Origin of the sequence: Streptomyces sp. NPDC048718 (assembly GCF_043198875.1) — a bacterium.
GTDB lineage: Bacteria > Actinomycetota > Actinomycetes > Streptomycetales > Streptomycetaceae > Streptomyces.
The window spans coordinates 199089-314431 of the sequence record NZ_JBICVG010000006.1 but is presented as its reverse complement, the minus strand read 5'-3'; the positions used below and the strand labels follow the sequence as shown (position 1 = coordinate 314431).

Sequence of the window (115343 nt, the reverse complement as noted above, 5' to 3'; positions counted from 1 at the left end):
TCCGCCGCCTGGTCCTTCGCCCTCGGTGACGCGAAGGTCTCCGGCGGTACGCCGAAGGCCGGCAAGTGGTCCTACGTGCTCGGCGTCTACGACACCGAGACCGGCAAGGCCCAGCTCTTCGTCGACGGCTGGGAGACCGGCACCAAGGCCGAGGCCGCTCCGGTCGCGGCCGACGGCGCCTTCCAGATCGGCCGACTCCAGGGCAAGGACGGCTACCAGCAGCGCTGGCACGGTGAGATCGGTGACGTCCGCGCCTACGATCGGCTGGTCGTCCCGGACGAGGTGACCTCGCTGGCCCAGCGGAAGAGCAAGGAGCTCGGCCACTGGTCGTTCGTCACGTCCGAGGACGGCACCACGCCCGAGCGCAATGGCGGCGCGCCGCTGCGGCTCGCCACGGGCGCGACGGTCCACGGGATTCCCGGGAACGGCTGCTCCGACTGCGCCTGGCCGCTGGAGGGCGACGGTGATCTGAAGCTGGACGGCGAGCGCGGGTACGCGGTCCTCGACAAGCCCGTCGTGGACACCAGTGACAGCTTCACCCTCGGTGTCGTCGCCTGGATCGATCCCGACGACGCCACCCGGCCCATGACCGTCCTCTCCCAGGCCGGTGAGCACACCGACGCGTTCAAGCTGCGCTACGACCCGAAGGCATACGCCTGGCAGTTGGTCATGCCGGTGCGGGACGAGGTGGGCGCACCGGAGACGGTCGTCTCCCAGATCACCAGCCCCGACGGCGCGAGCGGGCACGGCACCAAGCTCGCCGTCGTCTACGACGACGCGGCCGGCACGGTCACGCTGTACATCGACGGCTACACGAACGCCGGCGGCACCGCCCGCGTCGCCCAGGGCTGGACGAGCAACGGCCCGCTCCAGGTGGGCCGGGCTCGCACGGCCGACGGCACCGACGGCGCCGACGGCTGGGGCGAGTACCTGAAGGGTCACGTCGACGAACTTCAGGCCTACTCCGGGGCCCTGACGGAACACGAGATCCGGTTCCTGGGCTCCGAGTGGTAGTTCGCGCCCAGTAGCGCTGGCGGCTCTCGCGGCGCAGGAAGCCCCGGTAGCCCCGGCGCCGCCGGAGGGCCGAGCCGATCCCGAAAGAGGGAGCACGGGGCGCCCGTACGCGTCGGCCTCCTGGCCCGTGGCCGGAAGACCTCGCAGTCGGCAGGCAGGCGCAGCGGGCGTCCACATCGGACGTCCGCTGCGGCACGTAAGGCTCAGAGCCAGTCGGCGATGAGGGTTCCCGCCACCATGACGGCCAGGAAGCCCCCGACCAGCCGGGCCGCGCGGACGGGCCAGATCCCATGGACGTCGGTGATCACCAGGAACCAGTCGGCTGCCCCTCGGACGTTGCCGGCCAGGAGCCCCCCGCCCACGATGGCAATACCTCTGACAATCAATCCGCCCAGTTGTTCGCTCACGGGCCGAGAATAGGCCTCCCGTGGCAGGGGCGAGAGGGCGGGCGAGCGGCGGCCATCGTCGCCACCCCTTGGCCGGGAGCCGCAACCCCTGCGGAGCCCCACGGACGACGAGCCATCAGCCCCTACGACTCTACGAGTTCACGAATTCACCTCCAGCGGCCCGGGCCGGCCGGAAGCCGCCTCCAGCCGCGCTCAGGCAACAGGGCGATCCATCCCCAGGGCCTCCCGGCTCGCGCTTCTCCAGGCGGGTGCCCTCGACCCCGGCGACCTTCCCCGCTTGACGCACCTCTCGGGCCAGTGGGCCTCACTGACCGCCGAGGGCACCTGCCTGGACGGACTCCGAGCCCTGGTGGACGGCCTCCTCGCCGCCCCCCTGACGCCCTGCCCGCCGCGCCCCTGCCCCGACTCCCCCGAGTCCGGGTACGGCGCTTGCCCCTCCCCCAAGGGCAGGGGGCACAGTGACTCCCGTGCAAGAGGATCTGATCACCATCGGGGAACTCGCGGCCAGGACCCGGCTCAGTCTCAAGGCCCTGCGGCTCTACGGAGACCGGGGGTTGCTGCCGCCCGCGCGGGTCGATCCCCGGACCGGATTCCGGCGTTACGGGGTCGCCCAGGTCGAACGGGCCCGCCGTATCGCGCTGTTGCGTGCCGCCGGCATGCCGCTGGCGCGGATCGCGGTGGTGCTCGACGCGGCGGGCGGCGAGGAGTCGGTGCGGCTGCTCGCCGCGTACTGGCGCGAGCAGGAGTCCGCGCACGCGGCCCGCCGGGAGGCGGTGGGCCATGCCCGTGAGGTACTGACCGGAAGGAGCCCGACCGTGTACGAGATAGCCGAGCGTGAAGTGCCGGAACAGAAAGTCCTGTTCGTCCGAAGCCAGGTGACCGCCGCCGATCTGCCCGGCTTCCTCGCGGAGTCGGGCGAGCGGCTCTTCTCCCACCTGGGGCAGACCGGAGCGTGTCTGTCCGGGCCGGTCTTCGCCGTCTTCGAAGGTGTGGTGAGCGAGGACTCCGACGGCCCGGTCGAGGTCTGCGCGCCCACCTGGAACGCCGTCGAACCGGCCGGGCCGATCGGGGTACGCATCGAGCCCGCGCACCGTGAGGCGTTCACCGCCCGGACCAAGGCGCAGATGAGTTACGCGGGCGCGACCGCCGCCCATGACGCGGTCGGCGCGTGGCTCACCACCCACGGGTACGTCAGAAGCGCCTCCAACCGGGAGGTGTACTACCCGAACTGGGCGACCGCCGAGCCGGACGAGCACGCGGCCGACATCGCCATCCCCTTCCGCCCCGGCTACAACGGCTAGAACCGCCGCCCCTTCGCGGGAGCGACGAGAAACCCCGAGGTCAGGAGCGTATCGAGTAGCTCCAGACCCTCGACATCGAGGCCCGGACTCCTCAAAATGATCATGAACCATATCCGGTTATCGACTGAGGAGTTCGACCCGTGGCACTTCGTACCAAGTTCACTTCCGTGGCCCTCGCCGGCCTGCTGGCCGCGTCGGGCATCACCGCCGCCACCGCCACCCCCGCCGCGGCGGACGAGATCTGCCCCTGGCCCTACGTCTGTTTCCTCGACACCAACGAGAACATCCTCACGATGTACAAGGACCAGGGCGCACAGACCACCAGCGCGAAGACGCGGACCGCGCGATGGGTGCACAACGCGCGCAACGAGGATTGCGTGCTGCTCACGCACTCCACCGGATTCGTCGACAAGCTGTACCCGCACCAGGGCTTCGGCCTGAGCACCAGCTCCCCGATCACCCAGATCAACATCATGTACGGCTGCTGACAGCCTCGACATGCGGACCCGGGAGCGGCACACGGGCCGACATCTCGATCCCCTTCCGCCACACGGGCTCCAGCGAGTAGGGCCGGAGCGGCGGCGGAGGGCGGAAGCCGCCCGGGCAGGCACGCCGAGCGTGCCAAGCAGCGGAGGGTGGCGCCCCGCAGCGGGAGAAGGGGAACGGCGTGACGGTTGCCGCCCCCGCCCCTCCCGAGCGGGGCAGTGCCCTGCGGGGCGGGTGGTGGCAACGCACCACCCGCCCCCACCCTGCCGATGGCTCACCGAGGGCAAGCCAGGTCACCGCTCGGGCCCGAGCGGTTGCCCGAGCCCAAGCCGTGCGACGCGACGCGGCGCGGCGATCAGGCCGTCGCCGCGGTCCCGCCGGCGGCCGGCGTTCCGGACGGCTTGGCCGCACCGGCCTTGGCGTCCTGGTTCAGCTTGCCGCCGAGGGCGCTGAGGTTGCCGCCGTCTCCGCCGGCCCCGGCCCCGGCTCCCCCTCCGACCATGGCGGCCGCCGCCTTGCCGGCGGCGTCGAGGGCGATCTGGGCCATCTTCTGCATGTGTTCGGTGGCGGTCTTCAGCGCTTCCTGGGCGCGCATGCCGGCTTCCTTGTCGTTGCCGGCGGCGGCCTCGATGCCCTTGGTGAGCACCTGGCTCATGGTGCTGAGGCCGCTCATGTCGCGGAACAGGTTCGCGGTGGCGATGGCCTGTGCCGTCTGGAGGCCGACCGGGTCGGGCATCGCCACCGTCGGCGTGAACTTGGCCTGCGAGACCCCCATCCCGGCCGCCGTGGTGTCGAGGTTCTGCGCGCGCGACGCGGTGGAGATCGGCGCGATGTCGGCCGGGGTGATCTGGATGGGCGAGTCCTTCCAGTTCCAGAAGCGGGTGAGGTCGATCTTCTCGGCCGAGTTGGCCCGGCCCAGGACGGCCTCGGCGAAGACGCCGTTGGTGGCGATGGCGATCGTGTTGGTCACCGGCGTCCCGAACGTGTTGTCGCCCGGCTTGTGGGAATCGGTCCACTCCTCTCGTTCCTGCTCGCTGACGAAGTTCCAGCGGAAGCCGAGGTAGTTGCCGGTGGCGGCGATCGGCTTCGGGTCCAGCAGCATGCCGAGCGGGACGGGCCCGGCGGTCGAACCCGTCGGCGTGTACGAGTAGTTGGCGAGGATGCGGCTGAGCGTCAGCTCGTCGGCGTTGGCCCAGACGGCCTGGCTGTAGTGGCGGCGGTTGTCGTTCAGGTGGTCCAGAACCGCCTGGGGCACGTTCCCGCCGCGCACGTGGAAGCCGAGCGACGAGAGGAAGGTGCGGCTGCCGGACTTCACCGTCGAGCCGAACAGCCCGCAGATGGCCGAGCCGCCGCCGGCGTCCTCGGACAGGTCGGGCGCGACGGTGGTCGTCGCGGCGATGCCGAAGTTGGCGACACCCGACGTCATCTTCAGGCGCAGCCCGGCGAGGCTGCCTCGGGCGGCGGTGCCGGACCAGGCGTCGTAGGAGATCAGCTTGTCCGCGCCGCCGAAGGTGTAGGACGCCTGCTGCGCGCCGGAGCCGCCGATGTCGCCGCAGCCGAAGGTGTGGTTCGGGAAGACGACCTGGATGCCGCGGATTCCGTCGCCGTCGGACCAGACGTCGATCCGGGACGCGTAGGAGGAGTCCCCCTTCGGCTGGTCGTCGAAGGGTATCTGCGTCTCTCGTCCCATGATCCGGCGCACGGTCCCGTTGCTCATGAGCACCCAGTAGTCTCCGCCGACGGCCGAGGCGATCTGCGCCAGCCCGGTGAGGCTCTGAAGGCCGCCGGTCGCGGGACGGACCACGGTCGTCGCGCCGGACTCCACCAGGAGGGGCGCCATCTCGCCGCTGGACTGGGACTGGACGACGGCCCAGAGCGCACCGTCGGACGTGGCGGACAGACGCTGCACGCCCGGACCGTTCCGCCGCACCCCGTCGGTGCCACTGCGCTCGTACACGACCCCCTGCCGGGTGTACCACACCTTGTCCTTGCCGGTGACGGCGATGTCGTCGGCCGTGATGCCCAGGTTCCCCCATGAGCTCTGGCCACGCTGATGGATCATGTTGTTGGTACCGACGACGTAGACCGAGTCGTCCGCGCCGCAGGCGATGCGCAGTCCCCAGCCGCTCAGCGGGTCGGTTCGCCAGGTCGTCCCGTCGAACTGGACGATCGCGTTGTCGGCGGCTCTGAGCGCCCAGACGATGTTCTTGCCCGGTGCGATACGGGACAGGCCCCCGCCCAGCCCCGTGGTGGGCAGCGCGGTCCACTTCTGCGTCGCCGGATCGAACCGGACCGGGACGCCGTCCGCCTTGCGCACCCCGTACACGCCCATCGTCGAAGCGGCGATGTCGGCCAGCTCCACCCCGTCGAACGGCTGATTGCTCGGCACCTCCGGTGCCGAGCACGCGTCGAGCTTGCGTACGGCGGTGTCGAAGGGGTTCGCCGCGCGGATCTTCGGCGCCCAGTCGACCGGCGCGACCGACGCGAGCACCTCCTTGTACCGCTGGAGGCTGGTGTGGGAGAAGGTGAGCTCCTGAAGCGGGATGAACAGGCAGCGCTCCAGCTTGGTCGGCTTGGTCGTCACGTTGTAGACCTGAACGACCTCGTAGTACTGCACCGACATCGCGTGCATGTGGTTGTAGTTGGTGACGACCCGGGTGAGGACCTGGTCCTTCTCCGTCTGCGTCGTCTCGCGCACGACCGTCATGTTCCGGCTGCGGGCCGCCGTCGCCACCTGCTGGGTCCGCGCGGCGATCCGCTGCGTCGCCTCCTGCGCGACCGACTTCACACCTGTGGAGCGCGACACCGACGTCGCGATGCCCGAGTTCGACGACTTGCTCCAGTTGCCGCCGCCGCCGATGCCGAAGAGTGCGACGCCGACGCTGCCGCCGGAGCTGGACGACTGACTGGACTGGAGCCCGACGGAGTTGCCGTGCTGCTCCTCGCGGGCGATCGAGTTCGCGACCTCGCTGATCGACCGGTTCTGGTCGGTGGTCGCGGACAGCGCCTCGTTCTCGCCGGCCGTCTCGGCGCCGGTGGCCTTGGTGGTGCGCTGCCAGTCGACGACCGCGACCTTGGTGCTCTCGCCGGGCGCGAGCGCGAGGCTGTGCAACAGCCGGCCGAGCGTGACGCCTTGGGCCGACCAGCTCTGCTCCGTCGTGACGATCATGCCCTCGGCCGGGCGGTCGTAGAACGGCAGGTTCTCCTCGCCGAGGTCGATGGCGCCGGTCAGGTCGCGCGCCGATGCCGCCCCGGGGATGTCGGTGAGCACCACCGACTGGTAACGGACGATCTCCGTCGGGTAGTTGCCGGTTGTGGGGAGCAGGTCCTTCGGGGTCGCGCCGTCGAGCATCGCCTGGTCCACCTGGATACCGGGCGATGTACTCGCCGGGGTCGTCGCAGGTGTGGTGGCAGGCGTGCCGCTGCCCGAGGTCGGGGTGGTCATCGCGATTCCAGTCTGTGAAGAAGGTGAGGGTGAGGCCGATACGGCCGCCAGGACGTGAAACGCCTGGCCCTGAGGCGAATGACGCCTTCCGGATCGCTCGAAAGCTACACAGCTCGTTCACGCCAGCGTCACACTTTGTCGAAACTGGCCGAAACAGGAACCGGGTTCGCCAGGCCTCCGACAGCGCTCGCTCTGGGAAGTCGATCGCCACGGCGTCCGATGCCGCACGTTCGCCATGAAGGCCACATGCCAACCGGTCCCAAACCGAAGGACTTGCCCGTGCGGCACGAACGGATGGCATACGACCTGCGTCTTCCAGGGCGATCAGTGCGTGAAGTAGCCACATATCAGCGCCCGTTGGCGCCCGGACCGCAGCCCAGCGCGGTCACCGGCTCCCCCATGGACGGGGCTCGCAGCACCTGACTCCGGAAGCCGCACATCTCTTTCTGAAACGATCAGAAAGTGCCGTAACCCAAGCTCCCGTTGGCCGGATCGCGACAGATCGGATCACCGCGACCCCGCCGACCTCCCATGCCCCACCGCGACCTCGCCGCCTCGCCGACACCCGGGCCGGCCGCACCGACCGCCCCTGTGCCCGGCGAGACCATCCCTTGGACCGCACCACCCTCCTGTTCCCGCTCGCGCGGGCGACGTCCGTCGCCTCTTCACCCGCGCCCCGCCCCTCCCCCGCTGTCCCGTCCGATCCTCGACCAGCCCCGCGTCGCGGCCCGGACGGGACAGCGGTGCCGGCGTGTGCGCACCCCCTCGCGGGACAGCGGAGCCGTCGATCGACATGCCCGATTCGGCTGGTCCGAGCGGTGCGCGAGGCCCCTCCCGGGTCGGCACCGGCACCGCCGCCGTCCCGGGCACACCCTGTTCGCACACCGTCCCGGACAGTCCCGGACAGCGTTCGGCCGTTGTTCCCGGCCTGGCCCCGGCGAAGACTCCGTACCGCACCGGACGATCGGACACCACACCGGACGACCGGCGGGGCGCATCCCGTGCCACGGGGGGAGAGCCGCCGCCCTCGGGCCGACACCCCGACGCAATCGGCGGAGAAGAACCTACGAAAGGGACATCACATGAAGACCGTACGTGGGCTGGCCGACCGCATGCTGGAGCGCCTGGTGCCGCAGGAGACGGCGAGCGCGTGCGACGGCCGCTGGATCTACCGGTGCGTCGGCGGATCGTGCTCCAACTACAGCAACTACACGCAGCGCGTCTGGTCCTGTGACTTCAACAGGCGCGAGTTCATGTCCTGCGGCTGCTGAGCCGGCTCCAGCCGTCCGGCCCCGTGATCCTGTGCGGGGCGCAGGGCGGTGACTCCCCCTTCGGCACCGTGACGCCGTGACAGCGTCGCCGCCACGGGGACCGCCCTCGTTCGGGCGCCCATGCACCCCAGTACCGTGGCCCGGCCCCCACCCGGGCCGGGCCACGGATCTCCCCAGGAGAACCAGTGGAATTCGTCTCGGCCGTGAGCCAGGTCGCGCTCGTCCTGGTGTTCACGGCGGCTGTCCTCGGAAAGATCAGGAACGCCGAGTCGTTCCGCGCCTTCGCGTACTCCGTGGAGACGCTGGGGCGGGTGTCCGCCGCGCGGGCGGGCCTCCTCGCGCCGGGCGTCGTCCTCGCGGAGGCCGGGGGCGCCCTGCTCCTGGCCTGGCCGGCGGCGTACGGCGGCCGGCTTGTGCCGGTGATCGGGCTGCTGACCGTGACCGGACTGCTGACCGCGTTCACCTGCGCCATCGTCCGCGTCCTGCGCGCCGGAACACAGGTGGCCTGCCGGTGTTTCGGCACCTCGACCGGCCCCGTCGGCCCGGCTCAGCTCGTACGCAACGCCGTGCTCCTCGCACTCGCGGGGGCGGCCACCCCCGGAGTCTGGGAGGGCTGGGATCCGTCCTGGCAGGCCCGGTTCGCCGCCTGGTTGTGCGGGGCGACGGCCGCTGCCGTCCTGGTGGTCGGCGACGAACTGGTGACCCTGCTGCGGCCCACGGCCGCGCCGACGCCAACGCCCACGGCCCCGGCCACACCCACCGCCCCGGCCCCGTCCCCGTCCCCGTCCCGTACGAGCATCTGATCCCTCTACCGAGAACTACCGAGAAGAGGCCGACCATGGTCTACCTGGCCATCGCCCTGGTGGTCGTCGGCGCGCTCTGCGTGCTGGACCTTTCGCTGACGCTCGCGGTCCTCCGCCGCCTGCGGGACCGGCCCTTGGCCGCCCCGGACCTCACCGAGGAAGGCGGCATCTCCGTGGGCGCGACCGTGGCACCCTTCAGCACCCACTGCGTCGAAGGCATGCCGCTGACGGAACGCGATCTCACCGACGGCGCCGTGGTGGCGTTCTTCACCCTCGGCTGCAAGCCGTGCCGGGACAAGCTGCCCAGCTTCGCCGAACAGGCCGGCGCGCTCCAGGGTCACCGGCAGGTGATCGCGGTCGTCGTGTCGGGCAGCACCGAGCAGCGATACGAGGACGAGGCGCGGGCGATCACCGAACAGCTCTCCCCCGTGGCGCGGGTCGTCCGGGAGACCCCGGAGGGGCCTTGCGTGAGCGCGTTCGCCGTCACTGCCTTCCCTTCCCAGTTCGCCATCGCCGCGCGGGACGGGCAAGCGCCCACCGTGGCCTCGGTCGGGGACCGGGTCCTCACCGCCGTTCCGGCCGGGCGGGCATGAGCCCCGCCCCGGGCAGCACCACGGCACCCCGGACGATGCCGCTGCACCGTGCCGTCGTAGCGGCGCTCGGGCTCGCCCTGCGGGCCACGCCCGTGATGATGGCCGGATATCTGGCCGTGACCCTGGTCTCCGCCGCGGCGCCGGTGGCGGTCACCTGGCTGGTCAAGGACATCCTGGACGGGCTCGCGGCGGGCAACGGGGTACGCGAGACCTTCGGCCCGGCGCTCTGGCTGGCCGTCGTCGGCGCGGTGACGGCCGGCGCCCCTCAGCTCACCGCCTACCTCCAGGCCCGGATGACCCGCGCCACCAGCCTCCTCGTCCAGGAACGGCTGCACACCACCGTCGACGGCTTCGTGGGCCTCGGCCGCTTCGAGAACCCGGAGTTCCTGGACCGGCTCAGGATGGCGCAGCACGCCGGCGGGCTCGCCCCCTTCCAGGTGGTGCAGGCGGTGGCGGGCGTCGTCCGGGGCTGCGTCCTGCTCGTCGGCTTCGTCGGTTCCCTCGCGGTCCTCAATCCCCCGCTCGCCGTCGTCGTGACGCTTTCCGGTGTCCCCGTGCTCTGGGCGGAGATCGTGCTCAGCCGCCGTCGTGCCGCCACCTTCTGGGAGATCAGCCCCACCGAGCGGCGGGAACTGTTCTACGCGACGCTGCTGTCGAGCGTGGAGGCCGCCAAGGAGTTCCGGCTCTACTCCGCCGGACGCTTCTTCCGGGAACGTCTGCTGGCCGAGCGCCGCAAGGCGGACGGTCTTCGGGAGCTGATGGACCGCCGAGAGCTGCGCGTACAGACGTCCTTGCAGGTGGCCGCCTCCGTGCTGGCGGGGGCCGCACTGCTGTGGGCGGTCGGGTCGGCCGCGCGCGGAACCATGACGGTCGGCGGTGTCTCCCTGCTGCTGGCCGCCATCCCGGCCGTCCAGAGCGGCATCGCGGGACTGGCCGCCGAGACCGGGCAGGCACACCACTCCCTGATGATGTTCGACCACTACGTCACCGTGATGCGGCTCGGCCCCGACATCCCCACCCCCCGGCGCGCCACCCCGGTCCCGCCGCTGCGGGACGCGATCGAGCTGCGGGACGTGTGGTTCCGTTACGACGAGGGCACGCCCTGGGTACTGCGCGGCGTCGACCTGCGTATCGAGGCCGGGAAGGCCCTGGCGCTCGTGGGGGTCAACGGCTCGGGGAAGTCGACGCTGGTCAAGCTGATGTGCCGGTTCTACGATCCCACCCGCGGGCGCGTCCTCTGGGACGGCGTCGACCTGCGCGACATGGACCCGGCGGAGCTGCGGCGACGCGTCGCCGCCACCTTCCAGGACCCGATGCGCTACGAACTCACGGCCCAGGAGAACATCGCCGTCGGCGACCTGAGCGCCCTCGACGCGCCCGACCGGTGCGCGACGGCGGCCCGACTGGCGGGGGTGCACGACGACGTCGCACGGCTGCCCCACGGCTACTCCACCCTCCTCAGCCGCACCTTCTGGTCCGAGGACGACCACGCCTCCGGTGTGCAGTTGTCCGGAGGCCAGTGGCAACGGATGGGCCTGGCCCGCTCGTTCCTGCGCGCCGACGCGGACCTGTTGATCCTGGACGAGCCCAGCTCCGGCCTGGACCCGGCGGCCGAACACGAGATCCACACCCGGCTGCGGGCCCGTCGTTCCGACCGCACCAGCGTGCTGATCTCCCACCGGCTCGGCGCGGTCAAGGACGCCGACACCATCGCGGTCCTGGAGGGCGGGCGGATCACCGAACTCGGCGACCACACCGCGCTCATGGGCCGCGAGGGGACCTACCACCGGCTGTTCACGCTCCAGTCCCGTGGCTACCGCGAAGGTGCGGACGATGCCGCGGACGGTCTCGTGGGGGACTGCGCGGGCGGCCTGGCGGGCGGATTCACGGGCGGTCCCGCAGACGGACTCGCGGGCGGGGGTTCGGGTGCGGGTGACTCCGTGGACGAGAGGGCCTACGTGACCCACCCCCTGTCCCTGCCGGGCCCGGCATCGTGAGGCGGCGGCAGACGAGGAGGCGCTCCGTCTCCGTGGTGGCGGGGAGCGTCACCGGGCTCGCGGTCATGGCGTGCGCGGCCGCGTTCCTGCTCCGGCGCCGCTGTGCCCTGCTCGACGTCAGCGGCTCCAGCATGATGCCCACCTACCGTGACGGGGACCGGCTGTTCGCGCTCAAGGTGCCGGCCCGCCTCATGCGCAGAGGGACGGTCGTCGCGATCCGGATGCGAACGGGTGACGCGGACGGTGTGGATGGTGCGGACGGTCCCGTCCGGGACGCCACCACGCCCGGGGGCCTCGTGCCCACCACCATGATCAAACGTCTCGCCGCCCTTCCCGGAGACCGGATTCCCGGATCGCTCTCCCCGGCGGACGTCGTGCCGGCCCGGCACGTGTACGTCCTCGGCGACAACCGCGAGGCCAGTTACGACTCCCGCCAGACCGGGCCCGTGCCGTTCGACCGGCTCACCGCCGTGGTGCTCGGCCGGACCCGCCGCGGGGCCGCCACGGGGATCGCGGACCACGGCGCGACGTGAGTCCGACCGCGCCGGGGAGCGGTCACCAACGCGCATGCGGCTGCCGGGAGTTCGGCCCCACCGGTGTCCGGGTGGTCGAGCAGCGGCTCCAGGGCGGTGGACACCTCGGTCCACGGGCGCTCGCCCCCGAACCCCCGCATCTCGGGGAGGTCGAACCCCTCGGCCTCCGCCGGCCGCCGCCGGAACACGGCGAAGCCGCTGTACGACCACGAGATGTCCAAGGTGCCGTCGTCCCCGTCGCCCGGGAAGAGAATCAGCCCCACGCGCCCTCCCCTCCCCTGCTCACCGACCGACTCCCCAGGTTCGAGACCCCGGGGCGGCCTCGGCAACCGGAATGATCCCGGCGTCAAGGGGACGCCCAGTACCCCGCCCAGGCGCGGGCCGCCTTGATCGTCTCCTCAAGGCCGGGCGTCCCATAGGCCTGCCAGTCCTCCCAGGAGCGCGCCTCGGCCTCGGTGAGCACCACGACCGCTTCCCGGGGGGCTTCGGCGAACGCGGGGACGGTCCGCGCCCAGGCGGCGGCCTGTTCGGGGGTCTGGTTGCCGTCCAGGACGAGCCGCATCCCCCACACGGCCGTATCGATCCAGGCCGGCCCGCTCATCGCCCACGCCCAGTCGACCATCCACACCCGGCCGCCGCGCTCGATCATGAAGTTCGAGGCGCACGGGTCGGAGTGCACGAGCCGATCGCCCTTCAGGAGGGGTTCGTCAGCCGGGTCGCAGTACTCGCCCCACCGTTCCCACGGCGTGAGGCTGACCTCCGGCGGCGCGGGGCACCGGCTCAGTTCCCCCAAGGCGGCGGCGACCGGCGCCAGATGGTCGCTGCCGTCGCCGAACCACGCCCACGCGCTCGCCTGGACCCCTTCGAAGCAGACCAGGAGCCAGCCCCCCGCCTCCTCCTGCCACAGCATCCTCGGCGCACCCGCTGGCAGGAACGGATTGACGGCCGCCTCCGCCCGCAGCTCGCCGATCCGTTCGTGGTCGAGCGGCAGCCCCTTCACGAACACCATCTCCGGGCCCGACGACGGCCAGAACAGCGAGGCGAGCGCACTGCTGGTGCCGTTCTCCACCTCGGCCCTCGGACAGCCCTCCCCGAGCCGGTCGGCGAGGGCCCGCCGGGTCGCCTCGGGAAGCTCGTCGTACGGAAGCCGGCCGACCCGCATACCCGGTCAGCGCCCCGCCGGGCCCGCCGGCCCGGACAGTCCCACCCACCCCGACGGGGGCCACCGCGGGTCGTTCGGCGGAAACGGCGGGTTCTTGTCCGGCCGGGTGGGCGGGCTGGTGGACGGCCGCCCCGGGGGCGGCGAGGACGTGGGCCGGGGAGCCGGGCGGCGCTCCAGCAGGAGGGTCGTCATGGTCGCGAAGGCCCCTTCTTCCGTCGTCGGCCCGGTCGAGACCAACGGCGCTCGCGCGCACGGCCTCGCTCCGGCTTCGCCGCGCGCTCCGCGTTCCTCTCGCGGACGGCGGCCAACAGAACGGCGGAATCCTCCCCGCCGGATGTCGGGCGAAACCCGGCCGCCCTACCGTCTCCGCGCCAAAAACTCCTCGAAGGTCACCCGTCCCTCGGCCCGGTCCGGGACCAGATGGCCGCCGGCGGCGAAGGCGCGGGCCGTCTTGCCGGGGAGGGAGACGGTCACGATACGGCGGCGGCTCCCCGTGGCCCGGAGATACGCCCCCGCCAGGTCGGGCAAGGTCCGGACCTCGGGACCTCCGAGGTCGGGAACCCGGCCCGCCGGGTCGCCGGCGGCGATCTCGGCGAGACGGGCCGCGACCTCGGAGGTGTCGATGGGCTGGTCCGAGACCCCCTTGGGCAACACCATCACCGGCAACTTGGCGAGGGATTCCAGGAGTTTGCGCACCAGATCGTGGAACTGGGTGGCGCGCAGGATGGTCCAGCCGAGCCCCGACGACTCCACGAGCCGTTCGACGGTCAGCTTGGTCCGGTAGTAGCCGAGCGGGACGCGGTCGACCCCGACGATCGAGATGTAGACCAGGTGCCGCACCCCGGCCCGGTCGGCTGCGCCGATCAGGTGATGCGCGGCCTCCTCGTCCCCGCCCGTCGGCGAGCTGGCGCAGTGCACGACCGTGTCCACACCCGCGAGCGCCGCGTCCAGCTCCGGCCCGCCTTTGCGCAGGTCCACGGCGTACGGCTGGGTGTGCCGGCTGAGCACCCGCACCTCGTGGCCCGCGTCGCGCAGCCGTGCGACGACGAGCCGCCCGAGGGTGCCGGTACCGCCGGTCACGAGGATCACGGTCATGGGTCTGTCGCCTTCCCTCGCGCCTGCGCTCAGTTCACTTCTTCCACTTGTCTCACGCCGGACGTCAGAGGTCGAGTTCCGCGCGGACCGTTTTGCCCAGCGGATGCCGGTCCAGGACCTCCCAGCGGCTGGCGAGCGCGTCCACGATGAGCAGCCCGCGCCCGAACTCCGCGGACGGCTCGAACGGGGCGACCTCCGGACACCGTTCGGAGCGGGTGTCCGCGACCTCGATCCGCAGGATCGTGAACGGCTTGCTCGCGTACGTGAGCGTCAACTCGAAGTCCCTGCCCGGGATACGGCCGTGGGTCGCGGCGTTCGCGGCCAGCTCGGCCACGATGTGCGCGGCGGCGTCGGAGGCGAACGTGCCGTAACCGATGCCCCAGCGGTCCAGCTCGTAGAGCGCGAGATGCCGGGAGAGACGGGCGCCGCGGGGCGTGGAGCTGAAGCGCTGGCTGAACACACGTACGGTAACCGGCACTTCTTGTGCCTGGGGGGTGGTCATGCGGCCACTTTTGCGACGAAAAGCCCGTCTCCCCAGACCAGAAACTCGTACGCTCGGTAAGCGTACGGGTTCAGAGGGTGGACAGTACTCGTCACTGCCCGTAAGCATTCCTCTGAGATCGGGAGGTGGTGCCGCCATGGTGGGCATCAATTCGGAGCCCGACCCCTCTGCCAGCCTGAGGGTGTTCGGTGCACTGGTCAAGTTTTTCCGCAAACAGGCGGGATACACGCAAGAGGAGTTCGCGCCGATCGTCGGCTACTCGGTGGAGAGCGTGTCCTCCATCGAGCAGGGACGGCGGCTCCCCTCGGGGAAGTTCGTGGACGCGGCGGAGAGGGTCCTGGACGCGGGCGGGGCGCTCAAGGAGGCGGCGAAGTACCTGGAGCGGACGAAGGGGCTGGCCAATTGGTTCGTCCCGTGGGCCAATCTGGAGAAGACGGCGCGCTGCCTCTGGATCTACGAGAGCCGGATGATCCCCGGTCTGCTCCAGATCGAGCCGTACGCGCAGGCCCTCTTCGAGAGGCGAGTCCCGTCCTTGAGCGACTCGGAGGTCGAGGAGAAGATGATCGCGCGAGCGGATCGGAAGGACTTGCTGACGAACCGCCCCAACACCTCGTACAGCTTCATCCTCGACGAGCAGATGCTCCGAAAGCTGATGGGCAGCCCCGAGATGCACCGGGCTCAGCTTGACCACGTCCTGACCGTGGCCGAGCAGCGCAACATCGAGATCCAGGTGATGTCGCAAAGCCAGTACCACGCCGGGATCAACGGCCCGTTCCAACTGCTGGAGACGCCCGAGCATCAGTGGCGGGCGTACTCCGAGGGGCAGGAGAACGGGCTCCTCATCTCCGACCCCCGTGTAGTCAGCATGCTCCAGCTGCGGTATGCCAGGATGCGGACACAGGCTCTCTCCCTTGAAGACTCCCTGAGCCTGTTGCGTGAGATCCGAGGAGCGACATGAGCACCACCGACCTGGCCTGGTTCAAGAGCAGCTACAGCAGCGGCGGCGACGGAGACTGCGTCGAAGTAGCGCTCTCGTGGCACAAGTCCAGCTACAGCAGCAGCGACAGCGGCGACTGCGTCGAGGTCGCCACCTGCCCCACCACCGTCCACGTCCGCGACTCCAAGCGCCCCGACGACGCCCAGCTCGCCCTCGCTCCCACCACCTGGAGCGCGTTCCTCGCGAACTGCGAGGAAATCTAGCGAGATTCTCCACCCTCGACGGATGCCCCTCGCCCGGCTCGGGCCGGGGCATCCGTCGTTTCCGAGCCCGTTGTCCGAGACCCGAGGAGCGACATGATCAGCACCGCAGACCTGGCCTGGTTCAAGAGCAGCTACAGCAGCGGCGACGGAGACGACTGCGTCGAAGTCGCCCTCTCCTGGCGCAAGTCCAGCTACAGCAGTGGCAGCGACGGCGACTGCGTCGAAGTCGCCCTCCCCTGGCACAAGTCCAGCCACAGCGGCAGCGATGGCGACGACTGCGTCGAAGTCGCCGCCTGCCCCACCACCGTCCACGTCCGCGACTCCAAGCGCCCCGACGACGCCCGGCTTGCTCTCTCCCCCACCACCTGGACCACCTTCCTCGCCACCTGCGGCGGTCTCTGATGGGCTACCTGGACGAACTGTTCTCCCTCGAAGGGCGCAACGCGCTCGTCACCGGCGGAAGTTCGGGCATCGGCAAGGCCATCGCCCGCGCTCTCGCCCGCGCCGGGGCGTCCGTCGTGATCGTCGCCCGGCGCGAGGCCGAGCTGAAGGCGGCGGTGGACGAGCTGACGGAGGCCGGGTGCCGGGCCGCGTGGGTGAGCGGGGATCTCGCCACGCGCGCCGGTGTCCGTACGGCGGCCGAGGAGGCGGCGGCGGTGTTCGGGGAGCCGGACATCCTCGTCAACGCTGCCGGGAACAACATCCGTCCGCCTCTCGCCGAACTCACCGACGAGGACTGGGACCGCACGATGGCGGTCAATCTGGAGGCGCCGTTCCTGCTCGGGCAGCGGTTCGGGCCGAAGATGGCCGAGCGCGGGTACGGGCGGATCATCCACGTCACCTCGCAGCAGGCGCACCGGGCGTTCGTCCAGTCCGGGGCGTACGGGGTGTCGAAGGGCGGGCTCGAATCACTGACCCGTTCGCAGGCGGAGGCGTGGTCCCCGTACGGCGTCACCGTGAACGCCCTCGTCCCCGGCTTCGTGATGACCCCGCTCAACGCCCGGCTGTCCTCCGACCCCGTGAAAGTCGCGGCCCTCGCCGAGCGCACCATGGTCGGGCGGAACGGTCTGGCCGGCGATTTCGAGGGCGCGGCCGTCTTCCTGGCCGGTCCGGGGTCGGCGTATGTCACCGGGCAGGCGCTCTTCGTGGACGGCGGTCTGTCCGTTCACTGAGCCCACGCGCGAGCACCGGCCGCAACCACCCGTCCCCGGGGGCTGCGGCCGGCGGCTTTTCCGCTCCAGCGACGAGGCGACTCGGCTACAGGACGGCGACCGTGAACGGCCGGTCCGCGTCCTTGCCCGCGTCGTCGCTGGTGACGACGGTGATGGTGTGGGCGTCGTTGCCGCAGTAGGCGTGCGCCTTGCCGATCGCGGTGATCTCACCCCGGTAGTCGCTGAGTGTGGCGAGGATCGCCGCCGCGCCCAGGTTCGACACGGCGGTGGTCGGCACCTTGACGCAGTAGATGCCCTTGCGGCCCGAGGATCCGCCCCGGGTGACCGACGTGACGTTCTTGGAGTGCTCGACGGTGGCGTTCGCGGCCACCTTCGCGGCCGCTCGGGCGTAGGGGGCGTCGAGGTCGTCGGTCGCGGCGGTGGCGGTCGCGGTGGCGGTCAGGAGGCCGAGCGACAGCGCTCCGCCGAGGGCGAGGGCGAGGACGCGGCTGATGCGGGAAGTCGAGGTTCGCATGATCTTCTTCCTTCTCGGCCACGGGCACCGCGACGGGCGTCACGCGGCCGGGGATTCAGGAACGAGCGGAACGATGACGGCCACGTGGTGCGTGTCCTCCGGAATGATGGGGCCGCACACACCGCCTCCACATCCGTACATACGCGGATTCACCCGATTCGGTGAGCCGTACCGACAGAGGTTCGCCTCGCGTTGCCCCTGTCCCCCAGGCGACTCGACCACGAGGTGGTGTTCGACATCGTGCCGACGGGCGGTGGTCACGCGTCTTCCTGAAGTCGAAGCATCTGGTGGAAGAGTGACGCGTTCCCTCGTGCCATGAGTTCGGTGTACGTACCGGTCTCCGCGACACGTCCGCCGTCGAGGACGATGATGCGGTCGGCGATGCGTGCGTTGGCGAGCCGGTGGGTGATGAAGATGGTCGCGCGGCCGCGGGAAAGGGCCTTGAGCCGGGTGAAAACGCGGTGTTCGGCTCGGGCGTCGAGCGCTGCGGTGGGCTCGTCCAGGACGAGGACGGGTGCGTCCCGGTGGAAGGCGCGGGCGATGGCCAGGCGCTGCCACTGCCCGCCGGACAGATCGTGGCCTCCCCACCAGGAGCGAGCGAGGGACGTGTCGAGGCCGCCGGGGAGGGCGGCGATGACGCTGTCCGCGCCTGCCGCTTCGGCGGCCTGGTGGATCGCGGCGTCCCCGAGATGATGGGGTTGGCCGAGGTGGATGGCGTCGAGGACGACGTCGCCGCCGTGCCCGGTCAGGTGCAGCGGCAGGCCCGCGACGGGTTTCAGGTAGGCGCGGTCCATGGCGTAGACGGCGGCGTCCAGGGTGGGTTCGTCGCCGGTGGGCTGGCCGGGAGGGAAGGAGAACGGCAGTTCGCCGTCTCCGCCGAACGTGACCGTGTGCAACAGGCCGGCGTGCTCGGCGAGCCGGGCGGCCAGGGTCTCGTCTTCGGTACTGGTGTAGCGGTCGGCGTAGGTGACCGCGTGCACGTCTCCCACCTCTGCGGCGAGGATCGCGGCCGAGGAGGAGTCCAGCCCGCCGGACAGGTCGGCCCCGACGGCCGTCCCGGCGGCGCGTACCCGCTCCTGCACCGCCTGGGTGAGCGTGGCGCCGAACCGCCGGGCCCCGGTGGCGAGGTCCGGCACCGGGTCGATCGCCTTGATGTCGACAAGCCGGGGGGCCTGGCCTGGTTCGAGGAGGAGTCCGTATCCGCCGGGGACGAGTCCGATGCCTTCGTACACGCTGCGCTCGGGCCAGTGGTCTCCGGCGACGATGCGCGCGGCCAGGAGCGCCAGGTCCGGGACGAGGCGGTAGCCGAGACACTGGACGTCGGTCGCCCACTCGCCGGTGGGGGTGTAGTAGACGGGCCGGAGTCCGGCCAGGTCACCGCACGCGAACCGGGCGCGCCCGTCGTCCGCGGTGACCCAGTACGAACCGGGGAAGGCGGTGAGGTCCGCCCACCGCCCGGCGTGCACGGCGCTGAGCGCGGCGTGCAGTTCGTTGTCTGCGGGCCTGCACGGCCCGGCGACGGCGAGCGTCGCCTGTCCGTCGGTCACGCTGCGCACGGGCCCTGCGGCGGCCAGGGAGCCGGGTCCGTAGCAGACGTAGTAGGCGATCTTGGTGGGGTCGCTGATGCGGCGGCGGGCCAGGACCCAGTGCCCGAAACCGTCCTGCCCCTGCGGGCGGATCGCGATCCGGGTCCAGTCGTAGAACCGCTGGCCGCGGCCCCCGCACCGGCGGAGATCCGTTTCCATGCCTGCCGGGGCACTGCGGTGATCAGGTCCCGGACCTCGGTGTCCGTGCCGCCGGTGGTGGTCAGGGTGTCGTTGACCTTGGTGGCCAGCACGTAGGCGACGTGCCGCTCCTCCAGCCAGGCCCGCAGGTGTTTGACCTGGCCGTAGGTCTCATCCGCAGTGACCCAGGCGAAGGGAACACGTGCGTCGATCGCGCGTTGCGGCATCCACTTGAAGTGCTCGATCTTCGTGGCGAAGGCCACCTCGTCGCCGATGCCGGCGGCCCGACACCGTTCCCGGTCATCGGCCCAGGAGACGGGGATATACAGTTCGCGGTCGATCAAGGCCCGGCCTGTGGCGGAGGCATAGGCCAGGAACGTGCCAATCTGGCAGTTTTCTGTGCGTCCGGCCGTGCCGGAGTACTGCCTTTAGACCCCGGCGGACTTGACGCCCTTCTTCAGGAAGCCGGTGTCCTCCCCGATCAGGACCGCGTCGTTGCTGCCGATCGTCTCGACGACGAAGTCACGCACATCGTCGCGGACCACGTTCTCGTCCCAGTGGGCGAAGTTCAGCAGCCGCTGGAAACCGTCCGGGCGACGCTGGCCGGCCTGCTCGGCCAGCGTCCACCCGTTCTTCCTTTCCAGCGGCGCGAGCAACGTGCTCAGGTAGTCCAGAGCCCGTTCACGCGACTCCGACCTGCCAAAACGTCCTGCGAACCGGGCATGAAGCCCGACTATCCCCTCGGACCGGTCCTCGATCTGCGCGTCCGTCAGCGATTCATCACACAGTCAGCCCAACGACCAAGACGCCGGCCGGTCACACCACATGCGGTTGCAGTACTAACGGCCCTTCGTCCGCAACGGCCCCCTCACCCTTTGGCCCCACCACCTGCACGCTCTGATCCGCTCCACCCTGCGCACCGCGGACGACCCCACCGACGACCGGTGGACCGCCACTGACTGGCGCGTGGCCGTCGCCCGGGTCCTGGCCGCGCTCGGCAAACAGCGGTGGGTGACAAGCGATGTGACAGGCACTCGGCTTGCGCCCTGCACCACTCTTGCGCGTAGCGGGCGGATCAGGCGCCGCCGGTCGAAATCACCAGGAGTGCAAGAAAGAGATCAATCCGTAACCATCAAATGGGCAGCATTTGCCCGATTAGTGAGGAAGTGAAGATGATCTAATTTGGTCGATGCGGCAGTGGCGCCGTTTGAGAAGGGGCTGATCCGCCCCGGCCAGAATGTGCAGATCCTCTCCGAGGAATCAGGGAAGCAGGTGACAGGAACAGTGATCTCCGTCGCCAAGTCACCCACGAAGCCCCAAGCCGGGGAATCCACTCAGAGCGGTGAAAACTACGCTGTAAAAGTGAAGCCGTCGAATTCGCTTACTTCGGATTTCTACGGTGCGGACGTTCGACTGACCATCGTCTCCGCGTCCTCGCAGGGTGAGGTGCCGGCCGTGCCGCCTTCGGCGATCTCCGCGGGTGCAGACGGACTGACCGCTGTCACGGTACGAACCGGAAGTCACGAACGACGAGTCGCCGTTCAGGTCGGCATGACCGGAGACGGCTACGTGCAGATCACCCCGGAAGGGTCCGCCCGGATTTCTTCGGGTGACCAAGTAGTTGTAGGCGTTCAGCCGCCTCTCGGCAGTGGTCGGTCGTGAGTGCGATTCCCCTTGACGGGCATCCGGTTATCGAGTTCACCACGGTAGGACATACCTATCCGGGGCCTCCCGCAGTCGAGGCGCTGCACCCTTGTGACTTGCGGATCGTGCAGGGCGAGTATGTCACCGTCGTCGGTCCCTCAGGGTCGGGCAAGTCGACGCTGCTGAATATCATCGGCCTTCTTGATGTGCCCACGCGTGGAACGTATCTGCTAGACGGGATCGACACGGCGGCCGTCAGCGAGTCGAGCCGTGCGGCCATGCGCGGTCGGCGCATCGGCTTCGTCTTCCAGTCCTTTCATCTGCTGCCGCACCGCAGCGCGCTGGAGAACGTCGAAGTCGCCATGGTGTACCGGCGCGTACCGCGGCGCGAGCGGTGCATCCGGGCAGAGGCCGTGCTACGCAGAGTCGACACACGATGCACACGTTGCCGCGCAGGGGCAGCGCACCATCACGATCCGCGATGGAATTCTGACCGAGTTGTCCCGCCACGGGGTGGCCGAGTGATACGGCTTCACCTCGGTCGTCGATCTCACCGGAATTCCATCGGCCGGTCCCGGATCGCGTCGAGGGACCTCTTTTCCGAGGCGATAACGGGAATCCTGCAACGGCCGGCCCGATCCATCCTGACTGCTCTGGGCACCGTGCTCGGAGTGGGCGCTTTCATTGCCGTGCTCGGCCTTACCGGCACCGCGGCTTCGCAGATCGACACCCGATTCAACGAGCTCACGGCAACGGAAGTCAACATCGAGGACGCAGGTGGGCAGGATTCCGCCCGCGTTCCCCTAGCCTTCCCCCGGGACGCCGACGCGCGTATTCGTCGTCTCAACGGTGTCACATCGGCCGGCGTGTACTGGCGAGTCCGGCTTGGTCCCAGCCGGCCCGTCCAGGCCGTTCCTCTCGGTTCCGCTGACGGTGCCGACGCGCATACACAGGTGATCGCCGCGTCATCCGGCGTTCTCACTGCCGTGAACTCGCGTTTCGTACAAGGTCGTTCCCTGGACGACTTCCACGACCAGTACAACCAGCAAGTCGCCGTCCTGGGACAGGCGGCAGCGGCCCGCATGGGGATCAAAACCCTGCGGACAGCACCTGCCATCTTCATCGGCGGCACCGCCTTCACCGTGATCGGCATCATCGAAGACGTGGACCGGAAACCGGACTTGCTGATGTCCGTGATGGTGCCGCGCAGCACAGCGGAACGCGTCTGGGGGCCTCCTGCAGACACCCGCGCCCGCATGCTCGTCTCCACCAGGCTCGGCGCGGCTTCTCAGGTCGCGCGCGAAGCCGCCGTCGCCCTGCGGCCAGAGCATCCCGAGTACTTCAACGTTGTTCCACCGCCGGATCCGAGGTCGCTGCGGTCTGCCGTAGGCGACGACCTCGGCCAGCTGTTCCTCGTCCTCGCAGGCGTCTGCCTGGTCATCGGAGCGGTCGGCATTGCCAACACCACACTCGTCGCGGTGATGGAGCGCACGAGCGAGATCGGACTCCGCCGGGCACTGGGCGCACGCGGCATCCACATCACGCTCCAGTTCCTGACCGAGTCCGCGGCCCTCGGCCTCTTGGGAGGGCTGGCCGGGACATCCATCGGGACCGCGGTCGTTGTTGCCACAGCCTTGGCGAAGCAGTGGACACCCGTACTCGATCCCATCACGCTCATGTCCGCACCCCTGCTGGGCCTGGTCACAGGGCTTCTGGCCGGCCTGTACCCGGCGTGGCGGGCCTCCAGCATTCCCCCCGGTCGAGGCCCTGCGCCGCTGAGGCGGCGCGGTCCTCACCCACGCATCGGACGCGACAGCCCATCCCTCCATAGCCGGCCGCGAGCGCCTCTTTGCCGACGACCGGTCCTCGACAGGTGATCGTCCGCCTTCTCTCTGGCGGCCGCCGGCCGAAGAGCGCTGCCCCGCGCGTACGAGAGATCCCGACTTCCCACCCCGCCCGGGGCTGGGACTGCCGTGACGGTCCCCGTCACGGAACACCTCTTTGAAGGAGAACTGTTGAGATTTCGCAGAAGAGCGCGAATAGGGATGACGGCCGCAGCCGTCGGTGCCCTATTCGCCGGAACACTCCAAGCGACGGCCACCGCGGCGGAGACACCCGCTCCCCTGCCCGCGCTGAAGATGCCGGGCAAGGCTAAGCCTCACGACGTTCCCGCCGACGAACGCTCGCGTGTGCTCGGCAAGGACTGGAAGAAGTCGACAGACCTCGCCTGGACCGCCGAGGGTGACGCCCGGGGGTTTCATCTCTTCACCGCGCGCGAAGGCGACGGTTACGCGTGGACCACCACGGCTTCACTGTCGGAGCCCGGGTTCGACACCGACGCGTGGATCGGAAATGCCTGTGTGACGGGCTCGGGCAAGCGTGCCGTAGTGGTGTACGCACCCCGCACGTTCACGAATGACCCGCGGCTGATGGCGCGCGGCGCGTTCGCGGCCGTGGTGGAGCTGGAGACGGGCGAAGTCACCAAGCTGCCCGTCCAGGTGTCCCTGTCGTACTACAACCCGGGATGCGGTACGGGCGAGCAGGCGGTGCTCACCCAGTCCGGCGGCGAGGACAAGGCGGCGACGCGGCTGCTCACGCTCGACACCGTGACGGGGAAGCTCTCGGAACCGATTCAGGTCGGCGGACAGGTGACGTCCTCGGTCCCCGCCAAGGACGGGTCCGTCATCGGCGCGGCCGGCGCCCAGATCGTCAAGATCGACCGCCGGGGTGCCAAGACCGTCCTCGCCGTCACCGAGTCGACGCCCTACCGCCTGGTCCCCGATGCCGATGGTGGCCTTGTCTTCCTCGACAGGCCGGCCGCGGCCTCATCCCGGGGCAAGGCATCCTCCGCCGGCCGGAATACCACGCGCGCCAAGCACATCACCGCTGACCAGGTCAACCGTCCCGCCGGAAAGAAGTCCCGCGCTACGGTGCTCGCCGAGGGGCCGCAGGCTCATACCGGTCTCACCGGCAACGCCGGCACGGTGTATCTGACCGGCCAGGTCCAGCTCCCCCAGGGGGTGAAGCTGCCGCGGGCCGTGCGTCACTTGTCCGGCACTCCCAAGGACGCGAAGGTAACCACGGCGGCTCGCGCAGTCCTCACTAAGACGGCGTGGAGCGACGGCCAGGGAGCCCTGCTCCGGTACGACGGAGGGGACAAGAACCGCCCAGTCGATGTCACCATGCACGTGCTCGAAAGCGACCAGAAGGCCGAATTCACCGTCGACCCCCAGGCTCGTAGGAGCCCACGGATCGCGGAGGGTTCCGAGCCCACACCTGCCCTCAAGAGCGCCGACCGACAGACGTCCGCGGCACCCCTGGTGAGCAGTGCACCTTCCGCCGTGCGGGCGCTGGCGGCCGCGTCCGGCGCCCGCGACGAAGCGGTGGAGTCCGAGCGCACCTGCTCCGTTCCGCGCAATGACCCACACAACCAGGCGATGCAGCCCAAGCCTCGACAGGTCGAGTGGGCGGTCAACATGGCCATCCGCGACGCGCTGAACAACCACATCAGCCGGCCCGCCAATTGGAAGAACCTCGGGATGCCGGCCTACCAGCCGCAGACCCTGTTCCCCGCCCCCACTCTGGAGGGTGGGGGCACAATTCCCGCCCAGGTGATGCTCGGAGTCACCGCGCAGGAATCCAACATGTGGCAGGCATCCCGCGTCGCCGTCCCCGGCGTCACCGCGAACCCCCTGATCGGCAACTACTACGGCATCGATCTCTACGATGGCGATTCCTCCAATGACTGGGATGTCGACTGGGCCGAGGCAGACTGCGGCTACGGCATCACCCAGGTGACCGACCACATGCGCCTGGCCGGCCGCGAGGATGGACATGGCGGCGCGGCCTGGGACTACCAGAAGCAGCGCGCGGTCGCCCTCGACTACACCGCCAACGTGGCCGCCGGACTGCAGATCCTCGCCGACAAGTGGAACACCACCCGTCGTGCCGGTCTCGTGGCCAACAACGGAAACCCGGCCAAGCTGGAGAACTGGACCTTTGCTCTGTGGTCCTACAACTCGGGTTTCCACGAGAACACAGGCATGGGGCAGCCCTGGGGCGTGGGTTGGTCGAACAACCCCGCCAACCCCGAGTGGGACGCCGGCCGGAGCCCGTTCATGGAGGACGGTCTCGGTAACGAGGACGCTGCCGACGCCTCCCATCCCCAGGACTGGCCTTACCAGGAGAAGGTCCTCGGTTTCGCTGCCCATCCGCCGTCCTACCTGGAATCACCGGGCACGATGGTTCCGGCTTTCCGGGCAGCTTCATGGAACGGCAAGGAAGGGGATGCCACTGTCGCCGGTTCGGCCAAGCAGAACCGCGCGCAGGTCAAGCCCCCTGAGGATCTGTTCTGCACTGCGGCCAACAGCTGCGACCCGGCCAGGATCAGTGATTCCGCCAGCAACTCGGCCTTCACCGGTCCCTGCACCCTCGCCGATTTCAAGTGTTGGTGGAATGAGCCTGTCCAGTGGAAGTCGGACTGCGACTCCTACTGCGGCAACGACTTCACTCGATTCCCCGTCACCTGGGCCGAAGAACCCGACGGAACCGCATACCCGCCGAATTGTACGACCGCAGGACTTCCGACTGGCGCCCGAATCGTCGACGACCTGCCGGAGGGCACGCCCGTCGTAAGACCTGGATGCGATAACAGTGGCTGGACCAATAAGGGTTCCTTCACCTTCGATTTCGGTGATGGCGAGAGCGGCTGCACCGGCTGCTCTACGAAGTGGCCGGCCAAGGCCGACCTTCATCAGCTCGGCGCTGGATTCGGTGGGCATTTCTATTTCGGTCACACCCGGAAGGACGATGCCAAGGGGAATCGTCTGAAAATCACCGGAACGTGGAAGCTCAACGAGTCGCTTGACCAGGCCAAGGTCTTTGTGCATCTTCCCGACCACGGCGCACAGACCAAGGTCGCGCAGTACGAGATTAAGACTCGGGACGGAATTCGCACGCGGACCGTTTCCCAGCCGGGGAACGGCAACCGATGGGTGGATATCGGTTATTACCGGTTCGCTGGCACGCCTGAAGTCAGCCTCTCCACCATCACATCCGACGGAACTGGTGACCAGGACGTCGCTTTTGACGCGGTAGCCTTCGTTCCCGGCCGGTTCGGCGGTGTGGACATCACACTTCCGGAACCGGACAAGGATGCACCGAACGTGGACTGGGACACTGTCAATGGTCCCATTTCCATGGCGGCTCCCGTGAGTACTCCCGTCATCCCTGATGCGGCTGGGGCGACCGGCCTCAGTAGCACGGGGCTGAACGCGTTGCGTGCGTCTGGTGCCGTCACCTCTGCCGAGTCCAAGGGGATGAGTTGCAGTCGGCCGGACTCCTCCGGAAAGGTTGGCTGCGTCCGTTCCGTATCCGATTCCAAGGAGATGGGTTCGCTTCCGGCTCCCAAGCAGAGGATTGCCAGCCCCCTTGCTGCGACTGCCGGCACGTCGTGGTGCACGAATCACCGGGGCTCCCACCGATACACGCGATTCGAAGCATGCTTCCATAACGTGTACGAGTACCAGGCGTGGAAGATTTCGGACAACGAACCCCCGGATCTGATCGGGGAGGCGAACTTCGACATGTACCACTACATCGGTCTGGAACGGCGTTTGGGTACCTTCCGTCAGTCACTCGAAGTGTGGCCGATCAGCATTGATCAGAAGCTGGTCAACATCACCCTGGACATCCGATTCAACTGCTTTGAGTCGGATTCCTGCGAGAGTCAGCCGGAACACTGGGACGCTTCTCTCACTTGGACCCCGGGGGATGTTCACATTGCCCGGGCCACGAAGGAGCATGCCTGGAAGAACCAGGCGTCCACCCGAGGGTGGGACCCGATAGGTTTCAACTGGAAATACCAGGCATACACGCCCGTCGCAGGCCCTGCCGCAGTGCGAGTCAACGCTGATGACCTTTTGGCTCAGTGTGACAACTTCGCCACTGCGGGAACCGTGGGTTGCTCGTTCGGGACCTATGCTCCGACCTACGTATTCAATTCGAAGAAATATCCGGCGGCGGCAGCACACGCATGGTTGATCCAGAACGCTCTAGCGTCGACTCACGCGGGATCCAAGAAGTTCGGAAGCCCGATGAACTATCTTCCCAACAATAAGAATAAGTACGGCAGGAACACGGATGATAATCGTCGCGTCATCTGTCCGAAGTCTTATCAATACCACAGCAAGACCACTCTCCTCCACGAGTTGGTGGAAAGTGGAGGGGCTGACGTTGCATCCTGTGATGAGTTTGCATTCGCGGGCTCATATCAGTCGGCTGGAATGCCCGCTGAATTCAATGGGAGAAATCCTGTGGATTCTGGTGATGCGTGTGTTCAGACATACGCCACCAGGGTCGCGCAGGGAACCTGGAAGCTGTACGATGACGATCGCTACCCGCTGCCTACCTTCAATGAGGTCTGCGGCAGGTCGTCGATGGCGCAGTGGCAGAATGGCGGATCAATGAATCGATTCGGCGGATTCGCTTCATACTTCAGGCTGTTGGACTCCGACGAATACTGGGTGGATATCCCGGGATTCGAGAACTGTTCGCCGGCAGGCCCCCTTGTGGAATGCACTATGACGCCGTAGTAGTCGAAGTGGGCGGGCGGGGGCGAACAGCCCTCGCCCGCCCGTTCGTCTTCGCCTCAGTCCCAGTAGAGCAGATCGCCCTGCAGGCAAGGAAGCTTCCCTCGAATCATCGATGCCGATTCGAGGGATTCAGCCGTATCTGAAAGGAAATGGGCGAGGGAGTGCCATTCGGTGGGCTCGCCGCCGGACTCGTGGAAGAATGTGCCGACGGAACCGCAGGTGGCGCCGGGGCGGCCGTCGATGAACAGGCAGCTCGCCCCGTCATGGTTGGCGGCGAAGGGTACCCATGCGGGATGCCAGTACTGTCCGACAAGTTCGGCATCGTCGTGAAGTGGTCCGCACAACCTCTTGCTGAGACGAAGTATGTCGGCCACGGGCAGCAGGCGTTGCTCGCTGTATAGGAACATTCCCGCATCTGACGCTTCGGCGCCATCGTGTATGGATAGCAGAAGTGTCAACTCTTCCAGTGCGTCAACATCCCATTGTTGATGAAGCGTCGATACCGACTCTCGGCCGACCGGTGGCCTCAACGAGTCCCGGCTTCCGGGGGCCATGACTGCCAGCCACTCATCGAGCCTATGCCAGGCCGACTTCAACTCTTCCGTGCCCATCCCACTCCTTGCGGTCATCGCGCTCACCGCGCGAACGTCGACCCCTCAAGTATCGGACGGGTGTCCGCGTGGTGCGGAATTCGCTACCCGTCCCCATCGATCGCCAGTCCCGCGCCGCCGTCTGCTTGCGCACCCTGTCAGAATCGTCGGCCACGAGGAAAGTATCTATGGTTGGTTCGTCGTCCGTGGACCTTTCGTGACGGATCCGAGGTTCCCTGATGCTCGGCCGACGCTCTCTCCTGCGGGCCAGTGCCGCACCCGCGGCGGCGGCCCCCTCGCCAGCCAGTGCCGGTCGGTGTCGTGGACCGGCGGGCCAGGGCGGCTACGTCGTGATCGCCGCCGACGCCCAGACAGGGAAGACCACCAGTACGGCTCATACTGCAACCGTATGTGGGGGGTCGTAACCCCGTCGTTGGTAGTGGCAGCGGCGGGCTCTGCTCGTCGACATCCAGCAGGACCGCGAGGCCGCCCGCGAACTCGTGCGCGTGAGGCGCGAGGTCGGCGGCGAGGTGACAGAACATCGACGCGGCGAGCTTGGAGTCCGCCTCCCCCGCCCGAGCAGCCACCCCTCTCGCACCTCGCCGCTGGTGGGCAGGACGGACCACCGGCTGGTGTCACCGTGCGGGGCGGTGTCCACGCAGGCATCCAGCGTCCACCACGCCCCCGGACGCCCGCCCGCGACCTCGACGAGGAGACCGACCAGCGCTCCCGAAGGAAAGTGGAGACGACGGTGGGGCAGTCCGCGAGCGGAAGACCAGTCTTCCAGCACGCCCAGAACGGGCCCGTAGTCGTCCAGGCCCCCGCGGCTCGGCAGCCGGATCAGCTCCTGGGCGAGCTCCACGACCGAGTCCGTGCGCTCCCGTGCCGCCCGCACCAGATCACCCGTCACTCCTGATCCACCCCCGTCCGTGCGCGCCGCCCGGGCAGAGCCGGACGGCGCCGACCGGCTCCATCGCCGCCCACGCAGAACGCCCGGCCGGGAAACCCCGGCCGGGCGTCTGCCCGAACTCATCGCGGCTGATCGAACGGCCCTGTGCCGCACCGGCCACGAGAAGCCTCCGTACTACCCCGTGCCCCTCGTCACCGATCACCCGGTCGGCTCAAACGGCCCGACCGATTTCCCGGCGCCGCACTCGGCGGCGCACTCAGTGGTGCAGGTCGAACCGGTCCAGGTCCATGACCTTGGCCCAGGCCTTGACGAAGTCCTCGACGAACTTCTTCTTCGCGTCGTCGGAGGCGTACACCTCGGAGACGGCGCGCAGCTCGGAGTTGGCACCGAAGACCAGGTCGGCGCGGGTGGCCGTCCACTTGGCCGCGCCGTCGGCGCCCCGGCCCTCGAACGTGGTCTGGTCGTCGTCGGACTTCCAGGTCGTGTCCATGTCGAGGAGGTTGACGAAGAAGTCGTTGGTCAGCTTGCCGGGCGTCTCGGTGAGCACGCCGTACGACGTCTGCGGCTGGGTCACGCCCAGGGTGCGCAGACCGCCGACGAGGACCGTCATCTCCGGGGCGGAGAGGGTGAGCAGGTTCGCCTTGTCGACGAGCAGGTACTCGGCGGGCAGGCGGACCCCCTTGCCCAGGTAGTTGCGGAAGCCGTCCGCGCTCGGCTCCATCTCCGAGAAGGACGCGACGTCCGTCTGCTCGATGGAGGCGTCGACGCGGCCCGCGTGGAACGGGACCTCGACGGCGAAGCCGGCGTCCTTGGCGGCCTTCTCGACGGCCGCGTTGCCCGCGAGAACGACGAGGTCGGCGATGGAGACCCGCTTGCCGCCGGTCGCCTCGGAGTCGAAGGACTCCTTGACGCCCTCCAGGGCGCGCAGGACCTGGGCCAGCTCGTCCGGGTTGTTGACCTCCCAGTTGTTCTGGGGCTCCAGGCGGATACGGCCGCCGTTGGCGCCACCGCGCTTGTCGCTGCCGCGGAAGGACGCGGCGGCGGACCAGGCGGCGCCGGCGAGCTGCGCGACGGTGAGGCCGGTCGCGAGGATCTTCTCCTTGAGGGAGGCGATGTCGGCGGCGTCGATCAGCTCGTACGTGCGCTCCGGCAGCGGGTCCTGCCAGAGCAGCTCCTCGCTCGGGACCTCGGGGCCGAGGTAGCGGACGACGGGGCCCATGTCGCGGTGGGTGAGCTTGAACCAGGCGCGGGCGAAGGCGTCCTTGAACGCCTCCGGGTCCTCGTAGAAGCGGCGCGAGATCGGCTCGTAGATCGGGTCGTAGCGCAGCGACAGGTCCGTCGTGAGCATCGTCGGGCGGTGCTTCTTCTTCGGGTCGAACGCGTCCGGCACGCTCTCCGGGGCGTCCTTGGCGACCCACTGGTGGGCGCCGGCCGGGCTCTTGGTGAGCTCGTACTCGAACTCGAAGAGGTTCTTCCAGAAGCCCTGGCCCCACTGGGTCGGGGTGTCGGTCCAGGTGACCTCCAGGCCCGAGCCGATGGCGTCCTTGCCGGAGCCGGTGCCGTACGAGCTCTTCCAGCCGAGGCCCATCTGCTCCATCGGGGCGGCCTCGGGCTCGGCGCCGACGTTGTCGGCCGGGCCGGCACCGTGGGTCTTGCCGAAGGTGTGGCCACCGGCGATGAGGGCGACGGTCTCCTCGTCGTCCATCGCCATGCGGGCGAAGGTCTCGCGGATGTCGCGGGCGGCGGCGATCGGGTCCGGGTTGCCGTTGGGGCCCTCGGGGTTGACGTAGATCAGACCCATCTGGACGGCGGCGAGGGGGTTTTCCAGGTCGCGGTCGCCGGTGTAGCGGGCGTCGCCCAGCCACTCGGTCTCCGGGCCCCAGTAGACGTCCTCGTCGGCCTCCCACTCGTCGACGCGGCCGCCGCCGAAGCCGAAGGTGTCGAAGCCCATGGTCTCCAGGGCGACGTTGCCGGTGAGGATCAGCAGGTCGGCCCAGGACAGCGACTTGCCGTACTTCTTCTTGACCGGCCACAGCAGACGGCGGGCCTTGTCCAGGCCGACGTTGTCCGGCCAGCTGTTGATCGGGGCGAAGCGCTGCTGACCGGCTCCGGCGCCGCCGCGGCCGTCACGGACGCGGTAGGTGCCGGCGCTGTGCCAGGCCATGCGGATCATCAGCGGGCCGTAGTTGCCGAAGTCGGCCGGCCACCAGTCCTTGGAGTCGGTGAGCACCTCGGCGATGTCGCGCTTGACGGCCGTCAGGTCGAGGCTGTTGAAGGCCTCGGCGTAGTCGAAGTCGCCGCCGAGCGGATTCGCCACGTCGGGGTTCTTCGCGAGGATCTTCAGGTTGAGCCGGTCCGGCCACCACTGCTGGTTGCCGCCGCCCTGGGTCGGGTGCGGGGCGCGACCGTGCGCTACGGGGCAACCGCCCGTGCTCTGTGCGGCCGACGCGTCCTCGGTGACAAGTGGATCGTGCTTCTGCTCAGACATCGGACTTTCCTTCCGAACCATGCGGCTCACGGGGCGCGGGGACTGCTGGGGGCGTCGATGGTCGGGCGGAACGCCGGAACGACCGGCGCGCACCCTCTTGGCTCCTACTGGAGTCGATCCTAATATGGACACAGTCCAAGTCAAGATGACAGCCGGACTTGTACGGTCGGGGTAGTGGCTTGTTACTCGCACAGCAAGGCTGGTGACCATGAGCAACCTGCTGGAACGGCTTCGCCGACGCGGCTGGCGGATGACCGCCCAGCGCCGGGTGGTCGCCGAGGTCCTGGACGGCGAGCACATTCACCTCACAGCGGACGAGGTACTGACCCGTGCCACTGCGAGACTGCCCGAGATCTCGCGCGCGACGGTGTACAACACGCTGGGCGAGCTGGTGGCGCTCGGGGAGCTGATCGAGGTGTCGAGCGTCGGGCGCGCCAAGCGTTACGACCCGAATGTCCGGCGCGCGCACCAGCATCTGGTCTGCGCGGGGTGCGGCACGGTCCGCGACGTCCACCCGGAGGGTGATCCGCTGGACGTGCTGCCGGAGGGGGAACGCTACGGGTTCACGGTGACGGGGGCCGAGGTGACCTACCGCGGCCTGTGCCCCGTGTGCGCGCGGAGGCGGGGCGGGGACGGGGAGCCGCCGGGCGAGGCCGGACAGCGGCCGGGTGAGGGACGGCCGGGCGGGTGTCCGCCAGGCGGGTGAACACGGGCCGGTGGGCGCGCGTAACGCGGCGAGGGCGCGCGGGGCGCCGGAGGCCCGCCCCGCGGCGGGGGACGTAACGCGGCAAGGGCGCCTGACGCGCCCGGGGTACGCGCCCCGGCCGGCGGGCGGCCGGGCACACGTAAGCCGGCGCGACGCGTACGCACCGGCCGGCTCACGGACATCCCTGGGCTCCCTGGACTCTCGGTTCTTCGGGCTCTGGGCTTCTGGGCTTCTGGGCTTCTGGGCCCTGCGGACCTACTGCGCCGGCCGGGTGACCAGTTCGGCGATCTCCCGGGCCAGTTCCGGGCCGAGTTCGCCCCAGCCCTCCTTGTAGCCGTAGACACTCGCCAGGCTGCGGGCGTCGTAGTCGCCGTTCATGATCTCGATGTCGGCGGTGGTGATGAGCCCGGGATGGGCGACGCCGACGGCGCCCGAGACCTTCAGCAACTCCTTGCGCAGGGTGCGCAGATAGGTCGCGGCGCGGGTGGCCTTCGACGGCGCGTCGACCCCGCGCACCAGCCACGGGTTCTGGGTGGCGATGCCGGTGGGGCACTTGTCGGTGTGGCACTTCTGCGCCTGGATGCAGCCGATCGACAGCATGGCCTCACGGGCGACGTTGATCATGTCGACGCCGAGCGCGAAGGCGACCGCGGCGTTCTCGGGCAGGCCGAGCTTGCCCGATCCGATGAAGGTCAGATCGTCCGTCAGACCTCGCTCGGCGAAGGTGCCGTAGACCCGCGAGAAGCCCATCCGGAACGGCAGCGACACCGAGTCCGAGAAGATCAGCGGCGCCGCGCCGGTGCCGCCCTCGCCCCCGTCGACGGTCACGAAGTCCACGCCCCGGTCGCCCCGGGCCATCAGGGCGGCCAGCTCCTCCCAGAAGCTCATCTCGCCCACGGCGCTCTTGATCCCGACCGGCAGACCGGTCTCGGCGGCGAGCAGTTCCACGAAGTCGAGCAGCGAATCGACGTCGTGGAAGGCGGTGTGCCGGGAGGGGGACGCGCAGTCCTCGCCCGCCGGGATGCCCCGGATCTCGGCGATCTCGGGGGTCACCTTCGCGGCCGGGAGCATGCCGCCGAGGCCGGGCTTGGCGCCCTGGGAGAGCTTGATCTCGATCGCCTTGACCGGGGCGCCGGCGACGACGGCCTTGAGCTTGTCGAGATTGAAGGTGCCGTCCGCGTCGCGGCAGCCGAAGTACGAGGTACCTATCTGCAGGACGAGATCGCCGCCGTTGCGGTGGTACGAAGACAGGCCGCCCTCGCCGGTGTTGTGCATCGTCCCGGCCATCGCCGCACCCTGGTTGAGGGCGGTGATGGCGGCGCCGGACAGCGAACCGAAGCTCATCGCCGAGATGTTGACGACGCTCGCCGGGCGGAACGCCTTGGCGCGCCCGCGCGGGCCGCCGAGGATCTTCGCCGAGGGCAGCGGGGCGTCCGGATTCGTCAGGTCGGGCAGCGCGCCGGCGAACGTTCGCTGCTTCACGTACGCGTGACCCTGCACATGCTCGACGTCGACGTCGGTGCCGAAACCGAAGTAGTTGTTCTCGCCCTTGGAGGAGGCGTAGATCCAGGTGCGCTGGTCGCGGCTGAAGGGGCGCTCCTCCTCGTTGGAGGTCACGACGTACTGCCGCAGTTCCGGCCCGATCCGCTCCAGCAGATAGCGGGCGTGGCCCACCACGGGGAAGTTCCTGAGCAGCGCGTGCTTCTTCTGGACGAGATCGCGGGCCGCCACCGCCGCCAGGGCTGTCGCGGCGGCCGTACCGATGATCCGAGCACGCATGAAACGTTCCTCTCGTCGACTGCTCGACGCCCGGCTCCGCCGCTCTGCGCGGCGGGTGGCGCGGGCCTCGTGGGCATGGCGCGGCGGACGCGTCCGGGCAGGCTTCGGCGTCCACCGTCGATCATCAGACGATCTTAGAGGTCATTCAAATGATTGGGCAGCCCAAAAAGGCGGCCCGGGAGAGTCCCGGCATATCGCCGGGCTCCCTCGGGCCGCCTCTCGATCGGTTTCCTGAGTCGCCTCTTGAACCGCAGCGGCCCCCTCGGGCCGCCTTGGATCAGCTCTCGTCCGGCTCCAGCCGGAGCGAGATCGAGTTGATGCAGTACCGCTGGTCGGTGGGGGTCGGGTAGCCCTCCCCCTCGAAGACATGCCCCAGGTGCGAACCGCAGCGGGCGCAGCGCACCTCGGTACGGATCATGCCGTGGGACGTGTCCGCGATCAGCTCGACGGCCTCGCTGTCCTTCGGGTCGTAGAACGACGGCCAGCCGCAGTGCGACTCGAACTTCTCGGTGGACGTGAAGAGTTCGGCCCCACAGGCCCGGCAGGCGTAGACGCCCTTCGTCTTCGTGTCCGTGTACTCGCCGCGGAAGGCGGGCTCGGTGCCCGCGAGCCGCAGCACCTGGTACTCGGACGGCGTGAGCTGCGCCTGCCACTCCTCGTCGGTCTTCTCGACCTCGTATTCGGCCCTGTCGGCCATGGTCCGCCTCCGCTCCCTCGGTGGTTCAGTTCGACAGACGGGCGAGGATCCTCGGGCCCAGGTCCGTGACGTCGCCCGCGCCCATGGTCAGAACGAAGTCGCCGGGGCGGACCATTCCCGCGATCACGTCCGGGACGGTGTCCTTGTCGTGGACGGGCGTGACGTCGGCGCCGGCCGCGCGGGCGGCGTCGATGATCAGCTCGCTGGTGATGCCCGGGATCGGGTCCTCGCGGGCCGGGTAGATGTCGAGGACCACCGACGCGTCGGCGAGCGCCAGCGCGTCGCCCATCTCGCGGCCCAGCTCCTGCGTACGGGAGAACAGGTGCGGCTGGAAGACGACGAGGAGGCGGGCGTCGGCGGCGGCGCCGCGCATGGCCTCCAGGTCGGCGGTCATCTCGGTGGGGTGGTGCGCGTACGAGTCGATGACCTGCACCCCCTGGGCCTCGCCCTTGAGCTGGAGGCGGCGGCCGACACCGGTGTACGCGGTGAGGGCGCGGGCCAGGTCGCGCGGGTCGACGCCCAGGCGGGAGCCGGCGGCGAGGGCGGCGGCGGCGTTGTGGGCGTAGTGGCGGCCGGGGACGGAGACGGTGAAGACGATCTCCTCGTCCAGGTCCGGCATGACGACCGCGACCTCGCTGGTCATGCCCTTCGGGGTGATCTTGCGGATCCAGACGTCGGAGCCCTCGGCCTCGCCGACGGTGAGGATCGTCAGGTCCTTGTTGCCGGAAACCCGGCCGGCCAGCTCGCGGGCGCCCGCGTGCTCGCCGACGACCAGGGTGCCGCCGGGGCGGATCTTGGCCGCGAACGCCTCGAAGGACTCGTAGATCTCGTCCATGGAGGCGTAGTTGGCGTGGTGGTCCAGCTCGACGTTGAGGACGATCGCGACCGTCGGGTCGTACTTCTGGAAGCTGCGGTCGCTCTCGTCGGCCTCGGCGACGAAGATGTCGCCCTCGCCGTGGCGGGCGTTGGTGCCGGGGCCGGCGAGGTCGCCGCCGATCGCGTACGAGGGGTCGAGACCCAGCTCGGTGAGCGCGACGGCCAGCATCGAGGTGGTGGTGGTCTTGCCGTGGGTGCCGGCGACCGCGAGGGCGCCGAGGCCGTCCATCAGGGAGGCGAGCGCGTCGGAGCGGTGCACGACCGGGATGCCCAGCTCGGCGGCGCGGGCCAGCTCGGGGTTGTCGGCGCGGATGGCGCTGGAGACGACGACGGCGGAGGCGTCGTCGGCCAGGTGCTCGGCGGCGTGGCCGATGTGCACGGTGACGCCGAGGGCGCGCAGCGCGTCGGCGGTGGCGGATTCCCTGGCGTCGCTGCCCGCGACCTTGGCGCCCCGCTGGGCGAGGATCTTCGCGATGCCCGACATTCCGGCACCGCCGATGCCGATGAAGTGCGGCCGTTCCATGGCGGCAGGGATGGCGGGTGCCATGCGGTTCTCCCCTGGGTCAAGATCTCGCGTTCGGTGAGGCCCCAGCCTAGGTGATGGCGGTCGGGCGCCCGGGAAGCGGTGCTCCCGGGCGCCCGCGGCGCCGCGAGGTCACGCGTGCGGGCCGGTGCGGGTCACTCGCTGTGCGCGAACAGCTTCAGGACCGGGACGCCGACCTTGTGGCGGGCCCGGGAGGCCCAGTCGCGGTGGAAGAACTCCTCCACGTAGTGCGGGGCGGTGAGCACGATCACCTCGTCGGCGCTCGCCTCCTCGACCACGTTCTTCATCTTGTCGAGGGGGTGCTCCTCGACCACCTGCCCGACCGCTTCGCAGCCCGCCGCCCTCAGCGCCTGGAGCGAGATCTCCAGGCCCTGCTCGGCGGGGGCAAGCGCCGCCTCGCCCTCCGGCTCGTCGCCCTCGCGGGCCGCTTCCTTGAGCTCGCCCATGGCCACGTCGTCGATGGCGCGCAGCAGCGCGTCGGCCTGGTCACCGCGCGGCTGCATCAGGACGATGAAGGACACGCCCTCGTCGCCGTGCAGGGTGGTGACGAAGTCCACGTCGTCGGCCGTCAGGGGCTTCTCGATCATCAGAACGCTTGTGAACACCTCAGGAAAGCCCTTCTGCGGAAACCATCCTTCCCCGCGCCCGCAGGCGGTTCACGGGGACTGCGAGGGTAAGTCTGCCCAGCGCAAGCTAAGCGGAACGGGAAATTCCGCTGATTGTCAGATCCGACGGTAGCGGGTGAAGAGAAAGCCGTCCTGCTCCAGTACCGAAGCCACCGAGAAGCGTTGCGGAACCGCGATCGACGGTCCCCCGGCGATCCGCTGCGCGCCGCCCGCCGTCATGGTCGGCGACAGGCTCAGACACATCTCGTCGAGCACCCCCGCCGCCACGAACTGACCCAGCAGCCTCGGCCCGCCCTCGGTCAGCTGGCGCCGCAGCCCGCGCTCGGCGAGCGCCGCCACCGCCTCCAGCGGCTGGACCTCCCGGCCGTCGCCCGCGATCACCACCTCCACCCCGGCCCGCTCGGCCTCCGCCCGGCGCTCCGGGGAGGCGGCGGCGCCGGTCAGCACCAGGGTCGGCACCAGCGGCTCGGTGAACAGCGGCAGCGAGAAGTCCAGCTCCATCGAGGCGGTCACCACCGCGATCACCGGCGCCGGGCCCTGCCCCGCCGCCTTCCGGCGCTCCGCGAAGGCCTCCCGCGCCCGGGCGGGACGGTAGCCCTCCTGCCGTACGGTCTCGGCGCCGACGATCACCACGTCGGCGAGCGCGCGCAGCGTCCCGAAGACGCGCATGTCGGCCGCCGAGGACAGCGGCTGCGATCGGCCGTCGTGCTGGCCCGCGCCGTCGAGCGAGGAGACCATGTTGGCGCGCAGCCAGGAGGCGCCGGCCGGGAGCGGGTCGGGGTACGCGTAGGCGTCGGCCAGCTCGTCCAGCGACCACTCGCGGTCGGCGTCGGGGTCCGGCCCCGCGACACCCCGGGGGGTCGGGGCGCCCTGGGGAGCCCCGGTGGCCAAGGAGGGCTTGGTGTCCCGGGACGCCTCGGCTTCCCGGGAGGCCCCGGCGTCCCCGGGGGCCACGGGGCGGGTGGCGCCGGAGAGGGCGGGGGGCGTGCCGTGGGGGGTCTCGCGGACGGCCTCGCGGGAGGTCTCACCGGGGGCGCCGGCGGGGGTGCCGACCGCGGCCGGGGCTGTCATGTCCGTCACAGGGAACAGGCGTCGCATCCTCGCAGTCTGACATGGCGCTTAGAGTGGATAACTGTGTCGACCCGTGCCATAACCGAAGCGGCGCCCACCGAGGCCGCCCCGCTCTCGCTGTGCTCGCGTGAGCCCCATGTCCCCGCCGACCGCCTGGTGGCGGAGATGGTGCCGCCGCCCCGGTTCGACTCGGTGCGTTTCGACACGTACATACCGGACCCGAACCAGCCCAGCCAGACCGAGGCCGTACGGGTCCTCTCCGGCTTCGCCGAGGGCCTCGGCGGCGCCCACGCCTCGGGGGCGGGCCGGCGCCGCTGGTTCTCCCGTACGCCCAAGCAGGCCGCCCCGGCCGGACCGCGCGGCGTCTACCTCGACGGCGGCTACGGCGTCGGCAAGACCCACCTCCTGGCCTCCCTGTGGCACGCCGCCCCGGCCGACCCCTCGCTCAAGGCCTTCGGCACCTTCGTCGAGCTGACCAACCTGGTCGGCGCCCTTGGCTTCCAGCAGACCGTGCGCACCCTCAGCGACCACCGGCTGCTGTGCATCGACGAGTTCGAGCTGGACGACCCGGGCGACACCGTCCTCGTCTCCAGCCTGCTCGGCAAGCTCGTCGAGCAGGGCGTCGCGCTCGCCGCGACCTCCAACACCCTGCCGGGCAAGCTCGGCGAGGGCCGGTTCGCCGCCGCCGACTTCCTGCGCGAGATCCAGGGCCTGTCCGCGCACTTCCGGCCGCTGCGCATCGACGGCGAGGACTACCGCCACCGCGGGCTGCCCGAGGCGCCCGCGCCGTACGACGACGAGACCGTCACCCGTACCGCGTACGCCACCCCGGGCGCCTCCCTGGACGACTTCCCGCATCTGCTCGACCACCTGGCCCGGGTCCACCCGAGCCGGTACAGCGCGCTGACCGAGGACCTGACGGCGGTGTGCCTCACCGACGTCCAGGCGGTCCCCGACCAGTCGACCGCGCTGCGGCTCGTCGTGCTCGCCGACCGGCTCTACGACCGTGAGATACCCGTACTCGCCTCCGGTCTGCCGTTCGACAAACTGTTCAGTGACGAGATGCTGAACGGCGGGTACAAGAAGAAGTACTTCCGGGCGATCTCCCGGCTCACCGCGCTCGCACGGGACGCGAAGGGGCTGGTGGCGCAGTAGTTTGGCCGTACCCCAAGGAAAGGGATACACATGGCCACCGTGCGTCACGCCCACACCGTCTGGCAGGGCGACCTCATGAAGGGTTCCGGTGAGGTCAGCCTCGACTCCTCCGGCATCGGCACGTACCCGGTCTCCTGGCCGGCCCGCGCCGAGCAGCCGAACGGCAAGACCAGCCCGGAGGAGCTGATCGCCGCCGCGCACTCCGCCTGCTACTCCATGGCGCTCTCGCACGCCCTCGGCGGCGCCGGGAACCCGCCGACCCGCCTGGAGACGAAGGCGGACGTCACCTTCCAGCCGGGGACGGGCATCACGGGCATCCACCTCTCCGTGCTCGGCGAGGTGCCCGGCATCGACGCGGCGCAGTTCCAGTCGTTGGCGGAGGACGCGAAGAAGAACTGTCCGGTGAGCCAGGCGCTGACGGGGACCACGATCACCCTGTCGGCCGAGCTGGCCTGAGGCTTCGGCGTCCCGAGGGGTTCCCCCCTCGGCGTCCGATCGGTGCCTGGTCGGCGTCCGTACGGCATATTCCGTCAGGCTTCGGCACATACCTGAGGCGCGTGTGGCCCGCGTGGTTCACGTGTCACCACTGTGCGTGGTACACACATGCGGGTCACACGTCACACCCCCTCTGTTCGTCTTACAGAAATCGGGTCGTTGCCTCATGTCTACCGAACGCTTGTCCGCAACACGACGTCAGATCCTCGCCGGGACGGGCGCGTCCGTCGCCGGCATCGCCTTCGCCGGCGCATTCTCCGAACTCTTCGCCGGGACGGCCGCCGCCGCTCCCGCCGGCGGTGGCGCGCTCCCCGGGAACCACGCCGGATACGGTCCGCTGGTGCCCGACCCGGACGGGCTGCTCGATCTTCCGGCCGGTTTCTCCTACAAGGTGCTGTCCCGGCAGGGCGACCCGCTGCGTTCCGGCGAGGGCCTGGTGCCGGGCAACCACGACGGTATGGGCGCCTTCGCCGGGCGGCGCGGCCGGGTGCACCTCGTACGCAACCACGAGAACCGGGTCACCGCGCCGATCGGCGTGCCGACCGTGGCCGGTCTGACGTACGACCCGGGCGCCAAGGGCGGCTGTACGGTCCTGGAACTCGACGGGCGCGACAACGTCCTGGGCGAGCGCGTCGGCATCGCCGGTACGGCCGTCAACTGCGCGGGCGGGCTCACCCCTTGGGGCACCTGGCTGACCTGCGAGGAGACCGAGGACCGGGCCGGCACCAACGGCTACACCAAGGACCACGGCTTCATCTTCGAGGTCGACGGCGCCGATCCGCACCGCACCGGTGCGGTCCCGCTGACCGCGATGGGCCGCTTCCAGCACGAGGCCATCGCGGTGGATCCGAGGAACGGCATCGTCTACGAGACCGAGGACGCCTTCAACCGGCCCTTCGGCCTCTTCTACCGCTTCCTGCCCAACAAGCCGCTGGGCGGCACCGGTTCACTGCGCGCGGGCGGCGCCCTTGAGGCGATGCGGGTGCCGGGTGTGCCGGACCTGTCGGTCGTCCAGGAGCCGGGGACGCGCTTCGAGGGCATCCAGTGGGTGCCCGTACCGGACCCACTGGCGACCGAAACCCCCATCCGCTTGCAGGACTTCGGCCCGAAGGGCATCACGCACGCGCAGAAGCTGGAGGGCTGCTACTGGGGCGGGCAGGCGGTGTACTTCGTCTCGTCGTTCGCCCGCGCCAAGGACGGCTCGGCCGCGACCCACTACGGGCAGGTGTGGAAGTACGAGCCGGGGCCGCGCCGGCTCACCCTGGTCGTGGTCTTCGGACCGGACACGGACGTCCGACTGCCGGGCGAGTCCCCCGACAACATCTGTCTCGCGCCGACCGGCGGTCTGATGGTCTGCGAGGACGGCGAGGGCGCGCAGCACGTCTTCGGCGTGAGCCGGAAGGGCGAGGTGTACGCGGTCGCGCGGGGCGCCCAGAACATCGGCACGCCCGAGGCTCCGGAGTGGGGCGAGTTCGCGGGTGTCACGTTCTCGCCGGACGGCTCGACGATGTACGTGAACTGCTACACGCCGGGGACGACGTTCGCGGTGAGGGGGCCCTGGAAGTAGGCGGGGGCGGGGCGGGGGCGGGGCGGGGGCGGGGTCGGCATCGGCTGAGTTCCCGGCCCCGGCCCCGGCACATGACGAACCCTTGTTCTTCCTCTCGCCGTTCAAGGAGAGGAAGAACAAGGGTTCTTCGCGTCCACGCCGTACCGCATGACGACCTCCGCGCCTTCTCACGCGCCGCCGCGCGTGGGGTCGGTGATGCCGTGCTCGGCGAGCGCCTTGCGCAGCGCGGTGTTGTCGCTCTCCAGCTCGTCCATGCGGGCGCGGATCGGGTCGAGTGCCCGGTGGAGTTCGGGGAGCGTGTAGCGCGGGGTGATGTGCTGCGGACAGTTCCAGTCGAAGGCCTCGACGGTGATGAGGACCAGGCGTTCGACGATGTGCGGGTGGTCGTAGTCCACCGGCCGCAGGCGTTCGGCGAGTTCGGGGTGATCGGCGAGCTGCACGACGCGGGCGTGGCCGAGGACCTTCAGCCGGATCCGGTGCGGATAGTCCATGAAGATCATGGAGACCCGGTCGTCACTGTCGAGGTTGCCGTTGGTGATGTACTGCCGGTTTCCCCGGAAGTCGGCGAAGGCCAGGGTGCGGCCGTCGAGCGGCTGGAGAAAGCCCGGCGGACCGCCGCGGTGCTGAACGTAGGGCCACCCGGCGGTGTTGACGCTGGCGATGTAGAAGCTCTCGCGTTCGAGGATGAACTCCCGCTCGTCCTCACCGAGTTCGTCGGGCGCCGGGCCGGCGGCGGTGGCCATGCGCCGATAGGCGCGGGCACTGCCCGCGGTGTCCTGATGGCGCTGGACGTCGGGCGTGAAGAGGAGCTGGGCGAATCGGCTGGTCATCCGTTTACCACCAGTACTGCGGGTACGCGGGAGTGGTCGGGTCGATCTTGGCGCGCAGGACGGCGATGAGGCTGAGGGTGACGGCGGTGAGGGCCAGGCCGCCGAGGAAGACACCGAGGGAGGGCTGGGTGAGGACCACGATGATCGCGGTGGCCGCCGCCGGGGAGTGGTTGGTGCGGGTGAGGGTCATCGCGGTCAGGGCGAGCGCGCCGGCGACGGCGGCGGTGACGGAACTGGAGGGCAGCAGCGCGAGGACCGCGAATCCGGTGAGGGCGGAGATCAACTGGCCGCCGATGATGCTGCGGGGCTGGGAGAGGGGGAGGACCGGGGCGCCGTAGGCGAGGGCGGCGCTGGCTGCGAGCGGGGGGATGAGGAGGGGCTCGTGGAGGAGCAGTCCGAGACCGGCGATGGCGGTGAGGGCCAGGGTGGCGGCGAGGGTATTGGTGAGAATCGTGGCCGGCTTGGGGCGCGCGGGGGCTTTACTGGTGAGGAGCTTCTTATAACGACCGCCGGGAGAGGGGGAGTTGGTTGGCGGCGTGACTGCTTCGGGAGTGACCGTCGGTGCGGGAGCGGGTGCGGGGGTCTGGGTGGCCATGGGTGTTCCTTGGGGGGTACGAGCGGGGACGCGCCGGAAGGTGCGGGCGCGCCGCCCGGTGGGGTGTGGGGCGAAGGGGGCGGCGACCACGGCGACACCACGGCCCGGGAGGGCCGTGGTGTCGTGGTCCACGGGGTGGCGGCCAGGTGAGCGGCCGCCACGTGTGCCGGCGTGCCGGGATGTCGGCGTCACCGGGCCGGTGTGCGGATCAGAAGCGGGCGTTGGCCTTGTTCGCGACCTTGTAGCCGAGGTCCAGCGCGGCGGCGTTGTCCCACTCGAAGTGGACGCCGATGTACTTGCGGCTGTCGGCCTTCTCCTGGGCGGCGGCGGTGAAGGACGGGAAGGTGCGGGTGACGTTCTTGGCGTACGGGTCGTCCGTGCCACCGGTGAAGGACAGGTCGTCACGGCCGAAGTAGTTCTTCAGCACGCCCGCCCAGGCGGCGGCGATGCCGGAGTGACCGGAGACGTAGGTCGGGAAGTTCGGGCTGAAGCTGTTGCCGGCGAGGTCCGACTCCAGGGGCTGCCAGGACGGGTCGGCGGTGAGGTCCTTGTTGTAGACCTGGTCGGCGAAGTTGATGGCGTGCTGCGGACGCCACAGGTCCCAGTCCGAGTTGAACTTGGAGTCCCAGATCGCGATGGCCGCGTCGGCGAGGGAGACGGACATCTGGGTGAAGAGCTTACTGGAGGCGAAGGTGCCGCCGTTGGGCCGGTACTGCTTGAAGACAGCCAGGGTGTGGTCGTACTGCTGGCCGACCGGCTTGTAGGTGCCGTCGACGTCGTTGGCCCAGAAGTGGGCCTGCTGGGTCTGATCGGCCGTACGGACGGTGGAGTTCTTGCCGCCGATCGCCTTGATCTCGTTGACCTGAGCGGCGTACTCCGGGCTGGCGAGCATCTGCTGGGGGGTGGTGAAGCCGGCGGGCTTGGCCGGGCGGAACTCGTTGCCGCTGGTCAGCGCGAAGGGCTTGACGCTGCCCCAGTTCGGGTTGCCGACGGGCTTGCCGGCGGCGGGGATCCAGTGGCCGGGGGCGTTGACCGCGATGTACGGAGCGGTGTTGGCGGAGCCGTCGCCCGTGCGGTTGGCGATGATCGCGTTGGCGGTCTCGATGCCCAGCTGGCTGCCGGCCTGCTGCTCGGCGGCGTTGCCGCGGTCCGGCAGGGCGCGGGCGGCGTTGAAGGCGGCGGTGAAGTCGACGCTGGGGAAGGCGTTCTTCAGGGCCGTGTAGGCGGCGTAGTCGACGGCCGCGTCGACCGAGCCGACCTTGCCGGCCGCGGTGGCGTCCTTCGTGACGTACGGGGTGCCGATGGTCTGGATGGAGTTGACCGCGTCGTAGATGGCGAGGTTCATCATCGCGCCACCGCGAGTGAGGGGACCCGGGGTGCCACCGACCTGCCGGAACGCGTCCAGGATGGCGTTGTTCCAGTACAGGACACGGTCGGGGGTGGTCGGCGTGGTCGTGTCGAGGGACTGCGCACCGGCCGGGGTCGCGCCGACGGCGGCGGTGATCAGGGCGAGACCGGCGGCGGCCACGGCGATACGGCGGCTCGAACGTATGGAGAGCATGTGGGTCCTCTTCGGGTGTCTGTCGGCAGGTCATCACCTGTTCCCGGTGAGGTGTGCGGCACGCGGGAGGAGGTGGTGGAGCGGGAGACGCTGGAGCAACGTTGCTGTTCCGCTATCGAAGGTAGGTCGCGGGCCGGACCTGTGGAGCTGATGTTCCAGATGGCTGATATGGCGTTTTCCGATACCGGCTCGTCAGGCGGTGCCTCGCAGTATCTAACGGCAATTGAGGAGCTAGCCGTTAGATTTTGCGTGCAGGCAACACACATGTCCGGGCCGCCCTCCGGACGGGTGGACGCTCCGGTGGGCGGGCCCGACGGGGGGGAGCCGGCGGTCAGTCCGCGGGGCGGTGGCGGTGGTAGTGGCGGGCCGCGCGGGCACGGTTGCCGCAGCCGGGCGAACACCAGGCGCGGCGGGGCGGATTGCGCTCGAAGAACAGGACGCAGCCGGGGCCCGGGCAGGCCGCGACATCGGCCTGGGGTGCGGTGAGGAGGGTGACGACGGCATGGGCGAGTTCGGCCTGGGCTTCGAGGAGCGGCCCCTGGGCGCCCAAGCGGGCCACGGTGGGGGGTTGTTGAGGGTTCCACAGCAGGATGGGCCAGGAACGGCCGAGCCCGCCGGCCCGGTTGACCTGGGCGACGTCACGACTATCGGGCTCCCCGCCCTCGACGCGGACGTCTATCAAGCGCCGGGAGGCGTCGCGGAGTTCACGGAAGTGGACGACATCGGCCTCGTCGACCGCGGCCAGCGCCGCGTCGGTGAGTTCGGTGCTGAAGCGGTCCCGGCACATGGACAGCCACCAGGCGAGGTAGTCGGGGCGGCCGAGGCCGTCGCGCAGTGAACCGCGTACGGCGTAGTGGGTGTTGACGAACTCCAGCGCCAGCGGTTCACCGAGCAACGGCGGGGCTTCGGTGGCGGGGTGAGGACAGGTCAGGGCGTGGGTGGTCACCGGCATCCTTCGGGGGCGGGGTTCTCGGACCGACTTGCCGAGCGAGGCAGCGTCATGCAACCATCTCATACCTAACGGGGGTATCCGCAGTAATGCGTTAGACGCATTGCTGTCGCGGCAGGGTACGACGTGACGGCGCTCCAACGCGAGTACGAGCAGGGCGCCGGAGCGACCCGGAGGAGCGTTCTCGCAGGACATTCGGCGGGTCCGCGCCCTCGTGTTCGAGCATCACGTGACGGCACGAAGGTGTGGTCCGGCCGAGGTCGGATCTCTCACTCTTGGGGACAGCAATGGTTTTGGACCTTTCCATCCATCAATTGCGCACCTTTCGCGAAGTCGCACGCCAGGGGAGCGTCACCAGAGCGGCGCGCAATCTCGGATATGCCCAGTCCAGCATCACCGGGCACATCAAGTCCCTGGAGACGAAGCTCGGTTATCCGCTGCTGAAAAGACTTCCGCACGGAGTCCGGCTGACCCAGCACGGTGAAATCGTTCGGGATTACGCGGAAAGAATCATGCTGACCATGGAGGAGATGAGCGGCGCGCTACAGCCCCAGGGCGAGGCCGAAGGCCGGGTCGCCATCGGCGCGGACCCCCTCCTCATGGAGCAGCGGCTGGGCCGGCTGATCCGGGAGGCCCGCTATCGCTACCCCAAGGTCACCGTCTCACCCCGCCAGTTAAGCTCGCGCAACGCCGCCGAATCCGTCGCCCGAGGCGAGACCCAGCTGGCCGTCGTCGCCTTCGAGGACGGCCAGGACACGCTTCCCGACGACCTGACCGCCGAGAAGCTGCCCGCCCTGACCCTGGTGCCCGTCGCCTCGCCCGCGCTGGCCGCCACTCCCGTGACCGACGCCCAGCGCCCGGTCCGCGTCCTGACTGTCAACGCCGACTGCGCCAGTCACCTCCCGCTGGTCCGCGTCCTGCGCAGCCGGTACGGCGTCGACCCCGCCGTGATCGAGGCGGGCTCGGTCGGCGGCGTACGTGAACTGGCCCGCGCCGGCTACGGACTGGCCATGATCCCGCCCGACGACTCCCTGGCCGCCCAGGGTCTGCAGATCGTCCCCGGCGTCCCGCACGCCGAACTCGACGTCCGTCTCGTCTACTCCCGCGCCGACCACCTGGGCCGGGCCGACCGCTCGATCGCCGAGCTGATCCGCCGTATGCCCGCCCCCGCCCCGGCCGAGTGCGCCGGCGATGCTCCATGCGGCGTCGAGCTCGACAAACTGCTCGCCTCCTGAACCCATAGCGAAAAACGATCCGGGCACGGCCCGCGGACGGCGAATTCCCGAAAGGTGAATTCCCGGCGCGGCCGTGCCCGTCGTGCTGCCCGGAACCGTTTCGGAAAGGCCGGGGAAACCCGAGGAAGACCCACGGAAGGGCCATCGGATACCCGGATACCAGCCATCGGAAACATTCTGTTCGAATGAATTTCCACACCCTAGCCTTTCAAGTGACGGGACATCACGTCCCGTCCCCGGAAAAGCACTTGAGGGAGACCATGGATAACGTCCTCTACGTACAGAACGTGTTCCGCAGCGGATTCGATCTGGACGGCCTGGAATGGACCGCCTGGCAGGAGCCCGGCCGGGTCAGCGTCGAGCACGCCGTCCTGTGGGCCCCCGACGCCGAGAAGAACGAGGACTCCATCGGCCTGCTGCTGCGCTTCCCGCCCGGCGCGCACGGCGACTTCCACGAGCACCTCGGCTACGAGCTGATGCTCGTCCTCGACGGCGTCCTCGACCACAGCGACGGCCCCTCCTACGTCAAGGGGGACCTGATCGTCGAAGGCCCGGGCACCGAGCACCAGATGTCCAGCCGCACCGGTTGCACGGTCCTGGCCATCCGCACCCACCCGGCCGAGGCGCGCACCCCCGCCAAGGAGATCCGCCCCGTCGGCGTCACCGCCGCTCCCTGAGCCGCCGGCACGCACGCCCTTCCACCCGCCGGCCGGCAGGCCGGCCGGGAGGAACCCCCACGGTGGGGGCCCCGCCTCGGGCCGGCCCGGCTCGGTTCGGTTCGGTTCTGCTCGGCTCGGCCCGGCTGATCGTCCGGCCGGCGTCCGCCCCGTACCTCCGCGCCGCTCTCCTCCCGGCGCCACCCGGCTCCCCCTCTCCGCCTCTCACCTTCCCCCTCACTGCCGGTCGTGCGACCGGCCGGTGCCCCACGGAAAGATCACTCCCATGTCTCTGCCCGCGTCCAGTCACAGCGGCGCTCCGACGGCCTCCGCGGGCCGGCGGGTCCTGGTGTCCAGCGTTTCCTCCGACTCCCACACCTGGAACCTGGTCTTCCTCCAGCTCCTTCTCGAGGACCTCGGCCACGAGGTCACCAACATCGGCTCGTGCGTCCCCGACGACCTGCTGATCGCCGAAGCCCGCCGGCACCGCCCGGACATGATGGTGATCTCCAGCGTCAACGGTCACGGTGCGCTCGACGGCGGCCGGCTGATCCGCAAGCTGCGCCAGGAGCCCGACCTGAGCGACCTCAAGGTCGTCATCGGCGGAAAGCTCGGCATCCGCGGCGCGGACGGGGCGTCCCACAGCGAGGGTCTGCTGGACGCCGGGTTCGACGCGGTCTTCGAGGACGCCGCGGGCATCGAGCCGTTCCGCCGCTACCTGGAGGCCTCCGCCCCGGCGCTCGAAGGAGCGGCACGATGACCGCCCCTGTCTCCCCCTCCTCCCCCGCCGGCGCCCCGGCTCCGGTTTCGGCGTCGCGTTCCTTAGGCGTGTTCGCCGGCGCCGTGGCCCGGGCGCGTGCCGAGGGCGAACTCGTCGTCCAGCCGCGCATGGGCATGGCGACCACCACGGAGATGGCACTCGGCCTGAACGCGGTGAAGAACGCCCGCGCCCGGGTCGTGGGCACCATCACGCTCGACAGCTACACCCGGGTCGGCGACCACGACTCCGCCCGGGCGGCGCTGGCCTCGGGCGCCGACCTCAACGGCTATCCGATCGTCGCGCACGGCCCCGACGTCACCAGGGCGCTGGTCGACCAGGTGAAGCAGGGCAGCGACTTCGCGGTGCAGGTCCGGCACGGTTCCGCGAAGCCGTACGACATCATCGCCGCGCTCCTGGACGCCGGGCTCGACGCCACCGAGGGCGGACCGATCTCGTACTGCCTGCCCTACAGCCGTACGCCGATCCCCGAGTCCGTCGACGCCTGGGCCCGCAGCTGCGAGCTGCTCGCCTCCCGCCCGGGAACCCATCTGGAGTCGTTCGGCGGCTGCATGCTCGGCCAGTTGTGCCCGCCGAGCCTGCTGGTCGCGCTGTCCGTCCTGGAAGGGATCTTCTTCCGCCGGCACGGTCTGACCAGCGTCTCCCTGAGTTACGCCCAGCAGACCCACCGCGCTCAGGACGTCGAGGCCCTGCACGCGCTGCGGACCCTCGCGGCCGAGCACCTCGACGGCATCGACTGGCACGTCGTCCTCTACAGCTACATGGGGGTCTTCCCCCGTACCGTCGGCGGCGCGCTGGAACTGCTGCGCGACTCCGCCCGGCTGGCGGCGATCACCGGCACGGAGCGGATGATCGTCAAGACGCCGGCCGAGGCCCACCGCATCCCGACCATCGAGGACAACATCACCGCCCTGGAGGAGGCCGCCCGCGCCGCTCGCGAGGCCCGCGAGGCCACCGTCAACGGCATCGGGGCGGGGCTGGGGCTGGGCGCGGCCGAGGGAGAGTTCGGAGTGCTGGCCGAGGCCCGCACCCTCGTGGAGGCCGTGCTCGATCTTCACCCGGACATCGACCGGGCGCTGGTCCTCGCGTTCAGCCGAGGCATTCTCGACGTCCCGTACTGCCTGCACGCCGACAACGCGCAGCGCGCCCGCAGCTTCATCGACGCCCGAGGCAGTCTGCAGTGGCTCCGGGCCGGGTCCATGCCCGTGACCACCGCCCCGCTCGGCGGCGAGACCGGGCTGCGCGCCGAGGACCTGCTCCGGATGCTCGGCCATGTGCAGGAGCACTACGACCGCGCCGCCCTGACGGCCGCGGGTCCCGCCGCCCTCTCCGCGCACTGATTCCGGTAGCTCGCTCCCCCATACCGCGCTCCGACCGCATCGCACGACAGGCACCACCCCGCGAACCCCCCACCGCACGGCCCGTCGGCGTACCACCCCCGCACCGCCCGGCAGCCCCGCCCGCGGACTCCCCCCACTCCCCCCCCACCTGCGGACTCCCCCGTCCGCCGGGGGTGCGGGGGGCCGCGCCGGCGTCGCCGGGCCACCGCACCCCCACTTCGTACCCCCGTCCCGTCGCGTCGCTTCTTCCGACCTTCGGTGTCTCCATCCGTTCCGCTGTCCCGCTGTCCCGTTCCTCGCCCCGCGTCTCGTCGCGCCGCCCCGGCTCGTCCCGGGCTCGTCTCGGCTCGTCTCGGCTCGTCTCGGCTCGTCCTGTCTTCGGCCCGCCGCCGGCCACTCGCCCGCCCGCCCGCTGTCTGATCCATCTAGGGGATTCGCATGCTCACCAGCCTCAACCGCCCTCTGCACCTCGCCGTGATCGGCAGCGGCCCCCGTGGCCTGTCGGTCCTGGAGCGCCTCGTCTGCCGGCTGACGGACGAGTACGACCAGGCCACCCGGCAGGGCGGCCCCGCGCCCCGGCCGGTCGTCGTCCACCTCGTCGACAACACCGAGATCGGCGCGGGCCGTGTGTGGCGCACGGACCAGGATCCGTGGTTCACGATGAACACCGTCGCCAGCCAGATCACCATGTACTCGGGCGACGGCGACCAGGGCCCGGCCCGGCCCGGCGCCGGCCCGTCGCTGCACGAGTGGCTGGTCGCCCAGACCCCGGCGGGCGAGGAGCCGGCCGGCCCCAACGACTACGCCACGCGCGCCGAGTACGGCCGCTACCTCGCCGACGTCTACCGCTCCGTCGTCCGCGCGCTGCCGCCGCACGCCACCCTCGACGCGCACCGGGCCGGTGTCACCGCCGTGGAGCCCCGGCCGGACGGCACCTACCGGCTCACGCTGGACGCCGAGCCGCACCAGCTGACCTGCGACCGGGTCGTCCTCGCCACCGGCCACCCGCGCAACGAGGCCGACCCCTTCGACGCCGCCATGGAGTCCTTCGCCGGCCGCCACCCGGTGCACTACCTGCGCGGCGACTCGGCGGCCGACATGCCGCTGGACGAGGCCACCATCCCGGCCGGCTCCACCGTCGCGATCCGCGGGCTCGGTCTGTCCTTCTACGACGTGATGCTCTCTCTGACGGTGGGCCGGGGCGGCGAGTTCAAGGCCGCCGCGGACGGCACGTACACCTACATCCCCTCGGGCCGCGAGCCCCGGATCGTCGCCGGTTCGCGCAGCGGTCTGCCCATCCCCGCCCGAGGCCGCAACCAGAAGTCCGCCACCCACAGCCACAAGCCGATGTTCCTGACCCGCGCCGCGCTCACCGCCACCCGGGCGGCGCGGACCGCGCGGACCGGCAGCGCCCAGCTCGACTTCGGCGCGGACGTGCTGCCGCTGCTGCTCGACGAGATCGCGTACGTCTACTACACCACCGCGCACCGCGCCCAGGCGGGCGTGGACGGGGGGACGGGTGTGGGTACGGAGACGGGCGCGGGCTCGGGCGCGGCGGATCGTTTCGCCCGGGATCTCGCCGACCACCTCCACCGCGGCCAGGACCCGGCCGCGCTGCTGGCCTCGGCGGGCCTCGCCGATCTGCCGCCGATCGATCTGAAGGCGCTGGCCCGGCCGTTCGCGGACATGCGGTTCGACGGTACGGACGCCTTCCGCACCCACCTGCTGACGGTCATGCGCGACGACCTCGACCAGGCCCGCCTCGGCAACGCCGACGGCCCGCTCAAGGCCGCGCTCGACGTCCTGCGCGACATCCGCAACGTCGTCCGCGACGCCGTCGACTTCGGCGGTCTGCTGCCCGCGTCCCACGCGGAGCACTTCGAGCGCGACTACCTGCCGATGAACGCCCTGCTGTCGGCCGGCCCGCCGCTGGAGCGCGTGGAGCAGCTGTACGCGCTGATCGACCAGGGCGTCGTCGACATCGCCGGCCCCCACACCCGCTTCGCCACCGACGAGACGACCGGCACCTTCACCGTCGCCTCCGAGCAGGTCCCCGGCTCCTTCGCCGAGGCCACCGCGCTGATCGACGCCCGTATCCCCACCCCGGACCTGGCGCGCGACACCTCGCCGCTGGTGCGCCGGCTGCTCGCCGACCGCCTGGTGCGTACCTTCACCATCCAGGGTCCCGACGGCGTGCACGCCACCGGTGGTCTCGACGTCACTCCGGCGCCGTTCCGGGTCCTGGACGCCGAGGGCCGGCCGCACCACGGTCTGTTCGCGCTGGGCATCCCCACCGAGCACACCCGCTGGTTCACCCAGGTCGGCTCCAGCCGCCCGGGCACCGGCCAGACCCTGTTCTACCGGGACGCCGACACGATCGCCGAGGCTCTCCTGACCTCCACCGACGCCACCACCGACGCCACCACCGGTGTCCGTACGGACAGCGAAGCCGGTGACACCGCCGCCGCCGACCGTCCGCTCGCCGCCGCCGGCACCGCCCGGAGCACCTCGTGACCCTCCCCACCTCCGCATCCGCGCCGGCCTCTGTTTCCGAGTCCGTGTCCGAGTCCACGCTCGAAGCGACTCCGACTCCGACTCCGTCTCCGTACGAGGTGTTCCGCGCGGCCCGGGACACACTCCTGACCCACCGCGAGGACCTCGAAGCGGCCCACGAGGCCTTCTCCTGGCCGCAGTTCACCCACTTCAACTGGGCGCTGGACTGGTTCGACGAGATCGCCCGCCACCCGGAGACCGCCGACCGCCCGGCCCTGCGTCTGGTCGGCCCGGCCGGCCCCGGCAGCGACCAGGTCGTCACGTACCGGGAACTCGCCGCCCGCAGCTCCCAGGTGGCCGGCTGGCTCGCCACCCTGGGCGTACGCCGCGGTGACGCGGTCCTGCTCGCGCTCGCCAACCGGGCCGCGGTGTGGGAGACGACCCTGGCCGCGATCAAGCTCGGCGCCGTCGTCATCCCCACGTACACCACGGCCACCCCGGCCGAGCTGGCCGACCGGATGACGCGCGGCGAGGTCCGCCATGCGGTCGCCGAGGCGGCCGTCACCGACCGGTTCCCGGCGGCCGGCACCGTCAACCGGATCAGCGTCGGCGCCCCGGTGCCCGGCTGGACCGACTACGCCGACTCCCGCGCCTTCACCGGGGGCTTCACGCCCGACGCCCCCACCAAGGCCGACGACGTGCTCTTCCGCTACTTCACCTCCGGCACCACGTCCGCGCCGAAGATGGTCGAGCACACCCACACCAGCTACCCCGTGGGTCATCTCAGCGGCATGTACTGGAACGGCGTCGTGCCCGGCGATCTCCATCTGAACATCTCCCTGCCGGGCTGGGCCAAGCACGCCTGGAGCAGCTTCTTCGTCCCGTTCAACGCGGAGGCCACCGTTCTGGCCCTGCCCGCCGAGGACGCCGCCCCGCGCCGCGTCCTGGACGTCCTCACCTCCCGCGAGGCCACCACCTTCTGCGCTCCGCCGACGGTGTGGCGCGCGCTGGTGGCCGAGGGGCTGGGGCCGCGGCCGCCTCGGCTGCGGGAGGCGGCCTCGGCCGGCGAGCCGCTGGAGGAGCCGCTGATCGAGGCCGTGCGCGCGGCGTGGGGCATCGAGCTGCGCGACGGGTTCGGGCAGACCGAGACCACCGCGCAGGCGGGCACCACGCCCGGACAGCGGGCGGTGGCCGGGCGGATCGGCCGGGCGCTGCCCGGCTACCGGCTGGTCCTGGTGGATCCCCAGACGCACGAGCCGGTGCCCGCCGGCAGCCCGGGTGAGCTGTGCGTCGATCTGACGGACCGCCCGGCCGGTCTGATGAACGGGTACACCGGCGATGCCGAGCGCACCGCCCGCGCCTTCGCCTCGGGCCTCTACCACACGGGTGATCTCGTGCTGGGCGACGAGCAGGGGCATCTGAGCTATCTGAGCCGGGCGGACGACATGTTCAAGTCGTTCGACCACCGCATCTCCCCGCTCGAACTGGAGCAGGTGCTCCTCGCACAGCCGCAGGTCGCCGACGCGGCGGTCGTGCCCGTACCGGATCCGGTGGGGCTGTGGAAGGCCAAGGCGTACGTGGTGCCGGCCGACGGCTGGGAGCCCGACGCGCACACCGCGCGCGTGCTGTTCAAGGCGGTCGTACGGGATCTGCCGCCGGAGAAGCAGGTGCGGGTGGTGGAGTTCACCGGTCCGCTGCCGCGTACGGCCTCCGGCAAGGTCCGCCGGGCGGCGCTGCGGGAGCGGGAAGCCGGCAGCGAGTACGCCCTGGGCGACTGAGCCCGTCCCCTCCCCGCTCTCCACGGGACCACATCACCCGTCGCGGGCCACCGGCCCCCGGCACACCGTCCCTCCCCCGGGCGACGACCCCTCTGCGGCGCACCGCCCGCAGGGGGGTCGGGTGCAGGGGGGGCAGGGGCGAGGCGGGGCGCGGACACGCACGGGAACACACAGCGGCGGTGGCCGCCGGCTGCTCTGGGAGCCGGTGACCACCGCCGCTGTGTCGTCATCGCGCGGAGCCGTGGGGAGCCGCGCGGGGCCGGGTAGGAGTCGCGCGGGGCCGGGTACGCCGTCCTACGGGACGGGTGCGCCGGTGCTACGGGTTCGTGGGGGCGGTGTTCTTGCGGTGCCGGGTGTAGTGGCGCTGGGTCTTGGCGCGGTTGCCGCAGCCGGCCATGGAGCACCAGCGGCGGCCGCCGTTCTTGGAGACGTCGTAGAAGTGCAGGACGCATTCGGGATTGGCGCATTTACGGATGCGGTCGGGGTTCTCCTCCAGCAGCCGCAGATACGCCTCGGCGGCGCTCCAGGCCGCCAACCAGGCCGGAGAGTCGGTGTCGACGACGCTCTGGGGCCCTTCAGGAGCCAGCAGGCGCCGGATACGGCCGTGCCGGAGGGTCTCATTCAAGCCATTGGCCGCCTGCTCGTGATCACTGTGCTCGTCGAGGAGCGCGTCGATCGCGGTGCGGGTGACCAGGAGGGCCTCAAGGGTCTCCTGGGTGTCGGGGACGGTGTCGCCGAACCCGGTGGCCGCCAGCCAGATGGATACCCCTCCGGGGTATTGCAGCAGGTCATGGCGCCCACCCCCGTCGATCCAGACGGTGTTGACCAGGTCCAGCGGCAGCGGCTCGGTGGTCAGGGGCCGTGGGTCGGCGCCGGGGGTCGGCTGCGGGTCTGTGCTCATCGGGGAGCCCCTTTCGTGTCGTGGTCCATGCGACCACATGGCCAGATTCAACCAGCAAACCCAGTTTCACCGGTTGACCGTGAGCGAGTCAACCAGTAACGTTCTTTTCACCGGTTGGGCCGGACGGGGAAAACCCGAAAGCCCGACCCCCACCTCTTCTAGGAAGGCACTTCCATGTCGCAGTCCCTCGCCTCCAAGTCCCTGCAGACCGGCCACGTCGGCCTCAACGTCACCGACATCGAGAAGTCGCTGCCCTTCTACATCCGGGTCTTCGGCTTCGAGATCCTGGCCGAGGGCAAGGACGACTCGCAGCGCTGGGCGTTCCTCGCCCGTGACGGCAAGCTGGTGCTGACCCTGTGGCAGCAGAGCGACGCCGCCTTCTCCACCGGCGCGGCCGGCCTGCACCACCTGTCCTTCCAGGTCGACACCATCGAGGACGTCAAGACCGCCGAGGGTGTCCTGCGCGAGCTGGGCGCCAACTTCGCCCACGACGGCGTCGTCTCCCACGGTGAGGGCGCCGGCTCCGGCGGCATCTTCTTCACCGACCCCGACGGCATCCGCCTGGAGATCTACGCCCCGTCCGGCGCCGAGACCGCTCCCGCGCCGACGGGTGCCGCCCCCACCTGCGGCTTCTTCTAAACCGGATCAGCCGGATCAGCCGGGCCGGAGGCGGGCTGCCACCTCTGGTCAGCCCGCCCCCCAGGCCCGAACCGCCCCGCCCGGCCGGATCCACCACGGCATCACCCCGTACCACCGGCACCACCTCGTACCACCAGCACCACCGCAGCACCACGGCATCACCGCGGCACCGAGGCGGCACGCCACCCCCGCCGCCCCGGCCCCCGCTCGTACGCATCACCCGCTCGTACGCACCACCTGTCACCCGTACCTCCGCAGTCTCCGCACCTCCGGCGCCTCGCGCGCCCCCGCGGACCAGCACCGACCGGAAAGGAGCCGGACATGGGCGTCTACCACCCGGGAGAACGCACCGTGCAGGAGCGCGCCGGCCTGCTCGACCACGCCGACTTCTCCTCCGCCGCCATCAAGAGCGAAATCCCCGACATCGCCCGGGGGTTCCTCGCCGAACAGCCCATGCTCGTCATCGGCGCCACGGACGCCCATGGCGACGTCTGGGCCTCCCTGCTCACCGGGGAACCCGGCTTCATCACCGCCACCGGCCCCGCCGGCCTGGCGGTCACCGCCACCCCCGAGGCCGGCGACCCTCTTCACGAGACGCTCACCGCGCCCGCCCACCTCGGCATGATCGCCATCGAGCCCGCCACCCGGCGCCGGATGCGGATGAACGGCCGCTCGCGACCCACCCCCGACGGCGGCCTGGACATCGCGCTCGACCAGATCTACGCCAACTGCCCCAAGTACATTCAAAAGCGTGAGCCGGCGTACGAGACGGACCGCCCCGATGCACCCCGCCACGGGCGTGAACTCGACGCCTCGCAGCTGGAGTTCATCGCGAGAACGGATACGTTCTTCGTCGCCACCGCCGACGCCGACGGCAACGCCGACGCCTCTCACCGCGGCGGCAACCCCGGCTTCCTCCAGGCGCTCACGCCCACCCGGCTGCGCTGGCCCGACTACGTCGGCAACGCCATGTTCGGCACCTTGGGCAACATCGAGATGAATCCCCGCGCCGGACTCCTGCTCCCCGACTGGAGCACCGGCACCCTCCTCCAGCTCACCGGTACCGCCACCGTCGACTGGAACCCCGATCACACGGCCGATCTCCCCGGCGCGCAGCGCGTCGTCGAGTTCACCATCGAGCGTGTCGTGCAGCGGGACCACGCCTCCCCGCTGCGCTGGAGCGCCCCGCAGTACTCCCGTTTCAACCCGCCCGCCCCCCAGCCCGCCCAAGGAGCAGCAGCATGAGCGTGAAGATCACTGTCGACATGAACCTGTGCGAGAGCCACGGCCAGTGCGTCTTCGCCGCCCCCGAGATCTTCTCCTTCGACGACGACGACTACCTGGTGTACGACGCCACCCCCGACGACGCCCTGCACGACAAGGCCGTCAAGGCCGCCGCCGTCTGCCCCGTCCGCGCCATCCTCGTCGAGGCGACGCCGTGACCGTGACCGCGCCAACCCCGGCCGGGGCCCGGGCCGGGGAACGTCCTGAGCGAATCGTCGTCGTCGGCGCCTCGCTGGCGGGTCTGCGCGCCGCGCAGGCGCTGCGCGAGGCCGGCCACCAGGGGCCCCTCACTCTCATCGGCGCCGAGAACCACCCGCCGTACGACCGGCCGCCGCTGTCCAAGGAACTCCTTCAGGGCAAGATCACCCCGGCCGGTCTGGCGCTGGAGGACACCGCCCCGCTCGGACTGGACGAGTACTACGGGCGCCGCGCCGTCCACCTGGACACCGCCGCCCGCCTCGTCCATCTCGACGACGGGACCACTCACCCGTACGACGGCCTGGTCATCGCCACGGGCGCCACTCCGCGCGCCTGGCCCGGGCCGCTGCCAAGCACGGGCGTGCACACCCTGCGCACCCTGGACGACGCCCACGCGCTCAAGGCGGACCTCGATCCCGCCACCCCGCGGCACCTGCTGATCGCGGGCGGCGGATTCATCGGCTGCGAGATTGCCTCCGTAGCCCGGGAACTCGGCCACACCGTCACCCTCGTCACTCCCGAACCGCTGCCGCTCCAGGCGGCGATCGGCCCCGAGGCCGCGGCCTTCCTGACCGCGCTGCACCAGGACGCGGGCGTCGAGATCCTCACCCACCACACCGTCACCGCCGTCGCGGGCACCGACCGCCCGACCCACGTCACCGTCAATGGCCCGGACGGCACCCGCACTCTGCCCGCCGACACGGTCCTGCTGGCCCTCGGCGCGGTGCCGCGGACCGACTGGCTGACCGGTTCGGGCCTCCGTATCGACCAGGGCCTGGTCACCGACGAGTACGCCCGGGTCCTGGACGGCGCGGGCCGGCCCCAGCCCCGGATCACGGCGGCCGGGGACGTCACCCGCTTCCCCCACCCGCACGCCGACGACCTCATCAACCTCGGCCACTGGAGCAACGCCGCCGAACAGGCCCGGGCGGCGGCCCACAACCTGCTCCACCCGCACGATCCTGTCGCCTACCGCCCGGTCGCCTCGTTCTGGTCGACGCAGTACGGCGTCCGCCTGCGCGCGGTCGGTCTGACCCGCCAGGCCGACCGTACGGAGGTACGGGAAATCGACCCGGAGCGCCGTCGTCTCGATGTCGCGTACTACCGCCAGGGGCGGCTGATCGGCGCGCTGACGGCGAACAGGGCGGCTCGTATTACGGCTTATCAGGCGCAGCTGGCGGACGATATTAGTGGTGGGGTTTTGGCTCTGGTGTGAGCCGCAGGGGGTGGGCGGGGCGTACGTGTCTGAGCGCGAGGTCCGGGTGGGTGTGACGTGGTGTCCGCCCTCCTTCCGAGAGTCGCGCCTTCCACCACCGCGTCAAGGGCGCTCCCTTCGGTCGCGTCACTGCGTGATGGGCTGCGCCCACCCTTGACCCGGCGCTTCCAGGCGCGAAAGACACTCTCGGAGGGCGGCCCGGGGGGAAAGGTCCACGCGGGGGCTGGCTTGTCGGCCGGGCGCCGTGGGCGGGTGGCGGGGCGGTGGGGTGGGTGGGGTCCGGGTATCGCTCCGGTCGGCTCGTTGGCCGCGCGCCGGTGGGGTGGGGCTCGGTTTGCGGTCCGGGTGGGTGGGACCGTGCCCGCCGGCCCGGGGTGCGCGGCAGTGAAATGGGGCGGCCCGGCCCGGCTCAGCGAATGACCGCCGTCGGTGAGCTGGGATTCATGCCCCGCTGGTCACCGCCCGGGGGCACCAAAGAGTCGCCGAGGGCACATACGGAGACCACCCCCGCGTTACCAAGCCACGACGTAAGTCGAAATCCCCGCCGAAAATGGGGCAGGGGTGAACTCCTGTGACTCCAGAGGCACTCCCGGACCCTCGCGAGCGCACTTACTCACGCGGCCCGGGGCGGAAGGCGCTACTCCGCACTCTCCGTGGGGCGGATGTGAACTGGTGTGACGCCAGAGGCAGCCCCGGGTCCTCGCGAGCGCACTTTCCACCCGCCCGGCGGGCCGAATACCTGCCCGCTCTGGGACCGGGGTCGGCTCATACATCAGGCCCGGAACCTCCCCAAAGGTTCCGGGCCTGACGCCATGTCGACTACGAGTACTGGATGCCCCACAGGTTGTTGCTCCGCTTGACCGGAGCGATGTTGCCCGACTTCTTCCAGTCCTTGACCTTCTTGCAGCCCGACGAGGTCGACGCCCAGTGGTAACGCGTGACGCTGAAGCCCTTCGCCTCGTGGTACATCATCAGGCGCCCCTTGGTCTTGCCCGGCTTCTTCGCGACCGTGGCCGCGTACGTCCACGTGTCGGACTTCGACCAGGTCTTCCCGACGGAGACACTGAACGAGCTCGACACCTTGCCGAAGATCACGCCGGCCTCGGCGCCGACGGTCGCGGTTCCCGTGGCCGTCCAGGTGCCGGTCTTGTTCTTCGAGTAGCTGATGCGCACGCCCGGCTTGGCCCAGTCGCTGTGGATGTTGGTGGGCATCCAGACGGTCTTCTTGTCGCCGATCGTGTACATCCGCTCTTCAGAGCACCTGATGCCTGCCGAAGCGGGTGCGGCGGAGGCTGCTATGACACCGGTGCTCAGCACAGCGGTGGAGAGAACGGCGCTCATAAGACGCTTCACGTGGAATCTCCGTGTTCGAGGTGCATTGCCGGGACACCTCATGCCCTGCCGGCCGTTTTCCACCGGCATCCGCATTTCCCGAGGTGAACCGCCCTCAGAATGCCCCGCAGCCCGGGGGGGGTGTCGTTGGCTGTGAGTCCACCGTTTCTGGCTCTGCGTCTACTCATCGCCCACCAAAGCGGAATGCATCACTCCGCACCGGCCGTGGGGCAGAAGTGAATCCCTGTGACAACAGAGGCACCCCCGGACGCTCGCGAGCACACTTACCCACCCGGGCGGGATGGAATGCGCAGGGCGGCGTCGTTCAGGGGTTCTGTCCGGTTTGATCACGTGATGCCGAGGGTGGCCAGCGGTCGGGCAGCGTCTCGGCTGTGTTTGCACAGGCCGGCCCTTGGCCCTACGTGGATCGGGCACGGTCGCGAGGCGGTCCAGCAGCCGCGAGTGTTCCCCGGGCTCGCCAGCGCGGACGGTGGCGAGCCGGCCCAGGCCGACGGGGATGGGCGACGTTGATCGGGCAGGCACGGTCTTCCGCCCTGCGATGACAGCGGCCAAGACCCTTCCCCGCGTACGGCCGGTTAGCCGCGGGCGTTCCACACCAGCGGGGCGCGGCGGATCCACGTCTCCCCGTCGACGGCGTCGAGGAGGAAGCGAGCGAGGTCGGCCCGGTTGATCCAGCGCCCGGGGGCGGTGGTGCCGGCCTCGGCGGCGCGCAGGGGGCCGGTGGCGGGCTTGTCGGTGAGGGCGACGGCGCGGGCGAGGGTCCAATCGGTGTCGGAGGCGCGGACGATCTGGTCGACGCCGGTGTGGTCGGTGAAGCCGACCTTGATGTTCGACAGGTTGATGAACGCCTTCACCAGGGGGTTGAGGCGGGCCCAGTCGTCGCCGGTGCCCTGTGAGGAGGTCAGGGCGATCCGGCGGATGCCCTGTTCGGCCATGACGGTCAGGGTGTCGCGGGCGGCGTCGGTCATGAACATCGGCGGGCTGACCGGCTTGGCCCAGGGGTTGTCGGAGGTGCGGGCGTTGTTCAACACACTGATCACCGCCTGGGTGCCCTGGGCGGCCCGGCGGATGTCGTCGATGTTCGCGGGCGTGCCCTGGATCAGCTCGATGCCGATCGGGGCGTGGACGGCGGAGGGATCGCGGACGAGGGCGCGGACGCGGTGGCCGCGTTCGGCGGCCTGCGCCAGGACGTGGGTGCCGGTGCGGCCACTGCCGCCAAGGACGAGCAGGTCGGTCATGGGAAGCCATCGCCTTTCATGGGGCAAAGGGCCGGGCGGCGGGCGCCGGCCGAGGACGGATTCGGAAGGTCAGAAGGAGTACGGGCCGAAGCGGCCCCAGGCCACCACGACGGCCAGGGCGGCAGCACGGCGTTCATTCCGATCGTGCTGTCCTCCCGGCGGCGGACGTGGAAGGTACCGGCCGGCTCCATCACCACCGCGAGGCCGACGGCGGTGAGCGGGGCGAGGAGCACCGCGACGCCGGTGGCGGCGCTATGGGGGATTCAGCCGTGTGCGGGGACGGCGCAGCCGTCCGGGCCGCAGGCCGGGGCCTCGCCGCCACCTGCGACGGGGGTGAGGGGGTGGGCGTCGTCCCAAGCGGTGCGGAGCAGGTCCAACAGGGTGTCGCTGTCCTGGGCGCCGGGTACGCCGTAGCGGCCGTCGATGACGATGAACGGGGCACCGGTCGCGCCGAGGCGCTGAGCGTGGGTCGCGTCATCGCGGACCTGCTCACGGTAGCGGCGCTGGGCGAGGGCCTGTCGGGTCTGCTCGCGGTCCAGGCCCAGGGTTTCGGACAGCGCCAGCAGATCGTCCAGGGAGAAGACGGGCTCGGCCTTGCCGAAGTAGGTGTCGAAGATCGCGTCCCACGCTTCGCGATTCTTGCCCTGGGCGGAGGCGTGAGCGAGGAACTCGTGGGCCAGGTCGGTGTTGCCGACCTGGTTGTCCAGCACCCGGTAGGGGCTCAGTCCCTCGGCCGCGGCCAGTGCCTCGATCCGCCGGGTCGACACCTCGGCCTGACCGCCGCCCACACCGTGCCGTCGCAGCAGAGCCTCGCGGACAGAGAAAGTGCGGCCCTCGGGGAAGCTGCTGCTGAGCGGGAACGAGTGGTGGACCACCTCCACCTCGCCCGCGTGCTCGAACCGCTCCACGGCCCGCTGCAGGCGGTGATGACCCAGCCCGCACCAGGGGCACGTCACCTCGGACCAGATGTCCACCTTCACCGTGCGCCTCCAATTCTTACGACTTGTTCGTAACGCCATGGTGGACCAGCATGGAAGGAGGTACAAAAGGCACATCCGTGTGCGTGCCGGAGAGGAATGTGCGTGATGGGGCGGGCAAGCGAAGTGGCGGCGACCGGTGAACCGAAGGCGGTCGGGGCGGCGGCGATCGGGCCGTGCGCGGCGATCCCCGCCGAGCACATGACCTTCATCCGCGAGGTCCTGGACCGCGTCGGCGACAAATGGAGCCTGCTGCTGATCGCCGTCCTGGAGCCGGGCCCGCTGCGCTACACCGACTTGCAGCGCCAAGTCCCCGGGATCTCCCAGCGCATGCTCACCCTCACCCTGCGCCAGCTCCAGCAGGATGGCCTGATCTCCCGCACCGCCTACGCCGAAGTGCCCCCGCGCGTCGAGTACGCCCTGACCCCGCTCGGCCGTGGCCTCCACGAGATCGCCACGTCCCTGGTCGGCTGGGCCGCCGCCCACCATGACGAGATCCGTGAGAACCGGGCCCGCACGACCTCACCGCAGCCGAGTACGGGTGCACGCGCCCGAGCCACCGGAGACCGTCACCGACGGTAGCGAAACACGCGGCTGCCCGACTCCCCCTCGGTGGTCGCGGTTGGAGGATTCCCCCTGGCCACCGACACGGTGATCAGGAACTCGACACCTCATGATCACTCGGAGGCCGTGCTCGCCTCCGGTCCAGCCCGGTCCGCGAACCCCTCAGTCACGTCAGCTGCCTGAACCGGCATCAAGAGGGACACATCGCCTGAACGACGCCGCCCTGATGGAATGCGCTGCTCCCCACCCGAGGTGGGGCTGGTGTGAACTGGTGTGGCTCCAGAGGCGATCCAGCCGGGCTCGGCCACCGCGCGAGCGGGGTTTCCCCCGTTCCCGCCCACCGGGGGTGACCAGCGGGGCATGAATCCCGACCAAACGACGGCGGCCGGTCGCCGAGACGGCCCGGGCCGCCCCATTCCACGGCCGCGCACCCCGAACCGGCGGACAGAGTCCCACCCAGCCCGGCTACAAACCGAGCCCCACCCCGCCGGCGGACGGACAACGGAACCGCCGGAGCGATACCCGGACCCCACCCCGACCGCCGGCCCGCCACCCGCCCACGACGACCGGCAACGAACAACGGTGTCGCGTGGAGCCTTTCCCCCGGCCCGCCCTCCGAGTGTGAAAAGGCTCCCGTAGCCGGGCGGTCAAGGGTGGCCGAAGGCCATCGCGCAAGCGACGCGACCGAAGGAAGCGCCCTTGAGGGCCCGGCGAAGGGGGCCACACTCGAAAAAGAGGGCGGGCCACCACCCGAACCCACCACACACGCCCACCCATAGGACCCGCTCTTCGCCCACCCCCTGCACCCCGCCCCATCCCCCACTCGCGTGCCCCTGCCCCGCACCCCACCCCCACCCTCACCCGAACTCGTACCGAACCCCCGTCAGCCGCTCCGACAGCTCCCACAGCTCCCACCTGGGCCTGCTCGATCGCGCGTTCGCGGTGGTGGCCCCGGCGCTGGACGCGCACGATCAGGAGGAGGCAGCCGGGCGGGCGGCCGGGAAGGGGTGACGCGGTGCCGAAGAAGGACGAGCGGGGAAAACTCGAACGGGCGAAGAACACGCGAAAGGAAAAGGGGACAGGGAAGCCAGATGAGCGCGGGGAGCATGCGCCCGGCCCCGGCGCGGACGGCGGGCAGTCGGTACGGGAGCTGCTGAGGCTGCCCGTGGGCGAGCGCGTCGACCTCTCCGCGTACGACACCACCGGCGTCTCCCGCACCCCCCTCACCCCCGACTCCTCTGCCCCCGACTCCTCTGCCCCCGGCCACCCCGCCGCCGGCTGGATCCCCTCCACCAAGGCCGCCGGTCTCGCCGCCACCAAGGCGCTCGCGCCCCGGCTGGCCGGGCTCCAGGAGCGCCTGTTCGCGGCGAGTACGACGGGCGATCGGCGCCGGATCCTGCTCGTCCTCCAGGGCATGGACACCAGTGGCAAGGGCGGCACGGTCAAGCACGTCGCCGGTCTGCTCGACCCGAACGGCTGCCGTACCCACGCCTTCAAGGCCCCGACGGACGAGGAGAGCGCCCGCCCCTTCCTCTGGCGGGTCGCGCGCGTCCTCCCCCGGCCCGGCGAGATCGGCGTCTTCGACCGTTCGCACTACGAGGACGTGCTCGTCGCCCGTGTCCGCGCGCTCGCGACGCCTCCCGTGATCGAGAACCGCTACGGCCAGATCGCCCGCTTCGAGCAGGCGCTCGACGACGAGGGCGTGACCCTCGTCAAGGTCTTCCTGCACCTGTCCTACGAGGAGCAACGGGCCCGGCTGCTCGAACGGCTGGACAATCCCGACAAGCACTGGAAGTTCAGCCCCGGCGACATCGAGGACCGCGCTCTGTGGCCCGCGTTCCAGGAGGCGTACGAGATCGCCCTGAAGCGGTGCGCGACCGACCGTACGCCCTGGTACCTGGTCCCGGCCGATCGCAAGTGGTACCGCAACTGGGCGATCAGTTCCCTGCTTCTGGAGCATCTGGAGGAGTTGGATCCGCAGTACCCGAGGGCGGACTTCGACGTCGCGGAGTGCCGTAGACGTCTGCTCACCTCATAATCAGCTAATTTCCCCAGGTGACCATCCCTGCACGAAGATTTGCAGCAATCGCCCTTTTCGGTGCCGTTCTTGTCGGATGCGGCGGAGGCGGGGACGCATCCGAGCACTCCGCGCCCCCTAAAGCCGACGCCTCGAAAGCCGACACCGCCGCGAAGGCCGACAGCCCGAAGGCCGACGGCACCCCCGCCACCGGAGCCCGCCACGCCCCCGGCCACCCCGAGAACCAGCCCGCGAACCAGCCGGCCGACGCCGTACGCAAGGCACCCCCCACCCTCGCCCCGGCGGCCGGCGGGCTCACCCCGGTCTACAGCCACCGGGCCAAGAGCACCGAGAAGGTCGTCGCCCTCACCTTCGACGCCGACATGACCGCCGACCAGGGTCCGCGCGCGGCGGCGGGCGAGCACTTCGACAATCCGCAGCTCATCGAGACCCTGCGCCGCCTCAAGGTCGACGCGACCGTGTTCATGACGGGCCGCTGGGCGCAGGAGTACCCCGACCAGGCCAAGTCCATCGGCAACGACCCGCTCTTCGAGGTCGCCAACCACTCCTACAGCCACTACGCCTTCTCCAGCCCCTGCTACGGCCTGCCGACCGTCGAACGGGGCGAGATGGCGGCCGACGTCCAGCGTGCCTTCGACGCCTTCCGGGACGCCGGGGTCACCCATGTCGTGCCGTACTTCCGCTTCCCCGGCGGCTGCTACGACGACGCGGCCCGGCGCGCCCTCGCCCCGGCGCGGGTCACCGCCGTGCAGTGGGACGTGGTGAGCGGCGACGCCTTCGCGACGGACGCGGACGCCGTCGCCGAGGAGGTCCTCTCCGGCGTGAAGCCGGGTTCCCTGGTCGTCATGCACTGCACGCGCAGCGCAGCGCCGGTGACGGAGGAGGCGATCCGCCGGATCGTTCCGGAGCTGCGTGCCAAGGGCTACCGCTTCGTCCGGGTGTCGGAACTGATGAGCCGCTGACTGACCGCCCCGGCGGCGCCGGACCGACTACTCGTCCACGAACGGCACCCTGGCCCGGCCGCACCCTGGTCCGGCCGTACGTCCGGTCCGTACGTCCAATCCATACGTCGGGTCCGTACGTCCGATCCGGCCGCCCCGATCCGCTCCCCGGTCCCGTCGTACGTCCGTCAGCCTTCGCGGTGACGAAGCGCCTCGTCCCGGCCCGGCGCCGCCTCCCGGCGGAAGAGCCAGTCCAGCCGGGGTTCGACCAGCGGACGCAGCAGCGTCCGGACCGGCCGCGTGCACAGCAGGACGGCAAGGGCGACGGACACGACGGTGAGCACCGCCAGACCCGGGACTCCCTGGACGAAGGGGTGGTCGAAGACGCCTGCGGCGACCGCGCCCTGGCGGATGAAGGCGTGCAGGAGGAAGGCGCCCATGGTTCCCGCGCCGAGCGCGGTGAACCAGGTGCGGCGAGTCGGGACGAGGGCCAGGAACGCGGCGGTGAGGACAAGGCCCGCCGCGCAGACGGCCCCGGCTTCGGCGGCCCAGCGGGCGTAGCCGACATGGAGGTCCGGGGCTCCCGCGCTCCGGTACAGCCAGAGGGCCTTCATGTCGGGTGCGATCTTGTAGGCCGCCGCGCCGGCGACGGCGAAGACGGCCACCGCGGCCCCCTTGACCCACCGGGTCTCCCGCAGCCAGGCGAGGTGCCGCGGCTCCACCGTGAGCCCGAGGACGAAGAAGGGCAGAAACTGCAGGACACGGGTGAGGGACAGCTGGGCCCCGAATGAGAAGGCTCCGGAGGCCAGGAATACAAGGGTCGCCACGGTCACGGGGGCGCGCAGCATCCGCCAGAACGGCACGGACAGGCGCCAGAGGAAGAGCGCGATCAGGAACCAGGTGACCCACACCGGCGTGAGCGGTTCGATCGCGATCGGTGTGTCCTTGACCTCGGCCGTGAAGAGCGCGAGCAGGACCCCCCAGACGAGGAAGGGAATCAGCACACCGCTCGCCAGCCGCCGTATCTGCCGGGGCTGAGCGGTGAAGCCGCGCGAGAAGAACCCCGACACGAGGATGAACGCGGGCATGTGGAAGGCATAGACGAGCAGGTAGAGCGCCTTGGCGACCCGCTGTTCCGGCTCGCCGATCAGCGGCTCCCAGAAGTGCCCGCACACGACGAGGACGACGAGGAGGAGTTTCGCGTTGTCGAAGTACGCGGCGCGTTCGGACGGAGCGGCCCGCGCGGTGTCGGGACTCTGGACCGGTGGCGCAAGCTGGGACACGTACTTCCTCGGGTGGTGACGTTCTCGGGGGGGCGCCCGACGGGCGACGGCCCCGTCCCCACTCCTCGTGAGTCCGGTTGCCGCCTGCCGACCCTAACCGCGTACGGGTGGTGCGAGCCGCCCGCCCGGCGTCGCGCACGAATCCGCCGACCGGACCCTTCGGGAGGGACCGAGGCGTGCACCTTGGGTAAATGCCCTTGTCAGGGCCCCACTCATCCCTGTGTCATATGCCGGTCTGTGTAGGCGCGGTGAAGCGCATATGACTCTTGGGTGGGGAACATGAACATGAAGCGAGGGCACGCTCCGCGTGCCCGCGGATCGAGACGGCTCGCGACCTTCGCCCTGGCCTGGGGCCTGACGGTGAGCGCCCCGTCGCTGCTGGCCCTGGCCGGCAGCGCCCAGGCCGCCGAGCAGGCGCCGGGGCTCGTGGGGCCCGGGGACCCGGTTGTGACGTCCAGCTCGGTGTACGAGCCGTGTGTCACCGGCGGCCCCGTGTGCGAACTCCTCGGTGGCCCGAACCAGGCGGGGTCGTTCACCTTCGGCACGGGCGCCGAGGGGACGAGTACCCACTACCAGTACCGGTTCACCTACGAGTCCTCCTGGAACGACTGGGCGCCCATCAGCGACGGATCGTTCACCATCGGCGTCCTTCCTCCGACGTCCGGAACCTTCCTCCTGGAAGTCCGGGTCAAGGACGCCCAGAACCGTATCGGTCAGACGACGGTGATGTTCCAGGTCAAGATGGGATCCGCACCGGTCGGCCACTGGGACTTCGCCGAGGAGTCCGGCGCCGCCGTGGACCGTTCCACGGACGACCCCGCTCTTCGGCACGACCTGACCCTCGCCGCGTCCGGCGCGAGCCGCGACGACCACGGCCGCCGGGGCGAACTGACCGCGCAGGACGGCACCAGGACGCAGGACCAGGCGCTGGCGCTGACCGGCGCGAGCCAGGGCACGTCTCAGGGCGCGGCCTGGAGCACCGAGCCGGTCGTCGACACCCGGACCTCCTACACCGTGACGGCCTGGGCGCGTCCGGAGACGGCCGGTGCCGGGGACGCCACGGTCCTGAGCCAGGACGGCTCCCACCGCAGCGCTTTCTCCCTGGGCTACTGCGGGGACGTCCGGACCTGGTGCGTACGGCTGCCCGACACGGACGGCGCGGAGGGTACGGATGGCGACTCCGGGACCCGGCGGGTCGACGCGCTGCACGCGCCGCAGCCCGGGGCGTGGACCCAGCTCGGTCTCGTCGTGGACAACGCGGCGAAGAAGCTCCAGCTCTATGTGAACGGCGCGCCGCAGGGCAGCACCGACCTCACCGCACCCCTGTGGCCCTCGACCGGTGGCCTTCAGGTGGGACGCGCCAAGGACGCGGGCTCGTACAAGGACTACTTCCCGGGCGAGATCGACGAGGCGACCGTCTGGCAGCGCCCGCTGTCGCCGCAGGAGATGGCCGGTCAGGCCGATCTGATCGCTGCGGGAGGCCAGGCCCATGTCGAGCTGGTCGCCCGGTACGGCCCGGCCGGTGCCACCGGTTCCGTCCTGCCCGACACCAGCGGTTACGGGAACACGCTGACGCTGTCGCCCTCGGCCTCGCTGGACGGCGAGAGCATCAAGCTGAACGGCGTCGACGGCTTCGGTTCGACGGAACGGCCGCTCGTGGACGACACCGGCTCCTTCACCGTCGCCACGGAAGTGGACGTGGACACCGAGAAGCTCTACGCCATGCCCAAGGGGACCCGCTTGCAGGTGCTCGGCCAGCAGGCGGGAGCGACGGGTTCCTCGTGGGGCATCTGGTTCGAGAAGACCGGCATGAAGGACGACACCAGCGCCCCTCCGGTGTTCGACGAGGAGACCGGCGAGATCACCTTCCCGCAGATTCCCGCCGGAAAGTGGCACTTCGGGCGCGTGACCTCGGACGGCACCGCCGTCTCCGTCACCAGCAATGAATCCCTCACACCGAAGGGCAGGATCGGGCTCACCGGTGTCTACGACGCCAAGACGAGGACCGTCTCCCTCTACACCGCCGATAGCCGGCAAGGCGTTCCGACGGCCTACCAGGCCACGGTCGGTTCGGGCTTCACCGTCGGAATGGACGCGACCGGGAGCCACCTGTCCGGCCGGATCAGCGACATCCGGGTGTGGGCGGGCGCCCTCACCAACTCGCAGCAGCTGTCGGAAGTCGTCGGCTACTGACCCGTCGAGCTTCCGCTTCTTTCCTCGCACACCACCCCGACCGGGGCGGGCGCACCACGCGCCCGCCCCGGTCGGCATATGCGCCGGTCGACGTGTGCGCTCGGTCGGCATATGCCCCGGTGGCGCGTCCACCCTGCCGCCGTACGGGTGTACTGACCTGCGCTGCCCCGCTACGCACTCCCCCACGCTCCGGCCCCGGCCTCTGCCCCGTACCGGTCCCGGAGTGTCGCCACGAGGCCGGACGTCTCCTCGGCTCCGCCGGCGATGGTCACCTCCCACGAACCGCTGTCGATCGCCTCGAAGACGACCAGGCATCCGCCGAAGTCCAGCGCCGCCAGGCGGTCCGGTGCGAGGCGGGCGCGGTCCTCGGCCGCCACGAGGATCAGGTCCCAGCACTGGTCGAGGCCTGCCGCGAAGGCCCGTACCCGCTCCCAGGTCATGGGCAGCCCCTCCGGCGCGGCGAGCAGCAGGTCCTGGAATTCCTGGTACGTCAGACCGTCGGGAAAGCTCCCGACCCCGTCGTACTCCAGGAGGCTCCAGGCCCAGTCGTTGTCCGGGACGAGAGCGAGCAGTTCGGCGAGAACGACCGTCCGACCCGGGCCGCGACGCATCGTGAACTTCACGCGCGTGCTCATGACCGTCGGCCCGTGGCGCGGACGGCGAGGGTCACGGCCGCCGCCGCGAGAGCGAGGGCGAGGAGAAGGGCGGGCCAGGGGTACGGGGCGGTGACGGGGGTGGTGCGGGTGGCCCTCGTCAGGGCGGTCAGCACCGTACGGGCGGGGAGCCCGCGGTGACCAGGGCGGGCAGATCGCCGGGAGGGCGGGTGCCGCCGGTGGCGGTGATGCGGACCAGCGGCCCGGATTCGAGACCCGCGGCGAGCCGCAGCAGAGTGGACTTCCCGGTGCCGTTGGCGCCGGTGACCCGGGCGAGGGTGCTGGCAGGCAGCTCCAGGCTCACCTGGCGCAGCACCCACGGCCCGCGCGGGCCGTAACGGCGTCCGATGCCTTCGAACCTCATCCGGACTTCGTCCCCCCGACCTCGTTCCCCGAGCGCGGCCCTGAGTTCGCCCCGGCCTCTGCCCCTGGCTCCCTCGCCCTCGTCGTCCCGTAAGACGGTCAATTCGCGACCTTCTGCGGGGTCGCCTCGCTCGGGCGGACGATGACGAAGCCGTCACCGTCCAGGCGGAGCTGGACGGCCTCGCCGGAGCCGCCACGGATCATCGAACCGAAGGACTGGGAGCGGTGCAGCGAGGTCTGGAGCTGCTGGCTCCAGCCGACGACGGCGTCGGTGTCGACGAAGACCGGCGCCTGCGGGGTGACGGGTATGACGATCGGGGTGCCCTCGCACATCAGGGCGAGCTTGCCGTATCCGGTGAAGACGCTGTTGAACAGGCCGCCGCCGGTCATGCCGGCGCCCTTCACCGTCTTGATCTCGTAGTGGAGGGTGGAGTCGAAGCAGAGGACGTTGCGACCGTTGACGGTCAGCGCGTCGCCCTGCTCGATCTCCACGATGAAACAGTTCTGCGCCTCGTGCGCGAACCAGGCCTCGCCCTGACCGCGTACGGCCATCAGCGCCAGGCCCTCGCCGGTCACGGCCCGCTTGAGCAGGCCGCCCAGACCCTGGCTCTTGTGCTCGAACTGAAGGTTCCCCCGGAACGCGACCATCGAGCCCTGCCGGGCGTGCATCTCCCCGTTGACGGCGTACTTGACCGACTTGGCGTTCTGCAGGGTCATGCCCGGCGCCGTGGCGGCCTCGGCAAGGTGCTCACTCGCGAACAAATCACTCTTCATGACAGGCATCCTGTCCCGTACGCACCGGTTCCCACAAGGAAAACCCGGGGCGGGCTCCGCCGGGCGCGGTGGCAGACTTGCCGGGTGAGCAGCAACGACACCGAAGCGCGCGACGACCTCCGCGACGAGAAGCCCGAGTTCGTCCTCCCCCTGGTGGTGCGGATCGAGCGCGGCGCGCCCCCGGCCCGTACCGACGCCCTGGAGACGTCCGCCCGCGCGGTCCTGACGATCCTGTCCGACGAGCGGTCGCTCGGCGAAGGCCCGTGGGCCCAGGCCATGACGGACTGGCAGGACACCCGGATCCGCAAGGTGGTACGGCGGGCGCGCGGCGCGGAGTGGCGCAAGGCGACGACGCTGCCCGGCATCACGGTGACGGGTGCCACGACGGGCGCGGCAGTGGCCGACGCGGCGGGGGCCGGCGGGACGGACGGGACCGGCGAGCCGAGCGGGGCGGAGGCTCCGGCTCCGGCTCCGGCTCCGGCCGAGGTACGGGTCTTCCCGCCGGTCCCGCTGGACGGCTGGCCCAAGGAGCTGATCAAGCTCCAGGTGTCGGGTACCGACCTCGACGACCCGGCCGAGCCGGGCCCCGTCCCGGACGGCGCGGCGGTGCTGTGGCTGAACCCGGGGCTCGACATGTCGGCGGGCAAGACGATGGCCCAGACCGGGCACGGCGCCCAGCTCCTGTGGTGGAGCCTGCCGGACCCCGCCCGGGCGGCCTGGCGCGCGGCCGGTTTCCCGCTCGCCGTCCGCACCGCCACTCCGGAGCACTGGGCGCGCCTGACGGCGAGCGACCTCCCGATGGTCCGGGACGCCGGCTTCACGGAGATCGCCCCCGGGCTGACTGTTGTAGTCGAGGGCAGCGAACGCTACCGCCCGCTCCCGCGCCTTCGGCGCCCATAGCCGCACCGGATTTCCATGTCGGAGCCTGCCCGAGCACGTCGGCTCGCCGATGAGGAAGGCCGGATCCCGCCAAGGATCGGCGGGGCCGGCACCAGGCGGCCGACGCCGCCGCCGACCGCATGGCGAGACGAACCTCGCCGTCTCCGAGAACCATCCACTCGACCTCCACGCCGACCCCAGGGAAGAGAAGGTCGGTCACACGCGGCACCGATACCGCTTCGGCAGGGCGATCCGTGACGACGTCTCACCCGACGAACCGGCCGACTACTGCTCGCACGCGCTGACCGCCGCCGGCGGGCTGTCCTCCGAGGCCGCCGTCCGGCGGCTCGTCGACGTCGTGCCGGCGGAGCCGCGCCCTCCAAGCCGAGTGGCGGCCGACCCGGCGTCCGGCATTGCGGCCGGCCCGATCACGGCCTCCCACCTGGTCGGCTCCCGCGCCGGGCGGGCGACGCCCGGAACGACCAGATGGATATCGGGATCTTGATTCTTTGAGTAGAAGTCGACTCGTCTCACATTGAGAAAGAACACATCACGAGACGCGATCAAAACGGAGGACGGGCAGCCAGTATTACCGAGCGTGAGCTTAGAGCAATTCCGCGCCAGGTATTCCCACCCACCGAACGCTCGACTACAGTCTTCCAACTGACGGACCGCAAACAAGGGTCGGCTCGGCCGGGTCGAAGTTTCACGCCCGGTACTCCAAGACAGGCCGGGGGAGTTGTTTGATGGGGGGCTACAAGCGTCGACTTCGACACGACGCGTTCGAATACCTTGAATACCTGCGTGATCGCGGCTCGAACGGAATGCTGCGGATACCCTGGGGCGGCTGGTGCGTGACTGATGTCACCAAGGCCCACTCGGTGCTACGCGACGCGGAGTTCAACAGTGGACGGTCGTCCTTCTTCTCCGGCATGCTGCCGACCCGCGACGCACAGATCGAGGTGGGTCGCGCGGTCCGCAATCTACTGCGCTCACAGCTGCCCAAGTACCGCGCGGCGCTCGTCGTCGAGGTGTCTCGACTGCCGGCCACCAGCCAGTGGCCCGCTGCCGGCATCGACCTGATGTACCGATCGATGAGGGACATTCTGTTGCATCCGGAAAGCCCGGAGCACCTGCGGCGCCTCATGGACCGAGGCGTCCATGGCGGCATCATGTTCCAGGCGCCGAGCACCTGGCAGCGAATACGCGCGGAATTCCTGCGCGCGAAATTTAATCCAGCTTTCACTGAAGAGGTCGGCCGGCGCCGGAAGAATCCCGCGGACGAGCCCCGCGACATACTGGATACCCTGGTCGCCACCTGCTCGGAATCACTGCCGGACGAAACCGTTTCCGCGTTGTTCGGGACGATTTACCGTTCGTCGGTGGCGCCGTCCAGTTCCACTCTTGCCTGGTCCGTTCTCCTGGCTTTCATGCACCACACCTCGGATTCTCCGCTGCCCTGGCCGGCGGACTGGATCGTCCGCGAGGCCATGCGACACCGTCCCATGGTGTGGATGGTCGGCCGGGCCCTTCCGCACGCCACCGAGATCAATGGTGTTTCCTTCAACGCGGGCGACTTCGTCTCCGCCAGCCCCTATCTCATGCACCATGCCGAACAGGGCTGGACCAATCACGACGTGTTCCGCCCCGAACGCTGGGGCGAACCCGAGCGCGGCCCCTATATACCGTTCGGCGCGGGCCCCTTCACCTGCTCCAGCGCGGCGGTGGCGATGGAGCTGATGACAGACGCGCTGACCGCCCTCACCGATGGTGCCCGTGTGAGCGTCACCGGGGGTGACACGCGCCCCGTCATGATCGAGGGCGCCGTCCCTCGGCCCTTCACCCTCCACCGCAGCGTCAGGCAACTCCACGCTGCCGGGAAGAAGTGAACGACGCAGCCGCTGTGTGCCGCATCCTCACGACCAACCTCCGCAGGGCCCGCGTGTGACCCGCCCTGCTGTCCTCCACTCGGCGAACCGCCGACGACACGACCAGCGACCCCAAAGGGGGTGATCGACATGGCAGCGATCCGTCGCGTCTTCAAGACCAGCCTTCGTGCGGCTTGGCAGTGGCCGCCGGGCTGACGACTCACCCGATGGCCCGTCAACGACACCGAAGGGAGGTGACTGACATGGCAGCGATCCGTCGCGTCTTCAAGACCAGCCTTCGTGCGGCTTGGCAGTGGCCGCCGGGCTGACCCCGAGCTCGACGAGTACGCACGAGGAACCGAGCGGGAGACTCGCCGATTTTTCCACGGCCCCGGGCCGGAGTCGACGTTCGCACGGCCCGCCTCGCGCGTCCCGTGTAGTGGCCACGTGTGCTGAAGCCAGGGGAGCCGCCACCGTCGGGATCGACGGCGGCGGCTCCCCTACTGCCACGTCAGGCAGCCTGTCGCGATCGCCCGTGCGCGCGGTGTCGAGGTGATCGGTAGTTGCCAACGGGGCAGAAGGTCGTGAGGTCCTTGATCTTCTACGCGACCGGCTCGGCCTGAAGATCGCGACCGGTACGGTTCGGCTGCAGGACCCCGGCACAGGGAGATCGCCCCCGGTGCGGAGGCAGTGATCTCGGAGTTCCCTGCGGCGGGCCTCGTGGCACGGTGAGCCCCAGAGGCCGGGTGCGGGGCCGGGGCCGGACGAGGCGCGCGACGCGGTCGCGGTCAGTGCGGCATCCAACGGGTGCACGGAGTCGGATCCGCCGGACGGCGGCAGCGGGCCCGGGCCCACAGCGGCGCGGAACTCAAGGGGCTCACGGGGCCCCCGAGGCGTACACAGCGGCGAACCTCAAATGAAGCTCTGAACGTCTCTTGATCCGGATTCGAACGCGTGCTTCCGGGCCATCAGGTCTGGGACCGTACCGGCCGAGAAGGGGGACGACGGCATGGGGGAGACGGAACGGAAGCGGGCGCCGGGGGCGCCCGCGCAGCTGGGGGTCGGCATCGGGTGGCGGCCGGAGATCGCGGAGGCGGTCGAGGCCCTGCCGGGGATCGACTGGGTCGAGGTCGTCGCCGAGAACCTGTGCGCCGACCATCTGCCGGACTCGCTGGTCCGGTTGCGGACCCGCGGGACGACCGTCGTACCGCACGGCGTGTCGCTGGGCCTCGGCGGCGCCGACCGGCCGGACGCCGGGCGGCTCGCCGCGCTCGCGCGAAAGGCGGAGCTGCTGGGGGCGCCGCTGGTGACGGAGCATGTGGCGTTCGTACGGGCCGGGGGGCCGCTGACCGCCACACCGCGCCTGGAGGCGGGGCACCTGCTGCCCGTGCCGCGCACCCGGGACGCGCTCGACGTGCTGTGCGAGAACGTACGGATCGCCCAGGACGCGCTGCCGGTGCCGCTCGCCCTGGAGAACATCGCGGCCCTGATCGCCTGGCCCGACGAGGAGCTGACGGAGGCGCAGTTCCTTTCGGAGCTGGTGGAGCGTACGGGAGTACGGCTCCTGATCGATGTCGCCAATCTGCACACCAACCACGTCAACCGGGGCGAGACCCCCGCCGAGGCGCTGGCCGGGCTGCCGCTGGACGCGCTCGCGTACGTACACGTGGCGGGCGGCCTGGAACGGGACGGGGTGTGGCACGACACGCACGCCCACCCGGTCCCCGGGCCGGTCCTCGACATCCTGGCGGACCTCGCCGCCCGGGTCGCCCCGCCGGGCGTCCTGCTGGAACGCGACGAGAACTTCCCCGCACGCGAGGAACTCGCCGCCGAACTCGCCACGATCCGTACGACGGTGGCCGCCGCGCGGCCGCGACCGCTGCTGATCGGCGCGGGCGCGCGGGTCTCGGGCGGCGCGATGCCGGACCCGGCTCCGGTCCGGGTCACGCCGGTTGCCTCGGTCACACCCACCGCCCCGGCCACGCCAGTCGCACATCCCTCGCCCGTACCCGTGCCCGCAAGGGACCACAGGCGGGACCACGGCCGGGTCGGCACCCTGCGTGCCCGGCAGCGGGTCGGGGTCGCCCAGACCGCGCTGCTGTCGTCGCTGGTCGCGGGCACTCCGGCGCCCGAGGGGTTCGACGCCCGGCGGCTCGGGGTGCAGAGCCGGGCGCTGGCGGGCAAACGGGCCGACGTGGTGGGGAAGGTGGCGCCGGAGCTGCCGGAGATCCTCGGCGCGGAGTACCGGCCGGCGTTCCTCGCGTACGCCCGCAACCGGCCCATGACCGACGGCTACCGGCACGACGCCCTCGACTTCGCCGAGGAGCTGCTGGTCGCCGACCGCCCCGAGGACCCGGCCACACGCCGGCGACTCGCCGCGTGGTGGCGGGAGCGGGCGGGCACCCGGCCCCCGGGCCCGGCCGCCCGGCTCGCCCACCGGATCCGTACGGCCCTGCGCCCGCACCGGGCCTGACGGGCCGACGGGCCGACAGGCTGAGAGCGGGAGGGATGGGCGGTGGTCAGCGCCGCCGCCCGGCCCTCGTCCCCGCCCGCGCGGACGGCCGCACGAGCGGATCCAGGGGGCGACGGCGAGGCAGCCGCCGCGCGGAACTCACCGAGCGCGGCGGCCGTCCGTACCCTCCCCGGCCCTCAGCCCCAGGACGGCGGTGGCGGTCAGTGCCACCGCGCGGTCCTCGTCCTCGGCCAGCTCTTCGAGAGCGCGCGTGGCCGCGGGCCCGGGGATGTCGGCGAGCGCCTGGGTGAGCCGCCGGCGCGCGGGTGCTTCGAGGGTGCCGGTGGCGAGGTGCCCGACGAGCGCGGCCGTGACGCGTTCCGCCGGTACGGGTCCGCCGGCCAGCGCGCTCAGCGCGTCGGCGGCGTCGACATCGCCCCGGCCCTCGACGACCAGATCGACAAGGGCCGGTACGGCGTCGGCCACGCCCCGCGTCCCGAGCGCCAGGGCCGCGTACCCGCGCACCGCGCCGTCGGGGTGCCCGAGAGCGTCCTGGAGCAGGGCGGTCGCCGTGTCGCCCGGGATCTCGGCGAGGGACCGGACGGCCCGGACGCGTACCTCGGCCTCCGCCGCGCCGAGGCCCTGGGCCAGCAGCACGGCCGCTTCCCCGCCCGAGGGCGCGAGGGCCCAGCGGAGGGCTCCGGCGACATTCGGTTCCGGCTCCCTCAGGACCGCTTCGACCAGCGCCTCCACCGGCACGGGCACCTCCTCGGCCGCGGCCAGGGCCGCGCGCTGGCGTGCCTTCGGGTTCTTCGAGCCGAGCGCCTGGAGCAGTGCGGTGACCTGGAGGACGTCCTCCCACGCGGCGGGTTCGGCGGCATCGATCCGGCACAGCCGGGTCAGCAGTTCCGTCTCCGCCGCGATGCGCTCCCGGGTACGGCGGACGAGGTCGTCGACGAGCCCGGCGGGCGTGAAGTCCGGGTCGTCGAGCGCGCGCCCCACCTCGCGCAGCGACAGCCCCAGGGAGCGCAGGCTCTCGATGTGGAAGATCCGCCGGATGTTCTCGGCGGAGTACTCCCGGTAGTCGGAGCCGGTCCGCCCGGTCGGCCGCACCAGGCCGAGCGTCTCGTAGTGCCGCAGCATGCGGGCGCTCACCCCGGACCGCCGCGCGACCTCACCGATCAGCACCCTCCACCGTCCTTCCTCGGCACCGTTCGAGGCACCGTTCGAGGCACCGTTCGAAGCGCCACCCGAGGCACTGCCACGGCACCGGACCCGCCCTCGGGCCCATCGCCCGCAGCGCCCGCACCGCCTTCAGGCCCACCGTCTCCGCTTCCGCCTACCCAGCCTCGGGCGCGTCAGCCGCGTGTTCTCCCCCGGGCTCGTCTCCTGGCTCGTCTCCTGGCTCGTCTCCTGACTCGCCCCCGGCCCCGTCGTCACCCCGCCCGCCGAGGGCCACGATCCGCTTCGCCTCCTCGATCGCGGACGCGAAACCGGCGTCCGGGTCGTGCCACAGACGTTCCGTCGCCTTCGCGTGCGCGCGCACGCCGGGCTCGGGGGCGTTCTCCGCGGCGGCCAGCAGCGGCAGGATCACCTCGCCGAGCGCGATCAGCGCCCGGCTGAGGCTGAGTTGCGTCTCATGCCCGCCCCGCCCGAGGCGTTTCGCCAACTCTACGGCGAGCGCTTGCTCCTCCCCCTCGGGTACGAGCGCGACCGCCGCCCGCCACGCGGTGCGGGCCACCTCGTCGTCGGGGTCCGCCAGGAGCGCCGGGGTGATCACCGGCCAGGCCCGCCGGTCCCCGATCTTGGACAGCGTGTGCAGCGCCTGGCTCCGCGCCAGCGGCCCGTCCGAGCGCACCTCGCCGACGAGCAGCGGAACCGTCTCGTCCGCCGCGTGCCGGGTCAGCGCCCAGGTCAGCGTCTCCCGTACGGAGAAGTCGGGTTCCTCCCGGCACCGCTCCACGAGCGTCCCGACGTACCCCGGGTCGGGCCGCGATCCGATCTCCAGCGCCGCCCGTACCCGGACCGACGGGTCTGCGTGCTCCAGCGCCCGGAGAACCGGTGCCCTGGGTGTGTCCGCCTCCGATGCCGACATGGTCATGGGGCCACCTCCTCGGGACCCAGCCAAAGGCTTGTCACCGTGTCAAGGTCAAGCGCGCCCCGGCCCCTCCCCCGGAACCGGCAGCGACCCCGACCGTCCCCGACCACACCCGGCGCCCCGCCCGCCCCCGGCGGAGCGCGAGGGAAGCGCGCGGCCGGGGCGCGGGGACGGCCGCGCCCCGGCCGCGCGTACGGCGTTCGGGGACAGTCCGGCGACACCCGCCCCCGGTGCTTTACACCGGCCCCCGGGCGGCGAACCCTCCCCCTGGGAGGCGTCTGTCCCGCCCCCGCCGGAAGGTCTCCTCGAAGGATCCCCCATGAAACCGGTCGCGCTGCTGTTGTCCGCCCTCCTCACCCCGGCCGCCGTCGCCACCCCCACCGCGGCCGCGCCGGGCGGGCCGGCCCCGTCCCCCGAGAGCCTGGGCGTCGCGGTCGCCACGCGTGCCGCCGAGACGCTGGGCATCCGGTTCGGGGCGTGCCCGGCGGCCGAGAAACTGCCGAAGACGGTGGAGTGCGGGACCGTGGAGGTCCCGCTGGACTACGCGCGTCCGGACGGCACCCGTATCCCGCTCACCGTCAGCCGGATCAAGGCGTCCGGCCCGGCCGGGCAGCGGCAGGGCGCCCTGGTCTTCAACCCGGGCGGGCCCGGCGCCTCCTCCACGTCCTTCCCGCTCGCCGCCGAGCTGCCCGCCTGGCAGCGGATCGCCGCCGCGTACGACCTGGTCGGCTACGCCCCGCGCGGCGTCGGCCGGTCCGCGCCGGTGTCCTGCGAGGACCCGGCCCGCCGCCCCCAGGAGCCGACGCTCGCGCCGACGCACCCCTCCGAGGACTTCAAGCGGGAGCGGATCGAGCGTGCCAAGGCGTACGCGCGGGGCTGCGCCGAGCGCACCGGCCCGGGGCTGCGGCACTACCACTCGCTGAACAACGCCCGTGACCTGGAGGTGCTGCGGGCGGCGCTCGGCGAGCGGCGGCTGACGTACATGGGCGGGTCGTACGGCACGTACTTCGGCGCCCTCTACGCGACGCTGTTCCCACAGCGGGTGCGGCGGATGGTCCTCGACGCGCCCGTGAACCCGACGCCGGACAAGATCTGGTACGAGAGCAATCTCGACCAGTCGCTCGCCTTCGAGCAGCGCTGGGCGGACTTCCGTACCTGGGCGGCGAAGCACGACCGGGTGTACGGGCTTGGGAAGACGGCCGCCGAGGTGGCCGCGAGTTACGAGAAGGTGCGCGCGAAGCTCGCCGCCACGCCGGCGGGCGACCGGGTCGGGCCGGGACAGCTGCACCGGGCGATGCTCGCGGGGATGTACAGCGACCGTTACTGGCCGGCCCGGGCGGGCGCGCTCGGCGCGTATCTGAAGGGCGACCCGAAGCCGCTGGTGGAACAGGCCGCGCCCGCGCCCCGCGACACCGAGGCCGCCAAGGACGGCAAGGAGGCCAAGGACGCCAAGGACAGCAAGGGCCCGGCGAGCGACCCCGGGAACGGGACCGCCGTCTACACGGCGGTGGAGTGCAACGACGGCCCCTGGCCGGAGGACTTCGCCGTCTGGGACCACGACAACACGCTGCTCGCGCGCCGCGCGCCGTTCGAGACCTGGGACAACGTGTGGGCGAACCTGCCCTGCGCGTACTGGCCGGCCCCGCGCCAGACGCCGCTGGACGTGCGCACCGGCCCGGGAGTGCTGCCGCCGGTGCTGATCCTCGCGGCCGAGCGTGACGCGGCCACTCCGTACGAGGGGGCGCTCGAACTGCACCGCCGGCTCGCGGGGTCCGCGCTGGTGACCGAGCGGGGTGCCGGGACGCACGGGACGGGGGGCGGCCCCAACGCTTGTGTGAACGGCTATCTGGAGCGCTACCTGCTCACGGGCGAGGTGCCCGACGAGGCCGTGGGCGGCGACGGGGTGAGCACCGAGGAGGAGACCGAGGTGCCTACGGCCACCGCCGCGGGGCCGCTCGCGGATCCGTCCGCGTACACGGCCCAGAAGACGCCGGTGCGGCGCGCGTCATGCGCGCCGCACCCGGAGCCGGACCCGGTGTCGCTGGAGCGGCAGGCGGATGTCCGCGAGCCGTCTGATCTTCCGGGTCAAGGGGTCACCGCCCGGCTGGGCGCCGGACGGTGACCGGGTCGGAGGGGCTGGAAGGCCGTCAGGCCAGGCCCGCCACCAGCTCGGCGACACTGCGGCGCCGGCCGGTGTAGAACGGGATCTCCTCGCGGACGTGCAGTCGCGCTTCGGAGCCCCGCAGGTGACGCATGAGGTCGACGATACGGTGCAGCTCGTCGGCCTCGAAGGCCAGGATCCACTCGTAGTCGCCGAGCGAGAACGAGGCGACCGTGTTGGCGCGCACATCCGGGTAGCCGCGGGCCATCTTGCCGTGGTCGGCGAGCATCCGGCGGCGGTCCTCGTCCGGCAGCACGTACCAGTCGTACGAGCGGACGAACGGGTACACCGACACATAGTTGCGCGGAGTCTCGTCGGCCAGGAAGGCCGGGATGTGCGACTTGTTGAACTCGGCGGGGCGGTGCAGCGCCATGTTCGACCACACCGGCTCCAGGGCACGGCCCAGCTTGGTGCGGCGGAACAGGTTGTACGCGTCCTGGAGCTCGTCGCTCGTCTCGGCGTGCCACCAAATCATGAGATCGGCGTCGGCGCGCAGACCGGAGAGGTCGTAGGTGCCGCGGATGGTGATGTCCTTGGCGGCGAGCTGGTCGAACAGCTCCTGGACCTCTTCGGCGTAGCCGGCCCGATCCTCGGGAAGAACATCGCGCAGCTTGAAGACGGACCACAAGGTGTAGCGGATGACCTCGTTGAGGTCCTTCGCCTTCTTACCGGCGTTCGGGATCTTTTCGGGCGCACTCATGGCTCTATTCTCGCCCTTCACCGAGAGTGCCCCGCACCGGGGTCACCCGTTTTTGACGTGGCGATGATCTCGTCCGCTGCGCGTTCGCCCGAGGCGACGCACGCGGGGATTCCGACGCCCTCGTAAACAGCGCCCGCCAGGGCCAGACCGGGCAGATCCGCGACGGAGGCGCGGATCCGGTCGACCCGGGCCAGGTGGCCCACCGGGTACTGGGGCAGGCCGCCGATCCACCGGGTGACGGTGGAGGCGACGGGCCGGGCGGCCAGCCCGGTGGCGGCGCCCAGGTCCTTCAGGGAGACGTCGACCAGGTCGGCGTCCTCGCGTCCGACCTGCTCGGCCTCGCCGTGCCGGCCGACGGAGGTACGCAGCACGAAGAGGTCGGGGGCCCCGTCGGCGATCCACTGCCACTTCTGGCTGGCGAACGTGGACGCCTTGATGGTGTGGCCGTCGACCGGCGGGACGAGGAAGCCGGAGCCGGGCAGGGCGGGCAGGTCCGCGCGCCGGAAGGCCAAGGTGATCAGGGCCATGGAGGCGTACTCGACGGAGCCGAGCTCGGCGGAGGCGGCGGGCGCGAGCGAGGCGAGCAGCTCGGCGGCGGGCCCGGCGGGGGTGGCGAGCACGACGGCGCCGGCGGTCAGGACACGGTCCGGGGTGGTGATCTCCCAGCCGGTGGGGCCGGTGGAATCCGTGGCGCTGGTGGAACCCGTGGGGCCGGTGCGGCGCAGGCCGGTGACCGGGGTACGGGTGAGAATCGTGCCGCCCGCGGCGCGTACGGCGTCGGCGACCGCGCCGGGGAGCGTGCCGACACCGCCCCGGATGCCGGCGAACGCGGATCCGCCGAGGCCGGTGCCGGGGGCGGAGCCGGAAGCGGTGGTGGTACCGGAGCCGAGGCCGGTACCGGCGCCCGCGGCGTCGCTCGGGGTGGCGGCGCCCGCCCGCTGGACGGCCTTGACGGCCTCGGCGAGCGTGGTGTTCTCCCGGGCGGCGCGGAACAGCGCGGGAACGGCGGCGCGCATGGAGATGCGGTAGGCGTCACCCGCGTACACCCCGCCGAGAAGCGGCTCGACGAGCCGGTCGACGACCTCGTGGCCCATGCGTTCGGCGACGTACGCGCCGATGGCGATGTCGTCGCCGATCTCGGTGGGCGGCAGCTCGCGGTCGAGGCCGATGCGGGCGACGGCCTCGGCGGACAGCAGACCCTCGACGGCGCGGCCGTCGCCGGGAACGCCCATGACATGGCCCTTGGGCATGGGCACGAGCGCGCCGCGGGACCAGACGGAGGCGGTGGTGGTGGCGGGGGCCTGGAGGCGGTCGCCGAGGCCGACCCGCTCGGCGAGCGCGATGGCCTCGGGGCGACGGGCGAGCAGGGATTCGGCACCGAGATCGACGGGGGCGCCGGCGATCTCGCCGGCCATCAGCTTGCCGCCGAGCCGGTCACCGGCTTCGAGGAGAGTGACCCGCTTGCCGGCCGTGACGAGGCGGTGGGCGGCGGCGAGTCCTGCGATGCCGCCGCCGATGACCACGACGTCCGGTGCGTCCGTTGTCTGCGCGTTCGCGTTCATGGTCCCACTCTCTCAAACGGCTTCGGCGCTTCGATCCGAGGCCTGACCGTGACCACTTCGCGACCAGGAAAGGGCAACCGTCGGACGGGCCCCATCCGTCAAACCCGCGCCACGACACATCGGACGACCGCCTCGGGGGGCCTTGATGCACGGCTCGATTGTGGACACGAACGCGGAAACGATGGAAGCGCGAGGAAGACGGGAGGCGGGGGACGTACGGGGGAGGTGGGATACCGGGGATGTACGGGGTGCGCGGGACACAGGGGACGTACGAGGTGCGCGGGACACTGGGGACGTACGGGGTGCCCGGGACACAGGGGACGTACGAGGTGCCCGGGAAGTGCGACGGAAGAGGCACCGGGCGACGGCGCGGGCGGGGGCCGGCGCGGTGGCGGCGCTGCTGACGGGCTCGCTGGTGCTCACCGGCTGCGCCGGGTCCGGCGACGCCTCCGACGCCCCGGCGGAGGCGAAGGCGGCCCAGCCCGCGCAGGGCGCCGAGGGTGCGGCGGCGGACCGGGCGGCCGGCCCCGGTCAGGCGGCAGCGGCGGCGAAGCCCCCGACCGGGAGCAAGGGCGTGCCCTCGTCCCGTACGCCGGTGGCGAAGCGGCAGCACATCATCCGTACCGCCGAACTGTCCGTCCGGGTCCGCAGCGTGGAGGCCTCGGCGGCGTCCGCCCGCGAGCTCGCGGCGAAGGCGGGCGGCCGGGTCGAGACGGAGACGACCCAGCGCGAGGACGGCGACCTCCGTTACAGCGACGAGAGCCTGGTCACCTCCCGGTTGGTGCTGCGCGTCCCGGAGGACCGTTACGACGAGGTCCTCACCGAACTCGCGGGCAGCGGCGAGCTGTTGTCGCGCAAGGCGGACGCGAAGGACGTCACCGACCAGGTGGTGGACGTCGAGAGCCGGATCGCGACCCAGCGGGCGAGTGTCGCGCGGGTACGGAAGCTGATGGACCAGGCGACGCGACTGAGCGACGTGGTCTCCCTGGAGGGTGAACTCAGCAGGCGTCAGGCCGACTTGGAGGCGCTGCTCGCCCAGCAGACCTCGTTGAGGGACCGGACGTCCCTCGCGACGATCACCCTGACGCTGAGCGAGAAGCGGACCGACGCGCCCGCCGGGAAGAACGACGACGGCGACCGGCCCGGGATCGTCGACTCGCTGGCCGGCGGCTGGCACGCGCTGGTCGCCTCGGTCGGCTGGCTCCTGGTCGTCCTCGCCGCCCTCGCACCGTGGCTCGGGGTGGCGGTGCTCGCGTACGCGGTGTGGCGGTGGCTGGTCCGGCCCCGGCTGCGGCGCCGTTCGCGCGCGGGATTCGTGGGACCGGCGGCGGGGGGTCCCGGCGCGCCGTTCGGCGGGGCGGGGCTGCCGCACTGGCCCGGTCACGCTGCGGCCGGGGCGCCGGGCCAGGCCCCGGCCCCGGTCCCGGCGGCGGATCCCGGGGCGGAAGCGCCCGTCAAGGGCTCGCCCGGGGCCGCGGGCCCCGCCGACGTGGCCGGATCACCCGGCTCCGCCGGGCCCTCCGTGCCCGCCTCCGACGGGGAGTCCGCAGAATGACCCCATGAGCGAACGCCTTGTGGTCATCGGCGGGGACGCGGCGGGCATGTCCGCCGCGTCACAGGCCCGCAGGCTGAGGAAGCCCGGGGAACTGGAGATCGTCGCCTTCGAGCGCGGCCACTTCAGCTCGTACTCGGCCTGCGGGATCCCGTACTGGGTCGGCGGTGACGTCCCGGTCCGGGACGCGCTGATCGCGCGCGCCCCGGAGGAGCACCGCGCGCGGGACATCGATCTGCGGATGCGGACCGAGGCGACCGAGCTGGATCTGCCCGGTCAGCGGGTGCGGACCGTGGACCTGGAGTCGGGCGCGGAGGCGTGGACCGGCTTCGACAAGCTGGTGATCGCGACCGGCGCCCGCCCGGAACGGCCGGCGCTGCCCGGGATCGACGCGCCGGGCGTCCACGGGGTGCAGACCCTGGACGACGGACAGGCGCTGATCGAGTCGCTGTCCCGGGCGCGCGGCCGGCGGGCCGTGGTCGTCGGCGCCGGGTACATCGGCGTGGAGATGGCGGAGGCGCTGCTCGGCCACGGCTTCGAGGTGACGGTCCTCAACCGGGGCGAGCAGCCGATGGCGACCCTTGATCCGGACATGGGGCGCCTGGTGCACCGGGCGATGGACGGCATGGGCATCCGTACGGTCGGCTCGTCCGCGGTGACCGGGATCCTGACCGGCGACGACGGCCGGGTCCGGGCGGTGACGACGGAGGCCGGCGAGTATCCGGCCGACGTGGTCGTCCTGGGCATGGGCGTGGCGCCGGAGACCACGCTCGCCCGGGCGGCGGGGCTGCCGCTGGGGACGTCCGGCGGTCTGCTCACCGATCTGTCGATGCGGGTGCGCGGGCAGGAGAACGTCTGGGCGGGAGGTGACTGCGTGGAGGTCCTGGACCTGGTGTCGGGCAAGGAGCGGCACATCCCGCTGGGCACCCACGCCAACAAGCACGGCCAGGTGATCGGCTCGAACGTGGGCGGCGACTACGCGACGTTCCCGGGCGTGGTGGGCACGGCGGTGTCGAAGGTGTGCGACCTGGAGATCGCGCGGACCGGTCTGCGGGAGAAGGACGCCCGGGCCGTGGGGCTCCAGTACGTGACGGTGACCGTCGAGTCCACGAGCCGGGCGGGCTACTACCCGGGGGCGGCGCCGATGACGGTGAAGATGCTGGCCGAGCGGCGGACGGGACGGCTGCTCGGGGTGCAGATCGTGGGCCGCGAGGGCGCGGCGAAGCGGGTGGACATCGCGGCGGTGGCGCTGACGGCCGGGATGACGGTGGAGCGGATGACGGCCCTGGACCTGGGGTACGCGCCGCCGTTCTCCCCGGTGTGGGACCCGGTCCTGGTGGCGGCGCGCAAGGCCGTCGCGGCGGTACGGGCGGCGGGCTGAGGCCCTGGCCCCCGCGCGGCCGTACGACGGGGAGACGCCGACCCGCGCCCTACCGCCGGGGCCCTGCCCTGATCCGTACCGCCGGGAGACACGAAACCGCGCCGGGGAGCTCGTCCCCGGCGCGGTTCCGGATCGCGTCCCGGCCCGGTTCCGGTTCCGGCTCAGGCCCGGGCGCGGGCCGGCCGGATCAGCCGGCGTCTCAGCGAGCGGTGCGGGTGTGCACGTAGTCGACGAGCCGGGTCAGGGCGTCCGGGTCGGTGGTCGGCATGACGCCGTGGCCCAGGTTGAAGACATGGCCTTCCAGGCCCTGCGCGGCGGCCAGCACCTCGTCCGTCTTGGCCTCGACGGCCTCGCGGGTGGAGAACAGGACGGCCGGGTCGAGGTTGCCCTGGAGCGCCTTGCCGGGCCCGACGCGGCGAACGGCCTCGTCGAGCGGGACCCGCCAGTCGACGCCGACCACGTCGGCGCCCGCCTCGCCCATGAGGCCGAGCAGCTCGCCCGTACCGACACCGAAGTGGATGCGCGGGACGCCGTAGCCGGCGACGGACTCGAAGACCTTGACCGAGGACGGCATCACCGAACGGCGGTAGTCGGCGGGCGCGAGCGCGCCGACCCAGGAGTCGAAGAGCTGGACGGCGGAGGCGCCGGCCTCGATCTGCACCTTGAGGAAGGCGGAGGTGATCTCGGCGAGGCGGTCCAGCAGGTCGGCCCACAGCTGCGGGTCGCCGTACATGAGCGCCTTGGTGTGCTCGTGGTTGCGCGACGGGCCGCCCTCGACGAGATAGCTCGCGAGGGTGAACGGCGCGCCGGCGAAGCCGATGAGCGGGGTGGAGCCCAGCTCGCCGGTCAGCATGCCGATGGCCTCGGTGACGTAGGCCACGTCCTCGGGGGTGAGGTCGCGCAGCCGCGCGAGGTCGGCGCGGGTGCGGATGGGCTCGGCGATGACCGGGCCGACACCGGGCTTGATGTCGAGGTCGATGCCGATGGCCTTGAGGGGGACGACGATGTCGCTGAAGTAGATGGCGGCGTCGACCTTGTGCCGGCGGACCGGCTGGAGGGTGATCTCGGTGACCAGCTCGGGTCGCATGCACGACTCGAGCATGGGGATGCCCTCGCGGACCTTCAGGTACTCGGGCAGGGACCGTCCCGCCTGCCGCATGAACCAGACCGGCGTATGCGGCACCGGCTCACGCCGGCACGCCTTCAGGAACGCGGAGTCGTAGGTCTGCGGCTGGGGCTTCGTCTGCTGCTGGCCCGTAGGGCGATCCATGGCACTCACGCCCAGAATCTTCGCATGTGGCGAGAAGCCGCTCGCCCGGCCCGGGTGTCCCTCCCCGCACGAGGGCCCCGTTCCGCCTACTCTTCCCCGCATGGCTGCGGCTCAGGGACATTTTTCCGATCATTCCGACGGCATTCGAGGGACAGAAGGGACAGAGAAGGGGACGGGGAAGACGGCGGGCGACGACAAGGTGGATGCCGCGGACCCGGCTGCCTCGGGAAGTGCCGCGGACAGTGCCGCGGGGGGTGCCGCCGGGAGTGCCGCCGGGAACGGGTCCGGAAGCCCGTCGGGGAGCACGGCCGGGACCCCCGCGAAGAACCCGTCGGGGAAGGCGGCCGCGAGCACGACAGGAAGCGCGTCGGGGAGCACGGCGGAGCCGGACGCGGTGCCGTCCGCGTTCCAGCGGGCGGTCGAGGGGCTGCGCGCGGTGCGGCTGCGGCCGGAGATCGAGGCCGACCCGACCCGGCCGCCGCAGCGGCTGGCCCCGTACGCGTACGCGCTGGAGGCGGCGGTCGTGGAAGGCGAGGACGAGCTCGCCGACGGACGTCTGGTGCTGCTGCACGACCCGGCCGGGCACGACGCCTGGAAAGGGACGTTCCGGCTGGTCACGCTGGTGCGGGCGGAGCTGGAGCCGGAGATGGCGGCGGACCCGCTGCTGCCGGAGGTGTGCTGGTCCTGGCTGACCGGGGCGTTCGAGGCGCGCGGTCTCGCGTACGGGGAGGCCAGCGGCACCGTCACGATGGCGGGCTCGCACTACTTCGGCGGACTCGCGGAGCGGGCGCCCGCGACCCAGATCGAGATCCGCGCCTCGTGGACGCCCCGGGAGGGGGCGGGCGGGGTGCCGGACACCGGGACGCATCTGGCGGCCTGGTGCGATCTGCTGTGCCAGGTCGCGGGGCTGCCGCCGTCGCCGCCGGAGTCGCCGAAGGGCCCGGGCGCGGGGACGACGTCCGGCGCGGGGGTCGTGTCGCTGCCGCAGCGGCGGGGTCCGCAGCAGCAGTGACCCGGTGATGGGCAGGGCCGGGACCTCCGAGCCGGGCCGGGGCCTTCGAGCCGGGGCGCCGATTCCCGAGTAGCGCACGACACCTGCCGGCGCCCGCGAGACCCGCGCCCGGGCGGCGCCGCGACACGACACGACACGCGCGGGACACACGGGTCCGCATGCGGGGGCCGGGCCGTGGGCAGGGACAGGGGCGGGAGCGAAGACAGGGACCCGGGGCGGGTGCCTGGAATGGGCCCTGGGGCAGGGACCGGAGCGGGAACGGCCCGGGAGACTCCGGCACAGGACCGGGGACGGGGTCGACGCGGGCCTGCGGACACAGCCCGCGACACGCCCGGGATGCAGATGTGGCGAGGACACGCCGAGGGGCACTTTTCGGACACTTTCGAGCGAGCCTGGGCCAGGGAACGGCACAAGGCTCGTACGATGACCGATCAAGCGTCCGATTTGCCCCCCTTGTCGCTCACCAAATCGTGATCTTTCCCTAAAGGCGGACGCCCCCGCTGCCGAAGGAGTCAATGACCCCTTCACACACGGGTCCGCCCCCCGGCTTCTTCCCCGAGCCGTCTCCGTCCCGCACCTTCCCCCCAGGAGGTTTGGTGTCCGTTCTCCTCGAGCAGCCCGCAAGCCTGGTCGCCTACCGCCCGAACAAGCCGACAGCCATGGTCGTCGTGGCCGATCCGCGCGTCCGTTCCACCGTCACCCGTCATCTGTGGGCGCTCGGCGTACGCGACGTCATCGAGGCGTCGTCCATCGCGGAGGCGCGTCCCCGCGTCGGCAACCCACGCGACATCTGCGTCGCGGACGTCCACCTCCCCGACGGCAGCGGGCTCACCCTGCTGTCCGAGACCCGCGCCGCGGGCTGGCCCAACGGCCTCGCCCTGTCGGCCGCCGACGACATCGGCGCCGTGCGCAACGCGCTGGCGGGCGGCGTCAAGGGGTACGTCGTCACCGGCACGCGTACGAACATCGGGCACCCCACCCGTCCCGGCGCCGCCCCCATCGGCGCGGCGGCCGCCCGTCTCGGCCACCGCCGCCCCCCGGGTGCCCCGAGCCACCCGGGCGGCTACCGCGAGCTGTCCGGCCGTGAGGTCGAGGTGCTGCGGCTCGTGGCCGAGGGCCAGTCGAACAAAGCGATCGGCGTCTCGATGGGCCTGTCGGCCCTCACCGTCAAGTCCCACCTGGCCCGGATCGCCCGCAAGCTGGGCACCGGAGACCGGGCCGGCATGGTCGCCGTCGCCCTGCGCACCGGGATCATCCACTGAGGGCGAAGCCCCGCTCCACAGCGCGTCACAGCAGGTGAAGACCGTCGAGCGCCCGTCGACGGAACGTTCCCTCTGCCCGGTCGGCCCGGGCCGTTCGGGACCGTTCCCTCGATGGGCGCTTGCCACGGACGGATACCCTTGACAGGTGACCGACGCCCAAGACACCGCGAGTGACACCACAACTCGAACCACCGAGGGCGCCCCCTCGGACGCCGAAGTCCCTGCGCACGGGCTGCCGACTCCCCTGCTCGAACCCCGCGAGGGTGTGCCGCCCGTCGTCGCCAGCCAGGACGCCCTGGACGACGTGATCGCCGCCTTCGCCGCCGGCCGAGGGCCGGTCGCCGTCGACGCCGAACGCGCCTCGGGATATCGCTACGGACAGCGCGCCTATCTCGTCCAGATCCGCCGGGAAGGCGCGGGCACCGCCCTGATCGACCCGGTGGGCTGCCCCGATCTGTCCGGTCTCGGCAAGGCCCTGACCGGCACCGAATGGATCCTGCACGCCGCGTCCCAGGACCTGCCGTGTCTGCGCGACATAGGCATGCGCCCCTCCCGGCTCTTCGACACCGAGCTGGCCGGCCGGCTCGCCGGCTTCCCCCGGGTCGGCCTCGGCGCGATGGTCGAGTCCGTCCTCGGGTACGCCCTGGAGAAGGGCCACTCGGCCGTCGACTGGTCGACGCGCCCGCTGCCCGACCCCTGGCTGCGCTACGCGGCGCTCGATGTCGAGCTGCTCGTCGACCTGCGCGACCGGCTGGAGGCGGAGCTGGACCGGCAGGGCAAGCTCGGCTGGGCCCTCGAAGAGTTCACCGCCATCGCCTCGGCGCCGCCCGCGCCGCCCCGCAAGGACCCGTGGCGGCGCACGTCGGGCATGCACAAGGTGCGCCGGCGCCGCCAGATGGCGGTCGTACGGGAGCTGTGGACGGCCCGTGACCGGGTGGCGCAGCGGCGTGACGTCTCCCCCGGCAAGGTGCTGAGCGACGCGGCGATCGTCGAGGCGGCGCTCGCGCTGCCGCCCAACGTGAACGTGCTGTCCTCGCTGTCCGGCTTCGGGCAGCGGATGAGCCGGCGCCAGCTGGAGCAGTGGCAGGCGGCCGTGGACCGGGCCAAGGCGCTGCCGGAGTCGGAGCTTCCGCAGCCCGGCCAGGCCCTGGCGGGGCCGCCCCCGCCGCGCGCCTGGGCGGACAAGGACCCCGCCGCGGCGGCCCGGCTCTCTTCCGCCCGCGCGGCGGTCTCGGCCCTCGCCGAGGAGCTGCACCTGCCGGCCGAGAACCTGATCACGCCGGACACCGTGCGCCGGGTCTGCTGGGAGCCGCCGTCCTTGGTGGGTCCGGACGCGATCGCCGCGGCCCTGAGCGGGTACGGAGCGCGGGCCTGGCAGGTCCAGCTGGTGACTCCGCTCCTGGTGACGGCGATGACGGCCCAGTCCTGACCGGCAGGTTTTGACCGGCAGATCCTGACCGGCAGGTCCAGCCGCGTGGCTCCGACCGCGCACTCCTGAGGCCCCTGACGCTCCGGCGCCGGGGGCCTCCGTCGTACCCCACTGCGCGTCCGCCCCGTACCTTCGCCGCGTCTCCGCCGCACCCACGCCGTGCCCGGACCTCCGGAATGGCCTCTTCCGGAGGTACCGGAAAGTGTGACCTTCACCGCTCCCGGCCCCGGGGGTGGGCAGCTTGGTTACTCGTAAGTAGCATGGGGTGGGCAAGCGCGCGCTTAGGTGCGCGTCCGGGCCGCGCGCCCGGCAGCTGTAGTGCCATCCCGCACCTGGAGGAGAGCCATCGTGCCTCGTACCGTCAGGGACGTCGTCTTCGTCGACGGCGTCCGTACCCCGTTCGGCAAGGCGGGCCCGAAGGGCATCTACCACGAGACCCGCGCCGACGACCTCGTCGTCAAGGCCATCCGGGAGCTGCTGCGCCGCAACCCCGGTCTCGACCCCGCCAAGATCGACGAGGTCGCCATCGCCGCGACCACGCAGATCGGCGACCAGGGCCTGACGCTCGGCCGTACCGCCGGAATCCTGGCCGGTCTGCCGCAGTCCGTGCCGGGCTACTCGATCGACCGTATGTGCGCCGGCGCGCTGACCGCCGTGACGACGACGGCCGGTTCGATCGCCTTCGGCGCGTACGACGCCGTCATCGCCGGTGGTGTCGAGCACATGGGCCGCCACCCCATGGGCGAGGGCGTCGACCCGAACCCGCGTTTCGTGTCGGAGAAGCTCGTCGACGAGTCCGCCCTGTTCATGGGCATGACCGCCGAGAACCTGCACGACCGCTACCCGAGCATCACCAAGGAGCGCGCCGACGCCTACGCCGTGCGCTCGCAGGAGAAGGCCGCCAAGGCGTACGCCGACGGCAAGATCCAGCAGGACCTGGTGCCGATCTCGGTCCGCCGCACCTCCCCCGAGGCCGGCGAGACGGGCTTCGGTCTGGTCACGGCCGACGAGCCGATGCGTCCGGGCACCACGATGGAGAGCCTGGCGGGCCTGAAGACGCCGTTCCGCGTCCACGGCAACGTCACCGCGGGCAACGCGGCCGGTCTCAACGACGGCGCCACCGCCTCGATCATCGCCTCCGAGGACTTCGCCCGCGAGAACGGTCTCCCGGTGAAGATGCGCCTCGTCTCGTACGCCTTCGCCGGCGTCGAGCCCGAGGTCATGGGCTACGGCCCGATCCCGGCCACCGAGAAGGCGCTGGCCCAGGCCGGTCTGTCCATCTCGGACATCGGTCTCTTCGAGATCAACGAGGCCTTCGCGGTCCAGGTCCTCGCGTTCCTGGAGAACTACGGCATCGCCGACGACGACGCCCGCGTCAACCAGTACGGTGGCGCGATCGCGTACGGTCACCCGCTCGCTTCCTCCGGTGTCCGTCTGATGACGCAGCTGGCCCGCCAGTTCGAGGAGCAGCCCGAGGTCCGTTACGGCCTCACCACCATGTGCGTCGGCTTCGGCATGGGCGCCACGGTCATCTGGGAGAACCCGAACCACAAGGACGCCGGAGGCAGCAAGTGAGCACCACCGCCGAGCTTCTGAAGGGCGCCGCCGAGCTCTTCCCGGACGAGGTCGTCACGACCGCCCACGTCCGTCACTTCGAACTCCCGGCGACAGCATCCGATAGCGGCTCCGCCGCGGGCGGCCGGTTCGCGCTGATCACGCTGGACAACGGCTTCGATCACACCAAGCCGACCACCTTCGGTCCGCAGTCCCTGGCCAACCTGGCCAAGGCGATCGACCAGGTCGAGGCCGAGGCCGCGAACGGGGAGATCGTCGGCGTCGGCATCACCGGCAAGCCGTTCATCTTCGCCGTCGGCGCCGACCTCAAGGGTGTCGAGCTGCTGAAGCAGCACTCCGACGCGCTGGCCATCGGCAAGGGCGGTCACGACGTCTTCAAGCGCCTCTCCGCGCTGGCCGTCCCGACCTTCGCGTACTACAACGGCGCGGCGATGGGCGGCGGTGTCGAGGTCGGTCTGCACTGCTCCTACCGCACCGTCTCCAAGGCCCTGCCGGCCTTCTCGCTGCCCGAGGTCTTCCTCGGTCTGGTCCCCGGCTGGGGCGGCTGCACGATCCTGCCGAACCTGATCGGCGCGGAGAAGGCCGTCTCGGTCGTCATCGAGAACTCGCTGAACCAGAACCGCCAGCTCAAGGGCAAGCAGGTCTTCGAGCTCGGCATCGCCGACGCGATCTTCGAGGGCGCCGACTTCCTGGAGCGCTCGCTCGTGTGGACCGCTCAGGTCCTCAAGGGCGAGATCACCGTGGAGCGCCCGGAGATCGACCGCGGCGAGGGCTGGGACGCGGCCATCGCCAAGGGCCGTGCGATCGCCGACTCCAAGGTGCACGGCGCGGCCCCGGCCGCCTACCGCGCCCTCGCCATCATGGAGGCCGCGAAGGACGGCGACCTCCAGAAGGGCTTCGACGCCGAGGACCAGGCCCTCGCGGACCTGATCATGGGCGGCGAGCTGCGCGCCGGCATCTACGCCTTCAACCTGGTGCAGAAGCGTGGCAAGCGCCCGGCCGGCGCGCCGGACAAGTCGCTGGCCCGCCCGGTCACCAAGGTCGGTGTCGTCGGCGCCGGTCTGATGGCCTCCCAGCTGGCCCTGCTCTTCCTGCGCCGCCTCGAGGTGCCGGTCGTCCTGACCGACATCGACCAGGAGCGCGTCGACAAGGGCGTCGGTTACGTCCACGCCGAGATCGAGAAGCTGCTCGGCAAGGGCCGGATCAACCAGGACAAGGCCAACCGTCTCAAGGGCCTGGTCTCCGGTGTCCTCGACAAGGCCGAGGGCTTCGCGGACGCGGACTTCATCATCGAGGCCGTGTTCGAGGAGATGTCCGTCAAGCAGACGGTGTTCGCGGAGGTCGAGGCGGTCGCCCCGGCGCACGCGATCCTCGCCACCAACACCTCCTCGCTGTCCGTCAGCGAGATGGCGTCGAAGCTGAAGCACCCCGAGCGCGTGGTCGGCTTCCACTTCTTCAACCCGGTCGCGATCCTCCCGCTCCTGGAGATCGTGCGCGGCGAGCAGACGGACGACGCCTCGCTCGCCACCGCCTTCGGTGTGGCGAAGAAGCTGAAGAAGACCGCGGTCCTGACGAAGGACGCCCCGGCGTTCGTCGTGAACCGCATCCTGACCCGCTTCATGGGCGAGATCCAGAACGTCATCGACGAGGGCACCCCGGTGGCCGTGGCGGAGAAGGCGGTCGAGCCGCTGGGTCTGCCGATGTCCCCGCTGGTCCTCCTGGAGCTGGTCGGCCCGGCGATCGGTCTGCACGTCTCCGAGACGCTGAACCGCGCCTTCCCGGAGCGCTTCAAGGTCTCCCCGAACCTGAAGGCGGTCGTCGAGGCCGGCAAGCGCGGCTTCTACGTCTACAAGCCGGAGAACGGTTTCAAGCCGGAGCTGGACCCCGAGGTCGCCGCGCTCCTGAAGCAGGGCGATGTCGTCCTGACGGAGGAGCAGGTCCGCGACCGCGTCCTGGACGCGGTGGCGCAGGAGATCGGCCTGATGCTGGACGAGGGTGTCGTCGCCGAGGCGCAGGACATCGACCTGTGCCTGATCACGGGTGCCGGCTGGCCCTTCCACCTGGGCGGCATCACGCCGTACCTGGACCGCGAGGGTGTCTCCGAGCGTGCCGTCGGCCGGCGTTTCCTGGCGCAGGGCGTGGCGAGCGTTCCCGCGTAAGCAGGCGCGTCGTACGGCAGTGGTCGTACAGCAGTAGTCGTACAGCAGTAGTCGGATGCCCGTTCCTCACGGTGTGAGGGGCGGGCATCCGTCATATGCCGCGGTTGCCGGCTCTCGGGGAGGGGCGGGGCTGTCATATGCCTCGGTTGTCGGTTCGGAAGGGCCGATGTGGCGCACTGTTCCCCCTGCGACGCGTTGGGCCGGTATCCGGACAACCGGACCACTCGATCAGTCATATGAGATTCGAAAATCCCTCTATAGTGCGGATCCAGCCCTCCACTTGAGCGGACCGGCCCCACCCTGGTCCCCCTCCGCACACCCGCCCCGTTCCAATCCGGTCCGGTCCGATCGAATCTGATCCAGTCCGATCCGACCTGATCCGCTCACGGGCATGAGACCAAGGGAATCGACGGACTTGAGCAGGATGAGCCACGACGTCATGGAGCCGCGTACGCGCGCCGAGCGGCGGAACGCGGGCAGACGTCCCAAGAAACGCCGGACCGGTCGCATCATCCTGCTGACGCTGCTGGTGCTCGTCCTCGCCACGGGAGGCTGGCTGTACTGGCTCTACTCCAGCCTCGACTCGAACATCAAGGCCGTCGACCTGGACAAGGAACTCGGCGTCAATCGGCCGGAGAAGGTGCCCTCGACCGGTCAGAACCTGCTGGTGCTCGGCTCCGACTCGCGCGCCGGGGACAACGCGGCGCTCGACAAGGCGGCGGTCAGCGGGGCGCGTTCGGACACGGCGCTCGTCATCCACGTACCCGAGGGCCGGTCGGGGGCCGTCGCCGTGAGCATCCCGCGCGACACCCTGATCACCCGGCCGGAGTGCAAGCGCCGCGACGGGTCCGAGGCTCCCGAAGCCCGCCGGGTCATGTTCAACTCCGTCTACGCGCAGTTCGGTCCGGCGTGCGTCGTCAAGACCGTCGAGAAGATGTCCCGCCTCCGGCTCGACCACTACATGGAGATCGACTTCGCCGGCTTCAAGGACCTGGTCGACGTGATCGGCGGCGTGACCATCGACGTCGACAAGGCCATCAGCGACAAGCACTCGGGCCTCGAACTCGCCGCGGGAACCCAGCACTTGGACGGCACCCAGGCCCTTGCCTTCGCCCGTACCCGCTACGGCATCGGGGACGGCAGCGACCTGGGGCGCATCGGCAACCAGCAGAAGTTCCTCACGGCGCTGCTCGCCGAGGTGAAGCGGCAGGACCTGCTCGGCAGCCCCACCAAGACGTACAAGATCGCGAACTCGGCGACCGAGGCGCTCACCACCGATTCCGGCCTCGCCTCGCTGACCTCGCTGGGCGACTACGCCCGCAGCCTGAACGGCGTCGACCCGACGAACATGGAAACGATCATGCTCCCGGTCGCGTACGACAAGACGGACCCGAACCGTGTCGTCGCCCACGAGCCAAGCGCCTCCCAGCTCTGGACGGCGATCCGCGAGGACACCGACATCCCGGAGTCGGCGAAGAAGTCCCCGGCCACCGGCGGCTGACCCGCTGTGATTTCCGCCTTCGCCACCGCTGTCATGCTGGGGGCATGACTCTCCCTCTCCTGGTCGTGGACGGCGCCAACGTGGTGGGCTCCGTGCCCGACGGCTGGTGGAAGGACCGCCGTGGAGCCGCCGAACGGCTCCGCGACCGCCTCGCGGCCCACGGCGGCCCGGCGGACGGCCCGTACCCGGGCCCGTACGAGATCGTCCTCGTGGTGGAGGGCCGAGCCCGGGGCGTCGCCTCGGTCCCGGGCGTCCGCGTCGAGGAGGCCCCGGCCGGCGGCGACGACCTGATCACGGACCTGGCCCGGGCCGCGGCCGGCCGCCCGTGTGTGGTGGTCACGGCGGACCGGGAGCTGCGCCGGAGGGTGGGGGAGTGGGGGGCGCGGTGCGTGGGGCCGCGGGCGCTGCCATGACAGCACCGCCGCCCGTACGCTCGGCGGCATGATCAAGTGCATCGTGTTCGACATCGGTGAGACCCTCGTCCGCGACGATCGCTACTGGGCACGCTGGGCCGACTGGCTCGACGTCCCGCGACACACCGTCTCCGCACTCGTCGGGGCCGTCGTCGCTCAAGGCCGCGACAACGCCGAAGCCCTCCGTCTTCTGAAGCCCGGCATCGACATCGAGGCCGAGTACGCCGCCCGAGAGAACGCCGGCTGCGGCGAACTACTGGATGAAACCGACCTCTACGACGACGTCCGACCCGCCCTGGCCGCGCTCCGCGCGCTCGCCGTCCGCGTCGTCATCGCCGGAAACCAGACCGTCAAGGCCGGTTCCATGCTGCGGGCTTTGGATCTTCCCGCGGATCTGATCGCCACCTCCGGCGACTGGGGATGCGCGAAGCCGGGAGCAGAGTTCTTCGGCCGGGTCACAGGCGCCGCGGCAGGCGCGCTGCCGCAGGAGATCGTGTACGTCGGGGACCACCCGGCGAACGACACCCTGGCCGCCGCGGCGCTCGGCTTTCGCACGGCGCATCTGCGGCGCGGCCCGTGGGGGCATCTGTCGGCCGAGGACCCGGCTCTCGCCGAGACCGCGGACTGGGTCATCGACACGCTCCACGAACTCGTCGGCATTGTCGAGCGAGAGAACGCGTAGCCGTTCTCGTACCTGTCAGTCACGGTGCGGGTACGTTCGGCTCATGTCCGCAGACACCCCGCAGGCGGTGGGCGAACGAATCGCCGCCCGCCGCCGTGCCCGACGCCTCACCCAACGCCGTCTCGCCGAGGCCTCGCAGGTCTCCTACTCGACAATTCGAGCTGTCGAGCGCGGAGCCCGACGCCCCAGCGACGACACCCTTGAAGCACTCGCGGCTGCCCTCGGAGTCGACGCCACTCAGCTCCGCACCGGATTCCACGGCACCGAGCGCCGCGTGCACGGCGCACTGCCGGCTCTGTCGGCGGCCATCGCCGGATACGAGATCCCTCAAGGCCTTCCCACCTGCCGTGAGGATGCCCTGGCCACCGCAGTGGGCGTGGCTGAGGAGTGGAGGCTCAACGCACAGTACGGCCGCATCGCGTCCACGATCCCCAGCGTCCTCGCCGACGCGATCCGCCATATCCACACCGCCCCCGCACGCGAGCACACGGCCGCAGCCCGCATGCTGGCGTCAGCGGCCCGGACAGCGGACGCGATCGCGTACAAGTACGGCGCTCACGACCTCTCGGCCCGGCTCATCGACCTGATGCGCTGGGCCGCCGATCGCTCTGCCGACCCGCTGGTCGCCGCCACCGCCTCCTACGTGCGCACGGAGACGTTCTTCGCGGCCCGGGCGTACGCCATCGGCCTCACCGCACTGGAGCAGGCCGTGGACAACGCTCCTGCGCCGACGTCCCAGCTCAAAGCCGCTGCCCGCGGTGCCCTCCACATGCGAGCCGCGGTCATCGCCGGACGAGCCGAGAACGCGGACGCCGCCGATCTCCATCTCGGTCACGCCCGTCGACTCGCCGTCCAAGTCGGTCGCGAGGGAACGTACCTGGGCACTTCCTTTGGGCCTGATTCCGTCCGTATCCACGAAGTATCCGTCGCGGTCGGTCTCGGTCCCCGGCACACCGACCGCGCTCTGCGGGCGGCGGAGAAATGGAAGCCGCCGAACTCTCTGCCGGCCGAACGCCGTAGCGGGTTCTACATCGAGCTGGCCCGCGCGCAGAACTGGGCCGGGCTTTCGGGTGACGCGTTCGAGAGCCTGAAGTCCGCACGGGCGACGGCGCCTCAGCACACCCGCGAGCATCCATGGGCCCGCGAGGTGGCAGGCGCCGTGCGGCGCCACTTTCGCGGAGGCGAGGACGTCACACGGTTCTGCGAATGGATCGGCGCCGTCTGAAAACTGCTACCGCTTGTAGCAGTTGTGACCCTTCCCAGGCCACACGATCTCCCTGTCACACCACAGGGAGGTGAATGAGGTGACCACACCCATCCTCGTCGAGGGCCACATCAGCTCGGCCCGGCTCCACGGACACGCCTGCTGGCACTGCGGCGCCGCCGACAGAACACTCACTCCGGCCGGCACGGTCGTGCGGCCCGACTGCGACCAGCAGTGGACGGTTGTCTCCTGCGGCTGCCGTCCCACTCTTGCCCCACCACTTCACGAGAGCGCCGACAAGACACACGGGCGCCGCCGGATCGTAGAGACGACCGCCGTGGTGACCCGGGTGGAGCGACGGGCGGCCGTGGCCCACTGGCTCCTGAGCGCGGCCCCCGACCAGACGACCGCTCGGGCCGAATGGAGGGATTACGGAATCGCGGTTCTGGCGTGCGGCTCTGTGCTCTCCGCGGTGCGGGTGCCCGGCGCGCTGGTCTTCGCGGCGGCGGGTACCGAAGACATCGCCGAAGCGGACGTCTTCCTGAGCGGCTGGCTCGACGGTGGCGCGGTCGTCATGGACATCAGCAGCAGGCTCTACTACTTCCTCGTGCCTGCCTCCACCAGGTGCTGGTGGGAACCGAAGGAATACCCGCTCGTGGAATGCCTCGGCCAGGGGGCGTACCTGGGTGTGCCGGTCGTCAGCCACACCACGCCGGACGGGCGCGCGTACTGGGCCGTCGGGATGGACTCGCCCGGCGACCTGTGCTGGCCGGACGAGGTCGCGTCCCTGCTCCGCCGGGGGCAGGAGGCGATGAACACGCGGGCCACCACCGCCTGAGCAGACCTCCGAGACGACGAGCCGTGACGTGACTGAGCCCGCACGGCAGGTGTTGCACGTCCTGGTCGTCCTCGGAGCCCTCGTCCGCATCGCGCTCGGCACACCCCTCTGAACTCCCGCCCGCTGGCCACCCGGTGGGCGGGAACGGGCGCCGTCCGCCACGGGCCGGAGCCGCGCCCGCATCCCATCACTGTCCGCACGGCCAGGTCATGCACCACCCATCGAATGAAGGGACTGGAACATGAACGAGGACATCACCCGCTGGGCGGTCGTTTCCGGCGACGAGGAGAACAGCCAGGGCGAGACCGGCGACGGCTCGGACGGCTCCGAGGGCAACCCCTCGACCGGCCGCTCCGACAACTGAGAACAAGTGCTGACCGTCGGCTCCGCTCTGACAGGGTCGGGGCGGAGCCGACACCGTGAGGAGCGAAGGAATGGCGCGGAGCATTGCCGACGCGGGACGGGTCACCCTGTTCCCTCTGCTGCACACCTGGCCCGATGTCTACGGCATGGTCGCGTACACGACCACCGGGCATTTCGGTGACACAGCCGTCATGGGGTACATCCCGGTCCCCGAGGTCCCGGACGTCTCGCTGCTCGACGTGGCGGCGAGGCACCTGACCACGAACGCCGACCGTGCGGCCTGCGCCTCATGGGCGCTGTGCACCGGCTGGAGCGCCCGCCTGGTGAAGAAGGTGGGCACGCTGGATCTCGCCGACACGAAGTGGGAGCTGGAGATCGACGCCACGACAGCCCCCAAGGAACAGGTGTACGGGCACAACCGTCTGCATGTAGGACGGTTCTCCATGCCGGACGACGAACTCATGGACCGGGCGCGAACGCTCCTGCCTGCCCTCGCCGACTGAGCCTCGGACCGCCCCGGCCGGGGCTACTGCTTGGGGTCATGGCCAATGCCCTACGAGGTCCCTCTCCGGGATGCGCGCCCACCAGATCATCAGGTGGAAGTCAGCGGCCAGCCCGAGGACGAAGACCCCCGCGCCTGCGGGGAAGACAGCAGGACCATCGCGCCGGCCAGGCCCTGGTTCGGAACACCCCCGCGCCTGCGGGGAAGACGTGTGCCCGGGGACCTTCTGGCCGTCCTTCAGCGGAACACCCCCGCGCCCGCGGGGAAGACTACGCGGCGTCGAGCACTTCCAGGTCGCTCATCGGAACACCCCCGCGCCCGCGGGGAAGACTCTGACCTGCACCTTAAAACTGGCTTTGCTCGCTCTTTGCCGTCAAACGAGCGGCAGGTAGCCACTCGTCCGACCGCACGCCCCCCACCCTAACCCGCAGCCGCACCAACCCTCCCCCGGCCCGACCAGTCAGACCCGCGGCCCCCGCGCCCCCGGCCCACCAGCACCCTCCGCCCGCCCCGCCCCGCCCGCACCCTCCTCGTTCAAGCGGCTGTGCCTGCGCCCGTAGAGGAAGTAGACGACGAAGCCGATCAGCATCCAGACCGCGAAGCGGAACCAGGTCTCGGCCGGGAGGTTGAGCATCAGCCACAGGGAGGCGGCGATCGAGAGGATCGGGAGGTAGGGGACCCACGGGGTGCGGAAGGAGCGGGGGAGGTCCGGGCGGGTGCGGCGGAGGACGATGACGCCCGCGGCCACCACCACGAAGGCGAAGAGGGTGCCGATGTTCACCAGGGTCGCGAGTTCGTTGATGCTGGTGAAGCCGGCGACGATCGCGATGATCACGCCGAGGAGGATGGTCGGCCGGTACGGGGTCTTGTAGCGCGGGTGCGTGATGGAGAAGAAGCGCGGCAGCAGTCCGTCGCGGCTCATCGCGAAGAACACCCGGGTCTGGCCGAGCAGCAGGATCAGACAGACCGTCGTCAGGCCGATCGCGGCACCGAAGCTGATGACACCCGCGTAGAAGGGGTGACCGACGGCCTTGAAGGCGTCGGCGAGCGGGGCGTTGACCGACAGTTGGCTGTAGTGCTGCATTCCGGTGACGACCAGGGCGACCGCCACGTACAGGAAGGTGCAGATGAGCAGCGAGCCGAGGATGCCCCGGGGCATGTCGCGCTGCGGGAGCTTGGTCTCCTCGGCGGCGGTGGCGACCACGTCGAAGCCGATGAAGGCGAAGAATACCACGGAGGCGGCGGTGAAGATGCCCATGACGCCGAAGTTGGTCGGGGTGTAGCCGGAGATCAGCTGGATCAGCGGTGCGGTCCAGTCCGAGCCGCCGCCGGGTGGGGCCGTCGCGGGCGGGATGAACGGCTTGTAGTTGTCGCCGACGATGAAGAAGAGCCCCGCGATGATCACGATCAGGACCACCACCACCTTGATCGCGACGACGACGGTCGTGATCCGCGCCGACAGTTCCATGCCGAGGACGAGGACGGCGGTGAGCACCAGGACCAGGACGAAAGCGAGGATGTCGAAGGTACCGCCGGGCACGTCGGGGCCTTGCAGGAAGAGAGGCAGGTGCCAGCCGATGTTGTCCATGAGCGACTGGACGTAGCCGGACCAGCCGACGGCGACGACGGCCGTGCCCAGAGCGAATTCGAGGACGAGGTCCCAGCCGATGATCCAGGCGGGCAGTTCGCCGATGGAGGCGTACGCGAAGGTGTACGCCGATCCGGCGACGGGGACCGTCGAGGCGAACTCGGCGTAGCACAGGGCGGCCAGCGCGCAGACGATGCCGGCGACGACGAAGGCGATGGAGGTGGCGGGACCCGCGTTCTCCTTGGCGACCTTGCCGGTGAGGACGAAGATGCCGGTACCGATGATGACGCCGACACCGAAGACGGTCAGGTCCCACGCGGAGAGGGACTTCCTGAGCGCGTGTTCCGGCGCCTCGGTGTCACGGATGGACTGTTCCACCGATTTGGTACGGAATATGCCGGTGCGCGCGCGAGTCCTCTCATCCGTGCTCACGTCGTACCTCCCTGCCTGGGGGCGCTGCCGTCTGCCCGTGCTTCAGGCCAGAATGCACGCGGACCGCCCGGTCGGCACTCCGGGACGAGACCGCCGCACAGGACCCACGGGACGCACGGACCACACCAGCGCCCTTGGCCCCGCACCCCGGCGCCCCTCCCCCCATCACCCACCCGAGCGTCACCGGCGCGCGTCCGTCCGGGGGGTGTTTGGCTGGTCGGTCCAGGGAGGGCGGCCCGGTGCCATCCCCCCGTACCGACCGACACCAGCAGCGATCGGACAAGCAGGGGCTCGCGGCGCTGCGGGGCGCGTCTTCCGTGGCCGTCGAGTTCGACACCCAGCGGCGCCCGAACACCCGAACAGGTGAATGAGTGAACGGGTGGATTCCGCCGGAAGGTGCACCGGCCGCCGGTTCCCCACACCAGGGACGGCAGGCATGGGAAGGGCCGGTCGGCTCTCCCTGAAGAGTGCCGACCGGCCCTGGGTGAAGCAGGGGTGGACCCGTCAGGATGGACGACGGGTCGGGGACCCGGGATCCAGGGCCCGGGTTCCCGCCCCGGGGCCGGGTCATGGCCCGGACTGCGAAAGGCCAGGGGCCGAGGGGGGTCAGGGCCTGGGAGGGGAACCCGTCAGTTCCGGGCCGGCCCCGCCAACTTCGCCGAGGCCCGTCGCCTCGCCAATCTTGCCGAGGCCTATCGCCTCGCCGGCCTTGCCGGGACCTGTCAGACCCGGGCCGGCTCCCTGCCCCGGGCCGACTTCGTCACCCCGTCAGGTCTCGCCGGCCCCAGACCGCCCCTCGCCCCGCCACCTCGCCGGAGCTCCGAGCACCGACCTCCGAGCACCCAGCGCCCGGCTCCGGTCAGTCCCGGACCGGCTCCGCCACCTTCTCCTTGGCCGCCTTGGCCTCGGCCGCCCCGTCACCGTTCGCCCGCGCCGTACCGGGCTCGAAACGGCCGTCCAGCCGCGAGACCAGTCCGGTGACCTGCCGGGCGATGTCCGGAGCCGTCAGGCCGATCTCCGCCAGCACCTCACCGCGCGAGGCGTGGTCAAGGAAGCGCGGCGGGATGCCGAAGTCGCGCAGCGGTACGTCCACACCCGCGTCGCGCAGCGCCTGCGAGACGGCCGAGCCGACACCGCCGACACGGCTGTTGTCCTCGACGGTGACGACCACCCGGTGCTGCTCGGCCAGCGGGGCGAGGGCCTCGTCGACCGGCTTGACCCAGCGCGGGTCGACCACGGTGGTGGAGATGCCCTGCTGGTCGAGGAGACCGGCGATCTCCAGGCACATCGGGGCGAGCGCGCCGACCGAGACGAGCAGGACGTCCGGCCGGTCGGTACCGGCCTCGCGCAGCACGTCCATGCCGCCGACCCGGCGCACCGCCGGAACGGCCGGACCGACCGCGCCCTTGGAGAAGCGGACCACGGTGGGCGCGTCGTCGACCTCGACGGCCTCGCGCAGCTGCGCGCGGACCTGGTCGGCGTCGCGCGGCGCGGCGAGCCGCAGCCCCGGGACGACCTGAAGGATCGACATGTCCCACATACCGTTGTGGGAGGCGCCGTCGGTGCCGGTGACGCCGGCCCGGTCCAGGACGAAGGTGACACCGCACTTGTGCAGGGCCACGTCCATCAGGACCTGGTCGAACGCGCGGTTGAGGAAGGTCGCGTAGACCGCGAACACCGGGTGCAGTCCACCGGTCGCGAGACCGGCGGCGGAGACCGCCGCGTGCTGCTCGGCGATACCGACATCGAACACCCGCTCGGGGAATTCCTTCGCGAACTTGTCGAGACCGACCGGCTGGAGCATGGCCGCCGTGATGGCGACGACGTCCTCGCGCTCCTTGCCGAGCGCGACCATCTCGTCGCCGAAGACACTGGTCCAGTCGGCGCCGGAGGAGGAGATCGGCAGACCGGTGTCCGGGTGGATCTTGCCGACGGCGTGGAAGCGGTCGGCCTCGTCCTGGAGCGCGGGCTGGTAGCCGCGGCCCTTCTCGGTGAGGCAGTGCACGATGACCGGGCCGCCGAAGCGCTTGGCGCGGGTCAGCGCGGACTCCAGGGCCTCCATGTCGTGGCCGTCGATCGGGCCGACGTACTTCAGGCCGAGGTCCTCGAACATGCCCTGCGGGGCGATGAAGTCCTTCAGGCCCTTCTTCGCGCCGTGCAGGGTCTCGTAGAGCGGCTTCCCGACGACCGGCGTGCGCTCCAGGATGTCCTTGCCGCGGGCGAGGAAACGCTCGTAGCCGTCCGTGGTGCGCAGGGTGGCCAGGTGGTTGGCGAGGCCGCCGATGGTGGGCGCGTACGAACGCTCGTTGTCGTTGACGACGATGACGACCTGACGGTCCTTGGCGTCGGCGATGTTGTTGAGCGCCTCCCAGGCCATGCCGCCGGTCAGCGCGCCGTCACCGATGACGGCGACGACGTGGTCGTCCTTCTTCAGGATCTTGTTGGCCTTGGCGAGGCCGTCGGCCCAGCCGAGGACCGTCGAGGCGTGCGAGTTCTCGATGACGTCGTGCTCGGACTCGGCCTGCGAGGGGTAGCCGGACAGGCCGCCCTTCATCTTGAGCTTGGAGAAGTCCTGGCGGCCGGTGAGCAGCTTGTGGACGTAGCTCTGATGACCGGTGTCCCACAGGACGCGGTCGCGGGGCGAGTCGAAGACGCGGTGCAGGGCGATGGTCAGCTCGACCACGCCCAGGTTGGGACCGAGGTGCCCGCCGGTCTTGGAGACGGCGTCCACGAGGAAAGTCCTGATCTCTCCGGCCAGCTGCTCCAGCTGTTCCGAGGAGAGCCGGTCCAGATCTCGCGGTCCCCTGATACGGGTCAGCAGGGCCACCCGTGCCTCCTTGCGTTTGAACTGGTCGAGCTTGCCGATTGGTCGAGTCTAATGTTCCGCCCTGACCCGCGGGCATCGGGTTGGCGGATCGCCACCATCCGGATGGCCGACAGCACACTGGTCCGGCCGGCCCCCGCACTCATCCGGACGCAGCAGCGCCCGGCGCCGGTTCGGGCGCCGGGCGGAGTGTGACGATCTCGACGAAACCGCCGAGAAATGTGTCACACCGCTATGGGTGATTTTCCGGGCGTACCCGGACAAGAGTGGCCGCGAGTCAGGGGCGGATCAAGCGCGGCCGGCCGTCTTCTGCGTACGGCGGGAGAGCGAGTCGATCACGACGGCGGCGAGCAGCACCGCGCCGGTGATCATGTTCTGGATCGAATTGGACATCCCGATCATGTTCAGGCCCTGCTGAATCGACTGGATCACGATCATGCCGAGCAGCGCGGACCAGACCTTGCCCCGGCCGCCGAAGAGGCTGGTGCCGCCGATCACGGCCGCGGCGATGACCAGCATCAGGGTGTTGCCGCCGCCGAGGCTCTTGGTGGCACCACCGGACAGGCTCGCGATGAAGAGCCCGCCGAAGGCGGCGAGGGTGCCGGAGATCGCGAAGACGGCGATACGGACGCGGTCCACGTTGATGCCGGCGCGGCGGGCCGCCTCGGCGTTGCCGCCGACCGCGAAGACCTTGCGGCCGAAGACGGTACGGCGGGCGACGAAGTCGGCGCCCACCAGGACGGCCAGGAAGAGCACGAGGGCGAGCGGCAGGCCGCGGGCGCCGGCGGGCTCGTTCATGACGTACGCCGCGACCAGGACCAGGACCGCGAAGAGACCGCTGCGCAGCAGGATCTCGGCCATCGGGCGGGCGGGCAGCCGGGCCGAGCGACGGCGGCTCCGCTCGCGCAGCTGGGTCAGGATGTGGAGGGCGATGGCGACCAGCGCGAGACCGTAGGCGGCGATCTTGTCGGCGAAGAAGTAGCCGGTGAGGTTCTCCACCACGCTGCCGGACGGCGCGTTGATGGAGCCCTCGCCGCCCATCAGCCACTCCTGAAGGCCCATCCAGCCGAGGAAGCCGGCCAGGGTGACAACGAAGGCCGGCACGCCGAGCTTGGCGAAGAAGAAGCCGTGCAGCACGCCGATGACGGTGCCGCTGAGGATGGCGAGCGCGAGCGACAGCCACTCGTTCACACCGTTGCTGACCTGGAGGCCGGCCCAGACGGCGGCGCCGACGCCGGCGACCGAGCCCAGGGAGAGGTCGATCTCGCCGAGGACGAGGACGAAGACGATGCCGACGGCCATGATGCCGAGGCCGGAGGCGTAGACGGCGACGTTGGCGACGGAGCCGGCGGAGAGGAAGTTCTCGTTCTGGAGCTGGAAGACGATCGCGATGACGATCAGGCCGAGGATCACCGGGAGCGAGCCGAGCTCGCCGCCCCGGATCTTGCGGGTGAACTCGGCCCAGTACCCCTTGAAGCCCTCCTCGCGGACGAGGAGGCGGGGGTCGACGGCCGGAGCGGCCGGAGCCGGGGCGGGGGTCGGAGCCGGGGCGGGGGTCGGAGCCGGGGCGCCGGCCTGGGCCGGGACGGTGGCGGACGGCCTGGGGGCGTCCGGTGTGGCCGCGGCCTCGGGCGTGCCGTCGGCGGGGGTCTTGGCGAGGTCGCTCATCGGGCGTCCTCCTTCACGGCCGTACGGGCCTGCCTGCGGGTCACGGCGTTGTCCGTGGCACCGGTGATGGCGGCGATGATCTCTTCGTGGCTGGTCCCGGCGACCGGGAAGACGCCGTTGTTGCGGCCGAGGCGGAGCACCGCGACCCGGTCCGCGACGGCGCGGACGTCGGCCATGTTGTGGCTGATGAGGATGACGCCGTGGCCGCGCTCGCGCAGCCGCTCCACGAGGTCGAGCACCTGGGCGGTCTGCTCGACGCCGAGGGCGGCGGTCGGCTCGTCCAGGATGACGATCTTGGGGTCGCCGATCAGGGCGCGGGCGATGGCCACGACCTGACGCTGACCGCCGGAGAGCGCCGCGACGGGGATACGGACGGACGGGATCCGGATCGACAGGGTGTCGAGCAGTTCCCGGGCCCGCTGTTCCATGGCGATCTCGTCGAGGACCGGGCCGGTGCCCAGTTCGCTGCCGAGGAAGAGATTGGCGACGACGTCGAGGTTGTCGCAGAGCGCCAGGTCCTGGTAGACGGTGGCGACGCCGAGGTTCTGGGCGTCGTGCGGCTTGGTGATCTGGACGGGACGGCCGTCCCATTCGATGGTGCCGTCGTCGATCGGGTGAACACCCGAGATCGTCTTGACGAGGGTCGACTTGCCGGCTCCGTTGTCGCCCACCAGGGCGACGACCTCTCCGGCATGGATCTCCAGGTCGACATCGGTCAGCACCTGTACGGCGCCGAACCGCTTGGAGACCCCGCGCAACGCCAGCACGGGCGCGGCAGCGGACACGTGAATCATCTCCTTCGCCCGCCCGGACGGGCGGGGCGTGGGGGGCAGGGAGAACGGCGGGGTGTGACGCGCGAGCGGAGAAAAGTCCGGCGCCCCGCCCCCGCTTGCGGGGCGTGGAATCGGGGCGGGTGCGCCGGACCGGTCCGGTGTGCCGCTCGTGCCGTTCCGCGAAGCGTACGACCCGTACGGCGCGTACAACTCGCGCGACTCGTACGGCTCTTACGACTCGAACAACTCGCTTGAACCGCAAGGGCGTTGAGCTTGTACGTCTCGTACGGACCGCGCGGGCCTACAGCTCGTAGCGCTCGTACGACCCGCGCGGCCGTTGAACTCGTGCGGCTCGTACGACCCGTACAGCTCGCACGGCTTGCACGACTCGTACGGCTCGCGTCACTCGCGTCACTCGTGCGGCGGCGGCCGGCCGGGTTCGTCCGGCCGGCCGCCGGGCCGGGGCTACTTGATGCCCGCCGCCTCGCAGGCCGCCTTGTACTCGGCGGTGCAGATGTCGGCCGCCTTGTAGACGTTGTCGGCGATGACCGTGGAGGCGATGTTCTCCTTGGTCACGATCTGCGCGTCGTACAGCTTCGCCGGGATGCCCTTGAACTCGCCGGTGAGGCTGGTGACCTTGAGCGGGGTGAGGTCGTCCACCTTCTCGCCCTTGAGGATCTTGACCGCGATCTCCGCGGTGGTCTCGGCCTCGGGCTTGATCTGCTTGTAGATCGTGAAGGACTGGTCGCCCTTCAGGATGCGCTGCAGACCGGCGAGTTCAGCGTCCTGACCGCCGATCGGGACCTTGATGCCCCCCTTGGCGAGGGCGGTGATGGCGCCGCCGGCCATGCCGTCGTTGGCCGAGTAGACGCCCTGGAAGCCGCCCTTGCCCAGCGAGTCGATGGCGGCACCCATCTTCTTGGCCGCCTCGTCCGGGGACCAGTCCGGGATGTCCTGCTCGTAGACGATCTTCTTCACGCCGCTGTCGAGGACGCTGTGGGCGCCCTTCTTGAACAGCGGGGCGTTGGGGTCGGTGGGCGAGCCGTTGATCATGACAACGTTGGCATCCTTGGCCTTGTCGCCCAGCGCCTTCACCAGGCCCTCGCCCTGGAGGCGGCCGATCTTCTCGTTGTCGTAAGAGACGTAGGCGGCGATCGGGCCCTCGGTGAGGCGGTCGTACGCGACGACCTTCACGCCCTTCTTCTCCGCCTGCTGGATCCAGGGCTTGGTCGCCTTGTAGTCGACCGCGTCCAGGATGATCACCTTCACGCCCTGGGTGACGAGCGCGTCGAACTGCTTCTTCTGCGTCTCGGTGTCCTGGGCCGCGTTGTTGTACTTGACCACGCAGTCCGAGCACAGAGACTTGATCTTCGCCTCGATGATCGGACGGTCGAAGGTCTCGTAACGCGTGGTCTTGTTCTCCGGAAGGAGCAGGCCGATGGTCTTGCCGTCGCCGCCCGCGTCGTCCGAGCCGCTGTCGCCGGCCTTGCCACAGGCGGAGAGGGAGAGGGCCATCGACAGTGCGGCCGTGCCGATGACGACGCGACGCGTCATTGCGTTCATGTGGGGTTGCCTCCCTGACGAGGCCGCGACGTCGCGGCCGAGGTGGCTGGCAGTCAACTCGGCCCCAGAGTCGGCGTCAAGGAGTAAATCCTTAACGAGATGACAACGGTGCCATCCGTTATCTAAGTGAAGGCATCCGCGACCCCGTTCCACTCCCCGCCCCGGCGGTCACCACGGGAGCCGCTCCGGCGGTCGCCCCGGCCGCCGCCCCAGGAGTCACTCCCGTGGTCACCCCGACGATCAACCGACGGCCGGCGTCCCGATGGCGGGCATCCCGGCTGCCGGCGTCCCGGCGGTAGGCGTGCCGACGGTGGGCGTCCCGGCTCCGGCTGCGCTCACGGTGTGCCCAGCGCGTTCTCCAGGAGCGTCGAGTCACCCGTCTCGCTCAGGACGAGCGCGAGCGCGCCGAGCACCTCGGCCCGGCCGCCCAGGGCTCCCGGGGCGAGGACGAGCCGGCGAGCGGCGCTGGGGATCGCGTAGCGCGCGACGGAGTCCCGGATCGGCGCGAGCACCAGCTCGCCCGCCTCCGCGAGATCGCCGCCGAGGATCACCCGGCTCGGGTTCAGCAGATTGCAGAGGCTGGCCACGGCGCTGCCGATGTGCCGCCCGACGTCGGCGATCACCCGGCGGCAGCCGGGGTCGCCCTCGCGGGCCAGCTGGACGACCCGTTCCATGGTCAGATCGGGGCCGTGGGTGGGCTGGAGCAGTGGCAGGACGTAGCGGGCCGCGGCGAAGGTTTCCAGACAGCCGCGGTTGCCGCAGCGGCACACGGGGCCCGACTCGTCGAGGGTGATGTGCCCGATCTCGCCGGCCGTGCCGCCCGGCCCCCGGTAGACCCGGCCGTCGATCACCAGACCGGCGCCGACCCCGCCGGCGACCTTGATGTACGCGAGGTCCGAGACACCCCGGCCGCTGCCCCAGACCAGCTCGCCGAGCGCGCCCAGGTTGGCATCGTTGTCGACGTGCACGGGGACGCCCAGCCGCTTCGAGAGCTCATCGGCGGGGCTGATCCCGCTCCAGCCCGGCAGGATGGACGTCGAGCCGAGGGTCCCCGAGGAGACGTCGATGGGGCCGGGCACACCGAGGCCGACGCCGACGAGCTTGTCCCGGCGGATCCCGGTCGCCTCGATCAGCCCCTTGACCAGGCTTTCCGCCCGGTCGAAGCCTTCCGCGGAGGAGGCGTCCACATCCAGCGGCTCGGTCTTCTCGGCGAGCACCTGGTGGGCCAGGTTGCCGATCGCGACGCGCAGGTGCGTATGGCCGAAATCGACCCCCACGACCACGCCCGCGTCGCCGCTGAGCGAGACGCTGCGGGCCCGGCGGCCGCCGGCGGAGGTCGGGGTGACCTCGACGGTCCCGCCGTCCTTCAGCTCCCGCACGATGTTGGAGACCGTGGCTGCGGACAGACCCGTCGCCCGGGCGATCTCCGCCTGGGTGAGCGATCCCGCCATACGGACGGCTCGGACGACCCGTTCCAGATTGGCCCGGTGCAGAGAGGACTGCGAACCCGGAGTCTCCATCGACTCAACTCCACCCTACGTCGCGTACAAGTTGTGAACTCCAAGCTCCGCTGTCGGGCTCGTCGTCGTCAAGTCCTCGACGGTGGCCGCATGCGGAAGCAAAAGGTCCGACCCCGGGGTCGATGACCCGGAGCCGGACCGTGTACGCGCCCGTCCGTCACCCGCCCACGCTGCGGCGATCGGGTGACGGCCTTGTGCCGGCTGCTACTTGAGGGTGGCGGAGGTCAGACCCGCCTGGACCTGCCGCTGGAAGGAGAGGTAGACCACCAGCATCGGGATCATGGCGATGGTCACACCTGCGAACAGTACGGGCAGGTCCGTCTCGTACCCCTGTTGCTGCTGGAGCTGGATGAGACCCTGAGTGAGCACGTACCGCTCCGGGTCGCCGCCCTTCTGTGGCTGCATGAGCACGGTCGGCAGCAGGAACTGGTTCCACTGCCCCAGCGTGTTGAAGATGCCCACGCTGATCAGGCCCGGCTTGGCCATCGGCAGCATCACCTGGAAGAAGGCCCGGGAGTGCGAGGCCCCGTCCAGGATCGCGGCCTCGAAGACGGCCGTCGGCAGCGTCCGGAAGAACGCGTGCATGAAGAAGACGGTGAACGGCAGCGAGTACGCGACGTACACCAGGATCAGGCCCTGGTAGGTGTTGAGCATCCCGAGCATCTTCACCATGAAGAAGAGCGGGACGAGGGCCAGGAAGACCGGGAACATCGCGCCGGCGACGAAGAAGTAGTAGATGATCCGGTTGCCCGCGAACCGGTAGCGCGCGAGTACGTACGCGGCCATGGAACCGAACAGCATCGTCAGCGGCACCGAGAACACCAGGACGATCACGGTGTTCAGGAAGTAGTCGCCGATGCCCTTGTCCCAGGCGCGGCCGAAGACGTCCAGGGACCAGTTCGACGGCCAGCCGAAGGCCGATCCGGCGATCTGTCCGTCGGTCTTGAAGGAGCTCAGTACCAGCCAGATCAGCGGCAGCACGATCAGCAGCGCCCACAGGGCGAGGAAGCCGTGCGAGAAGACGTTGAGGACGGTGCCCTCGCGGGCCGGGCCGCCGCCGGGCCCGGGGCCGCCGCTGCCCCGGCCGGTCCCGCGCTGCCGGGGGATGCCCGTGCCGCCACCCTGGGCGGGGGCCGTGTGGGAGGTCGGTCCGGCGCTCGGTCCGGTGGTGGTTCCGTCGGCCGGCCCTGTGGCCGGAGTCCGGTCGGACTTGTCGTGGTGTGCGGTCATCGTCGGTTCTCCCGCTCAGAACTCGAGGCGCTCGCGGCGGGTGGCGCGCAGCGTGACGACGGACAGGATCAGGGTGAGCAGCAGCATGACGACGCCCATGGCGCAGGCGTAGCCGCTCTTGCCGAAGATGAGGAAGTTCCGCATCATCACGGTCGACATGACCTCGCTGTGGTGGTCCGGGCCGCCGCCGAACTCGCCGCCGGGCGCGGTCATGGTGGAGACCAGGATGAACATGTCCATCGCGACGATGCCGAGGTAGACCCAGGCGGTCTGGACGGAGTCCCACAGCAGCGGCAGCGTGATGCGGAAGAAGGACTGGGCGCGGCCGGCGCCGTCGATGAGCGCGGCCTCGTAGATGTCCCTCGGGATGGACTGCATGGCGGCGGAGAACAGGACGAGGTAGAAGCCGACGCCGTGCCAGACGACGACCGCGAGCAGGGCCCACAGGACGTAGTTCGGCTCGTTCAGCCACTCGACGGGCTGTTCCGCGTCGACCAGGCCGATCTTGATCAGCAGGCCGTTGAGCATGCCGCCGGAGTCGCTGCGGTACACGGCGCCGAAGAGCACCGCGAGGATCGCGAGGGAGAGAACCTGCGGGAAGAAGTAGACGATCTTGTAGAACTTCGACCCGGCGACGCCCGCGACCCCGCCCGCCCGGCCGCGCCCGCCCGCGTTCAGCATGAACGCGAAGAAGAGCGCGAGCAGGATGGTGATCACCGGGACGAACACCAGATACAGGATGTTGTGCCAGACCGCGCCCAGGAAGACGTCGTCCTTGGCGAGCGCGACGTAGTTGTCGAGACCGACGAAGGAGAAGTCCTGCGACTGTCCCTGCCAGTCGGTCAGCGAGTAGCCGAACGTCTGGATGTACGGCCAGATGACGAAGACCAGATAGAGGGCCACGGGGATGAGGAGGAATCCCGTGACGAACGTGTACTGCCCTTTGCGCATGGCGTTCCTGTCCTGGTGTTCCCGAGTGGGGGGTGACCGCGCGACCGCGCGGCGGCCGCTCGTACGACCGGGTGGCGGCCGGACGGCCGTGCGCGGGCCGGGCGGCGTGACCGGGTGGCGGCGCGACGGCGACTCGTACGACCGGAGTGACGGTCGTACGACCGACTGCCGGACGTACGGCCGTGAGCCGACCGGACGACCGTGAGCCGGACGGCCGTCGGCCCGCGGGCGCTACGGCCCAAGGGCGCGACGGCCGCTGTCACTTGCCGCGTGACCGCGTGACCGCGTCGTCAGTCGCGGTGGTTCTTCTTGGCGGCCGGGGTCTTGGCGGCCTTGTCGACGGCCGCCTGGGCGCGCTTCAGCCACTCGGCGGGCTGGATGCGCTTGGCCATCAGCTCGTTGGAGGCGTTCTGGATCTCGGTGTCCATCTCGCTGTACCACTCGGTGTACAGGAAGCGGAACGTGTTGGTCCCGGCCTTCTTGGACGCCTCGACGGTGGACTGGGTGCCCGGGCGGAGCTTGACGTTCGGGTCCACGCCGTCGGCGAGGATGGTGAGCGAGTTCGCCTCCTTGGCGAAGAGCGACGACCACTCCTTGGAGAGCATCATCCGCATGAACTCCTGCGCCTCGGGCAGGTTCGCGGCCTTGGAGGGGATGATGAACGGCTCGCCGGAGCCGGCCCGGATCGCCTCGTACGGCATCGCGCTGCCCGGCAGCAGCGGCATCGGCATGAACTTCATGTCGAAGTCGTCCGGGGTCTGCTTCAGCTGCTCGTTCTCCAGCCAGGAACCGCTGGTGATGAAGGCGGCCTTGTACTGGTTCCAGCGGGTCTGCGACTCGGTGTGGGTCAGGCCGTTGGTGCCGGGCATCAGGTAGCCCTTCTCGACCACCTCGTACACCGCCTCGACGGCCGCCTTGGCGGCGTCGGAGCCGACGAACGCCTTGGGGTCGAGGTTGTCGATCGCCTTCATGGCGTCCAGACCGCCCTTCTTGGCGATCAGGTCCATGATGGCGACGTTGATGTAGTACGGGTACTTGCCCTGGTGGGCGAGGCCTCCGATGCCCTGCTTGGTGGCGTCCTTGCAGATGGCCAGGAAGTCGTCCCAGGTCTTGGGCTCGCTCCAGCCCTTCTCCTTGAAGAGCTTGCCGGAGTACCACAGGCCCCACACCGTGTAGATGTAGTTGAGGGCGACGGTCTTGCCCTCCAGGACGCCCGCGTCGAGGGTGCCGGGGATCAGGGTGTCGCGGACCTTCTTGCTCGGGTCGTCGATCGACGGGGCGTCGAGGACCGCGGCGAGGTCGAGCAGCTGGCCGTTCTTGTTCAGAACGTCGATCTTGATCTTCTGGGCGCCGGAGTCGTCGATGATGTCCGGCGGGTTGCCCGCGTTGAAGCGGGGCTGGAGCTTGCCGGTGATCTCCTGGGTGCCGGTGTGGGACGCGGTGACGCCCCACTTCTTCTGGAAGCTCGCCTCCCACGCCTTGGCGTAGTCGTCGCCGTATCCGCCCTTGAAGACGACGACGTCGAGCTTTCCGCCCTTGGCCACGCCGAACGGGTTGTCCTTGGTCTTCTCGCCCTTGGGCTTGTCCGACTTCTCGTCACCGCCGCCGCCGGAGGCGCACGCGGACAGGAAGCCCATGGCGGGCACGGAGATCAGACCGAGTGCGGCGGAGCGCTTGATCAGATCACGGCGGCCGACGCCACCCTGGTCGGGGGTGCCGCTCGGGGTGCTGTTCGGGGTGTCGTTCTGGGCGGAGGTGGATCCCATGCTCAAGTCCTCGCCTTCATTCAGGACTCAGGCGGTGTACCGGTCGCCCGTACCGAGTTCGCCTCAGGCGAAGGGCCCCGCCACCGCGGTCAATTGCAGCTGGGTCATGCAGGCGTCGGGCCGTCGCCGACTGCTCGGAACGACGGGCGGGACGCCGACAGGTATAGTCCACTTCCCTTCGCCGGAGCAAGATCGATGCGGTGTTTACCCGGCAGTCTTCTCCGAGTTGAGACCTCTGTTCGCCAACTGGCCGGTATGCGCGCCGAATCGGCCGGATCACGTGCGTGGCGTTCCGCCAACGATCTTGACATTCCTGGATACTTGCCTGCTTTCCCCGCTCCTGAAACTCTCCCGCCCCTCCGCACCCGCACTTGTTTCCGGACATGCGGAAGGACCCCCTCCCTTCAGCGGGAGAGGGCCCTGGTGTTGCCACTGCCGACCGGTGGTCGGCGGTCAGACGGCAGTCGGCGGCCGTGCGCCACCGACCGCCGGCCGATCAGCCGTAGACCCACGTTTTCGACCATCGCCGAGGCGGGCGGATCCAGTCGGCTGGTCGTGCGCGGCGCGTGGCGCATCATCTCCACACGCGCCGACCACGCCTCGGCCGAGCGCTCCGCGCCGAGCGCGTCGCCGAGCCTGACCAGCCCGTCCATGCGGCGGACCACACAGACGACGCGCCATGGCGACGTCTCGACGAAGTGGTCGATCACAAAGACCCGCCAGCTTTCATGACGCTTCGCCCCTCTTGCCGTCAAGACGGCCAGAAGCCCCACCGGAGTGGATTTCCGTCGGGGCTTCTGGCTCATTTGGGCGCTCTCGATAGCCGTGAAGACGAATTCTTCAACGAAAATCAAAACCAACCCACGAAACTAAAGGCTGTCAAGCCAGCGACGTGCCGCAGCGCTCTCAGCCTGGTGTCCGATTTCCCCTGTCGCCATCCATTCGGCGAACTCGCGAAGGACTTGCGAGTTACCGGGCCCCTTCAGTACGAAGGTGCTGATCGCGGACTCCCAGGTGGTACCGCAGGAAAGAACTGATCCATCAAGCGAGAGCATACGAAACTCAGGGCGACAGTACCCGCTTCCGAGCGGACCTGAAGCACCTCTCCCCATGACGTCCCAGGAGTCCTGCAATTCCACGCAGACCCACCGCGAAGGACCATCCTCCTCAGGGGTGAGCGCAACCAGGAACCGGCGATCGGCCTCGGTAAAAAGACCTGCTTCGACTGACATTCGATACCAGTCCGCGTTCGCCTTTTCGAGCAACAGCGGGTCCCCGATGTCGATCAGGGACTCTATCCGGCCGTCCTCAGGAGGACAGCTGGGTGCCTGACCGGTGACGAGTGGGGGAACGAGCCCTTCCAAGTCGCCACACTCCTCCAGCACCAGGAGACCCGCTGCGGCAAGAGACACCTTCAGCCCCATTTCATTCGTCTCGGGATTTATCCGGCATCGGCACGTACCGGTCGAGAAAGTTGGCGTAGGGGTACTCGATCGCATTGTTGTAGTCATGACCGAGCACGTACCCGACAACCCCATCACTTCGCACGAGCACGCGAGTCAGGGTCGCGGGCGAGCTCACACCAGTAAGAAGATGGCCACAGCGAACCAATCGCCGCTTTCGTTCCCATTCACTCTGAACCAGTCGGGCTGTTTTTCTTTGATGTTGTAACGCTGGACGACCCGACCGCTTTCAATTCCGTTCACCATGTTGTGAACTTCCTTCGGAAGCTTGGCCCATGCCTGCCATTCGGCAGCGATCCGCTTGTCCCCCACATCCCGGTGATACGGATCGCCCTCGAACGCGGGTGACACAGGATTCTTGCAATTATTCTGCACCAGAACCGGCGTCGTACCAGCCCGCACATAGAACGTGTGCAGCTGGTTGTCGGTCAGGTTGTAACGCGTGGCCTTGCCCGGGGCCCAGTGGACCTTGAGCACGCGGAGCGTGCGACCGTCCGGGGTGGTGAGGGCGTGGCCGACGATCAGCGAGGCGGCCGAGGCGGGCGCCGGCGTCCTCGCCGGTGCCCGGGTCGGCCGCGTTCTGAGGTGTGCCGCCCTTCTTCGGGGCTCCCGCGTCGGCGTTGTCGCGGCCGTCGACGACCACGGCCCCGACCAGCGCGGAGAGCGTGTGCCTGGGCACCTCGAGCCAGTCGGCCCAGGCCGCCCAGGAGCGGTCGTCGCGGGTGGGCGTTTCGCCGACGTCGAGCACCACGGTCCGGATCACGGTGTGAACCTACGGCCGCGGGAATGGGGGGGGGGGGGGGGGGGGGGGGGGGGGGGGGGGGGGGCGGGCGGGCGGGCCGGGCGGGGGCGGGGGGGGCGGGGGGCGGGGCGGGCGGCGGGGGGGGCGGGGCGGCGGGGGGGGGGGCGGGG

The 115343-nt window shown here is 70.6% G+C and carries 91 protein-coding genes and 6 pseudogenes (1 of these 97 only partly in view); 53 read left to right on the top strand and 44 right to left on the bottom strand.

Translation table 11 applies throughout. The features are described from left to right. On the top strand, positions 1-1014 hold the end of the coding sequence (locus ACGFRB_RS14110; protein WP_393242906.1) for a LamG domain-containing protein. 1083 nt of this gene lie to the left of the window's left edge; 1014 of the gene's 2097 nt are visible here — the last part of the coding sequence; the start codon falls outside the window, past its left edge; its stop codon occupies positions 1012-1014. A 203-nt stretch (positions 1015-1217) separates the two neighbouring features. On the opposite strand, the gene ACGFRB_RS14105 is transcribed toward ACGFRB_RS14110, so the two are convergent. Then, complete coding sequence (locus tag ACGFRB_RS14105; protein ID WP_363007593.1) at positions 1218-1421, bottom strand: hypothetical protein; 204 nt, start codon at positions 1419-1421, stop codon at positions 1218-1220. Positions 1422-1674: 253 nt separating this feature from the next. Here ACGFRB_RS14105 and ACGFRB_RS14100 point away from each other — a divergent pair. The 3 genes and pseudogenes from ACGFRB_RS14100 to ACGFRB_RS14090 form a co-directional block, all read left to right on the top strand. Continuing rightward, a pseudogene (locus ACGFRB_RS14100) lies at positions 1675-1791 on the top strand (TetR/AcrR family transcriptional regulator); the annotation flags it as partial. Between the two features lie 97 nt (positions 1792-1888). Next, positions 1889-2722 carry a MerR family transcriptional regulator gene (locus tag ACGFRB_RS14095; RefSeq protein ID WP_393242904.1) on the top strand — a complete coding sequence of 278 codons (834 nt, stop codon included), beginning with the start codon at positions 1889-1891 and terminating at the stop codon, positions 2720-2722. 140 nt (positions 2723-2862) lie between these two features. After that, positions 2863-3210, top strand: a complete 348-nt coding sequence (locus ACGFRB_RS14090) for a hypothetical protein (RefSeq protein ID WP_393242902.1) — start codon at positions 2863-2865, stop codon at positions 3208-3210. 353 nt (positions 3211-3563) lie between these two features. On the opposite strand, the gene ACGFRB_RS14085 is transcribed toward ACGFRB_RS14090, so the two are convergent. Then, positions 3564-6653, bottom strand: a complete 3090-nt coding sequence (locus ACGFRB_RS14085; protein WP_393242900.1) for a hypothetical protein — start codon at positions 6651-6653, stop codon at positions 3564-3566. A 1082-nt stretch (positions 6654-7735) separates the two neighbouring features. Between ACGFRB_RS14085 and ACGFRB_RS14080 the strand changes: the two genes are divergently transcribed. The 5 genes from ACGFRB_RS14080 to ACGFRB_RS14060 all read left to right on the top strand — a co-directional run bounded on the left by ACGFRB_RS14080 (position 7736) and on the right by ACGFRB_RS14060 (position 11850). Then, a complete protein-coding gene (locus ACGFRB_RS14080; RefSeq protein ID WP_393242898.1) occupies positions 7736-7924 on the top strand; it encodes a hypothetical protein in 189 nt (62 codons plus the stop codon). 185 nt (positions 7925-8109) lie between these two features. Beyond that, positions 8110-8727, top strand: coding sequence for a MauE/DoxX family redox-associated membrane protein (locus ACGFRB_RS14075; RefSeq protein ID WP_393242896.1), 618 nt, complete (start codon positions 8110-8112; stop codon positions 8725-8727). A 35-nt stretch (positions 8728-8762) separates the two neighbouring features. Then, positions 8763-9320 carry a hypothetical protein gene (locus ACGFRB_RS14070; protein WP_393242894.1) on the top strand — a complete coding sequence of 186 codons (558 nt, stop codon included), beginning with the start codon at positions 8763-8765 and terminating at the stop codon, positions 9318-9320. Beyond that, positions 9317-11317, top strand: coding sequence for an ABC transporter ATP-binding protein (locus ACGFRB_RS14065; protein ID WP_393242892.1), 2001 nt, complete (start codon positions 9317-9319; stop codon positions 11315-11317). The genes ACGFRB_RS14070 and ACGFRB_RS14065 overlap by 4 nt, the downstream gene beginning before the upstream one ends. 32 nt (positions 11318-11349) lie before the next feature. Next, the gene (locus tag ACGFRB_RS14060) at positions 11350-11850 is read left to right on the top strand and encodes a S26 family signal peptidase (RefSeq protein ID WP_393242890.1); all 501 of its coding nucleotides are present in this window, start codon (positions 11350-11352) and stop codon (positions 11848-11850) included. A 346-nt stretch (positions 11851-12196) separates the two neighbouring features. Here the strand turns inward: ACGFRB_RS14060 and ACGFRB_RS14055 are convergent, their stop codons facing one another. The 3 genes from ACGFRB_RS14055 to ACGFRB_RS14045 all read right to left on the bottom strand — a co-directional run bounded on the left by ACGFRB_RS14055 (position 12197) and on the right by ACGFRB_RS14045 (position 14609). Further along, on the bottom strand, positions 12197-13012 hold the full coding sequence (locus ACGFRB_RS14055; RefSeq protein WP_393242888.1) for a phosphotransferase family protein: 816 nt from the start codon (positions 13010-13012) through the stop codon (positions 12197-12199). A gap of 357 nt (positions 13013-13369) precedes the next feature. Further along, positions 13370-14107: an SDR family oxidoreductase gene (locus ACGFRB_RS14050; RefSeq protein WP_393242886.1), complete on the bottom strand. Its 738-nt coding sequence runs from the start codon at positions 14105-14107 to the stop codon at positions 13370-13372. A 64-nt stretch (positions 14108-14171) separates the two neighbouring features. Beyond that, complete coding sequence (locus ACGFRB_RS14045; protein ID WP_393242884.1) at positions 14172-14609, bottom strand: ATP-binding protein; 438 nt, start codon at positions 14607-14609, stop codon at positions 14172-14174. A gap of 136 nt (positions 14610-14745) precedes the next feature. On the opposite strand from ACGFRB_RS14045, the gene ACGFRB_RS14040 reads away from it, so the two are divergent. The 4 genes from ACGFRB_RS14040 to ACGFRB_RS14025 all read left to right on the top strand — a co-directional run bounded on the left by ACGFRB_RS14040 (position 14746) and on the right by ACGFRB_RS14025 (position 16981). Further along, entirely contained in the window at positions 14746-15567 is an 822-nt protein-coding gene (locus tag ACGFRB_RS14040) for a helix-turn-helix transcriptional regulator (protein WP_393242882.1), read from the top strand. Beyond that, entirely contained in the window at positions 15564-15809 is a 246-nt protein-coding gene (locus ACGFRB_RS14035; protein WP_393242880.1) for a DUF397 domain-containing protein, read from the top strand. The genes ACGFRB_RS14040 and ACGFRB_RS14035 overlap by 4 nt, the downstream gene beginning before the upstream one ends. 96 nt (positions 15810-15905) lie before the next feature. Next, positions 15906-16211 (top strand): DUF397 domain-containing protein, encoded by a 306-nt coding sequence (locus ACGFRB_RS14030; protein WP_393243119.1) that lies wholly within the window; start codon positions 15906-15908, stop codon positions 16209-16211. Next, on the top strand, positions 16211-16981 hold the full coding sequence (locus ACGFRB_RS14025) for an SDR family oxidoreductase (protein WP_363007615.1): 771 nt from the start codon (positions 16211-16213) through the stop codon (positions 16979-16981). Before ACGFRB_RS14030 ends, ACGFRB_RS14025 begins: the two co-directional genes overlap by 1 nt. Positions 16982-17066: 85 nt before the next feature. Here the strand turns inward: ACGFRB_RS14025 and ACGFRB_RS14020 are convergent, their stop codons facing one another. The 3 genes and pseudogenes from ACGFRB_RS14020 to ACGFRB_RS14010 all read right to left on the bottom strand — a co-directional run. After that, entirely contained in the window at positions 17067-17495 is a 429-nt protein-coding gene (locus ACGFRB_RS14020) for a hypothetical protein (protein ID WP_393242878.1), read from the bottom strand. Between the two features lie 257 nt (positions 17496-17752). Then, the gene (locus tag ACGFRB_RS14015; protein WP_393243117.1) at positions 17753-18577 is read right to left on the bottom strand and encodes an asparagine synthase-related protein; all 825 of its coding nucleotides are present in this window, start codon (positions 18575-18577) and stop codon (positions 17753-17755) included. A gap of 498 nt (positions 18578-19075) precedes the next feature. Beyond that, positions 19076-19977: pseudogene (locus ACGFRB_RS14010) on the bottom strand (IS701 family transposase); the annotation flags it as partial. A 424-nt stretch (positions 19978-20401) separates the two neighbouring features. Between ACGFRB_RS14010 and ACGFRB_RS14005 the strand changes: the two are divergent. The 4 genes and pseudogenes from ACGFRB_RS14005 (at position 20402) to ACGFRB_RS13990 (ending at position 27456) form a co-directional block, all read left to right on the top strand. Then, on the top strand, positions 20402-20881 hold the full coding sequence (locus ACGFRB_RS14005; protein ID WP_393242876.1) for a hypothetical protein: 480 nt from the start codon (positions 20402-20404) through the stop codon (positions 20879-20881). Next, positions 20878-21291 (top strand): annotated as a pseudogene (locus ACGFRB_RS14000) (ABC transporter ATP-binding protein); the annotation flags it as partial. The gene ACGFRB_RS14005 and the pseudogene ACGFRB_RS14000, both read left to right, overlap by 4 nt. 135 nt (positions 21292-21426) lie before the next feature. Further along, a pseudogene (locus tag ACGFRB_RS13995) lies at positions 21427-22642 on the top strand (ABC transporter permease). A gap of 266 nt (positions 22643-22908) precedes the next feature. Then, the gene (locus ACGFRB_RS13990) at positions 22909-27456 is read left to right on the top strand and encodes a hypothetical protein (RefSeq protein ID WP_393242874.1); all 4548 of its coding nucleotides are present in this window, start codon (positions 22909-22911) and stop codon (positions 27454-27456) included. A 56-nt stretch (positions 27457-27512) separates the two neighbouring features. On the opposite strand, the gene ACGFRB_RS13985 is transcribed toward ACGFRB_RS13990, so the two are convergent. Beyond that, the gene (locus tag ACGFRB_RS13985; RefSeq protein ID WP_393242872.1) at positions 27513-28067 is read right to left on the bottom strand and encodes a hypothetical protein; all 555 of its coding nucleotides are present in this window, start codon (positions 28065-28067) and stop codon (positions 27513-27515) included. 1145 nt (positions 28068-29212) lie between these two features. Next, entirely contained in the window at positions 29213-31444 is a 2232-nt protein-coding gene (katG, locus tag ACGFRB_RS13980) for a catalase/peroxidase HPI (RefSeq protein WP_393242870.1), read from the bottom strand. Positions 31445-31652: 208 nt separating this feature from the next. Between katG and ACGFRB_RS13975 the strand changes: the two are divergent. Next, positions 31653-32060, top strand: a pseudogene (locus ACGFRB_RS13975) (Fur family transcriptional regulator); the annotation flags it as partial. Positions 32061-32405: 345 nt separating this feature from the next. Here ACGFRB_RS13975 and ACGFRB_RS13970 read toward each other — a convergent pair. The 5 genes from ACGFRB_RS13970 to ACGFRB_RS13950 all read right to left on the bottom strand — a co-directional run bounded on the left by ACGFRB_RS13970 (position 32406) and on the right by ACGFRB_RS13950 (position 37563). Continuing rightward, positions 32406-33929 (bottom strand): FMN-binding glutamate synthase family protein, encoded by a 1524-nt coding sequence (locus tag ACGFRB_RS13970; protein WP_393242868.1) that lies wholly within the window; start codon positions 33927-33929, stop codon positions 32406-32408. 277 nt (positions 33930-34206) lie between these two features. Next, a complete protein-coding gene (msrB, locus tag ACGFRB_RS13965) occupies positions 34207-34626 on the bottom strand; it encodes a peptide-methionine (R)-S-oxide reductase MsrB (RefSeq protein WP_363012202.1) in 420 nt (139 codons plus the stop codon). Positions 34627-34651: 25 nt separating this feature from the next. After that, positions 34652-36049, bottom strand: coding sequence for a UDP-N-acetylmuramate--L-alanine ligase (gene murC, locus ACGFRB_RS13960; protein WP_393242865.1), 1398 nt, complete (start codon positions 36047-36049; stop codon positions 34652-34654). Positions 36050-36180: 131 nt separating this feature from the next. Next, the gene (locus ACGFRB_RS13955) at positions 36181-36651 is read right to left on the bottom strand and encodes an indole-3-glycerol phosphate synthase (protein WP_363012199.1); all 471 of its coding nucleotides are present in this window, start codon (positions 36649-36651) and stop codon (positions 36181-36183) included. 117 nt (positions 36652-36768) lie between these two features. Further along, positions 36769-37563, bottom strand: coding sequence for a pyrimidine reductase family protein (locus tag ACGFRB_RS13950; protein ID WP_393243115.1), 795 nt, complete (start codon positions 37561-37563; stop codon positions 36769-36771). Positions 37564-37806: 243 nt separating this feature from the next. On the opposite strand from ACGFRB_RS13950, the gene zapE reads away from it, so the two are divergent. The 3 genes from zapE to ACGFRB_RS13935 all read left to right on the top strand — a co-directional run bounded on the left by zapE (position 37807) and on the right by ACGFRB_RS13935 (position 40960). Continuing rightward, the gene (zapE, locus tag ACGFRB_RS13945; protein ID WP_393242863.1) at positions 37807-38898 is read left to right on the top strand and encodes a cell division protein ZapE; all 1092 of its coding nucleotides are present in this window, start codon (positions 37807-37809) and stop codon (positions 38896-38898) included. Positions 38899-38928: 30 nt separating this feature from the next. Further along, entirely contained in the window at positions 38929-39354 is a 426-nt protein-coding gene (locus ACGFRB_RS13940; RefSeq protein ID WP_393242860.1) for an OsmC family protein, read from the top strand. Positions 39355-39559: 205 nt separating this feature from the next. Continuing rightward, complete coding sequence (locus tag ACGFRB_RS13935; RefSeq protein WP_393242858.1) at positions 39560-40960, top strand: alkaline phosphatase PhoX; 1401 nt, start codon at positions 39560-39562, stop codon at positions 40958-40960. A gap of 167 nt (positions 40961-41127) precedes the next feature. On the opposite strand, the gene ACGFRB_RS13930 is transcribed toward ACGFRB_RS13935, so the two are convergent. The 4 genes from ACGFRB_RS13930 to ACGFRB_RS13915 all read right to left on the bottom strand — a co-directional run bounded on the left by ACGFRB_RS13930 (position 41128) and on the right by ACGFRB_RS13915 (position 44892). Next, complete coding sequence (locus ACGFRB_RS13930; RefSeq protein WP_393242856.1) at positions 41128-41790, bottom strand: pyridoxamine 5'-phosphate oxidase family protein; 663 nt, start codon at positions 41788-41790, stop codon at positions 41128-41130. Positions 41791-41794: 4 nt separating this feature from the next. Next, positions 41795-42385: an HPP family protein gene (locus tag ACGFRB_RS13925; protein WP_393242854.1), complete on the bottom strand. Its 591-nt coding sequence runs from the start codon at positions 42383-42385 to the stop codon at positions 41795-41797. 208 nt (positions 42386-42593) lie between these two features. After that, positions 42594-43946 carry a hypothetical protein gene (locus ACGFRB_RS13920; RefSeq protein ID WP_393242852.1) on the bottom strand — a complete coding sequence of 451 codons (1353 nt, stop codon included), beginning with the start codon at positions 43944-43946 and terminating at the stop codon, positions 42594-42596. A 331-nt stretch (positions 43947-44277) separates the two neighbouring features. Then, complete coding sequence (locus ACGFRB_RS13915; protein WP_393242850.1) at positions 44278-44892, bottom strand: CGNR zinc finger domain-containing protein; 615 nt, start codon at positions 44890-44892, stop codon at positions 44278-44280. A 317-nt stretch (positions 44893-45209) separates the two neighbouring features. Between ACGFRB_RS13915 and ACGFRB_RS13910 the strand changes: the two genes are divergently transcribed. The 6 genes from ACGFRB_RS13910 (at position 45210) to ACGFRB_RS13885 (ending at position 53175) form a co-directional block, all read left to right on the top strand. Beyond that, complete coding sequence (locus ACGFRB_RS13910; protein ID WP_393242848.1) at positions 45210-46130, top strand: LysR family transcriptional regulator; 921 nt, start codon at positions 45210-45212, stop codon at positions 46128-46130. A gap of 260 nt (positions 46131-46390) precedes the next feature. Next, on the top strand, positions 46391-46807 hold the full coding sequence (locus tag ACGFRB_RS13905; RefSeq protein WP_363012190.1) for a cupin domain-containing protein: 417 nt from the start codon (positions 46391-46393) through the stop codon (positions 46805-46807). 265 nt (positions 46808-47072) lie between these two features. After that, entirely contained in the window at positions 47073-47546 is a 474-nt protein-coding gene (locus ACGFRB_RS13900) for a cobalamin-dependent protein (RefSeq protein WP_363012189.1), read from the top strand. After that, positions 47543-48904, top strand: a complete 1362-nt coding sequence (locus ACGFRB_RS13895; RefSeq protein ID WP_393242846.1) for a methylaspartate mutase — start codon at positions 47543-47545, stop codon at positions 48902-48904. Before ACGFRB_RS13900 ends, ACGFRB_RS13895 begins: the two co-directional genes overlap by 4 nt. A gap of 438 nt (positions 48905-49342) precedes the next feature. Then, positions 49343-51418 carry an FAD/NAD(P)-binding protein gene (locus ACGFRB_RS13890; RefSeq protein ID WP_393242844.1) on the top strand — a complete coding sequence of 692 codons (2076 nt, stop codon included), beginning with the start codon at positions 49343-49345 and terminating at the stop codon, positions 51416-51418. A gap of 44 nt (positions 51419-51462) precedes the next feature. Then, positions 51463-53175 (top strand): AMP-binding protein, encoded by a 1713-nt coding sequence (locus tag ACGFRB_RS13885; protein ID WP_393242842.1) that lies wholly within the window; start codon positions 51463-51465, stop codon positions 53173-53175. Between the two features lie 316 nt (positions 53176-53491). Here the strand turns inward: ACGFRB_RS13885 and ACGFRB_RS13880 are convergent, their stop codons facing one another. After that, positions 53492-54076, bottom strand: coding sequence for a CGNR zinc finger domain-containing protein (locus ACGFRB_RS13880; protein ID WP_393242840.1), 585 nt, complete (start codon positions 54074-54076; stop codon positions 53492-53494). A 174-nt stretch (positions 54077-54250) separates the two neighbouring features. Here ACGFRB_RS13880 and ACGFRB_RS13875 point away from each other — a divergent pair, with 174 nt between their 5' ends. The 4 genes from ACGFRB_RS13875 to ACGFRB_RS13860 all read left to right on the top strand — a co-directional run bounded on the left by ACGFRB_RS13875 (position 54251) and on the right by ACGFRB_RS13860 (position 57413). Beyond that, positions 54251-54715: a VOC family protein gene (locus tag ACGFRB_RS13875; RefSeq protein WP_363012184.1), complete on the top strand. Its 465-nt coding sequence runs from the start codon at positions 54251-54253 to the stop codon at positions 54713-54715. Positions 54716-55036: 321 nt separating this feature from the next. Then, complete coding sequence (locus ACGFRB_RS13870; RefSeq protein WP_393242838.1) at positions 55037-55960, top strand: pyridoxamine 5'-phosphate oxidase family protein; 924 nt, start codon at positions 55037-55039, stop codon at positions 55958-55960. Positions 55961-55962: 2 nt separating this feature from the next. After that, entirely contained in the window at positions 55963-56157 is a 195-nt protein-coding gene (locus tag ACGFRB_RS13865; RefSeq protein WP_363012206.1) for a ferredoxin, read from the top strand. Between the two features lie 2 nt (positions 56158-56159). Then, entirely contained in the window at positions 56160-57413 is a 1254-nt protein-coding gene (locus tag ACGFRB_RS13860) for an NAD(P)/FAD-dependent oxidoreductase (RefSeq protein WP_393242836.1), read from the top strand. Positions 57414-58232: 819 nt separating this feature from the next. Here ACGFRB_RS13860 and ACGFRB_RS13855 read toward each other — a convergent pair. The 3 genes from ACGFRB_RS13855 to ACGFRB_RS13845 all read right to left on the bottom strand — a co-directional run bounded on the left by ACGFRB_RS13855 (position 58233) and on the right by ACGFRB_RS13845 (position 60984). Further along, on the bottom strand, positions 58233-58658 hold the full coding sequence (locus ACGFRB_RS13855) for a hypothetical protein (protein ID WP_363012181.1): 426 nt from the start codon (positions 58656-58658) through the stop codon (positions 58233-58235). Between the two features lie 683 nt (positions 58659-59341). Next, positions 59342-60004 (bottom strand): NAD(P)-dependent oxidoreductase, encoded by a 663-nt coding sequence (locus ACGFRB_RS13850; RefSeq protein ID WP_393242834.1) that lies wholly within the window; start codon positions 60002-60004, stop codon positions 59342-59344. Positions 60005-60267: 263 nt separating this feature from the next. Then, positions 60268-60984 carry a DsbA family protein gene (locus ACGFRB_RS13845; RefSeq protein WP_393242832.1) on the bottom strand — a complete coding sequence of 239 codons (717 nt, stop codon included), beginning with the start codon at positions 60982-60984 and terminating at the stop codon, positions 60268-60270. 105 nt (positions 60985-61089) lie between these two features. Between ACGFRB_RS13845 and ACGFRB_RS13840 the strand changes: the two genes are divergently transcribed. The 3 genes from ACGFRB_RS13840 (at position 61090) to ACGFRB_RS13830 (ending at position 64545) form a co-directional block, all read left to right on the top strand. Beyond that, complete coding sequence (locus tag ACGFRB_RS13840) at positions 61090-61563, top strand: helix-turn-helix domain-containing protein (RefSeq protein WP_363012175.1); 474 nt, start codon at positions 61090-61092, stop codon at positions 61561-61563. A gap of 997 nt (positions 61564-62560) precedes the next feature. Further along, entirely contained in the window at positions 62561-63583 is a 1023-nt protein-coding gene (locus tag ACGFRB_RS13835; protein WP_393242830.1) for a PPK2 family polyphosphate kinase, read from the top strand. A gap of 17 nt (positions 63584-63600) precedes the next feature. Next, positions 63601-64545, top strand: a complete 945-nt coding sequence (locus ACGFRB_RS13830) for a polysaccharide deacetylase family protein (RefSeq protein ID WP_363012174.1) — start codon at positions 63601-63603, stop codon at positions 64543-64545. A 167-nt stretch (positions 64546-64712) separates the two neighbouring features. Here ACGFRB_RS13830 and ACGFRB_RS13825 read toward each other — a convergent pair whose 3' ends face one another. Beyond that, positions 64713-65807, bottom strand: coding sequence for an acyltransferase family protein (locus tag ACGFRB_RS13825; RefSeq protein WP_393242828.1), 1095 nt, complete (start codon positions 65805-65807; stop codon positions 64713-64715). Between the two features lie 279 nt (positions 65808-66086). On the opposite strand from ACGFRB_RS13825, the gene ACGFRB_RS13820 reads away from it, so the two are divergent. Further along, positions 66087-68000: a LamG domain-containing protein gene (locus tag ACGFRB_RS13820; protein WP_393242826.1), complete on the top strand. Its 1914-nt coding sequence runs from the start codon at positions 66087-66089 to the stop codon at positions 67998-68000. A 170-nt stretch (positions 68001-68170) separates the two neighbouring features. Here ACGFRB_RS13820 and ACGFRB_RS13815 read toward each other — a convergent pair whose 3' ends face one another. The 3 genes from ACGFRB_RS13815 to ACGFRB_RS13805 form a co-directional block, all read right to left on the bottom strand. Further along, entirely contained in the window at positions 68171-68635 is a 465-nt protein-coding gene (locus ACGFRB_RS13815; protein WP_393242824.1) for a hypothetical protein, read from the bottom strand. 127 nt (positions 68636-68762) lie between these two features. After that, complete coding sequence (locus ACGFRB_RS13810; RefSeq protein ID WP_393242822.1) at positions 68763-69017, bottom strand: ATP-binding cassette domain-containing protein; 255 nt, start codon at positions 69015-69017, stop codon at positions 68763-68765. A 98-nt stretch (positions 69018-69115) separates the two neighbouring features. Continuing rightward, the gene (locus ACGFRB_RS13805) at positions 69116-69790 is read right to left on the bottom strand and encodes an AIM24 family protein (protein WP_363012170.1); all 675 of its coding nucleotides are present in this window, start codon (positions 69788-69790) and stop codon (positions 69116-69118) included. A gap of 84 nt (positions 69791-69874) precedes the next feature. Here ACGFRB_RS13805 and ACGFRB_RS13800 point away from each other — a divergent pair, with 84 nt between their 5' ends. The 3 genes from ACGFRB_RS13800 (at position 69875) to ACGFRB_RS13790 (ending at position 75010) form a co-directional block, all read left to right on the top strand. Continuing rightward, the gene (locus ACGFRB_RS13800; RefSeq protein ID WP_393242820.1) at positions 69875-70690 is read left to right on the top strand and encodes a peptidyl-tRNA hydrolase; all 816 of its coding nucleotides are present in this window, start codon (positions 69875-69877) and stop codon (positions 70688-70690) included. A 725-nt stretch (positions 70691-71415) separates the two neighbouring features. Further along, complete coding sequence (locus ACGFRB_RS13795; RefSeq protein WP_393242818.1) at positions 71416-72558, top strand: cytochrome P450; 1143 nt, start codon at positions 71416-71418, stop codon at positions 72556-72558. 988 nt (positions 72559-73546) lie between these two features. After that, entirely contained in the window at positions 73547-75010 is a 1464-nt protein-coding gene (locus ACGFRB_RS13790; RefSeq protein ID WP_393242816.1) for a DUF692 family multinuclear iron-containing protein, read from the top strand. A gap of 138 nt (positions 75011-75148) precedes the next feature. Here ACGFRB_RS13790 and ACGFRB_RS13785 read toward each other — a convergent pair whose 3' ends face one another. Continuing rightward, positions 75149-76177 (bottom strand): HEAT repeat domain-containing protein, encoded by a 1029-nt coding sequence (locus tag ACGFRB_RS13785; protein ID WP_393242814.1) that lies wholly within the window; start codon positions 76175-76177, stop codon positions 75149-75151. Positions 76178-76328: 151 nt separating this feature from the next. Then, complete coding sequence (locus tag ACGFRB_RS13780; protein ID WP_393242812.1) at positions 76329-77090, bottom strand: HEAT repeat domain-containing protein; 762 nt, start codon at positions 77088-77090, stop codon at positions 76329-76331. A gap of 316 nt (positions 77091-77406) precedes the next feature. Here ACGFRB_RS13780 and ACGFRB_RS13775 point away from each other — a divergent pair, with 316 nt between their 5' ends. After that, entirely contained in the window at positions 77407-79209 is a 1803-nt protein-coding gene (locus ACGFRB_RS13775; protein ID WP_393242810.1) for an alpha/beta fold hydrolase, read from the top strand. Positions 79210-79234: 25 nt separating this feature from the next. Here the strand turns inward: ACGFRB_RS13775 and hemQ are convergent, their stop codons facing one another. Further along, on the bottom strand, positions 79235-79948 hold the full coding sequence (hemQ, locus tag ACGFRB_RS13770) for a hydrogen peroxide-dependent heme synthase (protein WP_361224134.1): 714 nt from the start codon (positions 79946-79948) through the stop codon (positions 79235-79237). A 17-nt stretch (positions 79949-79965) separates the two neighbouring features. Next, entirely contained in the window at positions 79966-81510 is a 1545-nt protein-coding gene (gene hemG / locus ACGFRB_RS13765; RefSeq protein WP_393242807.1) for a protoporphyrinogen oxidase, read from the bottom strand. A gap of 340 nt (positions 81511-81850) precedes the next feature. Here hemG and ACGFRB_RS13760 point away from each other — a divergent pair, with 340 nt between their 5' ends. Together ACGFRB_RS13760 and ACGFRB_RS13755 are read left to right on the top strand one after the other, a co-directional pair. After that, positions 81851-83065 carry a DUF4349 domain-containing protein gene (locus tag ACGFRB_RS13760; RefSeq protein WP_393242805.1) on the top strand — a complete coding sequence of 405 codons (1215 nt, stop codon included), beginning with the start codon at positions 81851-81853 and terminating at the stop codon, positions 83063-83065. Positions 83066-83069: 4 nt separating this feature from the next. Further along, on the top strand, positions 83070-84443 hold the full coding sequence (locus ACGFRB_RS13755) for an FAD-dependent oxidoreductase (RefSeq protein ID WP_363010449.1): 1374 nt from the start codon (positions 83070-83072) through the stop codon (positions 84441-84443). 199 nt (positions 84444-84642) lie between these two features. Here ACGFRB_RS13755 and hemE read toward each other — a convergent pair whose 3' ends face one another. Further along, complete coding sequence (hemE, locus tag ACGFRB_RS13750) at positions 84643-85722, bottom strand: uroporphyrinogen decarboxylase (protein ID WP_393242803.1); 1080 nt, start codon at positions 85720-85722, stop codon at positions 84643-84645. A 385-nt stretch (positions 85723-86107) separates the two neighbouring features. Between hemE and ACGFRB_RS13745 the strand changes: the two genes are divergently transcribed. The 12 genes from ACGFRB_RS13745 to ACGFRB_RS13690 all read left to right on the top strand — a co-directional run bounded on the left by ACGFRB_RS13745 (position 86108) and on the right by ACGFRB_RS13690 (position 98654). Then, a complete protein-coding gene (locus ACGFRB_RS13745; RefSeq protein WP_393242801.1) occupies positions 86108-86725 on the top strand; it encodes a DUF3000 domain-containing protein in 618 nt (205 codons plus the stop codon). A 596-nt stretch (positions 86726-87321) separates the two neighbouring features. After that, positions 87322-87987 carry a response regulator transcription factor gene (locus ACGFRB_RS13740; protein ID WP_015037008.1) on the top strand — a complete coding sequence of 222 codons (666 nt, stop codon included), beginning with the start codon at positions 87322-87324 and terminating at the stop codon, positions 87985-87987. A 145-nt stretch (positions 87988-88132) separates the two neighbouring features. Further along, complete coding sequence (locus ACGFRB_RS13735) at positions 88133-89416, top strand: HRDC domain-containing protein (protein WP_393242799.1); 1284 nt, start codon at positions 88133-88135, stop codon at positions 89414-89416. 348 nt (positions 89417-89764) lie between these two features. After that, the gene (locus ACGFRB_RS13730) at positions 89765-90991 is read left to right on the top strand and encodes an acetyl-CoA C-acyltransferase (protein WP_361224114.1); all 1227 of its coding nucleotides are present in this window, start codon (positions 89765-89767) and stop codon (positions 90989-90991) included. Beyond that, on the top strand, positions 90988-93150 hold the full coding sequence (locus tag ACGFRB_RS13725) for a 3-hydroxyacyl-CoA dehydrogenase NAD-binding domain-containing protein (RefSeq protein WP_363010442.1): 2163 nt from the start codon (positions 90988-90990) through the stop codon (positions 93148-93150). The genes ACGFRB_RS13730 and ACGFRB_RS13725 overlap by 4 nt, the downstream gene beginning before the upstream one ends. Positions 93151-93574: 424 nt before the next feature. Further along, entirely contained in the window at positions 93575-94651 is a 1077-nt protein-coding gene (locus tag ACGFRB_RS13720; RefSeq protein ID WP_363010471.1) for an LCP family protein, read from the top strand. A gap of 44 nt (positions 94652-94695) precedes the next feature. Next, positions 94696-95064 carry an NTP pyrophosphohydrolase gene (locus ACGFRB_RS13715; protein ID WP_393242797.1) on the top strand — a complete coding sequence of 123 codons (369 nt, stop codon included), beginning with the start codon at positions 94696-94698 and terminating at the stop codon, positions 95062-95064. A gap of 28 nt (positions 95065-95092) precedes the next feature. After that, a complete protein-coding gene (locus tag ACGFRB_RS13710; protein ID WP_393242795.1) occupies positions 95093-95746 on the top strand; it encodes an HAD family hydrolase in 654 nt (217 codons plus the stop codon). Positions 95747-95789: 43 nt separating this feature from the next. Next, positions 95790-96971: a helix-turn-helix transcriptional regulator gene (locus ACGFRB_RS13705; protein ID WP_363010436.1), complete on the top strand. Its 1182-nt coding sequence runs from the start codon at positions 95790-95792 to the stop codon at positions 96969-96971. 79 nt (positions 96972-97050) lie between these two features. Beyond that, complete coding sequence (locus tag ACGFRB_RS13700; RefSeq protein ID WP_393242793.1) at positions 97051-97788, top strand: hypothetical protein; 738 nt, start codon at positions 97051-97053, stop codon at positions 97786-97788. A 241-nt stretch (positions 97789-98029) separates the two neighbouring features. After that, entirely contained in the window at positions 98030-98152 is a 123-nt protein-coding gene (locus ACGFRB_RS13695; RefSeq protein ID WP_393242791.1) for a hypothetical protein, read from the top strand. Between the two features lie 70 nt (positions 98153-98222). After that, positions 98223-98654: a hypothetical protein gene (locus tag ACGFRB_RS13690; RefSeq protein ID WP_393242789.1), complete on the top strand. Its 432-nt coding sequence runs from the start codon at positions 98223-98225 to the stop codon at positions 98652-98654. 459 nt (positions 98655-99113) lie between these two features. Here ACGFRB_RS13690 and ACGFRB_RS13685 read toward each other — a convergent pair whose 3' ends face one another. From ACGFRB_RS13685 to ACGFRB_RS13630, 12 genes and pseudogenes are all read right to left on the bottom strand, one after another. Further along, on the bottom strand, positions 99114-100673 hold the full coding sequence (locus tag ACGFRB_RS13685) for an amino acid permease (protein ID WP_393242787.1): 1560 nt from the start codon (positions 100671-100673) through the stop codon (positions 99114-99116). An 859-nt stretch (positions 100674-101532) separates the two neighbouring features. Further along, positions 101533-103500, bottom strand: coding sequence for a 1-deoxy-D-xylulose-5-phosphate synthase (gene dxs / locus ACGFRB_RS13680; RefSeq protein WP_363010426.1), 1968 nt, complete (start codon positions 103498-103500; stop codon positions 101533-101535). 285 nt (positions 103501-103785) lie between these two features. After that, positions 103786-105165 (bottom strand): sugar ABC transporter permease, encoded by a 1380-nt coding sequence (locus ACGFRB_RS13675; protein WP_393242785.1) that lies wholly within the window; start codon positions 105163-105165, stop codon positions 103786-103788. Beyond that, positions 105162-105959, bottom strand: coding sequence for an ATP-binding cassette domain-containing protein (locus ACGFRB_RS13670; RefSeq protein ID WP_361224083.1), 798 nt, complete (start codon positions 105957-105959; stop codon positions 105162-105164). The genes ACGFRB_RS13675 and ACGFRB_RS13670 overlap by 4 nt, the downstream gene beginning before the upstream one ends. Positions 105960-106403: 444 nt before the next feature. After that, positions 106404-107501: a sugar ABC transporter substrate-binding protein gene (locus tag ACGFRB_RS13665; RefSeq protein ID WP_393242783.1), complete on the bottom strand. Its 1098-nt coding sequence runs from the start codon at positions 107499-107501 to the stop codon at positions 106404-106406. 335 nt (positions 107502-107836) lie between these two features. After that, the gene (locus tag ACGFRB_RS13660) at positions 107837-109021 is read right to left on the bottom strand and encodes an ROK family protein (RefSeq protein WP_393242781.1); all 1185 of its coding nucleotides are present in this window, start codon (positions 109019-109021) and stop codon (positions 107837-107839) included. Positions 109022-109225: 204 nt separating this feature from the next. After that, entirely contained in the window at positions 109226-110251 is a 1026-nt protein-coding gene (locus tag ACGFRB_RS13655; RefSeq protein WP_393242779.1) for a carbohydrate ABC transporter permease, read from the bottom strand. 15 nt (positions 110252-110266) lie between these two features. Then, positions 110267-111202, bottom strand: a complete 936-nt coding sequence (locus tag ACGFRB_RS13650; RefSeq protein ID WP_361224075.1) for a sugar ABC transporter permease — start codon at positions 111200-111202, stop codon at positions 110267-110269. Between the two features lie 290 nt (positions 111203-111492). Beyond that, entirely contained in the window at positions 111493-112968 is a 1476-nt protein-coding gene (gene ngcE / locus ACGFRB_RS13645; RefSeq protein WP_393242776.1) for an N-acetylglucosamine/diacetylchitobiose ABC transporter substrate-binding protein, read from the bottom strand. A gap of 404 nt (positions 112969-113372) precedes the next feature. Then, positions 113373-113828, bottom strand: coding sequence for a hypothetical protein (locus tag ACGFRB_RS13640; RefSeq protein ID WP_393242774.1), 456 nt, complete (start codon positions 113826-113828; stop codon positions 113373-113375). Positions 113829-114545: 717 nt separating this feature from the next. Beyond that, complete coding sequence (locus ACGFRB_RS13635) at positions 114546-114908, bottom strand: hypothetical protein (RefSeq protein ID WP_393243129.1); 363 nt, start codon at positions 114906-114908, stop codon at positions 114546-114548. A 133-nt stretch (positions 114909-115041) separates the two neighbouring features. Further along, a pseudogene (locus tag ACGFRB_RS13630) lies at positions 115042-115194 on the bottom strand (HAD family hydrolase); the annotation flags it as partial. Positions 115195-115343: the final 149 nt, after the last annotated feature.

What these genes read in the sequence shown, in the direction of transcription:
- ACGFRB_RS14085 (WP_393242900.1), bottom strand. Translation starts at nt 6,653, where the DNA reads ATGACCACCCCGACCTCGGGCAGCGGCACGCCTGCCACCACACCTGCG.
- ACGFRB_RS14080 (WP_393242898.1), top strand. Translation starts at nt 7,736, where the DNA reads ATGAAGACCGTACGTGGGCTGGCCGACCGCATGCTGGAGCGCCTGGTG.
- ACGFRB_RS14070 (WP_393242894.1), top strand. Translation starts at nt 8,763, where the DNA reads ATGGTCTACCTGGCCATCGCCCTGGTGGTCGTCGGCGCGCTCTGCGTG.
- ACGFRB_RS14065 (WP_393242892.1), top strand. Translation starts at nt 9,317, where the DNA reads ATGAGCCCCGCCCCGGGCAGCACCACGGCACCCCGGACGATGCCGCTG.
- ACGFRB_RS14055 (WP_393242888.1), bottom strand. Translation starts at nt 13,012, where the DNA reads ATGCGGGTCGGCCGGCTTCCGTACGACGAGCTTCCCGAGGCGACCCGG.
- ACGFRB_RS14050 (WP_393242886.1), bottom strand. Translation starts at nt 14,107, where the DNA reads ATGACCGTGATCCTCGTGACCGGCGGTACCGGCACCCTCGGGCGGCTC.
- ACGFRB_RS14045 (WP_393242884.1), bottom strand. Translation starts at nt 14,609, where the DNA reads ATGACCACCCCCCAGGCACAAGAAGTGCCGGTTACCGTACGTGTGTTC.
- ACGFRB_RS14040 (WP_393242882.1), top strand. Translation starts at nt 14,746, where the DNA reads ATGGTGGGCATCAATTCGGAGCCCGACCCCTCTGCCAGCCTGAGGGTG.
- ACGFRB_RS14035 (WP_393242880.1), top strand. Translation starts at nt 15,564, where the DNA reads ATGAGCACCACCGACCTGGCCTGGTTCAAGAGCAGCTACAGCAGCGGC.
- ACGFRB_RS14025 (WP_363007615.1), top strand. Translation starts at nt 16,211, where the DNA reads ATGGGCTACCTGGACGAACTGTTCTCCCTCGAAGGGCGCAACGCGCTC.
- ACGFRB_RS14020 (WP_393242878.1), bottom strand. Translation starts at nt 17,495, where the DNA reads ATGCGAACCTCGACTTCCCGCATCAGCCGCGTCCTCGCCCTCGCCCTC.
- ACGFRB_RS13990 (WP_393242874.1), top strand. Translation starts at nt 22,909, where the DNA reads ATGACGGCCGCAGCCGTCGGTGCCCTATTCGCCGGAACACTCCAAGCG.
- ACGFRB_RS13985 (WP_393242872.1), bottom strand. Translation starts at nt 28,067, where the DNA reads ATGGGCACGGAAGAGTTGAAGTCGGCCTGGCATAGGCTCGATGAGTGG.
- katG (WP_393242870.1), bottom strand. Translation starts at nt 31,444, where the DNA reads ATGTCTGAGCAGAAGCACGATCCACTTGTCACCGAGGACGCGTCGGCC.
- ACGFRB_RS13970 (WP_393242868.1), bottom strand. Translation starts at nt 33,929, where the DNA reads ATGCGTGCTCGGATCATCGGTACGGCCGCCGCGACAGCCCTGGCGGCG.
- msrB (WP_363012202.1), bottom strand. Translation starts at nt 34,626, where the DNA reads ATGGCCGACAGGGCCGAATACGAGGTCGAGAAGACCGACGAGGAGTGG.
- murC (WP_393242865.1), bottom strand. Translation starts at nt 36,049, where the DNA reads ATGGCACCCGCCATCCCTGCCGCCATGGAACGGCCGCACTTCATCGGC.
- ACGFRB_RS13940 (WP_393242860.1), top strand. Translation starts at nt 38,929, where the DNA reads ATGGCCACCGTGCGTCACGCCCACACCGTCTGGCAGGGCGACCTCATG.
- ACGFRB_RS13935 (WP_393242858.1), top strand. Translation starts at nt 39,560, where the DNA reads ATGTCTACCGAACGCTTGTCCGCAACACGACGTCAGATCCTCGCCGGG.
- ACGFRB_RS13930 (WP_393242856.1), bottom strand. Translation starts at nt 41,790, where the DNA reads ATGACCAGCCGATTCGCCCAGCTCCTCTTCACGCCCGACGTCCAGCGC.
- ACGFRB_RS13925 (WP_393242854.1), bottom strand. Translation starts at nt 42,385, where the DNA reads ATGGCCACCCAGACCCCCGCACCCGCTCCCGCACCGACGGTCACTCCC.
- ACGFRB_RS13920 (WP_393242852.1), bottom strand. Translation starts at nt 43,946, where the DNA reads ATGCTCTCCATACGTTCGAGCCGCCGTATCGCCGTGGCCGCCGCCGGT.
- ACGFRB_RS13905 (WP_363012190.1), top strand. Translation starts at nt 46,391, where the DNA reads ATGGATAACGTCCTCTACGTACAGAACGTGTTCCGCAGCGGATTCGAT.
- ACGFRB_RS13900 (WP_363012189.1), top strand. Translation starts at nt 47,073, where the DNA reads ATGTCTCTGCCCGCGTCCAGTCACAGCGGCGCTCCGACGGCCTCCGCG.
- ACGFRB_RS13895 (WP_393242846.1), top strand. Translation starts at nt 47,543, where the DNA reads ATGACCGCCCCTGTCTCCCCCTCCTCCCCCGCCGGCGCCCCGGCTCCG.
- ACGFRB_RS13890 (WP_393242844.1), top strand. Translation starts at nt 49,343, where the DNA reads ATGCTCACCAGCCTCAACCGCCCTCTGCACCTCGCCGTGATCGGCAGC.
- ACGFRB_RS13880 (WP_393242840.1), bottom strand. Translation starts at nt 54,076, where the DNA reads ATGAGCACAGACCCGCAGCCGACCCCCGGCGCCGACCCACGGCCCCTG.
- ACGFRB_RS13875 (WP_363012184.1), top strand. Translation starts at nt 54,251, where the DNA reads ATGTCGCAGTCCCTCGCCTCCAAGTCCCTGCAGACCGGCCACGTCGGC.
- ACGFRB_RS13870 (WP_393242838.1), top strand. Translation starts at nt 55,037, where the DNA reads ATGGGCGTCTACCACCCGGGAGAACGCACCGTGCAGGAGCGCGCCGGC.
- ACGFRB_RS13855 (WP_363012181.1), bottom strand. Translation starts at nt 58,658, where the DNA reads ATGTACACGATCGGCGACAAGAAGACCGTCTGGATGCCCACCAACATC.
- ACGFRB_RS13850 (WP_393242834.1), bottom strand. Translation starts at nt 60,004, where the DNA reads ATGACCGACCTGCTCGTCCTTGGCGGCAGTGGCCGCACCGGCACCCAC.
- ACGFRB_RS13840 (WP_363012175.1), top strand. Translation starts at nt 61,090, where the DNA reads ATGGGGCGGGCAAGCGAAGTGGCGGCGACCGGTGAACCGAAGGCGGTC.
- ACGFRB_RS13820 (WP_393242826.1), top strand. Translation starts at nt 66,087, where the DNA reads ATGAACATGAAGCGAGGGCACGCTCCGCGTGCCCGCGGATCGAGACGG.
- ACGFRB_RS13815 (WP_393242824.1), bottom strand. Translation starts at nt 68,635, where the DNA reads ATGAGCACGCGCGTGAAGTTCACGATGCGTCGCGGCCCGGGTCGGACG.
- ACGFRB_RS13810 (WP_393242822.1), bottom strand. Translation starts at nt 69,017, where the DNA reads ATGAGGTTCGAAGGCATCGGACGCCGTTACGGCCCGCGCGGGCCGTGG.
- ACGFRB_RS13805 (WP_363012170.1), bottom strand. Translation starts at nt 69,790, where the DNA reads ATGAAGAGTGATTTGTTCGCGAGTGAGCACCTTGCCGAGGCCGCCACG.
- ACGFRB_RS13795 (WP_393242818.1), top strand. Translation starts at nt 71,416, where the DNA reads ATGGGGGGCTACAAGCGTCGACTTCGACACGACGCGTTCGAATACCTT.
- ACGFRB_RS13790 (WP_393242816.1), top strand. Translation starts at nt 73,547, where the DNA reads ATGGGGGAGACGGAACGGAAGCGGGCGCCGGGGGCGCCCGCGCAGCTG.
- ACGFRB_RS13780 (WP_393242812.1), bottom strand. Translation starts at nt 77,090, where the DNA reads ATGACCATGTCGGCATCGGAGGCGGACACACCCAGGGCACCGGTTCTC.
- ACGFRB_RS13775 (WP_393242810.1), top strand. Translation starts at nt 77,407, where the DNA reads ATGAAACCGGTCGCGCTGCTGTTGTCCGCCCTCCTCACCCCGGCCGCC.
- hemQ (WP_361224134.1), bottom strand. Translation starts at nt 79,948, where the DNA reads ATGAGTGCGCCCGAAAAGATCCCGAACGCCGGTAAGAAGGCGAAGGAC.
- hemG (WP_393242807.1), bottom strand. Translation starts at nt 81,510, where the DNA reads ATGAACGCGAACGCGCAGACAACGGACGCACCGGACGTCGTGGTCATC.
- ACGFRB_RS13755 (WP_363010449.1), top strand. Translation starts at nt 83,070, where the DNA reads ATGAGCGAACGCCTTGTGGTCATCGGCGGGGACGCGGCGGGCATGTCC.
- ACGFRB_RS13720 (WP_363010471.1), top strand. Translation starts at nt 93,575, where the DNA reads ATGAGCCACGACGTCATGGAGCCGCGTACGCGCGCCGAGCGGCGGAAC.
- ACGFRB_RS13715 (WP_393242797.1), top strand. Translation starts at nt 94,696, where the DNA reads ATGACTCTCCCTCTCCTGGTCGTGGACGGCGCCAACGTGGTGGGCTCC.
- ACGFRB_RS13710 (WP_393242795.1), top strand. Translation starts at nt 95,093, where the DNA reads ATGATCAAGTGCATCGTGTTCGACATCGGTGAGACCCTCGTCCGCGAC.
- ACGFRB_RS13705 (WP_363010436.1), top strand. Translation starts at nt 95,790, where the DNA reads ATGTCCGCAGACACCCCGCAGGCGGTGGGCGAACGAATCGCCGCCCGC.
- ACGFRB_RS13695 (WP_393242791.1), top strand. Translation starts at nt 98,030, where the DNA reads ATGAACGAGGACATCACCCGCTGGGCGGTCGTTTCCGGCGACGAGGAG.
- ACGFRB_RS13690 (WP_393242789.1), top strand. Translation starts at nt 98,223, where the DNA reads ATGGCGCGGAGCATTGCCGACGCGGGACGGGTCACCCTGTTCCCTCTG.
- ACGFRB_RS13675 (WP_393242785.1), bottom strand. Translation starts at nt 105,165, where the DNA reads ATGAGCGACCTCGCCAAGACCCCCGCCGACGGCACGCCCGAGGCCGCG.
- ACGFRB_RS13670 (WP_361224083.1), bottom strand. Translation starts at nt 105,959, where the DNA reads ATGATTCACGTGTCCGCTGCCGCGCCCGTGCTGGCGTTGCGCGGGGTC.
- ACGFRB_RS13665 (WP_393242783.1), bottom strand. Translation starts at nt 107,501, where the DNA reads ATGAACGCAATGACGCGTCGCGTCGTCATCGGCACGGCCGCACTGTCG.
- ACGFRB_RS13660 (WP_393242781.1), bottom strand. Translation starts at nt 109,021, where the DNA reads ATGGAGACTCCGGGTTCGCAGTCCTCTCTGCACCGGGCCAATCTGGAA.
- ACGFRB_RS13655 (WP_393242779.1), bottom strand. Translation starts at nt 110,251, where the DNA reads ATGACCGCACACCACGACAAGTCCGACCGGACTCCGGCCACAGGGCCG.
- ACGFRB_RS13650 (WP_361224075.1), bottom strand. Translation starts at nt 111,202, where the DNA reads ATGCGCAAAGGGCAGTACACGTTCGTCACGGGATTCCTCCTCATCCCC.
- ngcE (WP_393242776.1), bottom strand. Translation starts at nt 112,968, where the DNA reads ATGGGATCCACCTCCGCCCAGAACGACACCCCGAACAGCACCCCGAGC.